Here is a 108,556-nt window from a genome sequence, read left to right as displayed (position 1 = left end):
GTATAGAGCCGCATTCTGGTGCGGGTTTTCGCCATAGCGCAGCGCCTGGCCCTTGCGGAACGGCACCGAGAGCTTTTCGGGGAACATCTCGCCCTGGTCGGCAAAGGCGAACCAGCTGGCGATCATCGCGTCATATTCTGCGGTGGCGGCATAGGCCTTCGCGGCGAGCTTGCGGCGGAAGGCGAGGGTGGTGGCGCCGTTGCTGGCGTCCATCTCGGCGGTCAGCGTCGCATAATCGGCAGGATCGGTGACGATGGTCACGAAGGCGTGATTCTTGGCCGCCGAACGCACCATGCTGGGGCCGCCGATGTCGATATTCTCGATGATCTCGTCACGCTCGGCGCCCTTGGCGACGGTCGCAGCGAAGGGGTAGAGGTTGACCACCACCAGATCGATCGCGCCGATGCCGTGCGCTTCCATCGCGGCGACATGGTCGGCGTTGTCCCGCACCGCAAGCAGCCCGCCATGCACCATCGGGTGCAAGGTCTTGACGCGGCCGTCCATCATTTCGGGGAAATCGGTGATCTCGGAGATGTCGCGCACGGCGAGGCCCGCATCGCGCAGGGCCTTGGCGGTGCCGCCGGTCGAGACCAGTTCGACGCCGTGCGCGGCTAGCTTTGCCCCGAGTTCAGCCAGACCGCTTTTGTCCGAGACGGAAAGCAGCGCGCGCTTGATCGCAATATCAGTCAATTCAACTCATCCCATGTGTTTGAGAAGCCAGCCATAGTTGCCACCGCCGCTGGACGCGGAGCCGGTGAGCACAATCTGCTGGCTGGGCTGGATTTGCCCGCGGTCGTCGACCCACAGGCTTTCTTCGAGGGTGACGCTGGCCGCTGCCGAACGGAACTGCCACAGCGAGCCATCGGCGACGCGCAGGAACACGCTCAGGGCATCGGCGGCCAGATGGGCTTCGACATCGAGCCCAAGATGGAAGCGGATCGCGAACGGCACCTCGCCGGTCCGGCTGCGTCCGAAGCCGCGTCCCAGGCCAGTTTTCGGCACAGGCAGCAGCACATCCTCGCCGCGCAGCTCACGCCCGTCGCTGCGCAGCACCAGCAGGCGGCGGTGGAGCAGGCCGTGGCGCTTGGCATAGCCATCATGGCTCATGTCCAGCCGCACCGAATCATCAGTATCGCGGCGATCGAGTTCGACCAGGCCGACGCCCTTGCCGAGCTGCCCCTTGGGAAGCACGGCGGTGCTGTTGGTATCGTCGAGGCACAGAGTCGAATGCGCGGCTGTGGCGCGCAGGCCCCGGATCAGCGATGCGGGCATATCGGGCGGCAACATGCCGGCACCGCCGCAGTTGACGATCAGGCGATGGGGGCCGTGGCTCATCTCGAAGGCGAGCGTGGAGGCGCAGCCCGTAACCGCATGGCGCGCCATCGGCGGGGTTCCGCCATCAACCAGAACGACCGTGCGCCCGGCAGGAATGCGCTGGAAACCCCAGTGCCGCGCCTGGCGCAATGGCCGCGAACGCACGCCGGTGGCACGGATCAGCGTGGTCATCGCCTCGGCGGGAATCGCTGCCGATCCCTGCCAGCTTCCGAGCGAGCCATCGTGATGTGTCAGCCCCTGCAGCGCCGGCACCGCACGGCCCAACGCGAGTTCGACGATCGGCGAGAGCAGCTCGTTGCGCGCGGCATAGACCGACTTCAGCATCGCCAGTACGCGAATCGCCTCGATCTGTGCGAGAGGCGAACGCGACAATGCACCACCGTCCTCGCCCATGAAGGTTTCGACCGCGCGCTTCAGGCCCGCCTCGCCGAAAATCCGGCGCGGTTCGCCGTCGGGCAGCAGCAGCGAGGCCGCGACCACGCCTGCCCAAGCGGTCAGCCGCGCAAGGCCTTCGGGCGCCTTGTCGGCGACGTGATCGAGATGCCTTGCGGTGCTGGCAAAGTTGCGCAGCACGCGCGAGCGATACACCAGATTGCTGCTCGACAGGATCAGGGGGGCATGCGCGGCGCAGTTGAGGATGCGGCGGGCAGCGATATCCGCGCGCCAGGCGGGGTCGGACACGGTTTCCAGATGGGCGTCGAGCCAGTGGTCGACCAGAGCCTCCGCCACTGGGACGCACGTCTCGCGCGGCGCAGCGGCGGCAAGATCGCGCAGCCAGGCAAAGCTGTGGATATAGTCTAACGCCGCATCGGGGGCCTTGAGGCTGGCGTAATCCAGCTTGGCCGTGGCGATGCTGACGCCTGCCACCTGGAAATTCCCCGCGCGGATCGCCTTGCCGCGTCGCGCATCGCCGATGAACGGATCATCGGGCGCTGCGAGCAGCCGCAGCGGCGACCGGCCTTTGAGGCGCAATTTGTGCAGCGGTGTGCGCCAGGTCAGCCGGGTGAAATAATGCAAGACGCTCTCGGTGAGCGAGAGCCCCCGGTCGTTGTCCACCCGGATCAGCTGCTTGCGCTCGTTCAACGCATCCGCCTCGCTGGTGTGGATCAAATCGGGTCGGGATTCTGTCACATCGCTGCCTATCATCGGCAACTGCCGCTCGGATTCGCTGGCCTGGGCAGCAAGGGCGCCTGTCCGGCGGCTATCGGACAGGGCATCGGTCATTGGCCTTTGAGCGCCTTGATGTTGGCAGCGTAATGGTCTGGCCCGCCCTTGAACGTCGCGGTGCCTGCGACCAGCGCGGTGGCTCCCGCATTCACCGCCTGGGGCGCGGTGACCGTGTCGATACCGCCGTCCACCTCCAGATCGATATGCCGGCCGGTCTTGGAAATCATCTTGGCGATCGCCTCGATCTTGCGCAGCTGGCTGGAGATGAAGCTTTGTCCGCCAAAGCCGGGATTGACGCTCATCACCAGCACCAGATCGATATCGTCGATCAGATAATCCAGCATCTTGGCCGGGGTCGCGGGATTGAGCACCACGCCTGCCTTCTTGCCCAGCGACTTGATCAGCTGGACGGTGCGGTGGACATGCGGGCCGGCCTCGGGATGGACGGTGATGATGTCCGCGCCGGCATCGGCAAAGGCCTCGACATACTGGTCGACCGGCGAAATCATCAGATGCACGTCGAAAGGCTTGGTCGTGTGCGGGCGCAACGCCTTCACCACCGCCGGGCCGATGGTGATGTTGGGCACGAAATGCCCGTCCATCACATCGATGTGGATCCAGTCGGCGCCGGCCGCATCGATCGCACGCACTTCCTCGCCCAGACGCGCGAAGTCGGCAGACAGGATCGAGGGGGCTATCAGTGGGGGCTGCGACATATGCATTCGCGCTTAACCCTCAACATGTGGGGGAGCAAGGTTTGTCCGCAGGCTTTTCCACATGATTTGGCCCATCCCCGGACGCCCCGGTATTTTTATGCCGTGCGCCGCAGTCGCGCCATGAAGAATCCATCGAGCCCGCCTGCATCGGCCAGCATGCCGGGCAGGGTCCGCACCCGGCCCTGGGGGGCCGGCGCGACTCCGGCAGGCAGCTCGTCGGCGCGCACAGGGTCGATGGTGAAGCGGCTGTCGGCGGCCAGAAACTGGTCGATCACCGCCTCGCCTTCTTCCGGTTCGAGCGAGCACACGGCATAGACCAGCAGGCCGCCGGGCTTGACCCAGTTCGATGCGCGATCGAGCAGCACGGCCTGTTGCTCTGCGCGCTCCTCGATATGGCGCGGTGCGATCCGGTAGAGCACATCGGGGTGGCGGCGGAAGATGCCGGTGGCGCTGCACGGTGCATCGAGCAGCACCGCGTCGGCCTGCTCGTCGGGCCGCCATTCGAGCAGGTTGGCGGTGACCGTCTCTGCCTCGAGCCCGGTGCGCTTCAGGTTCTGGCGCAGACGGCGCAGGCGTTTTTCGGAGTTGTCGAGCGCGGTGACGCGCCAGCCTGCGGCGGCGAGCTGCATCGTCTTGCCCCCGGGCGCAGCACACAGGTCGAGCACATGGCCGCCCCGGCTGGTGCCGAGCAGGCGCGCGGGCAGGCTGGCGGCGATGTCCTGAACCCACCATCCGCCCTCTTCGAAGCCGGGGATCAGTTCGACCGCGCCGCCGCGGGGCAGGCGGACATGGCCCGGGATCAGGCTGGTGCCGCCGAGTTCGGCCGCGAGCGGATCGGTCGCGGCGGCATCGGCCAGCGCGAGGTCGAGCGGGGGAGGCGTGCCCAGTGCGGCAGCTGCGGCTTCGACCATCGCATCACCCCATGCCGCCTGCCAGCGGTGTGCGATGGCGGGAGGAAGCTCGGGCGCGGGCAGGGTGGCGCCAGCGCGCATCAGGCTGCCGAAGACGCCATGCGCCAGCTTGCGCGGGCCACCCTGCAGCAGCGGCAATGCGGTCGCGATGGTAGCGTGCGGCGGGGTTTCCAAAACCAGGGTCTGGGCGAGCATGATGCGCAGCACCATCCGCGCCTTGGCATCGTCGGCCAGCGGCAGCCGGGTCATGCTGTCGATCATCAGATCCAGCCCGGGCAGATGCCGCAGCACCTCGCCAGCAATCGCCATCGCCAGCGCACGGTCCGAGCGTTCGTCGATCCCCTGGCAGGCGGCATGCTGCGCGGTGTCGAGCGACTCGCCGCGCCGCATGACGGCATCGAGCATGCGCAAGGCGGCCTGGCGGGCGGGCAGGCCGGGGGTGGGGGCGGAGGGCGAGGGCGTCTGTGTGGTCATCGCAGCGCGTTAGGCCTGGTGGCGGTACAAATCAAATGCGTCGATTTTGCCCGCTGTCTCTCCCCTCCCGCATGCGGGAGGGGTGGCTGAGCCGAAGGCGAAGACGGGGTGGGCCTGAACAGCCAATTGTGCCCCAGCCCACCCCGGTCCGGCAAGCCGGACCTGCCCCTCCCGCAAGCGGTAGGGGAGAGGACATCTGTCACCCACGCCCCAGCGGATCGAGCGCGCTGCCTCGGCGTGAGGGCACAGCGGCAGGCGCAGCCCCCATGTCGCGCGCGATCGCTTCCAGCGCGGCGATGCGGTCGCCGGTGTCCGGGTGAGTCGAGAACAGCGCCTTGACTCCCGAGGGCACGATATACAGCTGCGCTGCGGCCGGATTGCGTTCGACCACCGGGTTGCGAATCCGCTGCGCCTGGCTCGATATCCGCGCGAGCGCCGAGGCGAGCGCCATCGGCTTGCCGCTGATCTCCGCACCGCCCCGGTCGGCACCGAACTCGCGGGTGCGGCTGATCGCCATCTGGACGATCATCGCCGCGAACGGTGCGACGATCACGGCGAGGATCGACGCCCACGGGTTGCGGTTGTCGTCACGGAAGAACAGGCCGAAATTGGCGAGCATCGAGATCGCGCCGGCGATCGTCGCGACCATGGTCATGATCAAGGTATCGCGGTTCTTCACATGCGCCAGCTCGTGCGCCATCACGCCCTCGACCTCGTCGCGGCTGAGCATATCAAGCAGCCCGGTGGTCGCTGCGACCGCGGCGTTTTCAGGGTTGCGGCCCGTTGCGAACGCGTTGGGCGCCGGCTGATCGATGATGTACACGCGCGGCATCGGCAGCCCGCCACGCTCAGCCAGCCTGGCGACCAGCGTGTAGAAATCGGGGTGGCTGTTGGCATCCACCTCGACCGCATTGTGCATCTTCAGTACGATCTTGTCGGCGTTCCAGAACGTGAACAGATTCATGCCCGCGGCAAACAGCAGCGCGATCACCGCACCACGCGGACCGCCCAGCGTAAAGCCCAGCGCCATGAACAGCGCGGTGAGCGCCGCCAACAGCATGGTCGTCTTCATCCCGTTCATCGTTTTTCTCTTCAGTCCTTGTCTATCGGGCTTGGCGCCGGTTCACATTGCGCCGGTCTGCCCCATATTGCCTGCATCAGATGTAATATCGCGCGGCGGGCTTTCAATCCGCGCTGCGCTGACATGAGGACCCGATCCGATGCCCGAAACACCCCGCGCAACCCGCCGCCCTGATCACGTCAAGCCGCCTGCGCACTGGGCCAATGCCGATCCGGCTCCCACGCCGCAACCGATCTCCGACGTTCAGGCAGAAGAGGCCGCGCGTGGCCCGACCCGGTTCGGCGACTGGGAGCTCAAAGGCATCGCCATCGATTTTTGATTTCCGGTGCCCGCGTCTTGCATGCCAGCGGCTGACAATTCATAATTTGGCGAGTCCGTTTTGAGGGGGGGCGCTCAAATCATGGCCAGCATTGCAGGAACTTCAGCACCGGTGCGATCGCTCGCGCCAGATCGTTTGGAACAGGCGATGGCCATTGCGGCACTGGTGTTGCTGGGGTGCGTGGTCATCGCAGTAACTAAGGGCGCGGCCGATCTGCCGCGTGTGCCAGCGTTCGTCCTGCTGCATCTGGCAACCATCACCACCGCCCTCGCGCTGACCCCGGTGATGCTGCTGCGCCGCCGCGGCGACAGGACCCATCGTCGGCTGGGCACCGTGTGGGTGCTGGCGATGTTCGCCACCGCCGCCTTGTCCTTCGGCATCCGCACCAATCAATGGGGCGGCTTCAGCCCGATCCACATCCTGTCGGTCTGGACGGTGATCCAGGTGCCGATCATCTGGTGGACCGCGCGCAACCACAAGATCGACCGTCACCGCAGCGCGGTGCGTGGCATGGTGTTCGGCGCGCTTCTGATCGCGGGATTCTTCACCTTCCCGTTCGATCGGATGCTCGGTCGCTGGCTGTTCAGCTGATCGCAATCAGCCGGGTTCGCAACGCGATTGCCTCTTGGAGCGGGATGGCGTGGACCGTCACCGCGGTTGACCGTCCCGCTACGCCAATCTCGACCTCTGCCAGCCCGATGAAGCGGCTGACCGCGCTCTGCTTGATGTCGACGCTCTGCACCCGGCGCAGCGGAAGCAGTGTCAACCGTTGCGCCCAAAATCCGTCGCGGACATAAAGCTGGCCGCCCTCAAGCGCGTAACGGTGCGCCCGCCAATGCAGCCAGCTGCACAGAGGCACGACGGGAAGCAGGACATACAGCAGCGCGAGCCAGGGATTTGCCAGCGTGGCGGAAACCGCGATACCGACCATCGGCACGGGCAACGCGAAGACCAAAGGCACCCACCACATCGCCGGATCGACGCTCCGCATCTGAGGATAGTCGGTGTCCCAGCGGATGCCGGTCTCGTTCAGGATCGCGCGAACCTCCTCGGCATGCGCCAGCGGGGCGACCGAATGGTCGCTGTCCTTCTCGCTGTCGCTGGCAAGGCTCTGCACCTTGAGCTCGAACCAGCCCAGCCGCCGCCGCACCGGGCCGGTCGCGATCACCGCCGCCTGGATACGGTGCAGCGGCATCACCACATCGGTCAGCGTGATCAGCCCGCGCCGCCTGCGAAAGCCGGTTTCGGTGCGGTCGAGCCGGAAGCCGTGTTCGCGCAAGCCGGTGCGGATGATGCCGCCGATCAGACCGATCACCAGCAGGCCGAACAGCGCCGCGATCACCGACAGCACGCGCGCGGCGATATCGAGCGCAGCGAAAAGGTCATCCAGCCCCAGCAGGTCGAGCAGGCGGCGCGGATCCCAGATATCGCCGGGCAGCAGAAAATCGAGGTTGTTGACCAGCGCGCCGATGAGCGCGAAGAACACCAGCGAGAAATTGAACACGCCTGCGGTCAGCACGCGGCGGGTGTCCATCGCGAACATTGGGGGGGTATCGGCTTCGGCTGGTAAGGGCACAGCATCGGCTTGCGGGTCGGAAGCCCCCGCCTGAACCGCTTTGCGCAGGCGGATGACGTCGCGCAGCCGTCCTGCTTCAGCCAGATCGACCGAGTCGAGCACGCCCTCGTCGCCACTGCCGCTGCTGCCGGTCTCCAGCCGGACCTTGGCCATGCCCAGCATCCGGGAGAGCAACCCCTGTTCGAGGTTCACGTCCTGAATGCGCTCGTAGGGTATCGATCGCACGTTGCGGCTGATGATGCCGCTGGCGATGCGGAGCTCTTGCGGATCGAGCCGGTAGGAAAAGCGCCACCACTTCCAGAAAGTGGTGCCGAACATCGCAACGATGGCGACAAAGGCGATAAGGGCAACCCAGCTGCGGATCTCGTCAGGTCCGCTGAGCCTCAGTGCGATCAGGCCGATCAGCGCTTGAGGAAGCTGGCGTGACAGGTCGAGCATGAGGGTCAGCGGATGCAGCCGCCGCTCGGTTCCCGGTTCGGTCGGCACCGAAGAGGCGACCATGCCCGAAACGTCGCTCATTCGGCCTCGCGGCGGATGTGCAGCCGCATCGCATCGCGCATCACCTCGGCGTCGTCGCGGGTGAGGCCGGGCAGGGTGACGATGGAGTTGTGCGTGCCCGCGGTATGCACCGTCAGGCTGGCCAGGCCAAAGAGACGCTCGACCGGCCCTTGTGCGACATCGATATGCTGGATGCGCTTGAACGGAACGATCGTGTCCGTGCGGAACAGCCAGCCGCGTGCCACGCGCAGCTGTTCGTCGGCGCCGCTATAGCCCCAGCGCCGCCATTTGCGCTGTGGCAGGAACACCACGATGAACGCGGCCAAGGCTAGCACCGGTACGAGGATCGCGCCGGGCTGCATCCATCCCTTCACGGCCGTCACGGTCTCGAGGACGCCTGCGCCGACCACGAAGGGCAGGACGGTGATTAAGACGGTCAGCCGGATGACATGGGCATAGCCGGGTTCCACCGGGCGCAGGCCTTCGCTCAGAGCCGAAACCGGCTCGACGGGCGGAGCGAGCATTTCAGCCATGGACGTCGACATGTTCCCCGATACTCCCGACAGTGACGCGCGGCCAGAACAGGCCCGCACCGCATATATGGGGGAGGTGTGTTAGTCGCGCAAGTCGGTAGATGGCTGAATGGCGCAGGCCGTTACTCGGGAGAGGGGGCTTCGGGCTCTGGCCTGGGTGCAGGCTCGCCGCTGGCCTGGGCCTGCATCGCTGCGGCTGCCGCCTCGCGCTCCGCCCTGCGCTGCTCGAGCTCGACCGAAATTTCTTCCTCGCGGGCCTCGACCGCAGCGGCATCGGAATCGATGTTCGACAGACGCCGCTGGCGCTCTTCCTCGATCAGGCGCCCGGCAACTGCCTCTTCACCCGTGCGCTTTTCGGCGCGTGCCGCCTGAACCAGCGACTGGGTGCAACCGGTAAAGCCGCCTGCGCCGACGGGCGAGCAGCTGTCAGTGCCGAAATTGCCGACGGTTTCCATCGAACGGACGCGTTCGGTCCAGGATGTGTTGGCGATCGAATTGGGATCGCTGCGCAGCTTTTCCGGAATGCGGTAGCGCTCCTGCTCGTCCATCCGCATGCAGACGACGATCTCATTGGGATTGGTTGATGGCTCGCACGCCTCGTTCCCATAGACGATCCTCTGCACGACCTTGTCGCCGGCAGAATCCTGAGCCGTGGCGGGCGCGGCGATGGCCGTTCCGATGAGCAGCAGTGCTGCCAGGGTTCCGGTCTTCATCGTCAATTCCTCCACATTTCGGCATTGCTGCCTTGCGTCTATCTGTCCCCGGATGAACGGGGGGTTATGGCCGGGGTCAAATTCGCTTGGACAGCGAGATTGCAGCGCGGCATCCCATGCGGATCACCGCACTCATCACCGGATAGCCAAACGCCTGTTCGGCGCCTTCGGCGAGTGCCCGTTCCTTGTGCTCAAGCTCTTCGTCGCGGAACTTCGAAATTGCCGCGCTCAGCTCGGGATCGCTCTCGCCGAGCGCGTCGAGCTGCTCGGAATAATGCCGGTCAATTTCGGTTTCGACCGCGACGGTGCACGCCATCGCTGCCTTGGGGCCGATCAGCGCGGTGACTGCGCCAAGGCCAAAGCCTGCGACGTTCCAGAACGGCTGCAACGCCGTCGGGCGGACCCCGCGTTCGGCCATCATCTTGTCGAAGAACGCGCGATGCACCTCCTCCTGTTCTGCCATCCCGGCAATCGCGCGGGCTTCTGGACCGGTATCGCCCATCACCGCCCGCTGCCCGGCGTAAATCCGTGTCGCGCCATACTCGCCAGCCTGGTTCACCCGGATCATCTCTTCGAGATTGAGATCCCGCTTTACAGGTTCAAGCTGCTCGTTCTGCTGGGTCATGCGACTATCGTTCCCGGTTTCCTGCGGCGTAGCAGCAGATAGATGGCGGCGGCCCCGGCCAGCGACAAGAGGAAATTATAGCCGGCGAGCGAGATGCCGAACATTGACCATGGCGCGGTATCGCAGCGCACCAGCGGTGCAGCCATGATCGAATTGAGCACGTCGTCGGTGGTGGCGCCTGCCGGCACCGAGGTGGCGCAGCTTGTCAGTCCTTCCCACCAGCCATATTCTACACCGGCGTGGAAACCGCCGATAAGACCGCTGACAGCGATCGCCACCGCAGCCAGTGCGGCCATCGCGATCGCGAGCCCCTGAACGCGGCGGACCGCAAGCACGGCGATGACACCGAGCGCCAGCGCCACCCAGTGCGGCCAGCGCTGCCAGTAGCACATCTCGCAGGGGTAGAGACCAAAGACGTACTGGCTGACCAATGCCCCTGCCAGCATGAAGGCGGGAATGAGCATTGCCAGCCAAGCGGCGATACGCGGCGCGCGCGATGTCATGTCAGATCAGGCCCCCGAAACGAGCAGTGAAAACCGGAGCAGCGGCAAAGCGCGTGCTCAGTTGCGGCGCACCGAAGGGCGCGTCACCCCGGTAGAACGCGCAGGAGACCGCCCGGTTGCAGCCAACCGAGCACTTGCCAGCGTGGTGCGCTGGAGCGTCGCCATCGCATAATAGAGCTGGAAGTCCTCGATGCCCTTTTCCTTGAGCTGTTCGGTGGTCATCGAGAAGCGCGGATCGGCAAGCTTGTCGATTTCCAGGTCCTTGTCGTCGAGCCCGATCTCGTTGATCAGGTGACCACGCAGATCGGATTCGCGCAGCTTCATCCGGGTCTTGTAGTCCGGGTCGGACAGCTGTGGCACCGCGATGTCGGGTTCGATCCCGCCTTCCTGCACGGAATTGCCTGACGGCGTGAAATAGCGCGCGGTGGTGAGCTTGAGCGCGGTGGTGCGCGACAGCGGCAACAGCGTCTGTACCGAACCCTTGCCGAAACTGCGTTCACCCATGACCAGCGCGCGGCGGTGATCCTGCAACGCGCCTGCGACGATCTCCGAGGCCGACGCCGAGCCGGAATCGACCAGCACGATCAGCGGCAATCCGCCGGTGACATCGCCGGGGCGAGCGTAATAGCGTTCAATATCGCCTTTGTGCCGACCGCGCTGGGACACGATCTCGCCGCGTTCAAGGAACGCGTCCGATACCGCGACCGCCTCGTCCAGCAATCCGCCGGGGTTGGAGCGCATGTCGATCACATAGCCCACCGGCTTGCGACCCAGCTTCTCCTCGATCCCCAGCACCGCCTGGGCGACGTCGCCGCCAACGCTGGCAGTGAAGCTGGCGATGGTGATGATGCCGATATCGTCCTTGATCTCCCAGCTCACGGGCTTGAGATCGATGATGGCGCGGGTCAGGCTGACGTCGAACGGCTTGTCGCGCCCTTCGCGCACGATTGTCAGCTTGATCGAGGTGCCGGGCTCGCCGCGCATCTGGTCGACGGCATCGTCGAGCGTGCCGCCATAGATCAGCTTGCCGTCAAGATGGGTGATATAGTCGCCCGCTTTGATCCCGGCCTTGTCGGCGGGGGTTTCGCGGGTGGGGGCGATCACCTTGACCGCGCCGTCCTGCATGGTGACCGACAGGCCGAGCCCGCCGTATTTGCCTTCGGTTTGGGCGCGAAGATTGTCGAAATCGCGCGCGTCGAGATAGCTGCTGTGCGGGTCGAGGCTGGCCAGCATCCCGTCGATGGCGCCGCGCACCAGCTTGTCGTCGTCCACCGGCTCGACATAATCGGTTTTCACGCGCTCGAAGATATCAACGAACCGGGCGATCTCTGCCTGGGTGTCGGATTCGACCTGAGAGATAGCCGACGTCGTCACCGGCACCAGCGCGACGGTGAGCGCGATTGCGGAAACTCGGGCGAGGCGGGACTTCATCATCAAACGCAACCTTGTTGTTGAACTGGCTCGAACTTGGGTCCCGGATTCGTTCGCCAGGCCCATGCAGATGGCCAGTGCGTTCCCCCAGGCAATGATCGTCACGCATTCCCCAAAGCGCGGCAGGTGTAATCTAGGCGTCCGGACAGAGAATTGCCAGATGCTTTGCCATCAGCGCGCAATACGCTTCGACCAGATGACACAGCTAGCAGCCGGACCTTTCTGGCAGGTGAACCCGGCCGATTCAGGCTATCAGCGCCGCGATGTCGATTGGTCGCCCGTTGCGCCGCAATTCCACCGTGATCCGGGGGCGACTGTCCCCGGCACGGCCGATGGGGTCTCCCTGCGCGACCCGTTCTCCGACCTTGAGCGCGGTGCGGTCCATGCCGGTGATCAGGCTGGTCCAGCCGCCGACATGCTCGATGATCACGATCCGTCCGAAGCCGCGGTATCGGCCGGCAAAGCCGATACGGCCATCGGCAGGCGCGATCAGCTGCGCTCCCGGGCGCGCGGCGATCGTCAATCCGCGTGAGCGGACACCGCTCGAGGCAACCTCGCCGAAGCCAGCCACCACCGCGCCCATCACCGGCAGGCGATAGGCGGGACGGGCGTTGCCGGCTCTCAGCGGCGCGTTTTCGACAACCTGCGATTGCTGCGGGCGTGGTGGCCGGAGCACCGGGCCATCCAGCGCAGCCAGTCTTTCACGCAGTGACCCGCTAGCCTCGATATCGCTGACCAGCGCATTGAGATCGCGTGCGCGCTCGCCCAGGCCCAGCGCGCGCTCCTCTTCCAGCCGCGAGGTGCTCGCCAGTTGACGAGACCGGGTGCGCGATTGGGTCTCAAGCCTGGCCAACGCGGCGCGGCGTTCGGCAAGCTCTATTGCACCTTCGCGCTGCAACCGTGCGGCGCGTGTTGCTTGCGCGGCCAGATCGGCCGAGCGCTCTATGTCCTGGCGCAGCAAGGCGGTTTCTGCCTCGACCCGCGGCAGGGTGGTTGCCAGCACGGCGCGGACGCGGACCATATCGTCGATCGATCCGGGCTGGACCAGCGCCAACAGGGTCGGGCGCCGGGCCAGCGACTGCAGCGCGGCAGTGAGGCGCACCAGGGGCTGCTGGCGTCTGGCGAGCCGGGCTTTCTGGGCACGTTGCAACGTTGCGACAATTGTCACCCGCGCTTCGGCGGCGGCGATGTCGGCTTCGGCCTCCTGCACCCGCGATGCGAGCGCTCGCGCTTCGCGCCGCGCGCGGTCGGCGGCCTCGGTGGCATTGGCAGCCTGCTGTTCGAGCTGAAGGCTGCGGCGTGCGGCGGCTTTGGCGTCGGCCAGCGATCGGGCCAGGGCCGCGCGTTCCTGTTCGAGCCGGTCAATACCGCCCGATCCCGGGGCAGGGGCCGCGCTTCCCGGCAACGGCAATGCGACCAGGCCCCCCACCACCAACGCCAGTGCCAGCCCGCGTCGATGCATCGCTCAACCCTCGCGGTGATAGGGGTGACCAGCCAGAATGCTGGTGGCGCGGTAGAGCTGTTCGGCGAGCATGGCGCGGGCCAGCAGATGCGGCCAGGTCGCCTTGCCGAATGCGACCAGCAAATCCGCACCGGCCCGTTCGGTCTCGTCAAAGCCGTCGGCCGCGCCGATCAGGAACCGTGCCTCGCGCACGCCTTCGCCGCGCCAGCGATCGAGCACCTGCGCGAATTCCATTGAGCCCAGATGCCGCCCGGTTTCATCGAGCATCACCGTGCGGCCGCCGAGCGGTTGCGCCGGGACTGTGCCGCCCCGGTCGGGCAGTTCGGTGATCGCCAGCGGCCACTGGATGCGCTTGACATAGCGCTGCACCAGCTCGGCCTCGGGTGACCGGCCGATCTTCCCGCGCGCGATGATATGCAGGCGCATAGTCGGTCATCCTGCCTGGATGGGCCAGCAGCCGGTCACGGAAACGCCCGATCAGGCGTTCGGCGTCTCGGGTGCGTCGCCAAAGGCCCACATGCGCTCAAGATTGTAGAACGTGCGGACTTCGGGACGGAACAGGTGGACGATGACGTCGCCGGCATCGATCAGCACCCAATCGGCGTTGGTCAGTCCCTCGATCCGCGCCGTGCCGCCGGACTGCTTGATCCGCTCAGCGAGCTTTTGCGCCATCGAGGCGACCTGCCGCGTCGACCGGCCCGATGCAATGACCATGAAGTCGGCGATGTTGCTCTTGCCCGCCAGCGGGATCGAGACCACTTCCTGGGCCTGATCATCGTCGAGCGACTGCATCACCAGCGCGTGCAGTTCGGTGGCCTCGGCGAGCTGGGTCTCTGCGGTCCTCGGGGCCGGTCCGGCAGCTCTGGTCGGAGGGGTGCCGGACGGGGTGGAAGAAAGATTGGTCAATTGAGCTCCTTGCGAAAATACGCTTGATAATGGGTCCGGCGCCGACATGGCGGCCGCGAGAATGGCACAGGTTGAAGGGTTGAAAACATATCCCAGGTTGGGATCGATGAAGGTCCGCCCGGTCTTGTCACACCAGAACCTGCCGGGTCACTGCATCCCGCACCGGCGCGTCGGCGTGATCCAGAAACCAGTCAGGATCACTCCTGCGCAAAGCGGTTGCAGATCGCGGATCGGGACGAAAGCGCAGCAGCACGAGTGCCGGCATACTCCATCGTGTCCAGTCACTTGCCTGGTCCCGGGGACGGACACGATGCCCGAACCAGGCCATTGCGGGGGCCGAAATGGCACTCCCATCATATCCCGGGCGGGCGATGACTGCAATCGGCATTTGCCGCGCTATATCGCGCCACCGGTGCCAATGGTGGAAATTGGCGAGATTGTCGGCGCCCATGATCCAAACGAAGTCGCGTTTGGCGTACCGTCTGCGCAGTTTGGAGAGTGTATCCACCGTATAGCGGGTTCCGAGATTCGACTCGATGGCCGTCGCGCGAATCCGGCTGCGGCGGGCTATCCTTCGGGCCGATGCCAACCGTGCCTTGAGGCTCGCCATGTCGGCAGCGTTTGCCTTCAGCGGATTGCCCGGGCTCACCATCCACCAGATTTCATCCAGCCCCAGCGCCTCCATCGCGAACAGGCTGATCGCGCGGTGGCCGCGGTGTGCGGGATTGAACGATCCGCCGAGCAGGCCGGTGCGAACGGGGCGGCCGTTCATGCGTCGATGCCCCGGTTCTGGCGCGCGTGGTGCCTTCGCAATGGCTGCAGGTGGCCAATGTGGACGTCGCGCAGGCGAGTAGCGATCACGTACGGACCTGGCCTGTACCCTCGACCAGCCATTTGTAGGTGGTCAGCCCTTCCAGCGCGACCGGCCCGCGCGCGTGCAGCCGTCCGGTGGCGATGCCGATCTCCGCGCCGAGGCCGAATTCGCCGCCGTCGGCAAACTGGCTGGAAGCATTGACCATGACGATTGCGCTATCGACCTCGGTCTGGAACCGCGCCGCCGCTGCCGGATCATCGGTGATGATTGCGTCGGTATGCCCCGAGCTGTGCGCGGCGATATGGGCTAGCGCGCCGTCCAGTCCCGCAACTAATGCAACCGAGACAATCGCATCGAGATATTCGGTGTCCCAGTCCTCGTCACTGACCGAGACCGCCCGCGGCTCTAGTTCCAGCACCATGTCGTCGCCGCGGACTTCGCAGCCGCCATCGACCAGTGCAGCCAGAAGGGTGGCGGAATCGGGATAGTCGCGGTCGATCAGCAGCGTTTCCATCGCCCCGCAGATGCCGGTGCGGCGCAGCTTGGCGTTGACGACGATCGCGCGCGCCATATCCGGGTTGGCGGCGGCGTGGACGAAACTGTGGCAAATGCCGTCGAGATGCGCGAGCACGGGAACCCGTGCGTCGGCCTGCACGCGCGCGACCAGTGACTTGCCGCCACGCGGGATGATGAGGTCGATCCCGCCGCTCGCGGCCAGCATGGCACCCACGGCGTCGCGGTCCTGGGTCGGCACCAATTGCACAGCGTCTGCATCCATTCCGGCCCTGGCAAGTCCGCGCGTGAAGCTGGAATGCAGCGCGCGGTTGCTGTGCACCGCTTCGCTTCCGCCGCGCAGGATCACCGCATTGCCCGACCGCACGCACAGCGCGGCCGCATCGATCGTTACATTCGGGCGGCTTTCGTAGATGATGCCGATGACGCCGATTGGCACACGGACCCGGCGCAGAACCATCCCGGCGGGGGCGATCCGACGGTCGATTTCCTCGCCGACAGGATCGGGCAGGTCGGCGACTGCGTCGACGCTATCGGCAATCGCGCCAAGACGAGCGGGATCGAGGCGCAGCCGGTCCAGCATGGCCGAAGAGAGCCCGCGTGCCGCACCGGCATCGCAGTCAAGGGTGTTGGCAGCAAGGATCGTATCGGCATCCGCGCGCAACGCGTCGGCAGCAGCATGCAGGGCGGCGGCCTTGGCCTGGCCGTTCATGCGGCGGACGCTTTGAGCGCTGCTGCGCGCCCTGCGACAGCATAGCTCGATCAGCGCTGCGGCGGTTGGATCAGACGGTGAGCTCATATTGGTGGCCATCGCTCGCCTGTATCAGCGGCACGCCGACGTTCCAAGCAACGACTCGACATCAACCCAGGATAGGAAAAAACGGACTCGCAACCGATTGCAGGCGGGTTTTCTAGCGCCGCCACCCACGATAATTGCAAAAAAATCACGATAAAACGCGGCTCATCGCACGACTCGTCCGACTCGTGGCAATCCCGGCGGACTCGATTCGCTTATCACGATCCGCTTTGCTAGCCGCGCTTCGGGGTTAACTTTAGGGTCAAACGGGTCGTGCACATTTCAGGAATGCGCAAGCGTGTTACGGACACGCTTGCGCTTTGGTTCCCTGACCGCGAATTTTTTATGCGGTCGCAGGGACAAATAAAATTCGTAAAGGTTTCTGGCCGTCTTCAGATGACCATCGCTGGTGGAGTGATGGCAGCCATACTGCTGTGGCTGCTGGTAACGCTGACGATGGTGATCAGCCAGTACAGCATTTCGGCCGAACGTATGGCTCTGGTCCGCCAGCAGGCGCAGGTGGAAAGCTCTGCCAGCCGGGTTGCGGCGTATCGGTCGTCGGTGAACGATGTCGCTGCTGATCTTGAAAAGCGCCAGGCGTTTCTGGAAGATATCGTGACCAGCTATATCGGCGAGCAAGCCGCGACCGAGGATGCAAGCGCTGTCGTAGGCGACACTGCGTTGAAGGCCGGTAGCGACGAGGCCGCCAAGACCGCCACCAAGATCAGCGCGCTGGTGCCTGAGGCTGCAGGCCTGGCCAGGATGGAGGCGCGGCAGATCGCTTTTGTCGAGCAACTCACCAAGTCGGCACTGCTTCGCGCCAGCAAGGCCGAGCAGGCCATCCGCAATTTCGGGCTCAACCCGGACAGCGTGGCCCGCGCCAGCGCATCCGCGCAGGGTGGTCCGTTCATTCCGTTCAAAGGCTCGCGCAACGTTCGGCTTGATCCGCGCTTTACCACATTGGGCAAGACGCTGGCGCGCATGGACGCGCTCGAGCGCGGCTTGGTCGCCATCCCGTCGGGCGCGCCCGCGCTCGCACCGGCCATCACCAGCGGCTATGGCTATCGTCGCGACCCGTTCACCGGCGCTGCGGCACTGCACAGCGGCATCGACTTCAAGGGTGCGCACGGTTCGGCCATTCTGGCGGCTGCGCAGGGCAAGGTCGTCTTTGCCGGGATCAAGAATGGTTATGGCAAGTCCGTCGAAGTTGCCCATGGCAACGGCCTTGTCACGCGCTATGCTCACCTGTCCTCGCTTGGCGTTCGCGCCGGCCAGCGAGTCGGCAAGGGCGAGCGTCTCGGCGGCATGGGCAGCACCGGCCGTTCGACCGGAACCCACCTGCACTTCGAGGTGCGCCACAATGATCGCGCCATGAACCCTCGTCCGTTTCTGGAGGCCAACCGTGATGTTCTCAAGATCCAAGCCGTCGCCGAACAGCGGACCGACGACTCCGCCCGCTAACGCTCGCGCAGCCAGGTCAGGATCCAGCATGGTCGGCAGTTCCACCTTTTCCGTGATCGGTGCCGATGTGGTGATCACCGGCAACATATCCGCCAAGGTCGACCTGCATATCGATGGCCGGGTGGAAGGCGACATCGCCTGCGCCTCGCTGGTCCAGGGCGAAGCGAGCGCGATCCACGGTGCGATCACCGCCGAAACCGCTCGCCTTGCGGGCACGGTCAACGGTTCGGTCGATGCGCGCGAACTGGTGATCACCGCCAGCGCGCATGTAACCGGCGATGTCAGTTACGAGACGATCACCATCGAACAGGGCGGCCATGTCGATGGCCAGTTCCGTCACAAGAGCAAGGGCGGCCACGTGACGACACCCGTTCTTGCCAGCGGCGCTGCCGGCAGCGAGGACCGTCCGGCGTTGCTGCTCTCCAACTGACCGCGCCAAACCGGCATTGCAGCAAAAAGCCGCTATGCCAAAACGCCGGGTCCGCGTATTCATCCGGGCCATGACACATCACCGCCAGACCCTCTTCGTGCTGCCGCTGCTGGCCGCGACCTTGCTTGCTGCCTGTCAGGCCGAGCCACAGCAACAGGCTGCGGTTGAAGGCGACCCGCATCAGGGAATTGAGCTGCCTCCGGGACATCCGGCTATCGCCGTTCCCGGCGAAGCGACTGCAGAAACGACGGCCTCGGCTTCGGCGCATCCGCCAGTGATCAGCCTGGATGGCGAAGGCCTGCGGCTGGTCGACCCAAAAAGCGGGGCCACCCGCCCGCTGGCCTTCGGCATCGACGAGGCGCAGTTGAAACTGGTGGCCGAGAGATTGAAGGGCCCGGCCAAGGCCGGTCGCAACACCGAATGCGGCGCAGGTCCAATGGCGTATCTCAGCTGGAACGACGGGCTGACACTGTATTCGCTCGATGGCCTGTTTGCCGGCTGGGCGCTGGATGAACGCGGCGCGCCATCGCCGCCTGCAAAAGCTGCGGCGAAGGGCGAGCCACCTGCGCGGCTGACCACGATCAGCGGGATCGGCATCGGATCGACCCGCGCGCAGTTGCTCGAAGTCTATGACGCCAAGATCGAACAGACCACGCTGGGCACCGAGTTCAACACCGCCGGCCTTTCGGGCATCCTGGATGGAACGAGCGGAACGGCCAAGGTCACCAATTTGTGGTCGGGCGTGAACTGCGTCTTCCGCTGATCACGCCGCGTCGGCAATCGCCTCGGCCGCGCGTCGGGTTCGGCCGCGATGCCCTTGCGACAGGCGCGTCCTGCGGGCGGCGGCATGTCCCGACCGGGTCTCATGCTGGCGGATGTTGGCAAGCCAATCCCAATGTCGCCAGAGCCGTGCCATGACATCGCAGTTCACGCCCGTCGCGCCTGGCAAGCTGGCGACCATCGTCACCCATCTCGAGATGGCCGAGCGGCCGCGATCGCGTCCGCTCAAGCCGGTGCCGCTCAGGCTGAAGCGCTGGCCAACCCCGGCGACCGAGAAGTATCGGTTGCTGTATCGCCGGGTGGGGGAGCCGTGGCTGTGGTTTTCGCGGCTGGCGATGACGGACGACGCGCTGACCGCGATCATCCACGATCCTGCAGTCGAGATCTTCGCGGTGCTGGATCCGCAGGGGATCGAGGTGGGCCTGCTCGAGCTCGATTTTCGTGAGGCCGGGGCCTGCGAGATTGCCTTCTTCGGTCTGATCCCGCAGCTGACCGGCCAAGGCTTTGGTGGCTGGATGATGGCGCAGGCGCTGTCACTCGCGTGGCGCGCCGGGGTTGAGCGGGTGTGGGTGCACACCTGCACGCTCGACGATCCGCGCGCGCCGGGGTTCTATGTCGCCCAGGGCTTCGTGCCGATCGCGCGCGAGATCGAGATGCTCGATGACCCCCGGCTAACCGGCCTCATCCCGCGCGAAGCCGCGCCGCATGTGCCGCTGATCGAGCCTTAGCTGAAGGTCTCGGCCACCTCATCGGCGGCGGGGCCGGCCAACTGTCGGTAAAGCGCGGCATAGATGCACACCATCAGCACGGTGATGAACATGCTGAGCACTGAATCGACCAGGGTCGTCAATGTTGTCGCGAGCGACTCCTCGACCGCCAGACGGATCACCAGACCGACAATGGTGACCGTGGTCAGGTAGACGAAGAACGCCGTTACCGCGACGACGACCAGAAACAGCAGGATGCGACCGCTATTGCCTTTGGTCAGCGCCCAGGATCGCCGTAAAGCGGCAAGAACGTTGTAATTGCGCTCGGCCACCATGGCGGGGCCTGCCACCGCCAGCTTGATGAACAGATAGATCCCGGGAAGCACAAAGGCGAGCGAGCCCAGGAACACCATCACCCCGCTCAGGATTCCCATCGCGTAATAGGGCAGCAGGATCGACAGTCCCCGCCGCATGGCCTCGCTCACCGAAGGCTGGCTGCGATCGAGGATCAGCACCAGCATCACCACGCTGGCAAACCCGCTGGCAAGACCGATCAGCACGATCCAGACGATGTTGCTCGTGTAGAACTGCTGCATACCCTGATAGATGGTCTCCAGCGTCGCTTCAGGCGCGGTCACGGGCGGCGGAACGAAAAACGCGAAGGCGAGACCCGGCAGCAGGATGAACACCCCGGCGACACCGAGCAGCAGGTCGCGGTTGGCCCGGAACAGGTGCATCACGTCGTTCCAGCAGGCGGAAAGATCAAGCTTGCGGGTCATGGCGGGATTGGCCTCACTGCCTAAAGCGATTAAAGCGCTGCGCTAAACGGCACAGGCACGGGGCGCAAGGCATTTGGCGATCCGCCACCGGCTGGAAGGCAAGGGCAGTATGGCAGCGAGAGATACGACAGCACAGGCAAGCGGTGGCGCGATCCCCGAGTGGCGGATAGAGCCTGGGCTGCTGGCCTATCCGCAGGCGCTCGCCGCGATGGAAGACCGCAACCGCCAGATCGAGGCAAGCGAGGCAAGCGAACTGATCTGGCTGGTCGAGCATCCGCCGCTGTATACCGGCGGCACCAGCGCCGACCCTGCCGAACTGCTCAGCCAGCAGTTTCCGGTCTATGATACCGGGCGTGGCGGTCGGTACACCTATCACGGTCCAGGCCAGCGGGTGGGCTATGTCCTGCTCGATCTGCGCCAGCGCGGCAGGGATGTGCGCTGCTTCGTCCACGCGCTGGAGGACTGGGTGATCGCCGCATTGGGCGATATGGGCGTCTCTGCGCGCCGCGCCGAAGGCCGTATCGGCATCTGGACCGATACACCGGCAGGCCGCGAGGCGAAGATCGGCGCAATCGGCGTGCGGGTGCGCCGCTGGGTGACGATGCACGGCTTTGCGGTCAATGTGAGCCCCGACCTGTCGCATTTCGGTGGTATCGTGCCCTGCGGGATCGCCGAATATCCGGTCACCAGCCTGGCCGATCTGGGAATCACCGCGACCATGGCCGATCTCGACACGGCGCTGGCGGCGCACGCCCCGCGCTTTCTTGCGGCGCTGGGCGGGACGTGCCAAGGCGTCGCGGCACAGGAGACATCATGATGAGATTGAAGCGAAACATTCTGGCGACATCGCTCGCGGCAGCGGCGCTGACGCTGGGCGCGTGCGAGAAAAAGGCTGCCGATGGTGCCGGGGTAGCGCAGGGCAGGGCGCCCGAGGGGACGATCAGCGACGAGCTGCCCAATCTGGACATGTTGCCCAATGATGCGCCGCTGGCCGACCCTGCCGATCTGCCGCCTGTGCCCGGAGTGAGCGGGCCTGCAGCGCCCGCCGCCCCCGAGGCATCGGACGATGCGCCTCAGGCCGCGCCCGCGCCCGCTCCGGCCGAGCCTGCGCTCGAGGGTTCGATTGCGGAGTAACCGTCGCGCTGACCGTCACCCCCGCGAAGGCGGGGGGGGCCGCTTCTTCGCTGACGGTTCGACCAAGGCGGGGTTCCCGCGTTCGCGGGAATGACGGCTTAACGCGCGTACACCGTCGGATCGACAAGCCCGGCATCGGCAAACCCTTGTTTGCGCAGCCGGCAACTGTCGCACAGGCCGCAGGCCTTGCCTTCGGGCGTGGGGTCATAGCATGACCAGCTCATGCCCGGATCGAGCCCCAGCCGCGCGGCCTCGGCGGCGATCTCCGCCTTGCCCAGAAACTGCAGCGGCGCGTGGATGGTGAACGGCTCGCCCTGATCGCCCGCCTTGGTGGCAAGATCGGCCAGCCGCTCGAAGCCCTGGATGAATTCTGGCCGGCAATCGGGATATCCCGAATAGTCGAGCGCATTGACCCCGATGAAGATGTCGCGCGCCCCCAGCGCCTCGGCCCAGCCCAACGTCAACGACAGGAAGATGAGGTTGCGCGCGGGCACGTAGGTCACCGGGATGTCATCGCCGACCCCGGTCTTGGGCACGTCGATATCGTCGGTCAGCGCCGACCCGCCGAACTGGCGCAGGTCGAGCGGCAGCACGATGTGCCGCACCGCGCCGATATGCGCTGCGATGGTCCGTGCCGCCTCGATCTCGACCCGGTGGCGCTGGTTGTAATCGATGGTGAGCGCAGCAACGGCAAAGCCCTGCTCGATCGCGCGCGCGGCCGACACCATGGAATCAAGCCCACCCGAGAGCAGGACGACAGCGGTTTTCTGGGGCTGGGTCATAGGACCGCGCATATTGCGCGCCGGCACCGCGGGCAAATCAAAAAAACGGGCCGCGCGGACTTGTCCGGCGGCCCAGTGAGGTCATTGAGACCTGAATGGAGGAAAGCGTACCGAGTCCGGCACCGGATGACCTTATCTGCATTGCGGTTAAAAAAGCGTGCATCGTGCACGCGGGGTCAGTCGATGCACGTGCCTGCGTACCGGCCCTCCATCGCGAAGGCGAATGGCGAGTTCTGGGCAATACCCTGGGAATCGATCTGGATCAGGCCGCGGCCTTCATATTTGATCGTGGTGCGGCCCGATCCGCCGCTGGGGCAGCGATAGGTCACAGTGACCTCGTACGGGCTGTCAGAAACGACGAAGCGGTTGCACTGGACGTCCTTGTGGCGAAGCTGGAGCAGCTTGCGCGGGTCGCGCACGCACAATTTGTTCGCCGTATCCGCGCTGCCGCGTTCCTGCAGCTTCCACAATCCCGGCTGGACCTTGTTGAGCATCGCAAGCTCGGGGCCCTGGGCCGGTGCGGGGACGCAGGCGAGCCCAGCCGTTGCCGCAATAACGGCCAAGCCTTTCCAGCGAAGGGAAAAAATCGTCATCTGGTGTAACCCTATCGTTGGTTCCCGCGCCAATCGGCAACAGGAACAGTCATGAGTGTGCGACCCGATACAGGTTTCTTGCCCCAGGCAATGTTTGGCTATTACCCGCAAATGATGGCCAAATCACCCGGTAATTGTGGCGGGTTTGCGGCCCGAAATCGGACAGCGCCAGCAGATCGCCTAGCGCGCCGCCGCTGGTGGATCGATGTGGAAGGCGCGCGAGCAGAACGCGCAATCGACCACGATGGTGCCGGTGTCGCCGACCATCTCGGCCTGTTCGTCGGGCGGAAAGCGGCCGATGACATCGCGGATATGGTCGAGATTGCAGCGGCACCCTTTGACCAGCACCACGCCATCCTCGCCGCCCACTTCGTCCTCCTCGTGGAACAGCCGCCACAGCAGGTCGCGGCCGTCGACCGCAGGATCGAGCAGCTCGGAATGGGTGAGCGTGCTCGACAGGATCGAGACATGCTCCCACTCGGGATGGTCGAGCCGCACGTGCAGCCGCTCGCGGCCCTCTTCGCCCTCGGGCAGGTGCTGAACCAGATAGCCCGCGCTACGGCAGCCGGTGGCGTCGCTCTCGATCGCGATGCGGATCATCGTCGGCACCTGTTCGGACTGGGTGAAATAGCTCTCGCACGCCTGCGACAGCGAATCCCCGTCGAGCGGCACGATGCCCTGATAGCGGCCCTTGCCGAAGCTCTGATCGAAGGTCATCGCAAGGTATCCCTTGCCGAACAGCGCGAACAGCGACGGGTTGGCGCCCAGCCGGGCCAGCCGTTCGGCATCGAACCGCACATGCCCGCGCAGTTCGCCGCCGCGATAATCGACCACCAGCAGTTCGACGATGCCGCCCTCGGTCTGCGCCTGGATGGTCACCTGGCCGCCATCCTGCTTCATCAGCGATCCGATCAGCGCGGCCAGCGTGATCGCCTCGGCCAGCACCAGCTTGATGCAGGTCGGGTAATCATGCGCCGCGAGGATCTCGCGCAGCACGCTGTCGAGCCGCACGAAACGGCCGCGCGCATCGCGGGCAGGTAGGGTGAAATGGACGGGCAGGGCTTCGAAGGGTGAGGTCATGCGCCGCTATATGGTGTGCGGGAGGGTGCGCGTCAAACCCGGCGGCACAGCTGGCCTATGCAATCACACCGGCTGCGCGCCCACGGCCCCCGGTTCGTCGTCCAATTCGCCTTCCATCGCCGCGACGCTGGTCGCCACCGCAAGATCGCCGGTGACGTTGATCACCGTGCGCCACATATCGAGAATGCGATCGAACGGCAGCAGGAAACCGATCACGAGTGCGGTCTGATCGGGGGTGATGCCGATGACGTCGAGCACCGCGGCCATCAGGAACAACGATGCCGACGGCACCGAGGCCGTTCCGATCGAGACCAGCACCGTGGTAAGCGCGATTGTCGCATAGTCGCCGATGGTGAGCGGCACGCCGAAGATCTGTGCGGCGAACACCGCCACCGCTGCCACATAGAGCGCGGTGCCATCCATGTTGATCGTCGCGCCCAGCGGAATCACCGAGGATGCGACCGCCGGACGAATGCGCATGCCCTCTTCGGCGGCGGTCAGCGTCAATGGCAGCGTGGCCGCGCTCGAGCTGGTCGAAAAGGCCAGCAATTGCGGCGCGCGGGCGACCGAGAAGAAGGCCAGTGGCGAGCGGCCCGCGAAGAAGCGAACCATCCCGCCATGCACCACGATCATGTGCGCAGCGCCGCCGAGATAGATCACCAGCACCAGCGCAAACACGGTGACGAAGGTCGATACGCCCTCGCTGCCCATTACCGATGCGACCAAGGCGAACACCCCGATCGGTGCGACCTCCATCACGATATGGGTGACCTTGAGCATGGCCTCGGATCCGGCGGCGAACAGTCGGGTGAGCGGCTTGGCGGCCTCGCCCGCCATCAGCAGCCCCGCGCCCAGCAGCACGCCAAAGAAGATGATCGCGAGGATGTCGCCTGCGGCAAAGGCTGCGAAGACGTTTTCGGGCACGATCGCCATCAGCCGTTCGCCCAGCGGCATCGGTGCGGGCAGCGCCTCGGATGTCGCCCCCGCATCGAGCGTCACGCCGCGCCCGGGCTGGAGGATCAGCGCGCCCGCCAGCCCGAACAGGATCGCAACGAACGTCGTACCCATATAAAGCGCCATCGCCTTGAGCCCGATCGCGCCCAGTTTGGCGGGGGCGGCCATCGACGCCACGCCCGAGACCAGCGTCACGAACACCAAGGGCACTATCAGCATGCGTATCATGCGGATGAACAGATCGCCGATCCACTGCAGCTGCGCGGCGGCCGGGCCCATCAGCCAGCCGGTCAGCGCGCCAAGCGCGAGCGCAGCCAATATGCGCTGCCACAGGGGGATGCCGAACCAGGTCGCTGCCAATTTTTTCATGTCGAGCATCAATACACGGGCGGGCCGATGGTTCACCCCCTTGTGGATAGAAATGAAATAAGGTTGGTGACTTGCGCACTGCGTGGAGGCTGATCTTGCCGAAGGCCGCGCGTAAACAACGACAGTATAGTCCCCCGCGCTCTCCAGCGAACCCCGGAGTCCAGCAGCCGGGTGGCCCTGCCGTCGCCCTGGATTCCGGAGTTCGCCGGAAAACGGTGGCGCTTGTTGGCAACCCTTGGCGCGAGGCCTTCGACAGCCTCAGGGTCAGCGGGCGATGGCAGCTTTGCCCCTCCGCTGGAAAAAATCCACGTTTCAGAAAACGACCCCAAAACGGTCGTTGCGCGCCACATTGATCCGCTCCATATTTTACTCATGGCGGACACGTTGGACCTTGACCCCGAATGGGGCGCAATCGACCTGATCGAAGAACTCGAAGCCACTTTCGGGTTCAAGATACAAGATGAAGAGGCAGAACGCTGCTGCACCGTAGGCGATGTCTACGATCTGATTTGCGCTCACACCGCTGAATGGGACGATCAGGAAGGTCTATGCGGGTCATCCATGGTCTTCTATCGACTGCGAAGGGCGCTTCGGCCCGACGACAAACGGTCGATAACGCCAAGCACCCCTCTTGCCCTTTTGGCACCTAGCCCAAGCAAACTAATGGATGGACTTTCGAAGCGAACGGGGCTTCGTTTGCCTTTACACACACTTACCGGGCTCGGTGCCATCGGCGCAGTCTTGTTGCTTGCTGGGATTGTTCTGACTGTTGTCGCCTCATTCAATGCACATTGGGGATTTGCTGGCGCTTCGGCCTGTGTAGCGATGATTGCACTCATTCTGGTGTGGCGTGATCCAAGCCGTTTTCCAAAGGGAATCCAAACGCTCGGTGATCTCGTCAATCGTGCGGTCCCGCTCAACTCAAAGCTGCTGAAGGAGCTCGGCGGAAGACCAGCAGATCGTTGGTCAATCCTCACCTCTCTCTCGGCGGAGCATGGAAAGCTTGAGCCGGCTGGCATTTCGCCCGAGACTTACCTGCACAAAAAAAGTCTCGACGAAGCCCGCGCTGCCTGAAGTCCGCAAACCACCCAATTTTAGCCATCCGGCCATCGCATAACACCGCCCGAACGCAGCCGCCCGTCTCCGGAAAATGACCTTACAGTCTAACCCGTATACCGCCCCGCCGTCTCGCGGATCAGTGCGATCATGTTGGGGATGCCTTGCGTGCGGTTCGACGACAGCTGGTTCTTCAGGTCGAACGGGCCAAGCGCGCCCTCGATATCCGCGTTCGCCACGTCGGCAGGCGCCTTGTCCTGAACGCTCAGCAGCACCAAAGCGATGATGCCCTTGGTGATCGCGGCGTTGCTGTCGGCAAGGAAGTGCAGGTCGCCGTCGTCGGTGCGGGTGGGGTAGACCCAGACCGAGGCCGAGCAGCCGCGGACCAGCGTGGCATCGGTCTTGAGCGCGTCGGGCATCGGATCGAGCGTGCGGCCCAGATCGATGATCAGCCGGTAGCGGTCATCGGCGTCGAGGAATTCATATTCTTCGGCCAGATCGGCCAGCTTTGGCGTGGGAGTTGTCATGGGGCGCAGATAGGGTCGCGGCGGAGCAAAGTCACCCCGCCGCGTGCGCGATTGTTACAGCTCCACCCCGGCGGCGATCGCCTCGAGCTTGCGGATGCGTTCCTTGAGGTCGGCGATCTCGATCCGCGAATGGGTCGACGGCGATCCGCCATCGTTGATCGAGTGGCTGTGCGTTTCCATTTCGTGGCGCTTGAACGCCAGCCAGTCACGCCAGCCGCGCAATGCGGTGGATGAGACCAGGGCAATGGCCAGCAAGGCCGATGTGGCTATCGTCAGATAGAGATAGGCGCTTTCCATGATGTTACCCTTTACGGCCCCCGCCGCCCGGTTGAAGGTTCATGCGCCGCCTCAGCGGTCGCGCAATTTCTCGATTTCGAGGCTGAGATCGCTGGTCTGGCGCTGATCGGTGATCACCCGCTCGAGCACCTGCACCCGCTCCTTGAGGGCGCGGACGTCTTCGCGAAGGCGAACGGCCTCCCCGGTGTCGGCACGCTGGGCCAGCCGCTCGTTGCCGTCCTCGTCTTCCAGGATACCGTGCTTGGCCTTGTAGCGAGCCTTCAGAACATTTCCGATCATCACGATCAGGACGATACCGATCACCATTTCAAACGGATTCATGACGCCTTTTCCCTCAATCTGACTTCAGTGTCTCAGCCCGGCTGCTTCTCTCGCAGATCCTCGATCTGCTGAGCCAGGTCATCGCGGCCGCGGCCATCGGTGATGATGCGTTCCAGCGTGCGGACGCGCTGCTCGAGCTTGTCGTTCACCGGTGGACGTTCCAATGCACGGGCCTTGGCAATTTCGAGTTCGAGCTTCAGCACCTTGCGCTTGTGGGTGGTCCAGATCGCAAGGCCGCCCAGTGCGAACGGTGCGATCGGGATCAGTGCGAAGAGGAAATTGAAGTCGAGCATGCCGTTTACCCCAGTAGTCGGTGTGTCAGTGGGCCCGCCTGTCGCGCCCCATCAATTCGCGCGCTTGTCGCGAAGCGCCTCGATTTCGTGGGTCAGTCGGTGCGCGTCATCGGTGACGATGCGCTCGACATTGCCCAGGCGATCCTTGATCGATCCCAGTTCGGCGCGCAGCTGCGCGTTTTCCTGGCTCAGCAGCTTGATCCGCTCGACCGATTCCAGGTCGGTCTTGGGATAGATGGCCTTACCCCAGCTGCTTTCGAGCGGATATCCGTTCTTGATCCGCAGCCAGGTGTTCATAACCCAGCCGATCGTGATCATCATTATGCCGCCTGCCATTACCGGGGCGAGCGCTTCGATGATTGCCAGCTTCTCCATTATGCGCGGTCCTTCTGTACTCTCAGGCGCTCGATTTCGTCGGCGAGGCGGCTGCTAGAACTGTTGGCGTCGGTGGCAATGCGTTCGAGCACCGCGATCCTTTCTTCCAACCGTCCGATCTTTCCGGTTAACTGCTCGTTTTCGTTGGTGAGCAGCGATATTTTTCGATCAGCGTCGGGATCGGTTCGTTCAATGACTTTGCCGGTCCACTGATCTTCGAGCGGATAGCCATGCTTGGCGCGGATCCAGGTGGTGAACACCCATGCGCTCATCGACAGCATGACAATCGCGATTACAAACCCTGGTCCACCCCAGCTCATGATGCTCTCCTAAACCCTTGTTGAACGCTGCGCCTGTCAGCGCAGGCTTTCGATCTCGTCGGCCAGCCGCGTGTTCTTGGCGGTATAGAACAGCTCGACATCGGCCAGGCGGCGGTCGATCTCGCGGAACCGGGCCTTGACGTCGCGGGCGGTGCGGGTCGGCGACTGGCGCACACCCTGCCAGAACTTCTGGTCCTGATCGTCGGTGTACAGATGCGCCGGCTTCTTTTCGGCGAGGAAGCCCATCGCGAAATAGCCAATCAGCGCCCAACCCGTCATCAGCGTCAGCAGGATGGCCGCGACACGGATCCACACGACATCGATCCCGGTGTAATCGGCGACGCCTGCGCACACGCCCATGAACTTGCCATTCTGCTTGTTGCGATAGAACTTGGTCTTGCGCGGTGCAGAGGTTTCGTACCCGTATTTGTCCAGCCGGCTCATTTTCTTGCCCTTTCCTTCATCAGGCGCTCAACCTGTTCCAGGCCGTAATCGTCCTGGTCATCCGAGCTGGTCAGCCGCGCCGGGCGCCAGTCGGGATTGTCGGAGGAAATGATCCGCTCGACGGTATCCATGCGGTCGTCGAGGCGGCGCGCCATGGCGTGCAGCTCTTCCAGCAGGTTTTCATCCGAGCTGGTGAGCGTTGCCGACGTCTTCCATTTGGTAATGTAGTGAAAGATGATCCAGGGCAGGCCCAGGAAGATCGCCGGAATGACGATGATTTCGCTTCCCCAATCCATCGGATCAGCCCTCCTTCTTCAAGGCGCGTTTCATCGCCTCAAGCTCTTCGTCGACCTTGTCGGAGCCCGCCAGAGCAGCGAACTCGTCGTCGAGGTTGCGCTGGCCCAGAACCTTGCGTTCGTCTTCGGCCATGCCCAGCGCATCGGCGCGGCCTTCGGCCATATCGACGCGGCGCTCGAGCAGGTCGAAGCGGCTGAACGCTTCGCGGACCTTGTCGCCATTGTACATCGTGCGCAGCTTGACGCGGTTCTCGGCGCTTTCCAGACGGCTCATGATGTTGTTCTGGCGCATCCGGGCTTCACGCAGTTTGGCCTGCAGCTTGGCGATGTCCTGCTCCGAGGCGCGCAATGCGTCATCGAGCACGTTGATTTCGACATTGAGCTGGTCGGCCATATCGGCGGCTTTCTTCTTCTCGAGCAAAGCGGCGCGGGCGAGGTCTTCGCGGTCCTTGGACAAGGCGAGTTCGGCCTTGTCGGTCCAGTCGGCCTGCAGCTGTTCCAGCTTGCTCACATGGCGCTTCATTTCCTTCTGGTCGGCGATGGTGCGCGCAGCCGAGGCGCGGACTTCGACCAGGGTTTCCTCCATCTCGAGGATGATCATGCGGATCATCTTCGCCGGGTCTTCGGCCTTGTCGAGCAGCTCGGTAACATTGGCGGCGATGATGTCGCGGGTTCGAGAGAAAATACCCATGGCGAAAACTCCGTTCTTCTAAAGGTCAGTCGATCTGATCAGGATCCAACATACCCCCTTTTGCCGGGTGAATAAAAGAGATTGGCCGGGACGGGGCAAGGGGGGGTAAGCGTCCCGGCCAAATCCGTCAGGCAAGATACCGGACGGAAACCATTTTGCCGGCATCGAGCCCGTGACGGGCGGGCGAGGCGGCTGCCTCGATGCTGGCGAAGGCGGTGACAAACAGCGTGGTGACCAGCATCAGCGCTGCGACCGTGGTGACCAGAGTGGACTTGAAGACACTGTCTTCCTGCGTCGTCTGATCGTTGGTCTGGTTCGCGTAACGCACTGGCTTTCTCCCTTTTACCGCTGTGTGTCGGTGTTGTCAGAAGCATTGCAGGGTGCGTGCCAATTCAAAAAACATCGAAAAAACAGGGTTTTGCGAAATTCTGGCGGCGGAGCTGTTGGTTAGGATTGCCATAGGTTGGGATTCTGCACTATCTCTTGGTGCATGGAACGGGGCAGTCAGTTCATCGGGGAATCCGGCGCGTTTCTGGACGCGGTTGAACGCGCCAGCCGCGCGGCCATGCTCAACCGCCCGGTGCTGGTCATCGGCGAGCGCGGCACCGGCAAGGAGCTGATCGCCGAGCGCCTCCACCGCCTGTCCTCGCGATGGGATGGGCCCCTGATCACCTTGAACTGCGCGGCGCTTCCCGAGACGCTGATCGAGGCCGAGCTGTTCGGCCACGAGGCAGGCGCCTTCACCGGCGCGACGCGCGCGCGGCAGGGGCGGTTCGAGGAGGCCGATGGCGGCACCTTGTTCCTCGATGAGCTGGCGACCTTGAGTTCGGCTGCGCAGGAGCGGCTGCTGCGCGCGGTCGAATATGGCGAGATCACCCGCATCGGATCGTCGCGCGCGATCAAGGTCGATGTCCGCATCGTCGCGGCGACCAATGAACATCTGCCCGAACTGGTCGACCAGGGCCGCTTCCGCGCCGATCTTCTCGACCGGCTGTCGTTCGAGGTGGTGACGCTGCCTCCCTTGCGGGTGCGCGAGGGCGATGTGATGGTGCTCGCCGATTTCTTCGGGCGGCGCATGGCCGCCGAGCTCGACTGGGCAGACTGGCCCGGCTTCGGCGCGATGGCGACCGAGGCGATGAAGCGGCACAGCTGGCCGGGCAATGTCCGCGAACTGCGCAACGTCGTCGAACGCGCTGTCTATCGCTGGGACGACCCTGACCGCGCGGTGGATCATATCGTCTTCGACCCGTTCGAATCGCCGTGGAAGCCGCAGCCGTCGAAACGCCCTGCCGCCGCAGCCGCATCCCCGTGCGACGAGGTGATCGATGCCGCGCTGGCGGATTCGGGCGTGCGCGCAACGCTCGACCAGACGCTCAATTTCGATGCGGTGGACGATCTGCGCGGCGCGGTCGACGCACACGAAAAACGCATCCTCCAGGCCGCGCTCGCCCGCCACCGCTACAACCAGCGCCAAACCGCCAAGGCCCTCGGCCTGAGTTACGACCAATTGCGCCACTGCCTGAAGAAGCACGATCTGCTGGGTTAGGGAGGTTTTCGGATGTTGAGGCTGCTTTTCAGGACTGCTATTATCTCTGCCAGCCTTGCCTGCATGCCCGCTGCGGTGCTTGCAATGCCGAGCCAGTCCAGCATCGACGCCGCGAAGCTGGCCGAAGACAGGGGCGCGCAGATCTATGCCTATGATCAGGCCGCCTGGCACAGCACCGATGCATTCCTGAAAGATGTCGATGTGTCGGCCAACCCGTCGCTGCGCGGCTATATCGTGGTGCCCGATCCTGACGGACGGCTGCGCGCGATCTATTACGCCACCTCGGCCAGTGGACTGGTTGCGTTTCGATCCTATAGCATGGGCACCGACAATTCGGTCGTGCGTCTGACCGCGGATAACGGCAGCCCGCTGTCCGCCACAGCGATGCGCATGATCGCCGCGCGCGAGACTGCGCTGGAATATGCTGCGTCCAACCAACTGGGTCTGTGTGCTAACGTCCGGCCCAATACCGTCGTGCTGCCGCCGGATTCAAGCGGCAAGGTTTCCGTCTATGTCATGACGCCGCAGATAAGGACCGGATATGTCTCGGCGGGGGGCCATTACCGTTTCGATTTCGACAGCGATAACCAGCTTTCGAGCCACCGCAAGTTCACCAACAGCTGCCTGACGATACCCCCGCCGAAAAAGGGCGCGGCAGCATTCGTCATGAACCATCTGCTGGACGACCAGCCCACGGAAATCCATGCCTTTCTCAGTCGGACGGTGCCGTTCCCACTGGCGATCATCTTTCAGAGCAAGGACATGTGGACCGCGCACAAGGGCAGGCTGGAATATGTCGAACAGCCCGATCCGCAGACACGCAGCTGAAAGGGCTGGACGCGGCGGCGATCGGCTGAAAAGGGACGCGGATGAAGCTTGCCCATTTTGATCCCGCGCAGTTCCTCGCCACCCATTGGCAGCGCAAGCCGCTGCTGATCCGCAATCCGTGGGATGACTGGGCGTGCCCGGTCGAGGCCGACGAGCTCGCCGGGCTGGCCTGCGAGCCGCAGGTGGAGTCGCGGCTGATCGAGCAGACGGTCGATGCAGGATGGGCGGTCGAGCATGGGCCGCTGGCCGAAGATCGCTTTGCTTCGCTGGGAGCGACGCCGTGGACGCTGCTGGTGCAGGCGGTCGATCATCATGTGCCCGAGGTTGCGGCATTGCTGGCGCAGTTCCGCTTCGTGCCCAACTGGCGGATTGATGACGTGATGGTCAGCTTTGCGAGCGACGGCGGGGGGGTCGGGCCGCATTTCGACCAGTATGACGTTTTCCTGATCCAGGGGCAGGGGCGGCGGCGCTGGCAGATCGGCGCGGCGTGCAACGAGACCAGCCCGTTGCTGCCGCATGGCGACCTCAAGCTGCTGCGTGATTTTGTCGGGACCGAGGAGTTCGTGCTCGAGCCCGGCGACATGCTCTATGTTCCGCCCGGCATTTCGCACAACGGCATCGCTATGGGGGATGATTGCATGACATTGTCGATCGGCTTTCGCGCGCCTTCGCGTGCCGAACTGATCGGCGACTGGAGCGATCATTTGCTCGAGGACATGAGCGACGACGACCGGTATTCCGACCCTGGGCTAGCGGTTCAGGCCAACCCCGGCGAGATCGGTGCGGAGGCGCTAGAACAGTTGCGCGCGATGATGATCGAGGCGCTGGGCGACCGGCAGCGGTTTGCGCGCTGGTTCGGCGCCTTCAGCAGCACACGCAAATATGCCGACATCGACTGGCGTCCAGAAGAGCCGCTGGGCCTGGACGATATCCGCGACGCCATCGGGCAGGGGCTGGAGTTGCAGCGTAACCCCGCGAGCCGGTTTGCCTTTGTGCGCGAGGGTGGCGATACGCTGGTGCTGTTCGTCGACGGCGAGACCTTCGAGTGCAGCAAAGACACCTCGGCGATCGCCGAGGCGATCTGCGCCAACGACAGCCTCACGGTCGAAGTCATGAGCGATGCGGCGTGCGAACTGCTGCTGGAGCTGTGCAACATGGGCAGCCTGGCATTCCTCGACGAGGACGAGGACGCCTGATCAGACGTCCACCGCGCGCCAGTGGCCCGGTGGCAGTCCCTCGATCGACCACGGCCCCACCGCCTGACGCACCAGCCGCAAGGTCGGAAAGCCCACCGCGGCGGTCATCCGCCGGACCTGGCGGTTGCGGCCCTCGCGGATCGTCAGACTGATCCAGCCGTCGGTGACGGTCTTGCGGAAGCGCACCGGTGGATCGCGCGGCCATAGCTCCGGGTCATCTATGCGGTCGGCTTCGGCGGGGCGGGTCACCCCATCCTTGAGCTGTACCCCCTTGCGCAACGCCGCAAGCGCCTCGTCGGTAATGGTGCCTTCGACCTGCACCGAGTAGGTCTTGGCCATCTTGAACTTCGGGTCGGCGATGCGCGCCTGCAACCGGCCATCGGCGGTGAGCAGCACCAGCCCTTCGCTGTCATGATCGAGCCGTCCTGCCGGGTACACGCCGGGAACGTCGATAAAGTCCGCCAGTGTCGGCCGGTCACCATCCCTGCTGAACTGGCAGATGACGCCATAAGGTTTGTTGAACAGGATGAGCCGGGACACGGGTAAGCGACTTTCTGCGGTGAATGGGTGGCAATGTTGTCCAAGGCTTGGCACATGGGGGCATCGCACACCAATCATAATCGAGAGGCTTGAAATCATGACCCTTCCCCAAAGCTATCTGCAGATGATCTCCACCGTCAGCGCCGAAGGCGAACTGACCATGGAGCTGGTCGAAAAGCCCATGCCCGTTCCCGGTCCCGACGAAGTGGTGATCCGCGTCGAGGCGACCCCGATCAATCCGTCCGACCAGGGCGTGATGTTCGGCTGGGCGAGCATGGCCAAGGCGACGTCATCGGGCAGCGGCGCGCACACCAAACTGACCGCTCCCGTCACGCCGCAGGGCATGGGCGTGATGAAGGCACGGGTCGGCCAGCCGCTTTCGGTCGGTAACGAAGGTGCGGGCACGGTCGTTGCCGCCGGGTCGGGTGACTATGCGCAGAGCCTGATGGGCAAGGTCGTCGCGGTGATGGGCGGCGGCATGTATGCGCAGTACCGTCTGGCGCCTGCGATGATGTGCCTGCCGCTCAAGGAAGGCCACACCGCGCGCGATGGCGCTTCGTGCTTCGTCAACCCGCTGACCGCCTTGTCGATGGTCGAGACGATGCGAATGGAAGACCATACCGCTTTGGTCCACACTGCTGCTGCGTCGAACCTCGGACAGATGCTCAACCGCATCTGTCAGGCCGATGGGGTCGAGCTGGTCAACATCGTCCGCAAGCCCGAACAGGCCGAGCTGCTGCGCGGGATGGGCGCGAAACATGTCGTCGATTCGAGCAGCGACAACTTCATGGCCGAGCTGACCGATGCGATCCATGCCACCGGCGCGACGCTGGCGTTTGATGCTACCGGCGGTGGCACGCTCGCCTCGACGATCCTCAGCGCAATGGAGGCGGCTGCGGCGCGTACGCCAGGGGCATACAGCATCTACGGATCGGTCAAGCACAAGCAGGTCTATCTCTACGGCGGGCTCGATACCTCGGCGACCACGCTCAACCGCGGCTATGGCATGGCGTGGGGCGTCGGCGGCTGGCTGCTCCCCAACTTCCTCGCCAAGGCCGGCGGCGATGTTGCCCAGCGCCTGCGCGCGCGGGTGGCGGACGAGCTGAAGACCACCTTTGCCAGCCACTACACCGACGAACTGTCGCTCGTGCAGGCGCTGCAGGCCGATGTCGTCGCGCGGTACAATGCAAAGTCTACGGGCGAAAAGTTCCTGATCTGCCCGCAGAAGTAAGCGTTTCGGGTGCGGGCGGGCAGGGGGACCTCCCCTGTCCGCCGCCCCGTCATTCCCGCGAACGCGGGAATCCCGCTATTTCACTGCCGTCGGCTCGAAAGCGGGACCCCCGCGTTCGCGGGGGTGACGAAGCTGGCTTCTGTTTAACTTCCTACGCCAATTCGATTGAAACTCTGCCGTTCACCAAACCCTGCTGTTCGATGAACGGCCCTTCCACAATCCGTTCACCTTCGCTCCCTTAAACATGAACACAACGGATGGCGAATCAGCGCTGCCCGGTCTCTAGGGAGACAGATTATGAAGAAGTTTCTTATTGCTGCTGCCGCTGCCGGTGCAGTCACCCTTTCCGCAGCCCCCGCGATGGCGGCTCCGTTGCCCCATTCCGCGCCCAGCGCCGCTGCTGCTTATGGCATGACGTATGAAGCGCCTACCGCGCATCAGTATCGCCGTGGCTATGACAACGACTGGCAGCGTCGCGGCTATGACAACAACCGTTACGGCAATCGCGGCTACAACAACCAGTACAACGATCGCTACGACCGTCGTCCGGTGCGCGGCTGGAACGGCCAGTCCTGGCGCGGTAACGATGGCCGCACCTACTGCCGCCGTGACAACGGCACCACCGGTCTGCTGATCGGCGGCGCAGTCGGCGCCTTGGCCGGCAACGAGATTGCAGGACGCGGTGACCGCACCGTCGGCGCAATCATCGGCGGCATCGGTGGTGCGCTGCTTGGTCGGACGATCGATCGCGGTGGCAACAACGGCTACAGCTGCCGCTAACCAGCTTTCGCCCACGCCCTTCTTCAGGGCGAGGTGAACGGGGAGACCCCTCTCCGCTGCAAGGCGGGGAGGGGTTTCGCGTTTCGGGAGCACAGCTTGCCAAGCGGCGCGGCGCTGCCTATCCCCGGCGTGCAAAAAACTCGCGGGAGCAAATGGCATGATCAACGGACCGATACTGGTGACCCAACGCCTCATCCTGCGCCCGCCGGGGCCTGAAGATTTCGAGGGCTGGGCCGAATTTTCCGCCGACGAAGAGACGATGCGCTATCTGGGCGGGGTGCAGCCGCGCGCCGTGGCTTGGCGCGGGCTCTGTGCGATGGCGGGAGCGTGGCACATCCGGGGCTATGCCATGTTCTCGCTGATCACCCGCGACACCGGCGAGTGGATCGGCCGGATCGGCCCGTGGTATCCCGATGGCTGGCCGGGTGAAGAAGTGGGCTGGGGCGTGCTGCGCAGCCATGCAGGCAAGGGTTACGCGCTCGAAGCCGCCGTCGCGACGATCGATTACGCGTTCGATCTGCTCGGATGGGACAATGTCATCCACACCATCGATCCCGAAAATACCGCTTCGATAGCGCTCGCGGAGCGATTGGGGTCGGTCAACCAGGGCCCGACCCGGTTGCCCGAGCCGTATCAGGATCATCCCGTCGATTGTTATGGCCAGTCGAAGGCGCAGTGGCAGGAAAACCGCAAGAAATTTGTCCGATACTGAAACGGCTTGCAGCCGATTCCCGCTTTGGGACAGGTGGAAGGCTGAAAGCCTCGGGATTAACCCTCTTTTGCCGGGACAGTCTTGCGCTGACAGGGGCATGGCTAACAGAATGCTAAGAGCCTTGTCCTAGAAGGACTGGCATTTGTTTGATGATGAGGACTTCCGCCATGGCACTTCGTTCCTTCGCGATGTCGCGCAACCTGCTGGCGCTGGGCGCCGCCACTCTGGTGCTGGTCGCCTGCCAGCGGGGCGATGACACGGCCGCGCAGAATGAGGACGCCGCCTTGCTCGAGGACGCGGCCGACCCCGCGATGAAGGGCGCGCTGGAAGACCAGATCCTGGTCGATCCCGATCTGGTCGACAAGTCCAACCGCAACGCTGTTTTGGGCGAAGGCAGCGATGGATCGGTGCCGTCCGCGAGCGTGCCCAAGGGTCAGCTGGCTGCGGTCCAGAAGGCCGCTGCCGCTGCGATCGGCCCGCGCGGCCTGATGAAGGCCCCCGAACCCAAAAAGGTCGCTGCTGAAGAGTGCAAGGATTGCAACCAGGGCAGCACCCTTGGCGCCAAGGCGGCGCAGCAGACCGGCGCATGCACCGGCAAGCTCGACTACGCGATGGGCTGGGCCAACCGCATGCCCGCCGACTTCGCGGTCTATCCGCGCGCCAACGTCAAGGAGGCTGCCGGCGTCGACAAGGGCCAGTGCAACATCCGCGTTGTCAATTTCACCACCCCGGCGGCGCTCAAGAACGTCGTCGATTTCTATTACACCAAGGCGCGGCGCGGCGGCTATTCGGCCGAATACGAGCTTCGCGGCGCCGACCATGTCTTGGGCGGCACCAAGGGTGAGCAGGCCTTCGTGCTGTTCCTCAAGCCGATGGCCAATGGCGGGACCGAAGTCGATATCGTGGCCAACGGCGGGCGGTAATCTCGCTCGGTAGAGTCTACCTTTTGCGCTCCTCGCGTCATTCCCGCGCACGCGGGAATCCCGCTTTCTTCTAGACCTCGGCGCATAAGCGGGACCCCCGCGTGCGCGGGGGTGACAATGATCTAGTGTTGTTTCAGTCGGTACCGTCTCGGAGTGCTGCTGCGGGTTGCTCCCCACCCATCCCCGGCATTTCCTTGATGTACAAATCCCGCTGCGGGAACGGAATCTCGATGTCGTGCTCCTTGAACAGCATCCACACCCGCATCAGCACATCGCCGCGGATGTTGCCCATGCCGCCTTCGGGATCGCCGATCCAGGCGCGGATTTCCCAGTTGACGCTGTTGTCGCCAAAATCGGTCATCCAGATCCGCGGCGCGGGGTCCTTGAGCACGCGGGCGGATTCATCGACCGCACGGTAGAGCAGTTCCTGCACGAGTTGCATGTCGCTCGAATACGCCACGCCGACCGGGATGCGCATGCGCACGTTGCGATCCGAATAGGACCAGTTCTCGACCGGATGGGTCATGAGGTCCTCGTTTGGGATCAGGTGCTCCTTGCCATCGCGGGTGATCACGGAGACCGCACGCACGCCGATCTTGTTGACCCAGCCGAAACTGTCCTGGACCGCGATGACATCGCCCGGCTTGATCGACCGGTCGAGCAGCAGGATGATACCGGCAAACAGGTTGCCGATGGTCTTCTGCAGCCCGAATCCGACCGCCAGGCCAAACGCCCCGGAGAAGAAGCTGAGCGCGGTAAGATCGATGCCGAGCGCGTCGATGCCGACGAAAAACGCCATCACGATGACGAGGACGCTGGCGATCTTCTGACCCAGCAGCTTTTGGGTCGGATCCAGCCCGTCGCTGCTGCCGATGACGTGTCCGGCGATGCGGTTGACCACGCGCGCAGCGGTGTAGAGCACCAGCACGGTGACCGCGATCGTTACCACCCACAGCAGCGAGAAGCGCTTTTCGCCGAGGTTGAACCCCACCCGGTCCATCGCGATGGTGATCGGATCCAGCCCGCCGAACATGCTGGCGAGGATCGAGATCAGCGTTGCCAGGCCCAGGAAGGTGCCCAGCCAGTCCGGCATCCGCACTCCGCGCACCAGATCGTTTACGAACAGCGCCAGCGAAATGGCCAGCGTCAGCCCGAAGATCACAGAGGCGATCAGGCTCCACTCATAGAGGTTGAGCGCCATGCCGATGAGCATCGCGGTGGTGAAGCGGCGCAGCATGTCGCGGATGCGGCGGCGCGCAAGTGGGCTTTCATAGCCTGCACGGCGCTCCCAGACCGCGGCGAGCCGCATATACAGCAGGCGGCTTAATCCCCAGCCGCAGATCAGCGCCGTGGTCGCGATCAACGCTGCGAGTATGCCCTCGACATATTGCAGGTCATCCGGGCGACGTATCCAGCCCCAGCGCAGAAAAGCCGTCGTGATCGCTTCGTTCATGGCGTCATGGTAAACGCTGCCAGACCCTTGGCAAGGTCGGCGATCAGATCATCGGGGTCTTCCAGACCGATATGCAGGCGCACGGCAAGCGCGTTGTCGTCTCCGGCGCTTGGCCAGGATGTGGCGCTGCGACAGCGCGCCGGATCGACCGGGATCGCAAGGCTTTCGAACCCGCCCCAGCTATACCCGATTCCGAACAATGTCAGCGTGTCGATCAGCGCCGCGCGCGCAGCATCCGAGCCGCCGTTCAGCACGAACGAGAACAGCCCGGACGATCCGGTGAAATCGCGCTGCCAAATGGCGTGCCCGGGACAGGAGGGCAGGGCGGGATGCAGCACGCGCGCAACTTGCGGCTGCTCGTCCAGCCAGCGCGCGATCTTGAGCGCCGAGGCCTGATGCTGCCGCAATCGGACATCGAGCGTGCGCAATCCGCGCAACGCCAGCCAGGCGTCGTCGGGTGAGACGACCTGGCCCAGCGCCTGAGCCGTCTGGCGCAGCCGCAGATAGTATCGCTCGGTCGTGGTGACCGAGCCGAGCATCACATCCGAATGGCCGACGATGTACTTGGTGCACGCCAGGATGCTCATGTCCACGCCCAGCGCCAGCGCGGGCATGAAATGGCCGGTGGCCCAGGTGTTGTCGATCAGCAGCGCGATATCCGGGTTCGCAGCGCGTGCAGCGGCGCAGATTGCAGGGACATCCTGCACTTCGAAGGTCAGGCTGCCGGGGCTTTCCATCAGGATCGCACGCGTGCGCTCACAGAGCATCTCGGCTATCCCCGCGCCGATCGTCGGGTCGTAGTAACGCGTCTCGACGCCGAAGCGCTTGAGAAAACCTTCGGCGAAACTGCGCGAGGGATCATAGGCGCTGTCGGTCATCAGTAGCACGTCGCCCGGAGAGAGCACGCTGAGCAGCGCGCCGGTGACCGCTGCGACACCCGACGGGTACAGCATCGTGCCGTGCCCGCCCGGTTCGAGCGCGGTCAGCGCCTCGGCGAGCGCCCATTGGGTGGGCGATCCGCGCCGTCCGTAGAAAAACCGCCCGTCCTCATTGCTGCGCGGGCCGGCCTTGAGAGCCGCTGTATCCGGATAAAGGTGGGTGCTGGCACGCCACACCGGCGGATTGACCACCGCGCCCGGCTGATCGGCGGTCCCCGTCCATTCCGCGCGACGGCCGCCAGTGACGAGACGGGTGGCAGGCGATTGCGGATCGTCGGGCTTGGACATGGCATATCTCCGCCCTCTCCCCTTGCGGGAGAGGGCAACGAGACTTGGTCCGCAAAGCGGGCCTAGTCGCAGTGGGAGAGGGGGGCGACCCTCTCCAACGTCGCCTAGGCAGCAAGCTGCCAAGGCTTTGGTATCCTCTCCCGTAAAGGGAGAGGATAATTTCTGATCAACCCGTAACCTTGGGCGTATCGGCGTCGGCGCCCCATTCGCTCCAGCTGCCGTCGTACAATGCGACGTCGGCCTTGCCGAGCAGGTGCGCGCCGAAGGCGAGCACGCTGGCGGTCATGCCCGAGCCGCAGGTGGTGGCGATGGGCTTTTCGAGATCCACACCGGCGGCTTCGAACGCCGCCTTGAGGTCGTCGCCGGTCTTCCAGGTGCCATTGGCGTTGAACAATGCGCTATGCGGCAGGTTGACCGCACCGGGGATATGACCGGCGGCGATGCCGGGGCGCGGATCGGGCTCGGCACCGGTGAAGCGGGCCGTGGGACGCGCGTCGATGACCTGTTCGGCCTTGCTGTGCAGATTGCCCAGCATGTCGGCCTTGGTGCGAACGTTCTTCTTGTCTTCCCAGACGGTGAAGTGACGGTGACGCAGCGTTTCCTTGCCGGTCTTGATCGGGCGGCTTTCAGCTTTCCACTTGGCGATGCCGCCATCGAGAACGGCGACCGCGTGCGCGCCGAACATGGTCAGCATGAACCAGGCACGGGCGGAGGACTTCAGCGGGCTGTCGTCATACAGCACGATGCGGCTGCCATCACCCAGACCCAGCGACTGCATGCGGCTGGCGAACTTCTCGGCAGGGGGCAGGGTGTTGTCGATGGCTGAATTGCTGTCGACCAGCTCTTCCAGATCCATGAACACCGCGCCGGGGATGTGGCCGGCTTCGTACTCGGCAAGCGCGCTGCGGCCGGTATCGGGCAGGAACTTGGACGCATCGACGATGCGAAGATCGGACGCGCCAATTTCGTTGGCGAGCCATTCGGTTGATACCAGCGAATCCATGTTTGTGTCTCCCTCTGCGAGTCTGCGCCCTGTTGGGCTTTTTCCCGGCTTTTTAGACGGGAAACCCGGCTGGTTGCTCAGCCGGGATGCCGTGTTTTTGTTGCGCTGCACCATGGACATTATCGCGTGACGCCACACACGTCGAGTCGCAAGGCAAACACGGCGGCAGTTTTTTTGCATATGTTGCAGTCATGTGCATCGACTGTGGCGGTTGGGCGCACGGGGCGATAGGACTGAACCTTGCCCAAAACAGGAGCCCATCTAGCATGCGCATTTTGCTGACCAACGACGATGGCGTCAACGCCCCGGGGCTGGAGGTGTTGACGAAAATCGCGGCGAGCCTGTCCGATGACGTATGGATTGTGGCGCCGGCGGAAGAACAGTCGGGAGCGGGACATTCGCTCACGCTGACCCGCCCGCTGCGGGTGCACAGCTATGGACCCAAGCATTATGCGGTGACGGGCACGCCCACCGATGCGGTGATGATGGCGGTTGCGCGGCTGATAAAGGATACGCCGCCCGACCTCATTCTGTCGGGGGTGAACCGAGGGGCCAATCTGGGCGAGGACGTGACCTATTCGGGCACCGTGTCCGCGGCGATGGAAGGCGCGCTGGCAGGGGTGCCGTCGATTGCGCTGAGCCAGGTCTATGCGCGCGAAGGCGCCGGGCTGGATGTCTCGTTCGATGCGGCGGCCATATGGGGCGAGCGGGTGCTGCGCCCGATCGTCTCGCAACCGATGCCCGCGCGCACGTTGATCAACATCAACTTTCCCGCCATGCCTGCCGATCAGGTGCGCGGTGTTCGCGTCGTGGCACAGGGCTTCCGCGATTACGGACGCCTCAAGATCGTCACCAACACCGATCCGCGCGGGTTCGATTATCACTGGTTTGCATTGGGTGCGGTGGAGCAGACTCCAGCGCACAGCACCGATCTGGAAGCGGTGGCGGACGGCTTTGTCGCGGTGACACCGCTGCATCTCGATCTCACGCACTATCAGTCGCTCGCCGCGCTGCGTGCCACCTTTGACGGGCAGTGAAGCACGGCGCGAGGATATTGGCCCGGGAAACGGTGGAAAACCCGATAGATCGTGCTAGACATCGCTGACATGGCGAGGGGAAACATGCGCAATCATTTCAGGTCGGCTGCAGTCTTGACCGCAGGTCTGGGCACATTGCTGCTGGGAGGCTGTATCCCCGGCGGGGTCAGCCAGCAGGGCATCCAGCCCGAAATCACCGAGGCCGGCAATATCGCTCGCCCGGCTGCCGAACCACAGGTCGTCGGCAGCGATGCACCGGTCTGGGACAGCCGCAGCGTGAGTCCTCGTGCCGCTGACGTCATCGGCACCGTCTACGTGGTTCAGCCGGGCGATACGCTGCGAGGCATCGGCAACCGCACCGGCGCAGGGTCCGAGGCGATTGCCGCCGCCAACGCGCTCAGCCCGCCCTATATGCTGCAGCCGGGCCAGCAGCTGACCATTCCCGGTGGGCGCTATCACGCGGTTTCGCAGGGCGAGACCGGGATCGCCATCGCGCACGCTTATGGCGTCGCGTGGAGCGATATCGTCGAACTCAATGCCCTCGCCGAACCTTACATCTTGCGCATCGGCCAGCGGCTGAAGCTGCCCGCAGCGGCCGCGGCCATGGCTGCTGCGCCCTCTGCGGTTGGTCCGGCGGTCGCGACCAACGCAAATCCCAGCCGGATCGGAGCGCTGGTGGTCAACATCGATGATGTCGTCACCGGCAGTCAGCCGGCGATTGCCGAAGGCACGGCGGTCCCGGCGGCGCGGTCTGCGCGCGCGCCGGTATCGGCCGCTGTCCCGGTATCGGTGCCCAGGGCGTTTGCCGGACGGTTTGCCTGGCCGATCACCGGTTCGGTGCTCACGCGCTATGGCCCTGTGGGCAAGGGCCAGATCAGCAACGGCATCGATATTTCCGCCCCGCGCGGCTCGCCGTTCCGCGCTGCGGCGGATGGCGTGGTCAGCTATGCCGGGAGCGAGGTTGCGATCTATGGCGGGCTCATCCTTATCAGCCATGGCGATGGCTGGGTCAGCGCTTATGGCCATGCCGAACGGATCGATGTGACCCGCGGTCAGGCGGTCAAGGCCGGGCAGGTGCTGGGTGCGGCAGGGCAGAGCGGCTTTGCCGAAACGCCCAAGCTGCATTTCGAGCTGCGCAAGGACCGCAAGCCGGTCGATCCGCTGCTGTACCTCCCCAAGAGTTGACAGGACCAACGTGGCGGAACCTGAAACCAAGCCCAGGGCTTTGCTGAAGCGCGCGGCGCGCCTTCCGGTGTGGGCCGATGTCGCGGTGCGGTTCGGTATTGCCTTCTTTCTGATCGGGCTGGTGATCCTCGTCCACTGGCTGGACCGCGACGGCCTGGTCGACAATGTCGACGGACATATCAGCTTTCTGGACGTGGTCTATTTCACGATGATATCGGTCACCACCACCGGCTTTGGCGATATCGCGCCGGTGTCGGACCGGGCGCGGCTGCTCGAGTCGGTGGTGGTAACCCCGGTGCGGGTCGCGGTGATTTTCATTTTCGTCGGCACCGCCTATAGTTTCGTCCTCAAGCGCACATGGGAAAAATGGCAGATGAGCAGGATCCAGCAGCGCCTTACGGGGCACATTGTGGTGCTGGGCTTTGGCACCAGCGGGTCTGAGGCGGTGCGCGAGCTGATCGCGCGCGGGACCGATCCGAGCTGCATCGTGGTGATCGATCAGCATGAAGCCTCGCTCGTCCGGGCAGAATCGATGGGCTGCAATGTGCTCAACGCCGATGCGACGCGCGACGAAACCTTGCGGGACGTGCACATCGATCGGGCGTGCTCGGTCATCGTGTCGGCGGGCCGCGACGACACCTCCATCCTGATGGTGCTGACCATCCGTCATCTGGCGCCCGACCTGCCGATCAGCGTTGTGGTGCGCGCTGCGGACAACGAACTGCTCGCGCGGCAGGCTGGCGCCAACACGGTGATCAACCCGGTAAGCTTTGCCGGACTGCTGCTCGCCGGATCATGCCAAGGGCCGCATATCAGCAGCTATCTTGCCGATCTCGCGTCGGCGAGCGGGCGCGTGGTGCTGATCGAGCGGATGGTGCGACCGGAGGAAGTCGGCATTCCGTTGAAGGACATCGCCGATGGTGTCGGCGTGCGCGTCTATCGCAACGGCAAACCGTACGGTTTCTGGGATGAGGAAAGCACCTGCCTGTGTGCCGGCGACCTGATCGTCGTGATTACGCAGGGTGACGGACGCGTGCCTGCCACCATGGTTGAGGATTAAGCGCTAGTCGCCGCCACACCCGCTGCATCCACTGTCTGCGCCGTCCGATCCTGCGCCGCTGTCCCAGTCGCCATCGGCGCCGCTGCCGCTGAACTCTCCGCCTGCTCCCATGAACGCCGCGCCGCCTGCCGCCGCTGCGGTGCCCGTTGCGCTGCCCGACCAGCCATCCGATGCAACATCCAGACCGCCGCTGCTGTCGCGGCTGGCGCGCAGTTTACGGTTGCGCTGCGTCTTGCCATCGGCCTGCCGGCTGCGTCGCCCGCCTCGACCGCGCACACGGTCGATGAGCATCGCGATGATGAACAGCGCCAGGGTGCCGACGATGACGAACCCGATCAAGCCGGCGTCGGTGCCGAACAGCATGTCAGCAAACTGTCTGACCATCGGCGGGCTGGCCGCGCCTGCGGAGTCCGCCGCCAGCGCGGTGCACGCTGCCAACAGCACCGCGCCACCGGCAATGCCCGCGATCGACACCGACCGGCGCGGCAGGACGAAGTAGCGTGAGCGGTCTACCCACTGATAGCGCACGGCAAACCGGACATCGTGCGGCGGCCAGATGTCCGAGGGCGGTTCGGCGCCGAACGTGTCCCGATACCGCTGCAGCGTCGAGGCGTAGATGCTGCGATATCGGCGTCCCTCGGCCACGCCGCCCGCGGTCGGGCCGTGGTGCAGCGGTCTGCCGATGATCCGCGCACAAAGCTCCTCCCAATAATGCCGGGTATAGGCCAGATGCAGATGCCAGGCCTGATCGACCTGCTCGGAAGGGGTGACGGAATTGGTGTCGGTGGCGGCGAGATACAGGAAGCGCCGATATTCTTCGACGACCTTCGCAGCATAGGCCCGCGACCACCCATTTTCACGTGCCAGCCGCCGGGTGAAGGTGAGTGTCGCGCCCTCAGGCTCGATCCGCATCGCTGCGATCGCCGCCCAAAGCGACTCGTCGATAACACCCATAAGCGCCCTCCCGCTGTCGTGGTGACCGGGAGGCTATACCCGATATATCCGGGGAGCAATGGAAGATGTAAAATCGGCCAGACACGCAATCGGGTTGCCCGCGCGAACGCGGACAACCCTAAGCGAACTTGCGGATATTAGGTCGATCAGCGGCGGATGCGGGCCCGCGTTTCCAGATCGGTCAAGCGACGCTCGACATAAGCGCGCTCGTCGGTGCTCGCGTTCATCCGTGCATACGCGGCTTCCAGACGCGAAATGTCCTCGTGCTCGACCCGCAATTGCGCCTGGGCGGTGGCGGAAAGACCGCTGGAGGGCAGTGCGCGGGCGATGGCGTCGAGACGCGCGCGCGGTGTTTGCGTGGTGCTGCCGCCACCGGTGCTCGCCATGTCGCCGACCCGGGCGTCGAGCGCTTCGAGACGGGTATAGAGGTCATCGCGCTCCTGATCGGTCAGGCGGCCGTCCCGCAGATAGCCGGCTTCGGTGCGGACCAGCGCTGCATAATCGGTCTTCAACCGCGCCCCGGCGACCCGGGTGATACGGCGTGACGAGACAGAGGCGTCAACCCGCTGGTTGAACTCGCTCTGACCGTCGACGATCGAAATCCCCAGATCGTTGTTCGCGCCACCGTCATACCCGCCGTCGGCGATGATCTGGGTCAACTGGCCATAGCGGTCAGCGAGATCCGCGCGTTCCTGCGTGGTGAAACGACGATCGGCGCCATAGCGTGCTTCCAGCTGCACGAGCTCGTAATATTCGGACTTGAGCTGCGCGCCGGTGCGCTGGTCGATAGCGCCCGAACGGACATCGGTATCGATCCGGCTTTCGAACTGCGCGCGCTGGGTGGCGAGCGGGGTCCGGCCGAGAGACCATTGCGCCTCGAGCGATCCGGTCGCTCCCGTGCGATCGCCAAACAGTGCGCCAAAGATGGAGTTCAACCGGTCCTGCTGGCGCGATGGCTGCTGGTCATTGGTCGTGTTGGTCTGCGCGATCGCAGTCGTGCCGGAGAGCATCAAGGCAGCAGCGGCAGTAGCGGTGTAAAATGACTTCATCTGGGCAATCCTTATCGGTTAACTGACGCATTACGTGCGACCAACCGAAAGGGTTGCGGTGACGGCGAGGCGGGCTGCAGCCAGATTTCAGCCGGCGAGACCGGCCTTCAGCCTGTCAATGACGGCATCCTGCGAGGTGACCAGCGCAAGAACATGGCTGCGGGTCTGGTCGATCTGCGCCGAGCCGCCGGGTTTGACGTCGCCCGCTGCCTCCCTCTGGAGACGGGAGACATACATGACCTCCAGATCGCCAAGCAGCTGGCTCAATTCGCGGCGCGGCGCGTCAAGCGCACTGATACGGGTCTGTGCCACCGACCAGGCTTCGCTGCCCACCACCGCGCCTTTGGCAGCTTCGGTTGCCTGTTGTGCCGCCGAGCGGGCCACGGCGAAATCGGCTTCGGCCTTGTCGGCGCGCGCCAGAAGCGCAGTCAGGTCACGCGCCAGTGCCGGGTCGGTGATGGATTCGATCGCTGGCGGCGGCGCCTTCGCTTCCGCCTGCCGGTCGCGCAGCTCGACATCACGGCGTGCCAGCGACGGGCGGCCCTCCATTGGTTCAAGGCACCCCCCCAGCAAAGCCGTCAAAGCCAAAGCCATGGAATAAAGTGAAGCCGAAGCGAAGTTTTTCATGTTGCAAGGCTCTACGGTAGGCTAGGGCCTCTCGCAATGCTTATGGCCCGGTTCTTCAGACGGGCTGAAGGGCGAGCGGGCGGGAATTGTCTGGTGTGAAACGGCCAAAAAAGCCGCGGTCACGGTTGACAGCCCCGGCAGTTTCACCTAACGGGCATGGCTTTCCGGCGCGGGACATCCCGTCGCAGGGCAGCGTTTTTCACTCTGCTGATTCGGTTCTGGCAACAGACGGGTCAAAGGCTTGGATTTCGCAATTTGCGTGCCCGGAACCGATTGAAGCAAACAGAAACGAGACAACCCATGTTCGCTATCGTGCGCACAGGCGGCAAGCAGTATCGCGTTGCAGCCGGAGATAAAATCGCAGTGGAAAAGCTGGCCGGAGAGGCTGGCGACGTCATCGCGCTGAGTGACATTCTGCTCGCCGGTGACGGTGGCGAATCGAAGGATCTGGCCGGTGTGGTCGTTTCTGCCGAGATCATCGCGCAGGCCAAGGCCGACAAGGTCGTGGTCTTCAAGAAGAAGCGTCGCCACAACTATCGCCGCAAGATCGGCCATCGCCAGCAGCACACGATCCTGCGCATCCTGGGCGTGGGCGAGGCTGTAAAGGCTGCGCCGAAGAAGGCCGCCGCGAAGACCGAAGCACCGGTGGAAGCCGCTGCTGCCCCGGTCGCAGACGCACCCGCCGCAGAGGCTGCTCCCAAGAAGGCTCCGGCCAAGAAGGCAGCACCGAAGAAGGCCGCCGCCAAGCCCGAAGCCGATTCGTCGGCCGACAACGCCTGATAGCGCGCGCACAAGGAGTTTTGAAAAATGGCACATAAGAAAGCTGGCGGTTCGTCGCGCAACGGTCGTGATTCCGCAGGTCGCCGTCTTGGCGTGAAGAAGTTCGGCGGCGAGCCGGTGATTGGTGGAAACATCATTATCCGTCAGCGCGGAACCAAGGTCTATGCCGGTGCCAATGTCGGCATGGGCAAGGACCACACGCTGTTTGCGTTGACCGAAGGCCAGGTGAAGTTTCACGCCGGCCGCCTTGGCCGCAAATATGTATCGGTAGTCGCCCCGGCGATGGCCGAAGCGGCCGAATAACGGACGATCGATGACGGGTCGTCCTCCTCAAGGGACACCCCATCGCCGGCCTGAAAACCGGCAGAAATGACAGGGAGATGGGGTCCGTCCCATCTCCCTTTTTTTGTTTCCCTGTCACGGCACTGACTCTGCTCTGTCACGTTTAGCTGGCAAAGCATTTGGTATCACAGGAGAGATATAATGTTCGCAAGGACGCAAAGATTGTTGCTGCGGCCGGTCTGGCCGGAGGATGCCGAAAATCTGTTCTCGGCGCTGAATGATCAGGGCATCGTCTGCAACCTCGCTCGCGCTCCCTGGCCCTATTCGCGCGATGATGCGCATGCGTTCGCCGCCCGGGCCCAGGATCCGCTCTATCCCCACTTTCTGCTGACACTGCCGGGCGACGCCGGGCAGACGCTTGTCGGCAGCTGCGGCCTTGGCAATCACGATGGCGAAGCCGAGCTTGGCTACTGGATCGCGCGCGAGCACTGGGGGAAGGGCTTTGCCACCGAGGCGGCTCGGGCGGTGATCGCCAACGCCTGGATGCTCGGCCACCGCAAGCTGATCGGCAGCCACTATATCGACAATCCCGCATCGGGCGCAGTGTTGCGGCGGCTGGGATTCAAACCCACTGGCGTCATCCGCCCACGGTTCAGCGCCGGTCGCGGCTCCGAAGCGATGGCGCAGGAGTACACGCTGGAAAGCGATATGGTGGACGTCGAGCGACCGCTTGCGGCTTGAGAAACCGATCTCTCCCCTCCCGCAAGCAGGAGGGGAGACATGATCCCTTATTTCTTCAGAACGAAGCAGGCCTGTCCGGACCGAGCGACGCTGTCGCAGGCCTTTTTGGCGTCTGTCTGGCTGGCGAAAGGGCCCACCTGCAATTTCGTGATCGTGCCGGCCTTGACCAGATAGGGTTGCAGGCCGGTCAGCGCCGCATTCTGGCGCTCTAGCCCCGACCATAAGGTCCGTGCGCGGCCTTCCTCACTGAAAGCGCCGAGCTGAATGCGCCAGTCGCCGCTTGCGGCCGCCGCAGGTGCGATGCTGGCAGCAGCCATGGTGGGTGCCGGTGCCGGAGCACGCTGGGCAGGCGCGGCCGGCGGCGGTGGCGAGGCAGTCGTTGGCGCCGTTGGCACCGACGTTGGCGCCGATGGTGTTCCCATCGTGGCAAAATCGACGCCCGCGCTTGCGGCGGTGCTCGTCGGGCTGGATGCTACGGGCGGATTCGCCAAGCCGGTGGCATTCGAAGGCGGCAGGCTGGTCGTCTGAATCGTCGACGGCGGTGCCGATGTCGATGCCGAACCCGAAACACGCGGGGCCGCAGCCAGGGGTGGGGCCTTGGCGCCTGCATTCGCGGCGGTTTTGGTTGCGGCACTCGAGGTTGCGCCGGTGGCAGAATCACCCACCAGACCACCGGCGACACTTGCCAGGCGCCGACGCTCGGACGTTGCTTCGCGTTCCAGCTCTGCGGCCAGCTGCGTGCCCTTGGTCCGGTCGGCCAGCGGAATGTATTTGTCCATCGTTGCCAGGCTGCGCGATGCCTGAGGCAGGCCCTGGGCAGAGGCGCGGGTCATCAGCGCATAGGCACGCACCCAGTCCTTCTCCGCGATGTCGCCGTTGAACATCGCCGTGCCCAACACGTACTGCGCGCGCGGTTCGCCCCGTACGGACGATGCGCGGATATAGGGCATCGCCTCGTCGCGGCGGTTGTCCTGGAACAGCACCAGTCCGTAATTGTCTGCCGCCTGGACATGGCCCTTGTCGGCCGCCTTCTTGTACCAGCTTTCCGCCAGCTTCAGATCCATCGGCACACCCCGGCCCAGCTTGTAGGCCTGGCCAAGGTTGAACTGGGCATCGGCATCGCCACCGGCGGCAGGATCGCGCCATTCGGCGACCGCGCGGTCAAACTCGCCGCGCTCCCACGCGTCCACCCCTGCCTTGACGTCCGCCAGGGCCGGCGAGGCCATGCCCATCGCGATCAGCCCGGCTGCCATCATCAGACGGCTGCGCGAAAATTTTGTCGAATGTGCCATGCGGGTCTTTCTCCATCGCATATGGTAAAGCCTGGGTCCGGCCATGTCTGGCCGGGTCTGCGCGGCAGGCAGGTCCTGCCGGTAATTACATGCGTAAATCGCTATAGCTAACGACACGTTAGCAAAGCGTTGATGCCGCAATCAATATGCATGCAGAGCGCTAGCCAGCGCGGCTGTCCATATCCGGCACAGTGCAGCGTTAACCCAAAATTAGCCTGCTTGAGCGCATTTTCCACCCGATCGATTGGACCGAACAGGGGGTTTGAGTGCGCGTACTCGCTTTGGCATCTCAAAAAGGAGGATCCGGCAAGACAACCCTTTCGGGTCATCTCGCCGTGCAGGCGCAGCTTGCAGGCGACGGCCCGGTCGTGCTGATCGACATCGATCCACAGGGTTCGCTCGCCGATTGGTGGAACGAGCGCGAGCCGGAATATCCGGCGTTTGCACAGACCACCGTCGCCCGGCTGCCGGCAGACCTTTCGATCCTGCGCCAGCAGGGCTTCAAGCTGGCGGTGATCGATACGCCGCCTGCCATCACCATGGCGATCCAGTCGGTGATTTCGGTCGCAGAACTGATCGTGGTGCCGACCCGGCCCAGCCCGCACGATCTGCGCGCCGTGGGCGCGACGGTCGATCTGTGCGAACGCGCAGGCAAGCCGCTGATCTTTGTCGTCAACGCCGCCACGCCCAAAGCAAGGATCACCTCGGAAGCCGCGGTGGCATTGTCGCAGCACGGCACCGTCGCGCCGACGACGCTGCATCACCGCACCGACTTTGCCGCTTCGATGATCGATGGCCGTACCGTGATGGAGGTCGACCCCAACGGCAAATCCGCAGGCGAAGTCCGCGCGCTGTGGACCTACATTTCCGACAGGCTCGAAAAGAACTTCCGACGCACGGTGTTCGCCGTACCCAACGCGCCCGTGATCCCCGGCTCGATCCGCCCGATGGGCGGCTTCGGTCGCCGCGTGGCTGGATCGTAGGCGTAGCGAGGGCAAGGATGAGCTTTATGGCCGAACCCAAACCAATCGCATCGCTTTCGTCAGGACTGCTGGCACGCAAGGGCGCGGCGCGTCCCGCCATGCGGCGCCAGGGACTGGGCATGGGCGGCATGATGTCGCATCCGATGCCCGAAGGCGAGTTCATCGCTCAGGATGATCTGGGCTGGAACGACATGGGCTACGACGTCGATCCCGCACATGACGAGCATGCGCCCGATTATGGCAACCTGCTGGCGGGCGCCATACCCGATGCCTTGCCGACCGAGAGCAAGGCTGTCGCAGCCGATCCAGCGCCAGAGCCGGTGGTGCCCGATGTGGTGCGGCAGCAGGCCGAGATCGCCGAGCGGATGGCAGAGCCATATGCAGAACCGGTGGCAAAGCCCAGCCCGGAACCCGAACCGCCTGCGGTCGTGGACGAAGAACCCGTCCCGGTGCGCAAGCGCAAGGTCGTCGCTCCTGTCGCCATGCCTGCCGATATGCCGGTGGTGGCGGTTCCGCAGGGGCGGCGCGCAGCCTTCACGCTGCGGCTTGATAGCGAGCGGCATCTCAAGCTGCGACTGGCGAGCGCGGTCACCGGCCAGTCGGCGCAAGCCCTGGTGACGGCGGCACTTGACGAATTGTTAACCAAAATACCCGAAATAGAGGACCTGGCTGGTCGCGTACCGCGGTCGGCAGAGCGTTGAAACGTTGAGCGGATCGGGCCGGGCAATGAGGGGAATGGCTATGACGAGCGGAGCGAAGATGAACAGGGCACTGATGTTGAAGCTGGCAGCGTCGACCATATTGGTCGGCAGCGTGCTGGTGAGTTGCTCGGCCAGCTCCGGGGGCGGGCGACCGCAGACCCTGTCCAGCAACGCGCAAAAGGCGCTCGACACTGGCAAGCCCGAAAAGGCGCTGGCGCAAGCGGAAGCCGCCGTTGTTCTCAACCCTCGCAATCCCGATCTGCGCCGCACGCTCGCGCATGCCTATCTCGCCAACGGTCGTTTCGCCTCTGCCCGGCAGAGCCTCGATGACGCGCTGGCGCTGGGCGACCAGAGCGCGCGCACCGTGATCAGCCTTGCATTGATGCATGTCGCCGAAGGTCGCGGCCAGGCGGCACAGGCGCTGTTGCGCGACAACCGCGAAATCATTCCCGCTGGCGACTACGGCCTGGCGATGGCCTTGGCCGGTGACACGAAACTGGGTGTCGATGTGCTGGTCGATCAGGTCCGGAGCGGCGAGAATTCCGCCAAGGTCCGTCAGAATCTGGCCTTCGCCTATGCGCTCGACGGGCGCTGGCGAGAGGCGCAGGTGATGGTCGGGCAGGACCTCGATCCTCAGATCGCGCAGGACCGCATCGCCGAATGGGCGCGGATCGCGCATCCGCAGGCGCATGTGCAGCGCGTCGCATCCGTGCTCGGCGTGAGCCCCGTGGACTTTGATCCCGGCCAACCCGTCCGGCTGGCACTGGTCAACTCGCCTTCGATGGCAGAAACCGCCACGCAGATCGGCCAGCAGGCGATGGCTGCGGCTGTCTCGCCCGTTGCCGGCCCGATCGAACTTCCTGCAGTGCAGGACGCGCCGATGGAGCTCGCCGGGATCGAAGCATCGCCAGCACCGGTCTATGCCGAGGCGGCGCCTGTTGCCGCTGTCCCCGCTGCCGAGCAGCCGCGGGCCATGCTGGCTCCGCTGATGGTGGTGCGCGAAATCGTGCAGCCGCTGCCGGGGAACTATCATGCCAAGCCGGTGCGCAAGACGCGGCCGGTCCAGGTCGCATCGCGCCAACCGATCGTCGAGCGCGAAGGGGTTGGAGCCTTGAAAAAGGCTGCCGCGCCCCGGCAGGCCGCGGCGCCGCGCCAGACGGCCGCACCAGCCGTGTTCCAGAAAGCGAGCTTCGCTCCGGTCAGCGGCGGCACCTATGCCGTGCAGCTCGGCGTGTTCTCGAACCCTGAAAATGCCAACCGGGCGTGGGCCACGTACAGCACCCGGCACAAGGATCTCGCGACGTTCTCAAAAGCGGCGGTGTCCACCACCGTCGGCGGCCGTGTACTTCACCGGCTGACCGCCAACGGCTTTGGCGACGAAGCGAGCGCGCGATCGATGTGCGCCAAGGTTCGCGCTGCCGGCGGCGAGTGCATCATTGCGCGCTCCGCTCCGTCCAAGCCGAGCGGCACTCAGATCGCCGCTCGTCGCTGACGGCGATATCGCGAATCGCGGAACTCCGCCCAGCCTGAGCGAAGGGTGTCAAACGCAGAAGCGTTGGACGCTCAAGCCTTCACCAGTCCGATTTCCACCAGACGTTCGTGCAGATAATCGTCTGCGAGGATCGCCTCTGGATAGCGATTGGGTTGCTCGGCGCTGATGCAGCCTTCGAGCGTGCGGATCGGGAAGTCCGAGCGAAGGTGGAGGAAGAACGGCATCGAATAGCGGCTGTATTTCGCGCGATCGCCCGCCGGGTTGCGCACGCGGTGCGTGGTCGAGGGCAGCGCATGATTGGTCAGCCGCTGCAGCATGTCGCCGACATTGACCACCAGAGCGCCTTCGGGTGGACGCATGTCGATCCACGATCCATCGCGCGCCAGCACCTCGAGCCCGCCTTCTTCCGCGCCCAGTAACAGCGTGATCAGGTTGATGTCCTCGTGGGCGCCCGCGCGAATCGCGCCTTCAGCGCCTTGGGCAGCGTCCATCGGCGGGTAATGCAGCAGCCGCAGGATCGAGTTGCCCTCGTGCACCGCGGGCAGGAACCAGTCGGCATCGAGCCCGAGATATACCGCGATTCGCGACAGGATGATGTTGCCCACCCGGTCGAACTCGGCGAACAGCGGCTCGAAGGTTTGGCGGAAGCCTTCTGGCCGATCGGGCCAGACATTGTGCGGCATGGTGTGCGCAATCGGGCTGGCGGGATCGACCTCGCGCCCGACATGCCAGAATTCCTTGAGATCGTGCGCCTTGGCGTCCTTGGCGATCTCGGTGCCAAACGGGGTATAGCCGCGCTGGCCACCGGCCTCGGCGTTGTAATAACGGCGCTTTTCTTCGGTCGGCAGCGCAAAGAACGCTTCAGTCTGCTCCCAGCCCCTGCGGACCAGCGCGGGATCGAGCCCGTGATCCTTGATCATCGCAAAGCCATAGGTCGAAAAGCTGTCGCCCAGCTTTTGCGCCAGCGCGGCGGGTTCATCGGTGAGCGAGAGAATGGGCAGTTGTATCATGGTGCGGTCCGCAATAGCTGAGTCTGGGAGAATATCCGCCTCATGTAGGCGCACGAACGGGAAAAATCATGACCCAATATTGGCTGATGAAGTCGGAGCCCGACGAATATGGCTGGAACGATCTGGTCAAGGCGGGCGAGGGCACTTGGGATGGGGTGCGCAACGCGCAGGCATCGAACAACCTTAAGGCGATGCAGGTCGGAGATCTGGCGCTGTTCTATCATTCGCGAACCGGGCTCGAGGCGGTGGGGGTGATGGAGATCAGCGCCGCCGCGTTCCCTGACCCCAAGGATGAAACCGGGCGCTGGGTCGCGGTCAAGGTCAGGCCGGTGCACCCGCTCAAGAAGCGGGTGTCGCTGAAAGCGATGAAGGCACGTCCTGCGCTTGCCGACATGGCGATGCTGCGCCAGTCACGGCTGTCGGTCGCAGAGCTGAGCGCGGACGACTGGGGAGAAATCCTGAAGATGGCAGGGAACGGATCAGCGGCGCCTGCGTAATTTGCCTTGAAGCCGGGGATGAGCCCCCGCAGACATTTCAAGGAGACACATTATGGGTGAATTTCAGGACAAAGCCAAAGGCGCCGGTAACAACCTTGCTGGCAAGATCAAGGAAGGCATCGGTGCAGCCACCGATAACCACAGCCTGGAAGCCGAAGGCAAGGCGCAGCAGCTCAAGGGCGATGCGCAGAACCTCAAGGGTGACGTGAAGGGTGCGTTGGGCGACAAGGCCTGATTGCTTCCTGATCTGAACTGATCAAACGAAAAACCGGCCCTCTTCGCTAGCAGGAGGGCCGGTTTTTTTGTGTGCTGACCAAAGGGCTCCTTTCATGTTCCCCCGCGAAGGCGGGGGTCCATCTCCCGAGCGAGCACCCGGTCCAACGGTCAGAAGATGGGCCCCTGCCTGCGCAGGGGACCATGCTAGCCGGGGAATCTACTTCCCCCGCAATCCGCTCACCGTCGCGCCGCTGGCGGCGATGTTCTCGATCTCGGTCTTCAGATGCAGCAGCTTGAGCCCAGGCTGCTCAAGTGCTTGCGCCAGCGCGGGCGCGAAGCCCTCGGTGCGTTCGACCGTCGCCGCCCAGCCCCCATAAGCCCGAGCGAGCGCGGCGAAGTCCGGGTTCTTCAACGTCGTCGCGGACAACCGCGCGGGATATTCGCGCTCCTGGTGCATGCGGATGGTGCCGTACGCGCCGTTGTCGATCACGATCACCAGCAGGTCGGCGTCATACTGCACTGCGGTCGCCAGCTCCTGCCCGTTCATCAGAAAGTCGCCATCGCCCGCAATCGCCACGACCTTGCGGTCCTTGAGGCGCAGCGCGGCAGCGACCGCGGCAGGCACGCCATAGCCCATCGCGCCCGCAGTCGGGGCGAGCTGCGAGGGCTTGGCACCATAATGCCAATAGCGATGCCACCAGCCCGAAAAGTTGCCCGCGCCGTTGCAGATTACGGTATCGGCGGGCATGGCCTCGCGCATCGCGCGTACGCACTGGCCGAGGTCGAGCGTCACGCCGGTTGGCTGAGGATCGGACCACGCCAGCCATTCGGCGTGCGCCTGCGCCCCCGTCTCGAACCGCACCGCGTCCTCGTCCCACAACGCCGCGGCCTCGGCGAACTCGTCCATATCGGCGCACAATGGCAGGTCGGTGCGGTAGACGCGGCCCAGCTCATTGGGGTCGGGGTGGACATGGACCAGCAGCTGGCCGGGATGCTCGGGGGTGATCAGCGTGTAGCCGTCGGTGGTCGCCTCGCCCAGCCGCGCGCCGACCGCGAGGATCAGGTCGGCGGACTTGACGCGCGCCACCAGTTTCGGGTTCGGCCCATAGCCCAGGTTGCCCGCCCACACCGGCGAGCCATTGTCGAATGCATCCTGCTGGCGGAAAGCGCAGGCGACCGGCAGCCCGATCCGCTCGGCAAACTCCTGGAAGTTGGCGCGCGAGGCCGGGCTCCAGTCGGCACCGCCGATGATCGCGATCGGGGTGCTCGCCCCCTCGAGCATCTCCATCAGCACCGCAAAGCCGTTGTGGCACACCGGCTGGACGGGGCGGGTGACGCGGGGGCGATCGGCGACCTCGACCATGTCCGTGAGCATGTCTTCGGGCAAAGCGAGCACCACCGGGCCGGGACGGCCCGAGATCGAGACCGACCAGGCGCGCGCGACATATTCGGGGATGCGCGCGGCATCGTCGATCCGCGCCACCCATTTGCACAGGGGCGCGAACATCGCCTGGAAGTCGACCTCCTGAAAGCCCTCGCGGTCGCGCATCCCGCGGTCGACATCGCCGATGAACAGGATCATCGGCTTGCTGTCCTGCATCGCCACATGCACCCCGATGCTGGCGTTGGTCGCGCCGGGGCCGCGGGTGACGAAGGCGACGCCGGGCCGCCCGGTCATCGTGCCATCGGCGCACGCCATGAACGCGACCCCGCCTTCCTGACGGCACACCACGGTTTCGATTTCGGGGACATCGTGCAGCGCATCGAGCACCGCGAGAAAGCTTTCGCCCGGCACCGTGAAGATCCGGTCGCAGCCCTGCGCCACCAGCTGATCGACCAAAACGCGTCCGCCGGTGCGGGGGGATGGGATGGTCATGGCGTCGATCCTCTGCCTTGATGTGTGGTCGCGGCGATTGGCGTGGCCGCAGGATTAGCCTCGAACGGCTAACGGGCAGGCCGACATCGTGTCAACACCGCGCTCGGGCTCTAGAAACCGTACACCAGGGTCAATCGGCTGGTCGTATCGGTCGGTGCACGCCCCAGCGCCGGGGTTGATTCATATTGCACGGTATAGGACAGCCGCGCCTTCAGTTTGCCGATCAACTGGCTGTCGAGCGCCGCGACAGAGAACAGCGTGCTGCGCTGCTCATCGACATAGGCGCTGGCGGCTTCGCTGAGCTGGATTGTCGGGGTGATCCTGAGCTTGATATCGACCGAGGCGAGACCGGCAACAACCGATTCGTCCATCCCCGTCACGAGCTGGGTGAAACGCCAGGCGGGACCGGCCTTGACGCTGAGCTTGGCATTTTCGCCGGTGAGGATGCTGTAGCCTACACCGCCCGAGACGCTGTAGCGCGAATGGAAGCCCTGGAATCGGTCTTGCTCGAATTGGCCCAGGCCATAGACATAGCCGCGCTCGTTGAACTTGTAGTTGGGCTCGGCGCTGAAGCGGTATTGCTCTCGCACCACGACATCGTTGGTTTCCTGATAGTCCGCGCGGCCGAGCAGGCCGACGCGCCAGTCCTCGCCTTCGGCCGTGAGCTTGAGCCCCGCGGCCAGCCCCATTCCAGGCGCATTGCCCGTGCTGGTGAAGGCACCGAGTTCGCCTTCGCCGCTCCATTTGACATCCGCCGCTGCAGGTTCTTCAGCGGCGGCGGGAGGGGCGGGCACGGCCGCCTGCGCGACAACGACCGGAACCGGGACCGGAGCCGGCGGCGGAATCGCCGTTGCCTGCTGGCTCGACGAATCGGTGCGAAAGGCAGCAACCTGTGCATCGATGGCTTCGGCAGATTGCGGATGCGCCTGCTTGGCATAGCGCAACACGGCATCCAGCCCTGCTCTGTCTCCGGAGCGCAACGCGGTATCGATCAGCTTGCTCACGCCATCGGGGACCTGCGCAAATGCGGGCTGAGCGACGAGCAGCATGGCGACGAATGCACCGGGCAAGGCACGGCTTGCGGTCAGGTCTGGCCTCCCCAATCGGATGGAAACAAGGACTTACACTAGATCAGTGGGCGAAACTCTTCCACCACCGCGCGGTACAACCGTCGCTTGAATGGCACGATCAGTCCCTCCAGCGTCTCGGCCGCGGTCCAGCGCCAGGCGCGGAACTCCTGATGATCGGTCTCGATGTTGATATCGTCGTCGGTCCCCATGAAGCGCATCAGGAACCAGAACTGACGCTGGCCGCGGTATCGGCCGCCCCACATCCGGCCCATCAGATCCGCGGGCAGATCATACAGATGCTCTTCGCGCGAACGCGCGATGACCTCGACCAGATGTGGCGCAATGCCGGTTTCTTCTCCCAGTTCGCGATAGGCGGCCTGTTCGGGCTCTTCGCCGGGGTCGATCCCGCCCTGCGGCATCTGCCAGGCATCGGCGCTGTTATCGAGCCGCTGGCCAACGAAAACCTTGCCGTCATTGTTGACCAGCATGATGCCCGCGCAGGGACGATAGGGAAGACTGTCAAATTCGCTCATGCCGCCCGCCTTAGCGGTCAGCGGGCATCAAAGGCAATTGAACAATCGCCACCAGCAGCTTGCGTGCGGCAAAACGCGATGGAGCGAAACCGACTCATCACCACTTTGGCCGCATCATCGCTGATCGGTTCGCCGCCCGGGGCAAAGCCTTCGCCGAGCTCCGCATATTGCAGCACGACGACATTTTGCGCATCCCGCAGCAGCAACGCCAGAAACTGCTCACCCCGGCCGGACACAGCGCCCGGATAGCCGCTGACGGCGGTTGACCCGCATCCGTTCGAGGACAGATTGTATTCGGTGCCGTCTGCCATCCGGCCACTGTCGATCACGCGGGAAAAATTGGTGGTCTGGCATCCCTGGCTCGAGTTGAAGAATCGCGCCTGCATCTCTGCGGTGGACAGGGGGGCCGCGCCAGCGCCACTGAACGCCGACAGCGTGATCATCTGCGCCCAGTTCTCCACCGTCGCGCCTTCAGGCACGAACTCCAGGATTTTCTGCCGCTCGTTCTGCGCCTCGTAGACAGGCTCGAACGTCCCGAACAGCCAGAAGGAAAGCGTGCGGTCGAACACGGGCGCGGCAAAGCGACAGCAACGCTTCTGGATCTGTTGCGCGCTTCTGACGATACTCCCCCGCGATACCGGCAAAATCTGCCTTCTCGCGAACCTTGGGCTCAGATTGCGCGGCCAGCGGCGCAGTCGGCAGCGCCAGCGTGAGCAGCAATCCAGCCGACAGGGCCTTCCCGAAACCGCGTGCGCTCACAGCGCCAGCATCGCTTTCATCCCGCGGAAGATCGCATCGCAATCGTCCTGCGCCGAGGGGATGCCCTTGCGCAGGCAGATGAAGCCGTGGATCGTGCCGCGCATCTCCATAAAGGTAACATCGACCCCCGCCTGGATCGCGCGTGCTGCGAAATCGCGGCCCTGATCGCGCAGCGGATCGAGTCCTGCGGTGACCAGCAGCGTGGGTGGCAGGCTGGAAAGATCGCCGTTGATGCAGTCGTTCCGCAGATCACCGGGAACGCCGGCATACCGTTCGCCGAACCAGTTCATCGTATCGGCAGTGAGGAGATAACCCTCGGCAAATTCGGTGAACGAGCCGCTGGTTTGTGTCGAATCGACCACGGGATACAGCGGAGCCTGGGCAATTACCGGAACCGCGGCGGGCTTGGCGATCAACGCCTGGGTGGTGACGATCGCAAGGTTGCCGCCCGCGCTGTCGCCGGTGAAAACCAGCCCGGTGATGTCGAGGCCCAGGGCCTCGCCGTTATCCGCCAGCCAGCGTGCTGCGGCCTCGCAATCGTCCGTTGCTGCAGGGAAGGGGTGTTCGGGCGCAAGGCGATAATCCACCGCCACCACCGGCAGATCCATCTTCGCCGCTAACTCGGTGCAATAGGGGTGATGCGTATCCAGATCGCCGATGACGAAGCCACCGCCGTGGAAGAACATGATCGCAGGGCCCGGCTCGCGGCTTTCGCGCGCGTCATAATAGCGCAGGCCGATATCGCCAGCGGGGCCCGGGCAGGTCAGGTCGCGCACGATCGCAAGGTCGGTGGGCTCGGCATCGGCGAGAAAACGCATCATGCGATAGGCTTCGCGTGCATCGGCCGGGCTCAGCTCGTTCATCGGCGGAGTGCCCGATGCGGACAGCATGGCCAGCAGCATCGCGACGTCGGGCCGAACGAACGGGCCTGTCGGTGCGTCGGCATCGCGCTGCAGTTCGATGGTGTCGCTCATCGGTATCATCCTCTCTGGTGTGTTTAACCGGGAGGTTAACGCCTCGGGTGCAACCGGTCCATCGCCAAAATTCGCGGGATAAGCGCATGCCGATCCGCACCAAATCGGTGCATGCCGGCTGTGTCGAGCCGCGGTTGCGCAACGCCGGGTCTCAGCGCTGGGTCGACAAGGGTTTTGTAGAGAAAACCGACGATCTGGTCACCGCGATGAATGCCGCGACCCCGATCGGGAGACTCGCCCGGCCTGAAGATATTGCCGGCGCGATCTTTTGCCGCGCCAGCGAAGACGCGAGTCAGGTTGCAGGTTCGGAGCTGGTGGTCGACGGCGGGTAGGCCGCGCGATAGCGCATGGGTTCACGCGACGGAGCGCGGTAGCCTTTCGCATGTCGAGGGCGCGCACGGGATGACGTGGCGTCACCGCGTGCGCGCGCAGGATCAATCTTCGGCAGGGCTCGACTGCAGCTGGACGTAGTTTTCGATGCCCATCCGCGCGATCAGGTCGAACTGCGCCTCGAGCGTGTCGACATGCTCTTCCTCGCTGTTGAGGATATAGGCGAGCAGGTCGCGGCTGCCGAAATCGCGGACGCTTTCGCAATAGGCGATCGCTTCCTTGAGCATGGGAATGGCCTCGTTCTCCAGCGCGAGATCGGCCTTGAGGATCTCCTCGACCGTCTCGCCGATCTTGAGCCGACCGAGCAGCTGGAAATTGGGCAGGCCATCGAGGAACAGGATGCGGTCCGCCAGTTTGTCGGCGTGCTTCATCTCGTCGATGGATTCTTCGTACTCGAACTTGGCGAGCTTCTTGATGCCCCAGCTCTGCAGCATCTTGGCGTGCAGGAAATACTGGTTGATCGCGGTCAGCTCGTTCTTGAGCGCGTCGTTGAGAAATTCGATGACCTTGGGGTCGCCCTTCATGATGATGCTCCTGGTTCACCTGGCCCGCTTCACGGGACCGGGTGCGTTTAAATCAGGCGCGTATCATACCAACTAAACCGCCAAATGGAAAGCGGTGCAGTGCGGGAAATATTTGATTTTTAAAGAGATTTTTGCAGGCTACTGCTAGGCGGTCGCAGTTTCCCGAGTGATAATGCTTTGCGCAAACGAAAGGCACTGGCCGCACTTGGGACGCCGACCAAGGCGGGCGTAAACCTCTGAAGGACGGCCCGCGCCATCGCGCAATGCGTCTTTCAGATCCTGTTCGCGAATCGCGTTGCAGATGCAAACAACCATGCGTCTCTCCTGTTGAAGCAGGAATAGCGATAATGAGAACGCATCGCAACAGACTTTTTGCGAATTTATCGCAACCGCATCGGTTGCACCTTTCGCCGGGCGAGCGAACGCCACAGCCATTCGGCAGGCCCGAAGCGAAACCGTTCTAGCCAGGGCTTGGACCACAGCAGCATGATTCCCCACGCGCCAAGAACAAACACCATCGCGGTTACCCTGTCGATTTGGCCGAACAGCCCAAGGCCCCAACCATAGAAAATGAAGGTCATGACAAGGGTCGTGCCGAGATAGTTGCTGAAGGCCGCGCGCCCGGTTGCAGCGACCCGGACGATCAATGCGCTGTCCTGGTTGCGCACGATCAGCCACAGCAAGGCTGCAGCCCAGCCGACGGTGAGCACAACCCGGAAAGGGAAGGAGAAGGCGAAGAACGCGCCAAAGGCGATCATGGTATCGAAATCGCTGACGATCACCCAGGCGGCCAGCGCGATCATGGGGCCGATCCCGATGGCAAAGGCACGGCGTGCAATCCTGGCGTACATTTCAGGCGCCCATAGCCCGAGGATGAAGCCGCTCTTCAGCATCGCCATGCCCAGCACCATCATGCCCAGCGTGTCGAGCGTGAACAGCAGCAGCGCATTGACCAGCGAGGAGGGGAAGGTCGACAGGTTGTCCGCGAAAATCGCGGACCAGCCGCCCTTGTACAATGCCAGGTCACGAGCGATGTCCGACGACCCCGGCTTGCCGAAGCTGGCGAGCATCTTGCGCGTGCTCTCGATCGTGGCCGCGTCTGCGCCCGCTGCCAGTCCCTGGACCGACTGCCACCAGCTTCCTGCGACCATGAGGCATGCAATCAGGAAATAAAGCGAGAACAGGATGATCGCCCAACGGACAAGCTGCCGGATATCCTTCTGGACAAAATACAGTGCCAACGTCCCGCTGATTGCATAGGGGACCAGAATGTCGCCCCACCAAAGGATGATGTAATGCGCGGCCCCGATCACGAATAGCCACGCCATGCGGTTGAGGTGGACCGATCTGCCGTTCTGGCCCGAAGCGTCGGCGCGCTGAATGACCAGCAGCATGCTCGCGCCGAACAGGACGCTGAACAGTCCGCGCATCTTGCCATCGAACAGCACGAAATTGGACGCCCATACGCCGATGTTGAAGGGGGCGGTTCCGCCCCATGCGGCCGGGTTGACATACGCGGCTCCCGGCATCGAAAACCCGATGATGTTGAGCAGGAGTATGCCCATCACGCCGAAGCCGCGCATGGCATCGAGTGAAAGGTGTCTGTCGGCATTCTGCATCACACGTGCCCCCGCGACGGCCCCTGCAACCATATCGGCGTTCAAGGACCATGATCCGACCCGAAACAGCATAGTTGCAGCGGGAATGCCAGCGGTTCCCGCCGCGGGCGCAGGCGCCCGTCACCTTCTGGCATGGCGCTGCCGCCTTATATGCAGCCAACTTGCCCGCGATTACGCTAAATGCGACAGGGGCTCGGGATTGACAAACAGACCAGTCGGTTTATTGAGGTGGTTGACCGACCGGTCGGATTAATACCCCACTTCGTCATGCGAGGGCCCAGATGGATCTGTCTTACTCGAATGCCGCGATCGAGCGGGCGCTGAGAAACTCGGCGGCATCGTCTGGCTTCAACCGCTGGAGCGGGATGCGCTTGCTGGCCGCAGGGGGCGGCCAAGTGTGCCTCGAGATTGATGTGCGCGAGGATCTGACCCAGCATCACGGCTTTGTTCACGGCGGGATTGTCGGTGCGCTCGCGGATACCGCCTGTTCCTGGGCGGCAGCAACCCTGGCGGGGGATGTCGTTACGGCAAGCTACACCATCCAGTTTCACGCCCCCGCGACATCGGCGCTGCTGCGTGCTCGTGCCAATGTCATCAAGCAGGGCCGTCGCAATGTTTCCGTCGAGGGACAGGTTTACTCCGTGGATTCCGGCGGGTTTGAGCGCCGTGTCGCCACAGCCTTGGCCTTGATCGCTGTGGTCCCTGCACCCGCTTCCACTTCCGCTGCGACGCGCGTGGCATCACGGACCACGCATGCTTGACGTCGAGAGTGCAGCTGTTAGACTGATTGGTCTATGATGCTTTTTGTCTCCAACGATGGCGTTGTGCGTTCCGCCGGCGCCGCAGACCCCAAGGCCGCGCTCGATATCCATCCAACCCGGCTGCGATTGCTGCAGGTGGCGACCCGCCTGTTCCAGCAGCGTGGGTATCATGCGGTCGGCCTCGCCGAAATCCTGGCATTGTCCGAGACGCCGAAAGGCTCGCTGTACCATCACTTTCCGGGTGGGAAGCCTGAACTCGCCGAGGCTTGTATCACGCGCATCGCCGCGAGCACGCTGGCCGCGCTCGATGAGGCATCTGCCAAAGGCACTGATATCATTGGGTTCTTGCGCCAGTTGGGCGAGGAGTCCTCGGCTTGGTTGGAGCGGACTGACTGGCGCGACGGCTCCCTGCTGGCGGTGATCGGTCAAGAGCAGGGCGGCGATGACAGCGCTTTGGCCGATGCGGTGCGCATTGCCTACCAGCGGATCGAAATGCGGCTGGCCAAATGGTTGATGCTGGAGGGTGTCGCGGTGGCACGCGCACGCGATATCGCCGCCACCATCATTGCCTCGCACGAGGGCGCCATGCTGCTCGCCCGCTGCCGCCGGGATACCACGCCCGTCGCTTTGGTCACCGATATGCTGTGTGCGATGGTCGATCGCGGATCGATTGGTGCACCAGCCGACTGAGTGGTTTAGCGCCAGACCGATCGGTCTGATGTCCACGGATCGGTCCATCGCGCGGAACATTCGCCGATATTATCGCTTGCAGCCTTGTGCGCACCGGGCATGTTGATGCCGGTTGCAGCACAAAGGCAGCAGTCAACTCGGGGAACAGTATAATGACCGACACCGTCCCAACGCGCCAAAGGATGCGGGCCAGCGATTTTCACCCCCATATCCTCGAGATTTTCGATGGGTATGTGCACGGGAAGCTCAGCAAACGCGAGTTTATCCGGCAGGCAGGGCGCTATGCGGCGGCGGGGGTGACTGGCCTAATGATCTACAACCAGCTGCGTCCCGACTACGCGCTGGCGCAGCAGGTGGCACCCGACGATCCGGGAATCGAGACGATGCGGGTCGAATACCCCAGTCCTGAGGGCCACGGCACGGTGCGAGGCCTGATGGCGCGGCCCAAGGGGGCGAAGGGCAAATTGCCGGCTGTTCTGGTGGTGCACGAGAACCGCGGGCTCAATCCGTACATCGAGGATGTCGTGCGCCGGCTCGCAAAAGCGGGGTATCTGGCGCTTGGACCGGACGGTCTAACGTCACTGGGCGGTTATCCGGGTACCGATGACGAGGGCCGCACGATGCAGGCCTCGCTCGATCCAGCCAAGCTGATGGAGGATTTCTTCGCCGGGTTCGAATTCCTGCGCGATCATGATGGTTCGACCGGCAAGGTTGGCGTCACAGGCTTCTGCTATGGCGGCGGCGTGTGCCATGCCCTGGCGGTCGCCTATCCCGATCTTGCCGCCGCCGCCCCGTTTTACGGGCGGCAGGCGCGAGCGGAGGAGGTGCCCAGCATCAGGGCGCCACTATTGATCCATTTTGCCGAGAACGACGAGCGGGTAAATGCGACGTGGCCTGCCTATGAGGCCGCCCTCAAGGCGAACGCCAAGCCGTATGCAGCCCACTTCTATCCGGGTACGTCGCATGGCTTCCACAACGATACCACGCCGCGATATGACGAACCGGCAGCAAAGCTGGCATGGGACCGGACGCTGGCGTTTTTCGAAAGCCACCTGCGCACCTAGACCGATCGGTCCATGGGTGTATCGAGGCTTTGGTCGGTCTCGCGCGCAACAGGCGACCGCACCCGGACATTATGTCACGTTGCCGTAACCGGCGTGCGGTCTTATACCCGATACAACTTGCGGGGATTGGGCATGCGAACCCGCAATGCCCAATTGCTGCCAGCCGTTAGCGGAAGGTCGCCCTGATGTTCGATGGTTTCGATGCACTGATGCTGGCGCGGATCCAGTTCGCCTTCACGGTGAGCTTCCACTTCATCTTCCCAGCGTTTTCGATCGGTCTGGCGAGCTACCTGGCCGTTCTGGAAGGGCTGTGGCTCAAGACCAACGACGACACCTATCTCGATCTGTTCAAATACTGGCGCAAGATCTTCGCGATCGCCTTTGCCATGGGCGTCGTTTCGGGGATCGTGATGTCGTACCAGTTCGGCACCAACTGGTCTGTCTATTCGGACAGAACCGGACCGATCCTCGGCCCGCTGATGGCCTATGAGGTGCTGACCGCGTTTTTCCTCGAGGCCGGGTTCCTGGGGGTCATGCTGTTCGGCATGGACAAGGTGGGGCGCAAGCTGCACTTCACCGCGACCTTGATGGTCGCGATCGGCACCTTCATTTCAGCCTTCTGGATCCTCAGCGTCAACAGCTGGATGCAGACGCCGACCGGCTATGAGATCGCTGCCAATGGCCAGTTCGTGCCCGCCGGAAGCTGGCTCGACATTATCTTCAATCCCAGCTTTCCCTATCGGCTGGTCCACACCGTGATGGCGGCCTATCTGACGACCGCGTTCGTCGTCGGTGCCGTCGGCGCCTATCACCTGCTCAACAACAAGACCGATGTGCGCGCGCGGCGGATGTTCTCGATGGCGATGTGGATGGCGGCCCTGGTCGCGCCGCTGCAGATTTTCGCGGGCGATATGCACGGTCTGAACACGCTCGAGCACCAGCCCGCCAAGGTCATGGCGATGGAAGGCCATTACGACAGTCACCCCGATGGTGCGCCCTTGATCCTGTTCGGAATCCCCAACAGCGCCGAGAAGCGTGTGGATTATTCCATCGAAATTCCAAAGGCTTCCTCGCTGATCCTTAAACATGATCTTAATGCGCCGCTGGCCGGACTTGATACCATTCCTGAAGATGAGCAGCCCCCGGTGGGTGTGGTGTTCTGGTCGTTCCGCATCATGGTGGGCATCGGTTTTGCGATGCTGGGGATCGGGTTGTTCAGCCTGCTTGCCAGGGTGCGCGGCCGTCTGTTCGACTGGCCGTGGTTGCACCGCGCGGCGATGGTGATGGGCCCCTCGGGCTTCGTCGCGGTGATCGCCGGCTGGGTGACGACCGAGGTCGGCCGCCAGCCCTACACGGTCTATGGCCTGCTGACGACGGCAGAGAGCGTCTCGCCGCTCGCGGCGCCTGCGGTGGGTGCATCATTGCTGGCTTTCGTGATCACCTACTTCATCATGTTTGGCGCCGGCACGCTGTATATCCTCAAGCTGATGAGCAAGCCGCCCACCGGACACGAGGAGGCAGCAGCCTCCGGTCCGCTGCGCACGGCAGGGATCACGCCTGCATCGGCCGACAGCACGCGCCGCGGCCAGAGCGGCACCATGCGGGAGGAGGGCGCATGAACATCGATCTGACCATCGTATGGGCGTTCATCATCGCCTTTGCCGTGTTCGCCTATGTGGTGATGGACGGGTTCGATTTAGGGATTGGTATCATCTTCCCGGCGCTGGGGCGCGGGGCCGAGCGTGACAAGGCGATGAATTCGGTGGCGCCCGTTTGGGATGGCAACGAGACCTGGCTGGTGCTGGGCGGGGGAGGGCTGTTTGCGGCGTTTCCGCTGGCCTATGCGATCATCCTGCCGGCGATCTATCCGCCGATCATCGCGATGCTGCTGGGGCTCGTGCTGCGCGGCGTTGCGTTCGAGGGACGCTGGCGCGACCCCAATCACCAGCCGTTCTGGGATTTTGCGTTCACCGCAGGCTCCTTCATCGCTGCTTTTGCGCAAGGCGTGACATTGGGCGCGCTGCTGCAGGGGGTCGAAGTCGAGGGCCGCGCTTATGCGGGCGGCTGGCTCGACTGGCTCAGCGCCTATTCGGTGCTCACCGGGATCGGAACGGTGATCGGTTATGGGCTGCTGGGATCGACCTGGCTGATCATGAAGACCGAAGGCCGGGTACAGGAGCACGCCTTCCGGATGAGCTGGAAGCTGTTTCCCGCGACGCTGCTCGCCTTGGGTGCGGTCAGCCTCTACACTCCCTTCCTGGAAGCCGAATACTGGAACCGCTGGTTTACCTTCCCCAATGTGCTGTTCTCGGCGCAGGTCCCGGTGCTGGTCGCGCTGATCACCGGGTTGCTCTACCGCGCGCTCAAGAAGCGTCGCGATTACGCGCCGTTCCTGCTGACGCTGGCCTTGTTCCTGCTCGGCATGATCGGGCTGGGGATCTCGATGTTCCCGTATGTCGTGCCCGACGAGGTGACGATCTGGGATGCGGCAACCCACCCGAGCAGCCAGATGTTCATGCTGGTCGGCACATTGTTCATCGTGCCGCTGATCATCGGCTACACCGCCTGGGCCTACTGGGTTTTCCGCGGCAAGGTGGGTGACGAGGGCTATCATTGATGCCGTTGCCGGATGCCGATGACCCCGATCGCGGCGATGCGCGCCCGCTGGCGCAGAAACTGGGCTGGATGGCCGCGATCTGGCTGATATCGGTCGGGGCCATTGGCGCAGTCGCCTATGCCATCCGCTGGTGGATTAACGCCTGACGCGGCGAGGTCGGCGTGTTATCCTCGGGCATGGCAAACCCGGTCGATCCGATCACCGATGCAGCGCCTCCTCTGGCAGACGATGCTTTGGCCGTGCGTGGCTTTCGTCTGATCGAACATGTGCTGCTGGTCCTGGTGGCGCTGATGACGCTGGGTGCGGCAGGCATAGAGATCGCCAATATCGTGGCTGCACGGACGATCTCGCTGGCCGACATCCTGCTGATGTTCCTCTACACCGAGGTCATCGGCATGATCGCGGTGTTCTATACCGGTCGCGGATCGCCGTTCGTCTATCCGATCTTCATCGCCATCACCGCGCTGGCGCGGCTGATCGTCCTGCAGGGCAAGGACATGGCGCCCGACAAGATCCTGTTCGAGGCGGGCGCGATCCTGTTGCTGGCGATTGCTGCTGTGGTGATCAGCCGGGCGGGCCGATCTTGACGGTGTGGGCTTGACCGAGACTGCCGGGCTGGCATGAAGACCCAAACCATTTGCCAGCAGGGCCGCCCAGATCATGACCACCGAAAAGCTCTATATCAGCGCCAACAGCCTGCTCGAGGACAGCTATCGGCTGGCGATGCAGGTGATCGACAGCGGCTACCGGCCCACGCACATCGTCGGTATCTGGCGCGGCGGCGCGCCGGTGGGAATCGCGGTGCAGGAGCTGATGGAATATCACGGCATCAACGCCGACCACATCGCGATCCGTACCGCGAGCTATTACGGCATCGACCAGCAGAGCAAGGACGTGCGCGTCTATGCTTTGGGCTATCTGATCGACACGTTGAGCCCCGAGGATCGGCTGCTGGTGGTTGACGATGTGTTCGACAGCGGCCGGTCGATCCGCGCCTTTATCCACGAGCTCGCCGCCAAGTGCCGCTACAACATGCCGCACGACTGGCGGATCGCCACGGTCTATTACAAGCCCTCGCGCAACCTGACCGATCTGACCCCCGACTACTGCGTCCACGAGACCGAGCAGTGGCTGGTCTTCCCGCATGAGATCACCGGGCTGACGGTGGAGGAAATCCGCGCGCACAAGCCGGGGGCGAGCATCATATTGGGGGAATAGGGGGCTGCCCCTCCTGCGTCATTCCCGCGAACACGGGAATGACGCTTTTGCGCCAGGGGTGAAAAGGAAGCGGGACCCCCGCGTGCGCGGGGGGGACGAAGATAGAGACAGAAGCAATTGCGCCAGTACCACGTGCTTGGCATAACGCGATCATGACACCCGACCAGCGCACCGCCTATATCGACCGCCTCCCCAAGGCCGAACTCCATCTCCATATCGAAGGTTCGCTCGAGCCCGAGATGCTGTTTGCGCTGGCGCAGCGCAACCAGGTTGAAATCCCGTTCGCAAGCGTCGAGGATATCCGAAAGGCTTACAATTTCAGCAATTTACAGGACTTCCTTGATATATATTATCAGGGAATGGCGGTGCTGTTGAAGGCGCAGGATTTCTATGATCTGACCTGGGCCTATCTGGAACGCGCGCACGCCGACCATGTCCGCCATGTCGAGATCTTCTTCGACCCTCAGGGGCATACCGACCGCGGTGTTGCCTTTGCCGACGTCATCACCGGGATCAGCGACGCGCTGGCGGATGGCGAGAAGCAGTGGGGAATCACCTCCAAGCTGATCCTGTGCTTCCTGCGGCATCTCGACGAGGCCGCGGCCGAGGCGACGCTCGATGAGGCGCTGCCGTATCTGGATCGGATCGCCGGCGTGGGCCTCGATTCATCGGAGAACGGCCATCCGCCGTCGAAGTTCGCCAATGTGTTCGCGCGGGCGAAATCGCTGGGGCTCAAGCTGGTGGCGCATGCGGGCGAGGAGGGGCCGCCCGCGTATGTCCATGAGGCGCTTGACGTGCTGCATGTCGACCGGATCGACCACGGCAACCGCGCGCTGGAAGACGCAGGCCTGGTGACGCGGCTGGCGGGCGAGGGGATGACGCTTACCGTCTGCCCGCTCTCCAACCTCAAATTGTGCGTCATCAGCGATATTGCCGACAGCCCGGTGGCGCAGATGCTCGACTCAGGCTTGAAGGCGACGGTGAATTCGGACGACCCGGCGTATTTCGGTGGCTATGTAAACGCGAACTACCACGCGATCGCAGACGCGCTCGATCTCAGCCGCGAGCAATTGCGCACGCTGGCACGCAACAGCTTTACCGGATCGTTCCTACCGTCCGATCAGGTCACGCATCTGCTGGACGAGATCGACCATTACGACGCGCATTTCACCGCCTGATCGGGCTCCAGGCGCTCAGCGCTCGCTGAGGTAATAGCGCTCCACTTCCGCGAGATTGCCGTCGAGCTGGTAAACGATCGGCTGGCCGGTCGGGATTTCGAGCGACGTGATTTCATCGTCGGCGATGCCCGAGAGGTGCTTGACCAGCGCGCGCAGCGAGTTGCCATGCGCGGAGATGATCACGCGCTTGCCGGCCTTGAGTTCGGGCGCGATGCGGCTTTCCCAATAGGGCAGCACGCGGTCGATGGTATCCTTGAGGCTTTCGGTGTTGGGGATCGCGATCCCCTCGTAGCGGCGGTCCTTCGACAGGTCGAATTCCGAGCCTGCGTCCATCGGCGGGGGCGGGATGTCGAAGCTGCGGCGCCAGATGTGCACCTGCTCGTCGCCATGCTTGGCCGCGGTCTGCGCCTTGTCGAGCCCGGTGAGGCCGCCATAATGGCGCTCGTTCAACTGCCAGTTCTTCTCGACCGGAAGCCACAGCCGGGTCATTTCCTCGAGCGCCAGGTTGAGCGTCTTGATCGCCCGCGTTTGCAGCGAGGTGAAGGCGATGTCGAAATCGAGCCCCTTGTCGCGCATCAACCGCCCCGCCGCGCGCGCTTCCTCGGCACCCTTTTCGGTCACATCGACATCCCACCAGCCGGTGAACCGGTTTTCCAGGTTCCATTGCGACTGGCCGTGGCGGATGAGGACGAGTTGCGGCATCTGGGCGTCTCCTGCTGTGTGCTGCGAGGCGCTTTAGCGTCCCGTACTGCCCAAGCAAACCCGTTTTCCGGCCGTCATTCCCGCGAACGCGGGAATCCCGCGTTTGCGCCGGGGTGGACCAGAAAGCGGGACCCCCGCGTTCGCGGGGGTGACGGGCAGGGCGGGCGGGTTAAATCTTCTCGAACCGCACCTTCAGGCCATCCTTGGGCTGCGGGATCGGCCAGGCCTGCCAGGCGGGGTTATAGCCGGGCTCGATGACGATGCGGTGCTGGCTGAGGATGTGGTGCAGCAGCACCTTGATCTGCATGTACGCAAAGTGCAGCCCGAGGCACATATGCGCGCCGCCGCCAAACGGCACCCAGGCGTATTTGTGGCGGTTGCGCGTCGCTTCGGGGGTGAAGCGCATCGGATCGAAGCGCAGCGGATCGGGCCAGTGCTCCTCCTGCTTGTGGGTGTAGGACGAGCTGATGCTGACCGGCGTGCCCGCAGGAATGCGATAGCCGCCGAACTCGAACGCCTTGAGCGCGCGGCGAGGGGTCGAGGGGACAGGCGGGATCAACCGCAGCGCTTCCTTGAACGCCATTTCGGTCAGTTCGAGATTGGGCAGCGCATCATAGGGCATCGGCGCCCCGGCGGGGGCATGCTCGAGCAGTTCGGCGCGGATCTTGTCCTGCCATTCGGGGTTCTTGGCCAGCAGCCAGATCAGCGAACTCGCAGACGACGTGATCGTGTCGTGCGCCGCCATCATCAGGAAGTTCATGTGATCGACCACCTCGTCGGTGGTCAGCAGGCTGCCATCGTCGCGGGTGGCGCGGCAGAACTGGCTGAACATGTCCGGCCCCTGCTGCTCGCGCCGCTTCTTCACCTCTGGCGTAAAATAATCGACCAGGAATTTGCGGCCCGCCACGCCCTTGCCCATCTTGGTGAACGGCAACGGACGCCGGACCACCCCGATCGAGGCCTGCACCATGTCGACGAACGCGGTGTTGATCTTGTCGGCTTCCGGACCCCAGGGAATTCCCAGGAACGAGGTTGCCGCCAGATCGAGCGTCAGCTTCTTGATTTCGGTATAGAAGCTGATGTCCTTGTTCGACCATTCGAGCACCCGCACGCCGATGCCCTCGTTGAGCGCTTCGGCATAATGGCGCATCGGCGCCGGCTTGAACGCGATCGACAGCGCGCGGCGGTCGGCGCGGTGATGGTCGAAATCCATCAGCATCAGCCCGCGCGGGAACAGCAGGTTGAGCACCGGGCCCCAGCCTTGTTCGGACGAGAACACCTTGTCACGGTCGAACAGCACCAGTTCGTTGGCATCCGCGCCGAACAGCGCGACCTGCCGCCGCCCAAAGGCGTTGGTGCGATAGACCGGGCCGTATTTGTCGCGCATCTCCCTGCCGAACTTTTCGGGATCGGCCAGCATCCGGAAAGTCACGCCGACGACCGGCAGGCCATCCTCCCCCGGGATGTGATCGAGCGCGCTGCTGCTCGACAGCCGCGTCCAGTGCGGGTTGCCGCTGTCGCGCTGGATGGTGTGGTCGGGGAACATTTCGCGCTGGGGTGCGTGTGTGTCGGGAGCAAGCACGGTGGCCATGGAAATTCCTCTGCCCTGGTTTAATCGATCCATTAAATACCAACTGACACCAATGTTAGCAAGCACTGTCTGCGAACCGATGGCTATTCATCGTTAATTCAACTTGGCAGTTATATGAACGAAACATCGGAGCCCCGCTCCGCCGGCCCGCCGCGCCAGATCATGCGGCGAGACAGGATACCATGGCTTTGACCCGATTTTCATTCCTTCAGAACAATGGCCGCAAGGTTATCCGCATCGCCGCCATCGCACTGGGCGCGGTTTCTCTGTCTGCCTGCGCGTATGGCGGTGGCAACTATGGCGGCTATGGCGGCATCGGTGTCGGTGTCGGCGGCGGTGGCTATGCCGGCGGCTACGATCCCTATTGCGACGGCTATTCGGCCTGGGACAGCTTTTACGGTTGCGATGCCGGCCTCGGCTTCGGCCAGATCGGCTTTGGCGGCGGCTATTACGACAATTTCTATTACCCCGGTCACGGCACCTGGCTGTACGACCGCCCCGGCGGACGGCGGTTTGCGATGCAGGACCGTCAGCGGCAATATTGGGGCCAGCAGCGCTGGCAGTATCAGCAGCAGCGGCGTGGCAATCGGCAGGATATCCGGCAGGACCGGCGTGAAGATCGCCGTGATTTCCGCCGCGACAATCGGCGCGAGACGCTGGACGACCGGCGCGACTGGCGGCAGGAGCGGCGTGGCAATACTGGCGAGGTTCCCCGCACCCGGCGCGGTGAACGCGAGCGGATGGGTGGCCTGACGCCCGAAGATCGCCAGCAGCGGATGGAACGCTGGCAGCAGCGCCAGCAGCAGGCCATCGGTCAGCCCGGAGCAGAGCGGCCCGGAGCGCAGCGCGAAGGGCGTCGCAACTGGCAGGGCAACCGCCAGGGCAGTCCCGGGCAGGGTGTGACCGGTCGGCAGGGCAGGGGCGCTGAAGGGCGCGAGCGTCCGTCGATGCGCCGGCCTTCGCCGCAGGCGCAGCCAGGAACTGCTCCGCCGCGTGTCGAGCGCGCGCCACGGCCCCAGCGCCAGCAGCGGATCGAAAGGTCCCCAGGGTCTGCGCCCCGCGGAGGCATGGATATGTCTGGGCTGCGTCCGCAAGACAACCAAAATAACTGATCGCTCAAACGCCCCGCGCACCGTCGCGGGGCGTCACCCTCGGGCGGCCAGGCCCTCGAGCCGCAACGGGTGGGGCTTGTGACCGGCCCCAAAAGCCCTATCATTGAGGGCATGGTACAAATTTCGCTTCTCGATCAGTCGGTGCGCTTTGCCGATGTCTCCGCCGCAGAGGCACTCGCCGGAACGCTCGAGGCGGCCGAATTGGCGGATACGCTGGGCTATAATCGGCTTTGGGTCTCTGAACACCATGCCAGCCGCTTCCTGTGCGGCAGCGCGCCTGAAATCCTGATCGCCGCCATGGGCGCGCGGACGCGGCGCATCCGGCTGGGCTCGGGCGGGGTCATGCTGCCGCATTACAGCGCCTACAAGGTCGCCGAGCAGTTCGCGGTGCTGAGCAATCTTTATCCAGGCAGGGTCGATCTGGGCGTCGGCCGGGCGCCGGGTGGCGAAATGCGCGTCGCGGCGGCGCTGTCTGCCCCGCACCCGCCGAGCTTTCGCGATTTCCCGCAACAGGTTGCCGATCTGGTCGGCTACATGACCGGCGAGCTCAACGATCCGCGGCTCAGCCCCGAAGTCGAAGGCGAGGTGCCGGTGTGGATCCTTGGCACCAGTCCGGACAGCGCGATCCTCGCTGCGCAACTCGGCCTGCCTTACGCGCTGGCCTTGTTCATCAACCCGCAGGCGACGCCGGGGCTGACCGAGCTTTACCGCCACAATTTCCGCCCCAGCGCAACGCTCGACAAGCCTTACGTCTTGCTGGCGACCACCGCCTTTGCCTGCGACGATGCCGATCAGGCCGAAATGCTGCGCAAGAATTATTTCCTCAATATCGCGCGTCTGCTCGGGGGCGGGCAGCAGCCCGCGGTTTCGCCCGAAGAGAGCCGGGACATGGGGTTCACTGAGCGTGAAGCTATGATCGTCGGCGCACAGGCGCGGATCGCCGCCTTCGGAACGCCCGATGTGGTCCGCGACAAGGTCGAGACGCTGGTCGAAGCCTTTGGCGCAGACGAAGTCATGATCTCGTGCAACGCCTATCATCACACCGACCGGCTGCGCGCGATCGAGCTTGTCGCACGCAGCTTTGCGTTTGCCGAGGCAGCCTGACGATCATGGGTTTTCACACACCAGCGTTTTGCGTCGCCGGGACGCTGCCCTTCATCGATGGCGAGGCGATCGTCATCGACAAGCCTGCGGGCCTGCCCGTCACCCAGCCGCGCAAGGGTGGGCGCAGTCTGGATGACTATCTCACGCAATTGCGCTTCGGCTTCCAGCGTTCGCCGTTGGCGGTGCACCGGCTCGACCAGGATACGTCCGGGTGCCTGCTGCTCGCGCGGCATGCCAAGGCGCACAAGCGCTATGGCGCGGCGTTCGAGGCGGGGACCGCCGAGAAGACCTATCTCGGCATCGTCGAGGGCGACCTCGCCGACGACAGCGGCACCATCGATATCGCACTGGGCAAGACCAGCACCGCCGAGGAGGGTTGGCGGATCGTTCCCGATGCCAGCGGCAAGCGCGCAGTCACCCATTGGCGGCAGGTGGCCACAGCAAACGGCCTGACACTTGTCGAATTCCGCCCCGAAACCGGCCGCACCCACCAGATCCGCGTTCACGCGCTGCACGGTCTGGGCAAGCCGCTGCTGGGCGATCCTTTCTATGGCAGGACGTACCCATCCGGCCTGATGCTCCACGCTGCGGCGCTGACGCTGCCGCGTGGCGACAAGCCGCCCATCGTGGCACGCGCGCCGATGCCCAAGCGGTTTGCCGATCTGGGATTTGCGGCAGGGGAGGCGGCGGATGCCTGAAATCGCCATTCCCGATCACGCCATCGTTTCGGAAAAGTTCATCACCGCGTCGGGTCCGGGCGGGCAGAACGTCAACAAGGTCGCCACCGCGGTCCAGTTGCACGTCAACATCTTCGCCTTGGGTTTGCCACCATTGGTTTATAATCGATTGAAATCCTTGGCTGGAAGCAAGATCAACCAGGACGGCGAACTGGTTATCCTGGCGCGCAACCATCGCACGCAGGAAGCCAATCGCAAGCTCGCGCGCGAACGCATCTCGGCGATGCTGGCCGAAGCCTATGATCTGCCTGCCACCCGCGCGCGCTCTCGGCTCAACCGGGTGGGCAAGACCGAACGGCTTGCGGGCAAGAAGAACCGTTCGACGGTCAAGAAGAACCGCGGCCGCGTCGCCTTCGACTGATCTCGCATCATCTGAAAGTCCTGCAATGTATACCTTTGAAATTGATCAAAATATTCCCAAGGCTGAGCTGTATGATGACCTTCATTCGGCCGCGCTCGCGTTGGTTGATGGGGAAGCCGACGGCGTTGCCAACATGGCCAATGTCGCAGCGCTGATTGGTCAGTTTGTTCCCGGCCTCAATTGGGCGGGCTTCTATCGCATGGTTGGCGGTGAACTGGTTCTGGGCCCGTTTGTGGGCAAGCCTGCCTGTATCCGCATCGCCTTGGGCAGCGGTGTGTGCGGCGCTGCGGCCGCGTCGGGCGAAACGCAGCTCGTCGACGACGTTCACGCCTTTCCGGGACATATTGCCTGCGATGCCGCCAGCCAGTCCGAACTGGTGGTGCCAGTGGTCCACGAAGGGCAGGTGACACACGTCATCGACCTGGATAGCCCGCATCTGGCTCGGTTCGATTCCGACGATCGCGCCGGTATCGAGCGGTTGGCAAAAACTCTAGCGGGACGCATCTGAGCCGATCGTTCACCCCTTATCGGCGCTTTGCCCCAAATTGAAACATCCCCGCGCGATGCGCCCGGTTTTACATCGGTGCAATGGTGCAATCGGCTCGCCGATGCTAACAATCGCTTAACCAAGCCGGAAGGTCGTGGGGGCATCTAGGCGCCCGGCCCAAAAGGCGAGCCCGATTGTCCGAGGGGAGTTAACCATGAAGAGCCGCGCTTTTTCTTTTGTGCGTGATACTGGCATTGCGGCCTGTCTCGCTGGCGGCTTGGTGGCAGCTTTGCCCGCATCCGCTGCCGAATCGGGGCTGGTGCGCGCGTATCCAGGCAAAATCGATCTCCAGACCAGCAGCGCTCTCAACCGCGGATCCGCAGCCGGGCCGGTCTATGGTGCGCGCCTTCCTGTGGGGGCGCAGGCTTATGTCCGCCCGTTTCGCGGCTTCCTGCTGCCGCGCGTATGGGTAGCGCCGACCTATTACATCGCCAACTGGCAAGGCTATGGTCTGCCACGGCCGGCCCAGGGCTATGGCTGGTCGCGCTACTTTGACGATGCCGTGCTGACCGACCGCAATGGCCGGGTCTATGACAGCGTTCAGGGGGTTGACTGGCAAGCGGCGCAAGCAGGTCAGGCGGTGGTGAGCCAGACCTATTCGCCCGATTACGATCCGTACAACTACGATGGCGATCTGCTGCTGGGCAATGACGCCGTGGTGCACGGCACGCATTGGGCGCGCACTGCCGACCAGGCAACACCGCGCATGGATTATGACGACGACTTTGTCCCCGCACCGCCTCCGCCCGTGGCGCAATATGACCGCTATGACGACCCGGCGTTTCTGGAAGCCTGCCGCCGCGACAGCGGTCTGGGGGGGGCCGCGATCGGCGCGGCTGCGGGCGGCTTGGCAGGCAATCGCATCGCCGGCCGCGGCAACCGGACTGGCGGCACATTGATCGGCGCGGGGGTAGGAGCGGTCGCCGGGATGGTGATCGACAGGGCCGAAGACCGCGAGCGCTGCAAGCGGCTGCTCGCACGCGAGGCGCAGGACGGGTACGACGCAAGGTATGGAACCAGCTATGTCGCTCCGCCGATGGCTCCTCCGCCGCCGGCCTATGCCGGCGATTATGACCCTGCGTTTCTCGAGGCCTGCCGCCGCGAAACGGGCCTCGGCGGCGCGGCCATCGGGGCCGGCATCGGCGGCCTTGCGGGCAACCGCATCGCCGGGCGCGGCAACCGCACCGGCGGCACGCTGATCGGCGCGGGCGTGGGGGCGATTGCTGGTATGGTCATCGACAAGGCCGAGGATCGCGAGCGCTGCCGGCGCCTGCTGGCCCAGTATGGCGCGGGCAATCCGCCACCTCCTGGCCAGCCTGGCGGCTATCCGCCTCCGCCGCCTGGATATTATTATTACTACCCGCCGCCGATCCTCACCACGGTGACGATCACGCCAGCGAGCTGTACCGAACCGGTGGTCGCCAGCCAGGCAGCGCCCGTGGCGCAACGCCCCCAGGTGCGGGCTAGCAAGAACGTGCGGGTTTACCGCAAATAGCAGCGGTTATCGGATGGCGGGTACATCGGCATAGCCGGTCAGACCCCATGGATCGTACGGCCCGAGCACCAGTTGCTCGAACGTGCCCAGTCCCTGCTCGCCATCGCTGGTGGTGATGCGCGAGAGGATCTGCACGTGCAGGTTTTCCATGCTGGGCGCCAATGGATCGACTGCGGCCAGGTCGATCCGGTCGCGCTCGACCACCAACGGACCATGATAACGGCCATGGCCCCATCTGGGGCAGGTATACCCCAGCCCGCGCATCTGGAAGCGCTGGATCGGCTCGAACGTCACCTCGAGCGGCCTGTTGCCGGTCTGGATCGTCAGCGTGCCGCCTGCAGGCCAGCGCGTGCCGGGCTCGATTTTCGGCTCCAGTTGCGCGGCGGGTGTTTCGAAAAATCCGTCATGCGCAGCACCATCGGGCGCGATCACCGCGCGGGTGTTCCACGCGGTGCCCGAACGATGGGCGTTGAGGTGGAAGAACAGGCTGCGGCGTTCAAGATTGACCGGGGTCCATTGCCAGAAAAAGGCAGGCTGCGCGCTGCCCGCATGGGGTTGGGCATCGGGCGCGCCGATCGGGCGAACGCCCCAGCTGCGATCGCGGGTGCCCGCGCAGCCGGGGGCAAGCTCCGTGCGCTCGCCGTCAACCTCGATCCAGCCGACATAGTGCCCGTTCTGGGTCATCCGCGTGTAATCCATGAAGGTTCGCGGCCCATTGCGGAAGGTGAATCGCGGCTCCTCGATGGGGAAGGCGCGGCCGGTGAAGGTGATGTCAGCCCGGATGCCTTCGCCATCGACCCGAATGCGCAAGCGGGCGAGCGGCTCGATCACCTCGATCCGGATCGGGCCGACGGCCATGTCCATCCGCTCCATGCCAAGCTCGCGCGATGCGTGCAGATTGTGCTGTATCCCGTTGGTAATGAAAGAAAAGCCGGCGTCCGCAATGTCAAGATGCGGGTACACGCCGAAAGCGAGCGCGAAAAAGCCCGAGCCATCCCGATTGTAGCCGTTGAAGAAATAGCGGTCGTAAAAATTGCGATCGGTGCCTGCATAGGCGATCGGCTCGGCAGTCTGGTGCAGCGGAAAGTCGTCCCCTTTGGTCAGCATGTCGTTGTTTCCGCCCGATGGTTGGCATGGCGCAACAGCGCGCCGATGCTGTCATGGTCGAGGGCCAGGCTGCATGCGCCACGCGCCATCGACAGAAAGTTGGCATCGCCGCGCTCGGTGCGTTCGACAAACGCGGCGCTGAACACGGCGGTCGAAAGCCCGGACAGCGCACCGATGCGGACATCGTCCCAGATCGCCTCGCGATCGCGCGGCACGCCATGGCGGGTCATCTCGCTGCAATACAGATCGATCAGGTCGTCCTCGTGCAGTCGCCGCAGATCGGTGCCGATGCCGGTGCCAAGCAGATAGCCAAGGTCGGTGGTGCCTGCGCCGGTGACACAGGTCTGCCAGTCGACCACCGCCATCGGCTCGGCACCCCCGCGGATATCGAACAGCATGTTGTCCAGCCTGTAATCGCCATGGGTCAGGCAGCGGGTGCCGGCCTGCCAGGAGAACCAATGTGGGGCTGCTTCGGCCAAGGCCTCGCAGATGGCGAGATGTTCGGGCTCGATCTGCCCGGCATAGCGCTCGCGAAACACCGCTTGTGCGCCGGGATAGGCCTGGATGATCCAGTCGCGCGCCGCAGGATCGGGCAAAAGCCAGTCCTCGTCCAGCACCGGGAGGTTGTCGGTCGACGCATGCAAGGATGCCGCCTGGCAAACTGCCAGCCGGGCTTGCTCGAGGGTGCACGAGGCAAGCTGATCGCCGACCTTGGCCGGGCCCAGATCCTCGAAGAGCAGGATGAAATCGCATCCGGTCGCATCGATCAGCGCGGCATAAACCTTGGGAACGCGCATCGCGACCAGCGGAGCGACGCGCGCGTAGAAGTTCACCTCGCGCAGATACAGCCGGAAATGCGCCGCGGTCGAGCGGCTGGTGGCGTCGCGCGATGGCAGTTTGGCTGCGATGGATGCGGGTGCCTTGGGCGCAGCGCGGTCATAGGCCAGCGCGATGCGGACGGTATCGCCCACCTGTCCTGTGCCGATCGATGTGGTGGTGAAATCGGTGACGTGCGCGCCATCGAGCACGTTGGCCGCGTCCAGCCGCGCCTGCAGCCAGGCACGGTCGATATCTTCTGCCCGCGTCGGAAACGCCGCCATGCCCCGTCCTCTCCGCCGGATCCGTTCCGGTCCTGGTTTAATCGTATGATTAAACCAGCCGCGAAGGATTGCAATCGCTCAGTTGCGCGAGGATGCGGACGGAAGATGTCAGGCGATTTCGCTGGCCAGCCGCGCCTGCATCTGCAGCACGGCGGGGCGGAGCGCGCTTTCTTCGACAAAGCCGAGGCGCTCGGCCTCAAGCGACTTTTCCAGCCGCACCAGCCGGTCGAGCAGATGCTGGGTCTCGTGCACCAGCTTCTGCGCCGCGTGCGGCAGCCGGGCGACCACGAACGGATCGCTCGATGTACATTTGCCCAGCGATCGGCTGCGGCTGTGCAACTGGTGCGCGGATAGCTCTCCGGCCAGATACGCCTTCTGGTTGAGTAACCAGGCGATCGAATGCATCAGCCGGGTGGTCACGCGCAGCGATTCACACGACATGTCGATGCGAATCTCGTCGTGCCGGTCCAGACCTTGGGCTTCCGGGCTGAGCTCGAAATAGGACCGTGCCTCGTCGGCCAGCACCATGGCCTCGACATACAGCGACTCGACCAATTTGGCGGTGAAAGGGAACTGGTGGCTGGACATGCGCCATCCTTGCCAAAAACCCGGAACGCTGCCCAGCGGCAACCTATGGTTAAGCGGGCGACGGGCGCATTTGTATCAGGGCGGAACAGATGCGCACCGGTGTGTGAACCACCCCGCGGGCTGCACCCGATCAGGCGATGATGTCGGGGATCAGGTAATCTTCGAGCATCGCAATCTGGTCGCGCAGCAGCAGCTTGCGCTTCTTCAGCCGGGCAAGCTGCAGCATGTCGGCGGTGCCGCCATTGCTCAGCGAGCCGATGGCATGATCGAGATCACGATGTTCGATGCGCAGCAGGGCCAGCTTCTGCCGGACTTCTTCCTCAGTCACGCGCGACGCCTTTCCAGACCGGGACCGGGCCGTGAACTCGGCCCGCGATTGCTTTTGTGCAGGCCGGACGCCTGCCGACTGTCGCGGTTATGGAATGTTTCGCCGCATTGCAAGCGCACCTGTGCATAACACCACAGACAGCCCATAAATTTTATGTTTAGATCACGCTCCCAAGATGAGAAGGGTCAACGAGTCGAAGGAGACATAGATGTTGCAAGACAGTCATACGCAAGCCCTCAAGGCCAAGCATGCCGGTATTGAACGAATGATCCACGACGAAGAAAGCAGGCCCGCGCCCGACACCGCGCGGATCGCCAAGCTCAAAAAGCAGAAACTGCGCATCAAGGAAGAGATCAGCCTGCATTGACCGGCTGATCTGAGCTTCTGCGGACCGGGCAAACCCCCCGGCTGCAAATCCCAGCCCGGCGCGTCTGACGAGGGGTCAGATCGCGCGCCGGGCGACGGGCAGGGGCGAAACGCTCCGGACCGGCTTGAGCTTGCTCGCTGGTATTTTCACTTCTGTCACCCGCGCAAGAACCCCGTGCGGGCCACTACGACTCTCGCCATCCAGGGTTAACCCCGTTTGGAACAGCGATGCGGCCATGGACAGCCGAGCAGACATGGCGTACTAATACGGCAACACACACCTAGACGGGGGAATTATGCGTTCGGGCTGCCAGACGGTATTCGGCTTTTTCAAGACGCGGACATTGCTGGGCCTGGGGATGGCACTTTGCGCGCTGCCTGTATCCGCACAGTCTAATCGCCCCAGCTTCGACCCCAGCGCACTGAAACTGCCGGCAGGCAGCACGCCCAATGAGGTGCTGGTCCTCGGCACACCGCACCTGTCCGGGCTTCCCGACAGCTTCACCCCGGACATGCTGGCGCCGCTCCTCGACCGGCTTGCCGCGTGGCGCCCCACCGCGATCGCGACCGAGGATCTGTCTGGTCTGCAGTGCGACAGCCTGCGCCGCTATCCTTCACGATACACTGAGACGGTGAAAAGCTATTGCTTCGACCCGGCGCCGGCGGGGCAGGTCACCGGGCTAGAGGTGCCCGCAGCCAATGCCGAGGCGGAGCGTCTGCTCGCGGCGTGGCCGGAGACCCCCGCTCCCGCACAGCGTCGGCATCTGGCAGCGATCTTCCTCGCCGCAGGCGAACGCGGGTCGGCGCTGGTCCAGTGGCTCAGGCTGCCGGCCGAGGATCGCCGAGCGGGCGACGGCTTGACCGACGCGCTTGTCGACACGCTCGAGAAGGCGCGAACGCGGCGCAACGAGACCTATCTGGTTGCCGCCGTTCTCGCCGCACGGCTGGGTCTCGAGCGGCTGTGGAGCGTTGACGATCACTCGGCGGATTCGCCCGAGCCAGCAATCCCTGAAGAGCTCAAGGCAAATGAAGCCGCAATTATGAAGGCGTGGGACAACCCGGCATCGCGCCAGCGTCGGGCAGAAAGCGAGCAGCTCAACGCAAGGCTGGCGCAGCCCGATGGGCTGCTCAACCTCTACCGCGCCTATAACGCACCCGATGCGTCCATGCTGGTGTACCGGTCGGATTTCGGGGCGGCCTTGGCCGAGCCGTCACCGCAGCGCTTTGGCAGGAAATATGTCGGCTATTGGGAAACGCGCAATCTGCGGATGGTCGCCAATATGCGCGATGTGATCGGTCGCTATCCGGGCACGCGTATGCTGACCATCGTCGGTGCATCGCACAAGGGCTATTACGATGCGTATCTGAACCAGATGCACGACGTCCATCTGGCGGACGTCGGTGCGGTCCTGCGCTAGGGGGGCATCCGGACCCGATGCGCCGCGGTTCGGCGCACACGGCTGGCCCCGATTTCTGGCGATCGCTGGCCTTGAGCCTGCTGTTGCAGGGGTTGAAAAGCGACGCAGGACTTAACGGGTGGCCCCCTAGACCGCAACGCTCTCCGCCTGATCGTTGGCAGCGATCTGTCGCCCGATCTGGGTGGTGTGGATCAGCGAAACACGTGTCCCTGGTGCTGTGTCCTCAACCGAAATTTCGGCGCCCAGCTGCTTGGCGAGCGCCTGGATAATGCGCGTGCCCAGCCCGGCGGTCGAGGCTTCCAGAGTGTCGGCCATGCCGATGCCGTCATCTGAAACCGAGAGCGTCCAGTCTTCTCCGCTGGCGACATAGCCGACGACGACATGGCCTGTGCGGCCGTCGGGGAAAGCATGTTTGAGGGCATTGATCACGAGTTCGGTCACCACCAGCCCCATGCTGACCGACAGGTCGCCATCGACCGAAACGGGATCGACGCGGGTCGTCAGCGTCAACCGCTCGCGATCGTGGATCATCGAGGCGCCGATACTGGCGCACAACTGCGTCAGATACGGCGCAAGCTCGACCGCGCCGCCATCCGACTGCGCCAATTGGCGCTGCAGCGTCGCGATCGACATGACGCGTTGATGCGCGTCGCTGAGATGGCCGCGGGCCTCTTCGGACTGCACCTTGCGCGCGCTCTGCATCAGGATGCTGGCGATGATCTGGAGGCTGTTGGCCACGCGGTGCTGCATCTCGTGCAGCAGCGCGGCATTCGTCTGGATCAGCTCTTGCTGGCGCTTGTCGTCCTTGCGCGTCTGGGTCACGTCGATGACCGTCACCAGCATCCGGGCATTGTCGGTGTCGCCATAGACGAGCAATTGCGCCTTGATCACCACGCAGCGCGTCGCGCCGGCACTGGTCGTGATCTCCATCTCATAGGCATCGATGTCTGCCGCGCCCGAAAGCGTCGCGTCGATCAGCGAATGCAGCCGCGGCAGATCCCAGTGGCGATCATCCAGATCGTAAATCGTCTGACCGGTGACCGTTGCGGGATCGATCCCGAATGCGTCGCAGAAGCTCGCGCTTGCCGCGACGATGGTCAGCTTGTCGTCAAGCAGCAGCAGCGGCGCGTTGGATGCAAGGACAACCGCCAGCCCCAGCGTGCGCCCCAGATTGATCGATGGTTGATCGGCAGCCATGTGGCAAACCTTCCCGGTCGCCCGGACCGCACGTTGCGGCCTTGTTGGCATTTCCTGTGTGGAGCAGATATGATCGGCATTGCCGAACATTGCCCCGACCAGTGGCTGTTAGCATGGCGGTGGCGCGCCATACGCACGAATTCGACACGGTCGTCGCAGCGCAGGGGGAGACGGCTTGATGACATCAGCCCAACCGTCCGCATCGCCATTGCCACCAATCCCCCAATCTGGCGGCAAGCGTCGATAGCGCTGCACCAAAGTGCGTGCTAGACCTCCACTCATGTCGGAAGCCCAGATCAACGCCACCCTTGCCGCCCGCAACATCCTGACCCGTCTGCACGACGTTATGGCCGCGCGCTCCAATGCGCAGGCCAAGCTCAACCAGGTGGTCGACATCATCGGCGATTCGCTCAACAGCGAGGTGTGCTCGATCTATCTGCTGCGCGAAGGCGTGCTCGAACTGTTCGCGACGCGCGGTTTGAACCAGGAGGCGGTGCACGTCACCAAGCTTGCCTTGGGGCAGGGGCTGACGGGCACGATCGCTCAGAACGTCGAGACGCTGAACCTCGCCGAGGCGACCGCGCATCCCGACTTCCAGTACCGCCCCGAAACCGGCGAGGAAAAGTTCCACAGCTTTGCCGGCGTGCCGATCGTCCGCATGGAGCGCGCGATCGGGGTGCTGTGCATCCAGCATGTCGAACCGCGCCGCTATCTCGAGGTCGAGATCGAGGCGATGCAGACGGTGGCGATGGTGCTGTCCGAGTTGATCGCCAATGCCGAAATGGTCGACGGGCACGGCAATATCGACAGCCCGGCGGATCTGACCCATGCGCAGCACGAAATCGGTTTTCCGCTGGTCGCAGGCCTGGCGAGCGGCAAGGCGGTGTTCCACCAGCCGCGGATCACCATCGAGCATGTCGTCGCCGAGGATGTCGAGGCCGAGCGCCAGCGGGTGTATTCCGCTTTCATCAAGATGCGCGAGCAGATCGACAAGATGTCGAGCCAGGCCGAATTCGGCACCGGTGGCGAGCACGACGAGGTTCTCGAGACCTACAAGATGTTCGCCTATGACGAAGGCTGGTCGCGGCGGATCAACGAGGCGATCGACAGCGGGCTGACGGCGGAGGCCGCGATCGAGCGCGTCCAGCAGCGCACCCGCATGCGGATGCGGCAGATCGACGATCCGCTGCTCGCCGACCGGATGCACGATCTGGAGGATCTCTCCAACCGGCTGCTGCGCATCGTCTCGGGCCAGATCGGTACTGCTGCGCAGATGGGGCTGCGGCAGGACACCATCCTGATTGCGCGCAATCTGGGTCCGGCCGAACTGCTCGAATACGACCGGCGGCGGCTGAAAGGCGTGATCCTCGAAGAAGGGTCGCTGACCGCGCACGTTACGATCGTCGCGCGCGCCATGGGCATCCCGGTGATGGGGCGGATGCGCAACATCCGTCATCAGGTTCGGCAGGATGATCATCTGCTGATCGACACCAACGAAAATTCGGTTCTGATCCGCCCCGCGCCGCAGGTGATCGACGCCTTCGAGCAGAAGTTCCTGCGCAGCCGCGAAAAGATGGCGGCGTATGCCGCGCTGCGCGATGTCGAGCCGGTGAGCAAGGATGGCACCCGCATCGGCGTGCTGATCAACGCCGGGTTGCGCGATGACATCGCCCATCTCGCGATCACGGGGGCAGACGGTGTCGGGCTGTTTCGCACCGAGTTCCAGTTTCTGGTTTCGGCGACCCTGCCGCAGCGCGAGCGGCAGCTCCGCCTCTATCGCGATGTGCTCGATGCGGCGGGCGGAAAGCCGGTCATCTTCCGGACGCTGGACATCGGCGGCGACAAGTCGCTCCCCTATCTGCGCGAGGACGGCCCGGGAGAAGAGAACCCCGCGATGGGCTGGCGCGCGCTGCGGCTGGCGCTCGAGCGTGACGGTCTGCTCAAGGTTCAGGCGCGCGCGCTGATCGAGGCGGCGGCGGGGCGGACGCTCAACGTGATGTTCCCGATGGTCGCAGAACCCTGGGAGTTCGATGCCGCGCGCCAGGTGTTCGAGGAGCAGCTTGCGTTTCTCAAGGCGCGCAAGAAGATCCTGCCCGACAAGATCCGCTATGGCGCGATGCTCGAGGTGCCGGCGCTCGCTGAAACACTCGATATCCTGGGGCCCAAGCTCGATTTCCTGTCGATCGGCACCAACGATCTCACCCAGTTCCTGCTCGCAGCCGACCGTGCGCACCCCAAATTGGCGCAGCGTTATGACTGGATATCCGCTTCGATCCTCCGCTTTCTGCGCCGGGTCGTGCGCGATGTCGCGCCGTTTCCTATCGATGTCACGGTGTGCGGCGAAATGGGTGGACGCCAGCTCGAGGCGCTGGCGCTGCTCGGCATCGGGATGCGGCGACTGTCGATCACGCCTGCTGCAGTAGGCCCCATCAAGGCGATGGTGCGTTCGCTCGACATCGGCGCGGCAACCGCGAAAATGGACGAGATGCTTGCCCATCCACCGGCCGATATGCGCGCCGAGCTGCTCGCCTGGGCGCAGGCCCAGGGCGTGGAACTCGCCTGATCGCGTGCAAGCGATTGCAAGCTGGGTTTCACGGTGAATTCTGTTACACCAGTTTTCATCGATTGCCCGGCTGAACCGGCCAAAAACGTTGACTTTAATGGCCGTCCGTAGTTTCTGATGCTCAGGGGCAATACTACAACCGGGTAAACCCGGGTCGGGAGCGCACACGTGGCCAAGACGCCAGACGAACCACAACGCGAACCATCCGTGGATGGTGCGGAGACAGGGACATTATTCCCTCCCGCCCATGCCGGAGAACGTTTGCGCGACGCCCGCATGTCCCGCAAGATGACGCTTGAGGACATCGCCTCGCGGACCCGCATTCCGATCAGACATCTGGAATCGCTTGAGACGGGCGATTTCGCGGGCCTGCCGGGGCGCACATATGCCATCGGCTTTGGCCGGGCCTATGCCCGCGCAGTCGATCTGCCCGAAGAGGAAATCGCGCAGGATATTCGCGAGGCTCTGGGCGGCGCGGCGGCCGCTCCGTCCCGCGAGGCAACGCAATTCGATCTCGACGAACCGAGCAAGGTGCCTTCGGCGCGCATCGCCTGGCTCGCCGCAGCCGTGGGCGCGGTGATCTTGATCGCCGGTTTCGGGATATGGCGGACATATTTCTTCCCCGGGGCAAATGTTGAGGAACTGGCGCAAGCCGCAGATGCTGAATCGGGCACGGCCCCTGTTGCCCGGCCGGGCGCGACAGCGCGGTCCCAGGCTGCCCAGCCTGCCGTCGACCCCAAGGCCGAGGTGGTGTTCACCGCGACGGAGGACAATATCTGGATCAAGTTCTACGACGGCGACGGCAAGCAGCTGATGCAGAAGCAGATGGCGCTTGGCGAACAATACACCGTGCCAGGCGATGCGGTTGGTCCGCAGGTGTGGACCGGACGGCCCGATGCGTTCGAAATCACCGTGGGCGGACGCACCGTCGCTCCGCTCGGGACGGCAGAGGTCGCCGTAAAGGATGTGCCGGTGACCGCCACGGCATTGCTGGCGCGACCTGCTGACGCCTCGCAGCAATCTACCGAAGCGCAGATCGGTAACGATCAGGCGGGCTGAATGCTGCTGAACATGCGGTCAACACAGGTTCAGCATCTCCATGACATCAATTTTGTGACCGCTCGGCTTTGACGAAAGCTGCGCGAGCCGTATAGATTCGCCGCGAACATTTTATCCTGAGCTGGAGCCCGACATGTCCACCCGCCGTTTTTCCCCGCTCTTTGCACGACCCGCCAGCCAGGCAGGCCGCATGCTGGCCGGTAGCCTGATCGCAGCGTTGATGGCGTCGGCTACCCCGGCTGCAGCCCAGGCCGCCTCGATCGAGCCGCGGGTGAAGAAGCTGGAGACCGAGATGCGCGCGGTGCAGCGCAAGGTTTTTCCCGGCGGCTCGGACCGGTTCTTCGAGCCGGAGATATCCGCGCCTGCGGCTGCGCCCAACACCACGGGGACGCTTGCCAGCGCACCGATCACCGATCTGCTGCAGCGGGTCGACACGCTGGAAAACCAGATCACCCGGCTGACCGCGCAGACCGAAGAAAACGGCTTCAAGATGGGTCAGCTGGAAAAGCGGCTGGCGACACTTGAAGACAAGGCGGCTCAGGCCGCGGCGGCCGCTGCAATCCCGGCTCCGGTCCTGGGGGGCACGTCCGCCGGAGCAGGCGCAGGAACAGGCGCAGGCGCTGCAGCAGGGCCTTTGGCCTCTGTCGCCACGACCGCGGCCGCCGCGCCCAGCGCGGAACGGATCGCTGCGGTGTCTCGCATCGAAAAGCCGCAGACTTCCGATGCCGGCGAGGATGCCTATCTCTATGGCTATCGTTTGTGGGAAGCGAAATTCCTTCCCGAGGCGCAGGCGCAACTGCGTTTCGCGCTGGAGAAGCATCCCAAGCACAAGCGGACCAGCTATACCCGCAATCTGCTCGGCCGCGCGTATCTGGACGACGGCAAGCCCAGCGCGGCCGCCAAGATGTTCGCCGAGAACTACGAAAAGGAACCCAGGGGCGAGCGCGCCCCCGAGAGCCTGTATTTCCTGGGGGAATCGCTGGTCAAGCTCAACGAGAAGCCCAAGGCATGCATCGCTTTCGCCGAACTCGCCGAGGTCTATCCCGATGTCGCGTCGGGCCGTCTGTCGGACCGGCTGACCGCCGGGCGCCGCAATGCCGGATGCAAATAACGAGGCTTTCCACCGTGTCGCTGGCGCGCTTGCCGCGCTGACCGGCGGCGAAAGCGCCGCACTGCTGGTCGCTGTATCGGGCGGGCCGGACAGCATGGCCATGCTCGACATGGTCAGGCAGGGCTGGGCAGGCGCCGTGTCCGCCGCGACGGTCGACCACGGATTGCGTCCCGAAAGTGCAGACGAGGCGGCGATGGTCGCGCGGTATTGCGCCGCTGTCGGCGTGCCGCACGCCACCCTCCACCCGGATGCGCCGATCACCGGCAGCGTGCAGGCTGCTGCACGCGCGGTGCGCTATCGTTTGCTGGCTATCGAGGCTACCCGCGTCCGCGCGGACTTCATCCTCACCGCGCATCATGCCGATGATCAGTTGGAAACCCTGCTGATGCGGCTCGCGCGCGGGAGTGGGGTAGACGGCCTTGCCGGGGTTCGCGCCCGCAATGGTCAGGTGATCCGACCGATGCTGGGCTTCGCCAAGGCAGAGCTGGCGCGCTATTGCAACCAGCATGCGATTGCGTTCGTCACCGATCCGAGCAATGCCAACACCGATTTTGACAGGGTGCAGATGCGCAACGCGCTGCAGCACTTTGACCGGATCGATCCGCTGCAGGCGGTTCGATCAGCCGCGGCGCTCGCGGATGCGGTCGAGGCGCTGGATTGGATCACCGAGCGCGAGGCGGACTGGGTCGTTCACAGCGAGTCGGGCAGCATCACGCTGATGTGTTCGGATTATCCCCCCGCGCTGCTCAGAAGGCTTGTGCTGCGCTGCCTGTGCCAAATTCAGCCGGGCATCGCACCGCGTGGCGACGCGCTCGACCGACTTATCGCGACCTTGCAGGCGGGAGGGCAGGGGATGATCGGAGAGGTGCTGTGCCGCGGCGGCGGCTCGTGGCATTTCGCACCCGCACCTGCCCGCCGCAACGGGTCTACAGGAGGATGCGGGACCGAATAATCTTCTCCCGAGCCAAATGGCGGGCAGATTATATTGTCATTCAGGATTAGCGGCCTATCTTGAACGTAGTTTATTTCCGCAAAGGCACTGTGATGAACGACGATCAGGATCCCAACGCCAACCAGAACGGCTGGATGAAGAACATGCTCATCTGGGCAGGCGTCATCATCGGATTGCTGGTGGTCGTGTCCTTGATGGACACCAGCGGCAGCGCCGATCGCGGCAGCTCGATCAGCTATTCGACCTTCCGTGACCGGGTGGCCGACGGACAGGTCAAGAACGTCACGATCTCGCCAGACCGCGTCTCGGGGACCTATGTCAACGACGAGCAGTTCACCGCCGTCCGGGTGGAAAACGATCCCAGCCTGATCCCGCTGCTGGAAGAAAAGGGCATCGATTACAGCGGCAAGGCTGAAGAGCAGCCAAGCCTGCTGATGTACATCCTGCTGCAGTCGCTGCCGTTTATCCTGATCATCGCGATCGCCTTCTTCGTGCTGCGTCAGGTGCAGAAGGGCGGCGGCGCCAGCGGCGCGATGGGCTTTGGCAAGTCGAAGGCCAAATTGCTCACCGAAAAGTCGGGCAAGGTCACCTTCCAGGATGTCGCCGGTATCGACGAGGCCCGCGAGGAGCTTCAGGAGATCGTCGAGTTCCTGCGCGATCCCAGCAAGTTTGCGCGACTCGGCGGCCAGATCCCCAAGGGCGCGCTGCTGGTCGGCTCGCCCGGCACCGGCAAGACGCTGCTCGCCCGCGCCATCGCAGGCGAGGCAGGCGTTCCGTTCTTCACCATTTCGGGTTCGGACTTCGTCGAGATGTTCGTCGGCGTCGGCGCCAGCCGCGTGCGCGACATGTTCGAGCAGGCCAAGAAGAATGCGCCGTGCATCGTCTTCATCGATGAAATCGATGCGGTCGGTCGTCATCGTGGCTCTGGCCTCGGCAACTCGAACGACGAACGCGAACAGACGCTGAACCAGCTGCTGGTCGAGATGGACGGCTTCGAGGCGAATGAAGGCATCATCATCATCGCGGCGACCAACCGTCCCGATGTGCTCGACCCCGCGCTGCTGCGTCCGGGACGCTTCGATCGCCAGGTCGTGGTCCCGGTTCCCGATATCGAGGGCCGCGAGAAGATTCTGCAGGTGCACATGAAGAAGGTGCCGCTGGCACCCGACGTCAACGCGCGCACCATCGCCCGCGGCACCCCAGGGTTCTCCGGTGCGGATCTTGCCAATCTCGTCAACGAGGCAGCCCTGCTTGCCGCACGACGTGGCAAGCGCCTGGTCGCGATGAGCGAGTTCGAGGCCGCCAAGGACAAGGTCATGATGGGCGCCGAGCGCAAGTCGATGGTGATGACCGACGACGAGAAGAAGATGACCGCCTATCACGAAGCCGGTCATGCGATCGTGGCGGTGCATGAAGAGGCATCGGATCCGATCCACAAGGCGACCATCATCCCGCGCGGCCGTGCGCTGGGCATGGTGATGCGCCTGCCCGAACGCGACGTGTACAGCTATCACCGCGACAAGATGTACGCCAACCTCGCGGTATCGATGGGCGGCCGTGTCGCCGAGGAAGTGATCTTCGGTTATGACAAGGTCTCTTCGGGCGCGAGCGGTGACATCCAGTATGCCACCAAGCTGGCGCGCGACATGGTAACCAAATGGGGCATGTCGGACGAGCTCGGCCCGCTGCAGTACGAAGAACAGTCCGAAGGCTATCTGGGCTATGGCCAGAACCAGCGGATGATGATGTCGGACGAGACGGCGCGCAAGATCGATGCGGAAATCCGCAAGATCGTCGATCAGGGCTATGATCGTGCCAAGGCGGTGCTGTCCGAGCATGTCGACCAGCTTCACACCTTGGCGCAGGCGCTGCTCGAATTCGAAACGCTGAGCGGAGACGAGATCCAGGAGCTGGTCGAAACCGGCAAGCTCGATCGTCCCGATGGCAAGTCGATCAAGCCTGATGTCGCGCCGGGAATTGGCGCGGTCATTCCGCGGGCCGGCAAGCGCAAGGGGCCGTTCCACGACCCCAAGCCGCAAGGCGCCTAAGCCCGCCGGGCTTGTCCGTGGCGACACTGATGCTCCTGTTTCCGGCGCTGCTGGCCACCTTGGCCGCAGCGCCGGTTGCCGTTCCGGTTCCGGCGCCGGCGCAGGCCGCGCCCGTGCCGGAGACCGTCGAGCAGTTTCTCGAACAGGCTGATGCGTTGGTTAGGATCGGCGACGAGGCATCGGCGTCATCGCCTGAGGCCGATGCTATCCGCATTGCGATCCAGCAGGCCGCAACGGCCTATCGTGCCAGCCTTGCCGAAGCAGAACAACGCGGTGCGCCGCCTGCCAGCTGCCCGCCGCCGCCCGGCCAGGCCCAGCTCTCGCTGGGCGACATCGCGGCCGATTTCCGCGCCTTTCCTCCAGCCAATCGGCCTATGCCGCTCGAAACCGCGTTTGCGCTGGTGATGACGCTGCGCTTTCCGTGCGCGGGCAAGCCGAAATAGCGTCATGTACGGTTCATCGAGCTGTGTTACAGCGGCGGCACAGTTGGGGGAGATATGGACGATGAATGGGGCAGTTCGGTCGGCAATGCTGGCTACAGTGGCAATTCTGAGCACGGGCGCGACATCGGAAATGACCGCTGCGCAGTTTCTGGCGGCGATGAACAAGGCCGAAAGCCTTGGGCCAGCAGCGCTGATGTCATCGGACGTGCGCGCGCTGCGTGCCGAAAGTGACAGGGTATTGACGCTCTACCGCTCAGACATTGCCAAGCAGGCGAAGGCTGGCGGACCACGGCACAGCTGCCCCCCGCCCAAGGGCGAGGGCAAGATGAAGGGCGAGGAGCTCAAGAACTATCTTACCAAGCTTCCCGCTGCGAAGCAGAAGCAGCCCTTCCGCACCGCGCTGTATGACTTCATGAAGCAGAAGTATCCCTGCAAATAGGGCCGTCCAGTTTCATCTCAATCGTCATTCCCGCGAACGCGGGAACCCCGCTTTCTTCGTTTTTAGCCGCAGAAGCGGGACCCCCGCGTTCGCAGGGGTGACGAAGAGGTGGGCAGCCAGTGCCGTCCGCCACACACGAAAAAGGCCGCGGTCCCCTCGGGAGCGCGGCCTCTTCGTTGAACTGTAATTCGGAGAATCAGCCTTCGAAATCGCTGCCCACGTTGCTGGTGCGGGCAGGGGCCGAGGCGGTGAGGCGCAGCGCTTCTGCCGACAGGCTGAGCGATCCGATTTCGTCGGGCATGTCGTCGTCGTCAACCTGCACCTTCTGCAGCGAAACGATCAGGCCTTCCTTGAGTTCATCGGGGAACACGGTTTCGTCGGCGATTTCGCGCAACGCCACAACCGGGTTCTTGTCGCGATCGCGATCGATGGTCAGTTCGGCACCGCCGCTGATCTCGCGTGCGCGCTGGGCAGCGAGCAGAACGAGATCGAACCGGTTGGTGACCTTGTCGATGCAATCTTCAACGGTAACGCGCGCCATGAACGGGCTCCAGACTCTGTCAGAATATCAGGGAAAGGCGGGCCTTAGTCGCTGGCCCGCGTAAAGTCAACGTCAGGCGTTCTCTTCGGCGCCCTTATCCGTGGACTTCCAGCCCCAGAACAGCTGGCAGGGCAGGACGTTCCACGCTTCGAAGCCGCGATCGACTCGGTCGAAATACGGGCGGATCAGCTGCAGCGCAAAGGTGTTGAACTGATAGATCAGGAACGCGCCGCCCGGGCGCAGGGCACGATGGGTGGCCTGTGCGATGTCGTCGGCGACCGTACCAGGCAAGGTCGACAACGGCAGGCCCGAGAGCACGAAATCGGCATGGGCAAAGCCATGGCTCGCGACGATATCCTCGACATCGGCGGCAGAGCCGTGGACCGCGATGAAGCGGCTGTCGGGGATGGTCTTGCGCAGATAGCGGATGAAATCCGGATTGGTGTCGATCGCGATGTAAGTCGCGTTGCGGGGCAGCTTGTCGAGCACCGGGCGACAAAATGTGCCAACCCCTGGTCCGTATTCCACGAACAGCTGCACGTTCTGCCAGGGGACAGGTGCCAGCATCTTGCGGATGGTGCGGTCCGAGGATGGAACGATCGAGCCGACCATCACGGGGTGTTTCAAAAACCCCTTGAAAAATACGCCCCAGGCCCCGAAAAATCGCTCGGCGCGCGCCTTGATCCGCTGCCGCGCGGGCAGCTGGGCCAGGTCGTTGGATTGCATGAAGAACCTCTCAGAATATCTGTCAACAGCCTGCCACAATTGCAGATTGGGGCCGGCAAAGCAATCGTGTGCGTCGGGCGGCCATCGATACGCTTTGCAACGCAGAAGCCAGCGCGTAGAGCATTTGCCATGCATGCGTCCACAGATTCCCGCATCCATGCGACCGGAGCCATCGCGGTGATCTTTGCAGCGCAGCACAGCGGGCAGGATGCACAAGGCTATGCCGTCGCGGCATCGGCGATGGACGCGCTTGCCGCGCAGCAACCGGGTTATCTCGGGATGGATCACGCGGGCGGCGCCGACGGCTTCGGCATCACGGTCAGCTATTGGGCGGACGATGCCAGCGCCAAGGCCTGGCGCGACAACCCCGAGCATCGCGCCGCGCGCGAGGCGGGGCGGGACCGCTGGTACACGCATTACACGATCCACGTTGCCCGGATCGAGAGAGGCTATGCCTGGCCATGAGCGATATGCCCGCGCAGCACGAAGGTCCGCCGGACGGGCAGAAGCTGCCCACCGACCGCATGGCGTTGCTGTTCATGGTGATGCTGGTGACGGCTGCGGGCAACACCGCGATGCAGTCGGTGATGCCGGCCATCGGCACGCGGATGGGCGTTGCCGACGTCTGGGTGAGCCTCGCCTATAGCTGGTCGGCGCTGTTGTGGATGATCTTTGCGCCCCGCTGGGCCCGCCTGTCGGACCGGCGCGGACGCAAGGCATTGATGAATTTGGGGCTGGTCGGCTTCATCTCGTCTTTTGCGTTTTGCGGGCTGACGCTGCTGGCCGGGTTGCATGGTTATTTGTCGGCGCTGTGGACAATGCTGATCTTCGCGATGTTCCGCAGCCTTTACGGGGGTCTGGGATCGGCGGGTCCCCCGGCGGTGCAAGCCTATGTTGCCGCGCGGACCAGCCGGCAGGAGCGCACCCAGTCGCTCTCGATGATCTCCTCGTCCTTCGGGCTCGGCACCGTGATCGGCCCGGCACTGGCACCCTTGATCATCCTGCCTTTCCTGGGACTGCCCAGCCCGTTCTTCGTGTTCGCCGCCTTCGGCCTGTTGGTGCTGGTGACGCTCAAGCTGCGGCTGCCCGACGATACCCCCAGCTTTGCGGTCCGCGGACGGCTGGTATCGGAGCCGATGAGCTCAGGGGCGGCGGGAGAAGTCTATGACGCTGATGAACATGACAGTGCGCCGTCCGAGCCGGAGGGCGCCACCCAACAGCGGCTGTCCTGGCGCGATGCGCGGCTGCGGCCCTGGCTGATCACCGGACTGGTCGGCGGCCACGCCAATGCGATGATCCTGGGACTGGTGGGGTTCATGCTGCTCGACCGGCTCGACCTGCGCGCCACGCCAGAGCTGGCGGCCGGTCCCACGGGCCTGGTGCTGATGGCGGGGGCCTTTGCCACCCTGCTCGCGCAATGGGGGTTGATCCCGTATCTGAAAATGGGGCCGCGGACATCGACGCTGTGGGGCATGGCGCTCGCAGCGGCAGGCTGCACGATGGTGGCGTTCTCCGGCAGTCTCAATGCGATCGCGCTGGGCTTTGCCCTCGCCTCGCTGGGGTTCGGCCTGTTCCGCCCCGGTTTCACCGCAGGCGCTTCGTTGGCGGTGACCCGCGCCGAGCAGGGGCAAGTGGCGGGTATCGTCGCCTCGATCAACGGCGCGGCCTATATCGTCGCGCCTGCGATCGGGGTGTGGCTGTACAATATCGCTCCGCTCGAATCGTTCGGGATCATCATCGCCCTGTGCGTGTTCGTCCTGATCTGGGGGCGCACGGCGCTGCAGCGCGACGAAGTGCTTGTTCGCTGAAGCTGCAAGGCAGCTAAAGCCCGCGCCAGATCCGCAAGGCTGTATCGCCGCGCGGCTGCCGGACGTAGGCCGGGCAGGCGCGGGGACGATAGGTCATCCCCAGGCAGATGCGCACTTCCTGGAGCCAGCCGCGCGCGTTGCTGCGAATCGCGATGCTCTGCGGCGGCATGCCAGGGTTCACCCGCGCCAGTTCGCGGCGGAGCATCCCGTGCGTGAGCGCCCGGCGCGACAAGCGTTCCATGTCGGGAAGCTGTATTGCGCGGTAAACCCTTGTTGCGGTCCGGAAATAGCTTTGCGGATCGCGTGACATGCAGCTGCCGTGCTTGTCCCATTGGTGTGCGATCAGCCGCTGTGACGGCATCGCGCAAAGCGCGGTGCGGGCCACCGACAGCGGAACCTGAACCGGGGTGCGCGCGCAATATTGCGGATGGGCCGCGGTCTTGCCCTCGGGCCACAGGCCATGCAACACAAAGCCGAATTCGCCGTGCCTGCGGCTGCATTGCAGTGCGTCGCCGGGACGGTCCTCGCGGCTCTTGCAGTATTCGGGCGACCAGCTCAGCGCGAGCGTATAGCCGGCGATGGGCGTGATCCGCCGCACGTCGCTCGATCGGCGTTTGGGCGAGGCGAGCGGAGCAAGCCGCTCGGGCATCCGGCACTGATAGGCCTGCGCCTGCGCCTGCTGAGGCAGCGCCGCGCCCGTTGCCGCAACAAGGGCAAGGGCAGCCAGCATCCGCATTCAGGTTGCCGAAAAGTCCAGGCCGACATCGGCTGCGGGTGCCGACTGGGTGAGCCGGCCGACAGAGATAAAGTCGACGCCGGCCTCCGCGATCGCGCGGATGGTGTGGAGCGTGACCCCGCCCGAGGCTTCGCATGGGACCCGGCCGCCGACCAGGGTCACCGCGCCGCGCAGCGTCGCCGGTGCCATGTTGTCGAGCAGCAGATGGGTGGCACCTGCCGCCAGTGCGGGCTCGATCTGGTCGACGTGATCGACCTCGACGATGATCCGCTCGATCCCCGCGGCCACCGCGCGCCGCACGGCCTCGCCGATATCGCCTGCCACCGCGACGTGGTTGTCCTTGATCATCGCCGCATCCCAAAGCCCCATCCGGTGGTTCTGCGCGCCGCCCTGCCGCGTGGCGTATTTCTCGAGCAGGCGAAGGCCTGGAATCGTCTTGCGGGTATCGAGCAAGACCGCGCCGGTGCCGACGATGGCGTCGACATACTCGCGGGTGAGGCTGGCGACGCCGCTGAGATGCTGGACGGTATTGAGTGCCGAGCGTTCGGCGGTGAGCAGTGCGCGCGCCTTGCCCGATACGCGCAACAGATCGGTCCCGGCGCACACTTGCGCGCCTTCTTCGACCAGCAGTTCGACTTCGCATTCCGGGTCGAGGGCCCGAAAAAAGGCCTCGGCGATCGGCAGCCCGGCGACCACCATGGCGTGCCGAGCATCCATCACACCGGCGAAGCGGGCATCGGCGGGGATCACGTTCTGTGACGTCACATCGACGCCGTCAGGCCCCAGGTCTTCGGCCAGCGTTGCGGCGACAAAGCGCTGCAGGTCGAAGCCATAAATCGAAAAGGCCATACTATGTTTTCCCCCGCCGGACGGCACATCGCGCACATCCGGTGCCAGCGACCATGCTTATTCGGCGATGCGGTGCTCGCCCTTGACCCAGCGCACGGTGCCGCTCGACGAGCGCATCACCACGGTTTCGGTGGTCATTACGCCATCGCGGCGCCGCTTCACGCCTTCGAGCAGCGAGCCATCGGTCACGCCGGTAGCGGCAAAGATGCAGTCACCCTTGGCGAGATCGGTGAGGTCATAGATCGCGTTCAGGTCTTCGATGCCCCATTTGCGCGCGCGGGCACGCTCATCGTCGTTGCGGAACAGCAGCCGGCCCTTGAACTGGCCCCCGACGCAGCGCAGCGCAGCAGCAGCCAGCACGCCTTCGGGCGCGCCGCCAGAGCCCATATAGATATCGATGGTGGTGTCGGGATCGGTGGTGGCAATCACGCCTGCGACATCGCCATCGGGGATCAGCATGATGCCGCAACCCAGGCCGCGCAGTTCCTCGATCATGTCGGCATGGCGGGGGCGGTCGAGCACGCACACGATGATATCGCCGGGCTTGACGCCCTTGGCAGCGGCCACGGCCTGCACGTTTTCGGTCGGCGACTTGTTGAGGTCGATCACGCCGTCGGGATAGCCCGGTCCGACTGCGATCTTGTCCATATAGACATCAGGCGCGTTGAGCAGGCAGCCGTTTTCGGCAATCGCCAGCACGGCGAGCGCATTGGGCCCGGCCTTGGCGGTGATGGTGGTGCCTTCGAGCGGATCGAGCGCAATATCGATTCGCGGTGCGCCTTCGTTGCCCAGCCCTACCTTCTCGCCGATATACAGCATCGGCGCCTCGTCGCGCTCGCCTTCGCCGATCACCACGGTGCCGTCGATATCGAGGCCGTTGAGCGCGGCCCGCATCGCTTCCACTGCGGCGGCATCGGCTGCCTTTTCATCGCCTCGCCCGATCATTTTCGAGGCAGCGATGGCGGCTGCTTCGGTCACCCGGACCATCTCGAGCACCAGCACGCGATCGAGTTGCGGGGTTTCTGCAGGGGGCGTCGCTTTCAGGCTTGCGCTGGACATGGCAGGCGGGTCATCCTTCTATTATGGGGCACCAGTCGCGTTCCAGGCCCGGTGCATTGTGCCCGGTCCATAAGGGAGCATTATTGCATTGTCGAGAATGCTGTTCGCGGCTGCCCTGACGGCCTTTTCCGCACTTTTGGTCCCGCCTGCAACCGCTCAGGATGCGCAGGATGACACGCAGTTGCCCGAGCCCGAGCAGCGCGATGCCGATCAGGTTGACGCAAAGGTCAAGCAGCTCATCCGCAAGGCCGACGAATGGACCGGGAAGGAAGCGCGCGCCAAGCGCTGCCAGCCCGGATCGGGCGGCGACGCCATCGTGGTGTGCGGCGAGACCGATCCGAGCGCGAAGTTCCGCGTGCCGCCGGACACCGAGGGGCGGCTTGCCACCGGCGGCCCGCCGCCTGCGCCCGACGTGGCGGGCGATGGCATCTTCAAGGGCAAGGCGACCTTCAGCGGCTGCATGATCCCGCCCTGTCCGCCGCCGCCTGCCTATCTAATCGATTTCTCCAAGTTGCCCGAGGTGGACGAGGAATATCTCAAGAGGGCGCGCGCGGCCGAGGCTGCCGAGCGCCTGCGCGAGACGAGCAACAGCAGTGGGGGGCCACAGTGACGACGATACCGGTGATCGAGACCGAAAGATTGCGGTTGCGCGCGCCGGTCATGGGCGACTTTGAGGCGTACGCACAGATGTGGGCTGACGAACGCGTCACGGCGTTTATCGGTGGGAAACCACGGACCCGAAATGAAAGCTGGGCGCGTTTCATAGGAATGCACGGGCTTTGGGCGCTGTGCGGCTATGGCTACTGGTTGTTCGCCGACCGGCAGACCGATGCGCTGGTCGGGGTGGGGGGACTGGCCAATTTCGAGCGTGGGCTTCCCTATCTGGAGGGCATGCCGGAAGCGGGCTGGGCGGTGGCGCCCGATGTCTGGGGCCAGGGTCTGGTGACCGAGGCCATGCAGGCGGTGCTGCAATGGAGTGACCAGGTTCTACATGCACCGGTCGTACGGTGCATCATCGATCCGGGCCATCTGGCATCGGAACATGTCGCGGCCAAGCTCGGCTTTATAAGGATCGGGCAGGGCGAACATGCCGAGCACCCGGTCAACGTCTATGCGCGGCCCCGGGCGATGGACTGACCAGCCCCGTCAGTGCGCCTTGCCTGGCAGCGCCTTGACCACCAGCGCGATGATGCTGCCCAGGATCAATCCGACAATGCCCGCGCCGATCGCGCCGACCAGCCACGTGACCAAGCCGCTGACAGCCGGGACGGCTGCGCCTGCAGCCACCGCGATATCGTGGATAAGGTGCTCGGGGCCGGCGATGCCGAACACCGCTAGGCCATGGATGATGATCTGCCCGCCGACCCAGATCATCGCAGCCGTGCCGATGATCGACAGCGCCGACATGACAACCGGCATCGCCTTGACCAGGCCGCGGCCGAAGCCCTGCAGCGCCGCCGAGGGGCGCTGTGCCAGGTGCAGGCCGAAATCGTCCATCTTAACGATCAGCGCCACCGCACCATAGACGCCGATGGTGATCACAAGCCCGACAATTGCCAGAACCACCGCCTGAATCGCGATCGGACGTGTCGCAACTTCTGACAAGGCAATCGCCATGATCTCGGCCGACAGGATCAGGTCGGTGCGCACCGCGCCGCTCACCCGCTCGTTCTCCAGCGCGAACATGTCCTGCACCTGCGCGACGTCCTCGGCAACTTCGTGGGAGTTGCCGAAGGCGTGGATGACTTTCTCGGCACCCTCGAAGCACAGGTAGAGCCCGCCCAGCATCAGGATCGGCGTGATCGCCCAGGGCAGAAAGGCGCTGAGCAGCAGGCCGATGGGCAGCAGAATGACGAACTTGTTGAACAGCGAACCTTTCGCGATCCGCCAGATCACCGGCAGTTCGCGCTCGGGCTTGAAATCGGTGACATATTGCGGGGTGACCGCAGCGTCATCGACCACCACGCCCATCGCCTTGCTACCAGCCTTGGCGGAGGCAGCGCCAACATCGTCGAGCGATACGGCCGCCAGCCGCGTCAGCGCCGCAACATCGTCCAGGAGGGCGGCAAGGCCGGATGGCATGGGGTCAGTCTCCCAAAATGTGGATCACGAGGGGCTCCGCGTGCAGGCTGGGGGAACCGTTGAGCGCCGAAATGGTTGCAGCAACCGCGCTTTCGGGTCCCTCATGCGTGACCATGGCGACCAGCACGCTGCCATTGGGGCTGCGGCCCTTCTGGATCAGGCTCTCGATCGACACCCCGGCATCGCGCATCGCGGCGGTGATCTCGGCGAGCACGCCGGGCCGGTCGGCGACCTCGAAGCGCAGATAGCATTTGCCGATCCGGTGTCCGGTTTCGGCGCGGTTCATCTGTTCGAGCTCGCGCACCGGCATCGAGAAGGCGGGGCCGATTTCGCCGCGGGCGATGTCGATCAGATCGGCAACCACCGCGCTGGCGGTCGGGCCATCGCCGGCACCTGCGCCCTGGAACAGCAGCCTGCCGGAGAAGTTGCCCTCGGCCACCACCGCGTTGGTGGACCCATCGACATGCGCCAGCGGATGATTCTTGGGCACCAGATAGGGGTGGACGCGCTGGAACAACCGGGCGTCACCATTGCTGCCGTCGATCTCGGCCATGCCGATCAGCCGGATGCGATAGCCCAATGTGTCAGCCTGGGCGATGTCGGCGGACAGGATCTTGCGGATGCCGCTGCGCTCGATCCCCTCGAAATCGAGCTGGGTGCCAAAAGCGAGCGCGGCGAGGATCGAGAGCTTGTGTGCGGCATCGACGCCATCGATGTCGAAGCTGGGGTCGGCTTCAGCAAAGCCGCGCGCCTGCGCTTCGGCGAGCACGTCGGCAAAATCCTGCCCGGTCTTTTCCATCGCGGACAGGATGAAATTGCAGGTTCCGTTGAGAATGCCATAGACCCGCTCAAGCCGGTTGGCCGCCGCGCCTTCGCGCAGCCCCTTGATCACCGGGATGCCGCCGGCGACCGCGGCTTCGTATTTGAACGCCAGCCCGGCGGTCTCGGCGCGCTGGGCGAGATCCAGGCCGTGATGCGCGACCATTGCCTTGTTGGCGGTGACGAACGCCTTGCCGCCCGCGATGCTTTCCTTGGCCAGCGTCAGCGCCGGGCCGTCCGCGCCGCCGATGAGTTCCACCACCACGTCGATGTCGGGACGGGTGGCGAATTCGCCCATGTCGTCGACCCACTCATAGGCCGAGAGGTCGACGCCGCGATCCTTGGACCGGTCGCGCGCGGTGATCGCGGCAACGCGAATCGGTTTGCCTGCGCGCCGCGCGATCAGCGCCGCATTCTCTTCAAGCAGCCGGACCACGCCTGCGCCGACAGTCCCCAGACCGACCAGCGCGATGTTCAGCGTTTCACCCATCAAGACGTCCCCCAGCGTTGCAATCTCTGCCAGTCCTTAGCGTGTGGTGCGTCAAAGGGAAGAGGGAGGCGGGTTGTTGCCGTCACGAACCCGCTCTATAGGCGCGCGCACACCAAGGTCGCACGAAAGGTTCGCCGCATGGCATCGCCCACCATTCTCATTCTTGCAGGCAAGCGCGATGGCAAGCTCGATCCCTTGGCCAAGGCCGCGGGCGTCACGCACAAGTGCAATGTTCCGATACAGGGCAAGCCTTTGCTGCAGTGGGTGCTCGAGGGGGTTCGGGATGCATGGCCCGAAAGTGCTATCTGGGTATCGATCCACGATCCTGCGTTATCGCGGATATCCCCGCGGTCGCCGAACTGACCGCTGCCGGGCGGTTGCACATGTGCGTGTCACGCGACGGCATCGTCGAGAGCATCGAGGCGGTGATCGAGCAGGCGGGCAATCCTTTCCCCATGCTGATCACCACCGGCGACAATGTGCTGGTCACCGCCGAGCAAATCCGCAGCATCCATGACTTCGGCATGCGCGATGGGGCGGGTGCCGTGCTCGCCATCGCCGAGAAATCGTCGATCCTTGCCGAACATCCCGAAGCGCAGCGCAACTTCTACGAGTTCAGCGACATGGCCATCGCCAACTGCAACACGTATTGGCTGCGCGATGCCGCATCGTTCCGGGCCGCCGAGGCGTTTCGCCAAGGCGGGCAATTCATGAAGAACGTCGGTCGCATCGCCAGCGCGTTCGGGGTGTGGAACCTGATCCGCTTCCGGCTGGGCTGGTCGACCGTCAACGGCGCCATGACGGCGATCTCTCGCCGGTTCAAGGTCAAGGTTCGCGCGTTTGTGCTGACCGAAGGCGCGTATGCTGTCGATGTCGACAACGAGCGCACCTACAAGATCGCCGAGATGCTGCTCGCCAAGCGCAAGCTTTAGGCACCGCAGTTACCGAGTTGGCGGGGCAGTCGCTGCGCTGCTCGATCCCAGCAACAGCCCCGGGGTGGCGCCAGCCGCCGCTTTTTGCGCGGTGCGCGCCGACCGGCGTTCGAGCGCGACCTTGATCATCGCGACGATCGGGTCGGCCAGCGCCAGCCCGAGGATGCCGAACAGCGCGCCCATGATGATCTGTGCGCCCAGCACCAATGCGGGGGCAAGGTCGACCGCCTTTTTGGCGACCATCGGAACGATGACATAGCCGTCGATCGCCTGCACTGCGAGATAGACGAACAGCGCGAAGATCCCGGTGCCGGTGCCCGATGCAAAGCCGACCGAGACGATCAGAACGCCCGAGATGATCGCGCCGATATTCGGCAGAAACGCCAGTATCCCGGTCAGCAGTCCGAGCAGCGCCGCCATCGGTACGCCACCGATCGCGAGTAGCGCCCAGGTGCCGACGCCCTCGATGAACATTCCGAGCAGCCGCCCCGCCAGCAGGCGGCGCAGCGTCCAGCCGATCTTTTCGAGCGTGCCGTAGAAATGGCCGCGCTCGGCCATCGGCAGCATCCAGGCAAAGCCGCGCTCGTACAGCCGGGGCTCGGCGGCGATGAAGATGCCGAGCACGCAGATCATCGCCAGGCTGGCGATCCCGCCGATCACCGAGGTCACTGCCATGGTGACCTGGCCCAGGCTCGACATTGCCTGACCGGCGAGCGAGCTGAGGTCGTCGGCGCCTGCGGTGATCTGGTAGCGCGCGGCGAGGTTGCTGATCCGGTCGATCTGGAATTCGATCACGGCGGGCAGCTGAGCGGCCTGTTCGGCGATCTCGGAGCCTGCGAATGCCGCGACCCAGCCGATGAACGCAACCACCGCGAGCAGCACCAGCGTCAGGCGGTAGCCGCGCGCGATCGGCAGCACCCGCCCCAGCAGCCGCGTGCCGCCATCGAGCATGCATGCCACCACCACACCGCCGACGATCAGCAGGATGGGCTGAGCGAGCAGCGCGATCAGCGCCGCGCCGATCACCACCGATACCCAGATCAGCGCACGTTTGAACTCGGCGCGTACCATCGGGTCGCGCATTTCTGCCGGGCCCGGAGTTTCAGGGGGCATTTCGGAAGGGCTGGCAGACGGGTCGGCCATGGCGAGCATCCTGTAGCTGCATGAGGATAACGGGAATCGTTGGTCGGCACGAGGCCGCGCGAGAACGCGCCTTGCGCCCCTATCACGCTCGGTGTGCAGGCTGGTTCCCGTAAAGGATCAGTCCTTGTCGGCGCGCAGGCTGGTTCCGGCGCGTTCTCCGCGAAGCGACTCCCACCAGCTGACAGGGTTCCAGTTGGTGCTGCCGTCGAGCGAGAACGTAACGATCTCCGCGCGGCCGCCGATGTTTTCGAGCGGCACCGCGCCGCCCAGGCCCAGTTCCTCGCGGGTAGCGCGGCTGTCGGCGCTGCGGTCGCGGTTGTCGCCCATCAGGAAGATATGGCCAGCGGGCACGGTGTACGGCCCGTAATTGTCGAGCGGATAGTCGGGACCCAGGTCGATCGTGTTGTACGACACGCCGTTGGGCAGCGTCTCGCGGATGATCGGCAGCTCGCAATAGAACTTGCCATCCGCGCCGCGCATCTTGAGCATCGGAAAGTCGCTGGCGTTGCATGGCGAGTTGATGTCCACCGGCAGCAGCATGTTGGGCTGCACCGAGCGCACGACTTCCTCACCATTCAGGATCACTCGGCCCGAGCGCACCTCGATGGTGTCGCCGGGGCGACCGATGACGCGCTTGATATAGTCGGCGCTGGCGCCCTGGGGCGTTGCGATGACGATATCGCCATATTCCGGGGTCGATCCCATGATCCGGCCCTTCATGGGGGGCAGCAGGTGGAACGACACCGAGACCCATGACCAGCCATAAGGATATTTGCTGACCACCAGCCGGTCGCCGACCAGCAGATTGGGCATCATCGACATGGTCGGTATATAAAAGGGCTTGGCGACCAGCGAATGGAAAGCCAGCACCGCGAGCAACAACAGGAACAGCCCGCGGATTTCCTCGAACCAGTTGATCGGCTTGTGCTCTTCGTCGGCCGGACGGTGGCGCGCAGTATCCGCTTCAATCGCGGCGTCGGAAGCTTCGGGTGCCATAGAGCTGTCTTTCGGGTCCGGGCCGGGCGGGGGAGTATCAGTCAATGGGCCGCGCCTCGATGATCACGAATGCCTGAGCCCATGGATGATCATCGGTGAGCGTCAGATGAATGAAGGCGCTATGGCCCGCGGGAATCATGCTGTCCAGCCGCGCCTTCGCTCCCCCGGTGAGTTTCAGGGTCGGCGCGCCTGACGGAGCATTGACGACGCCGATGTCCTTCATGAACACGCCTGCCTTGAACCCGGTTCCCACCGCCTTGGAAAATGCCTCCTTGGCGGCAAAGCGTTTGGCGAGCGTTCCCGCCTTGGTGAAAGGACGCCGCGCGGCCTTGGCCTGCTCGGTTTCGGTGAACACGCGGCTCTCGAACCGCGCGCCAAAGCGCTCGAGCGACTTCTGGATCCGCTCGATATTGCACAGGTCAGAGCCCAAGCCGATGATCATGAAGCCCTCTCCCCTTCAGGGGAGAGGGTTGGGAGAGGGGCATGCGCCAGCATTGGCGGATTTCCCCTCTCCCTTCGCCGCTGCGCGGCTCTTCCCTCTCCCCTCAAGGGGAGAGGGCTATTGGGGGCGGCTGTCTTCATCGTTGCGAGACTCACCGCGCCTCATCCATCAATTGCCGCATCCGGCGGATGCTTGCCTCGAGGCCATCGAAGATCGCCTCGCCGATCAGGTAATGCCCGATGTTGAGCTCGGCGAGCTGGGGAATCGCGGCGATCGGCTGGACGTTGTCGAAGGTCAGGCCGTGGCCCGCATGCGGCTCGATGCCGTTCTTGGTGGCCAGCGCCGCGGCATCGGCGATGCGCTTGAGCTCAGCCTCGATCCCGGCACTGTCGTTGTCCAGCCACAGATGCGCATAGCGCCCGGTGTGGAGTTCGACCACCGGTGCGCCCAGCCGCATCGCAGCGTCGATCTGGCGGGCGTCGGGCTCGATGAACAGGCTGACGCGGATACCGGCATCGGTAAGGCGACCGACGATCGGCGTGAGGGTGTTGTGCAGTCCTGCCGCGTCCAGCCCGCCCTCGGTGGTGCGTTCCTCGCGCTTTTCGGGCACGATGCACGCCGCGTGCGGTTTGTGGCGCAGCGCGATCTGCAGCATTTCCTCGGTCGCGGCCATCTCCAGATTGATCGGCAGGGTGGCGCCCGCCATGATCGTGTCGAGATCGCTGTCGCGGATGTGCCGCCGGTCCTCGCGCAGATGCACCGTGATGCCGTCGCCGCCCGCTTCCTGCACGATTTTGACGGCCCGCATCGGATCGGGGTGATCGCCGCCGCGCGCGTTGCGGATGGTAGCGACGTGGTCGATATTGACGCCTAGGCGCAGGTGCTGAGTCATGCCGCCTCGGGCTCCTTGCGGCTTCCAGGTTTGATCGCTGGGGTCGCGGCGAGTTCGGGGGGCAGGGCATCTGCGGCGAAGCTCGGGAAATTGAGCGAGATCAGCGGGTAGAACGGAACACCCAGCGAAACCTCGCCCGCTGAACGGTCGACCAGCGCGCCTGCCGCGATGACATCGCCGCCCGCGGCGTTCACCGCCGCGATCGCTTCGCGCGAAGACAGGCCGGTGGTGACGACGTCTTCCATCAGCAGCACCTTCTGCCCGGGCTTGATCGCAAAGCCACGGCGCAGCTCGAAGGTGCCGGTGGGGCGTTCGACGAACATCGCCTCGACGCCCAGTGCGCGGCCCATTTCATGCCCTATGATCAGTCCGCCCATCGCGGGCGAGACGACCACCTCGATCTGGCCTCGCACGTCGCGCGGCATCCGGCTGGCGAGCGCACTGGCTAGCCGCGAGGCACGCATCGGGTCCATCAACACGCGCGCGCATTGCAGGTAATGCGCACTGTGCAGACCGGACGACAATATGAAATGCCCTTCCAGCAGCGCCTGGCTGGCGCGGAATTCTGCCAGAATCTCTTCTTCCTGCATGGTATCAAGCCTTTTACGTAGCGTCGTTTCGGCCCTGGGGGACGGGCATGCGCATGTGCACAAAAAATATCCCTAGATTGGCTTGAGACTGGCGGCAAGCCTGCGTATAGGCACGGTTAGCTATGACGCAAACACGGCAGTGATCCGGCGCTACGGGACGTGGACGGATGCCCTGCCCATACAGGGACATTCTACGAATGGCGTTCGCATCTTGGACGAAATCTATCGGTTTCGCAGCCCTTGTTCTCGTAACCGCGCCGCTGGCCTTGGCCCAGACGCCGCCGGCTCCGCCGGTTGCGGCACCAGCCCCCAGCACGCAGGTTGCGCCTGAAGCCGCCGCTGCTGCGACCCCTGCGGACGCCGCCACGGCAGACGCAGCCGCAGCCGGAGCGCTCGATTCGAGCTACACCCCGATGGCACCGACCCCGGGCAAGGGCATGCCGGTCGACAAGGGAATCGATTTCCAGGACCAGTATTCGGAACTGGGCGAATATGCCTATTGGCTCGATACCGTCGTGCTGCTGCCGATCATCGTGGCGATCTCGCTGCTGGTGCTGGGTCTGCTGCTGTGGATCGTCATCCGCTATCGCGCGGCGGCAAACCCGGTCGCATCGCGCGTGACCCACAACACCACCATCGAAGTGATCTGGACGCTGGTTCCGGTGCTCATCCTGGTGGGTGTCGCGGTTCCCTCGATCGACCTGCTCGCCAAGCAGTACAAGCCTGCGCCCGCATCCGCTGTGACCGTCAAGGTGACGGGCTACCAGTGGTATTGGGGTTACAACTATCCCGATAACGGCGACTTCGAAGTCATTTCCAACATGCTGCCGGAAGAAGAGGCGATCCAGCGCGGTGAGCCTTACCAGCTTGCCGTCGACAACCGCATGGTTGTTCCCGCCGGTGAACCGATCCGCATCATCACCACCGCTTCGGACGTGATCCACAGCTTCGCGGTGCCGTCGCTCTGGTTCAAGATGGACTCGGTTCCGGGCCGTTCGAACGAGAAGATGCTGATCATCAAGGAGCCGGGCGTCTATTACGGCCAGTGCTCCGAACTGTGCGGCGCGCGCCACGGCTTCATGCCGATCGCGGTCGAGGCTCTGCCACGCGCGAAGTTCGATGCCTGGGTTCGTTCGCAGGGCGGCACCGTCCAGGGTGATGAAGTCGCCGCCGCAACACCTGCCGCAGTTCCGGCAGCCGCAACCGATATTCCCGCAGCGGAAGGCGCAGTCGCCACCGCTCCGGCAGCCGCTCAGTAAGGACAGGGCAACACCATGACCACGATTGCAGCCAACCCGGCCGATCTGCATGACCACGATCATGCGCATGACGACCACAAGCCCGCGTTCTTCCAGCGCTGGTTCATGTCGACCAACCACAAGGACATCGGTACGCTGTACCTGA

At 64.3% G+C, this 108,556-nt stretch carries 126 protein-coding genes (1 of these 126 cut by a window edge); 59 read left to right on the top strand and 67 right to left on the bottom strand.

What is annotated here, in order from left to right; translation table 11 throughout:
* The 5 genes from purH to htpX all read right to left on the bottom strand — a co-directional run.
* A protein-coding gene (purH, locus tag QUV11_RS03740) for a bifunctional phosphoribosylaminoimidazolecarboxamide formyltransferase/IMP cyclohydrolase (RefSeq protein WP_300880627.1) crosses the window boundary here: on the bottom strand, positions 1-690 show its 5' portion. The gene continues 900 nt to the left of window position 1, outside the view; only the first 690 of its 1,590 coding nucleotides appear in the window; its start codon is at positions 688-690; its stop codon lies beyond the left edge, outside the window.
* A gap of 6 nt (positions 691-696) precedes the next feature.
* Positions 697-2,559, bottom strand: coding sequence for a heparinase II/III family protein (locus tag QUV11_RS03735; RefSeq protein ID WP_300880626.1), 1,863 nt, complete (start codon positions 2,557-2,559; stop codon positions 697-699).
* Positions 2,556-3,218 (bottom strand): ribulose-phosphate 3-epimerase, encoded by a 663-nt coding sequence (gene rpe / locus QUV11_RS03730; RefSeq protein WP_300880625.1) that lies wholly within the window; start codon positions 3,216-3,218, stop codon positions 2,556-2,558. Before rpe ends, QUV11_RS03735 begins: the two co-directional genes overlap by 4 nt.
* Positions 3,219-3,313: 95 nt before the next feature.
* Positions 3,314-4,603: an RsmB/NOP family class I SAM-dependent RNA methyltransferase gene (locus tag QUV11_RS03725; RefSeq protein WP_300880624.1), complete on the bottom strand. Its 1,290-nt coding sequence runs from the start codon at positions 4,601-4,603 to the stop codon at positions 3,314-3,316.
* 199 nt (positions 4,604-4,802) lie between these two features.
* Positions 4,803-5,684: a zinc metalloprotease HtpX gene (gene htpX / locus QUV11_RS03720; RefSeq protein ID WP_300880623.1), complete on the bottom strand. Its 882-nt coding sequence runs from the start codon at positions 5,682-5,684 to the stop codon at positions 4,803-4,805.
* 139 nt (positions 5,685-5,823) lie between these two features.
* On the opposite strand from htpX, the gene QUV11_RS03715 reads away from it, so the two are divergent.
* Complete coding sequence (locus QUV11_RS03715) at positions 5,824-6,003, top strand: DUF1674 domain-containing protein (RefSeq protein WP_300880622.1); 180 nt, start codon at positions 5,824-5,826, stop codon at positions 6,001-6,003.
* Between the two features lie 81 nt (positions 6,004-6,084).
* The gene (locus tag QUV11_RS03710) at positions 6,085-6,594 is read left to right on the top strand and encodes a DUF2306 domain-containing protein (RefSeq protein WP_300880621.1); all 510 of its coding nucleotides are present in this window, start codon (positions 6,085-6,087) and stop codon (positions 6,592-6,594) included.
* Here the strand turns inward: QUV11_RS03710 and QUV11_RS03705 are convergent.
* From QUV11_RS03705 to QUV11_RS03655, 11 genes are all read right to left on the bottom strand, one after another.
* Positions 6,587-8,098, bottom strand: a complete 1,512-nt coding sequence (locus tag QUV11_RS03705; RefSeq protein WP_300880620.1) for a PH domain-containing protein — start codon at positions 8,096-8,098, stop codon at positions 6,587-6,589. The genes QUV11_RS03710 and QUV11_RS03705 overlap by 8 nt on opposite strands.
* Positions 8,095-8,622, bottom strand: coding sequence for a PH domain-containing protein (locus QUV11_RS03700; protein WP_300880619.1), 528 nt, complete (start codon positions 8,620-8,622; stop codon positions 8,095-8,097). The genes QUV11_RS03705 and QUV11_RS03700 overlap by 4 nt, the downstream gene beginning before the upstream one ends.
* Positions 8,623-8,732: 110 nt before the next feature.
* Positions 8,733-9,323 carry a hypothetical protein gene (locus QUV11_RS03695; protein ID WP_300880618.1) on the bottom strand — a complete coding sequence of 197 codons (591 nt, stop codon included), beginning with the start codon at positions 9,321-9,323 and terminating at the stop codon, positions 8,733-8,735.
* A 76-nt stretch (positions 9,324-9,399) separates the two neighbouring features.
* Positions 9,400-9,948, bottom strand: a complete 549-nt coding sequence (locus QUV11_RS03690) for a demethoxyubiquinone hydroxylase family protein (RefSeq protein ID WP_300880617.1) — start codon at positions 9,946-9,948, stop codon at positions 9,400-9,402.
* The gene (locus QUV11_RS03685) at positions 9,945-10,451 is read right to left on the bottom strand and encodes a disulfide bond formation protein B (protein WP_300880616.1); all 507 of its coding nucleotides are present in this window, start codon (positions 10,449-10,451) and stop codon (positions 9,945-9,947) included. The genes QUV11_RS03690 and QUV11_RS03685 overlap by 4 nt, the downstream gene beginning before the upstream one ends.
* Positions 10,452-10,508: 57 nt before the next feature.
* The gene (locus QUV11_RS03680; RefSeq protein ID WP_300880715.1) at positions 10,509-11,882 is read right to left on the bottom strand and encodes a S41 family peptidase; all 1,374 of its coding nucleotides are present in this window, start codon (positions 11,880-11,882) and stop codon (positions 10,509-10,511) included.
* 244 nt (positions 11,883-12,126) lie between these two features.
* Positions 12,127-13,344: a peptidoglycan DD-metalloendopeptidase family protein gene (locus tag QUV11_RS03675; protein WP_300880615.1), complete on the bottom strand. Its 1,218-nt coding sequence runs from the start codon at positions 13,342-13,344 to the stop codon at positions 12,127-12,129.
* Between the two features lie 3 nt (positions 13,345-13,347).
* Entirely contained in the window at positions 13,348-13,770 is a 423-nt protein-coding gene (locus QUV11_RS03670; protein ID WP_300880614.1) for a 23S rRNA (pseudouridine(1915)-N(3))-methyltransferase RlmH, read from the bottom strand.
* A 51-nt stretch (positions 13,771-13,821) separates the two neighbouring features.
* Positions 13,822-14,136, bottom strand: coding sequence for a ribosome silencing factor (gene rsfS / locus QUV11_RS03665; RefSeq protein ID WP_300880714.1), 315 nt, complete (start codon positions 14,134-14,136; stop codon positions 13,822-13,824).
* A gap of 241 nt (positions 14,137-14,377) precedes the next feature.
* Positions 14,378-15,022, bottom strand: a complete 645-nt coding sequence (locus tag QUV11_RS03660; protein ID WP_300880613.1) for a nicotinate-nucleotide adenylyltransferase — start codon at positions 15,020-15,022, stop codon at positions 14,378-14,380.
* 85 nt (positions 15,023-15,107) lie between these two features.
* Complete coding sequence (locus QUV11_RS03655; protein ID WP_300880612.1) at positions 15,108-16,376, bottom strand: glutamate-5-semialdehyde dehydrogenase; 1,269 nt, start codon at positions 16,374-16,376, stop codon at positions 15,108-15,110.
* A gap of 285 nt (positions 16,377-16,661) precedes the next feature.
* On the opposite strand from QUV11_RS03655, the gene QUV11_RS03650 reads away from it, so the two are divergent.
* The 4 genes from QUV11_RS03650 (at position 16,662) to QUV11_RS03635 (ending at position 19,772) form a co-directional block, all read left to right on the top strand.
* Positions 16,662-17,834: a M23 family metallopeptidase gene (locus QUV11_RS03650; RefSeq protein WP_300880611.1), complete on the top strand. Its 1,173-nt coding sequence runs from the start codon at positions 16,662-16,664 to the stop codon at positions 17,832-17,834.
* A 28-nt stretch (positions 17,835-17,862) separates the two neighbouring features.
* Entirely contained in the window at positions 17,863-18,264 is a 402-nt protein-coding gene (locus QUV11_RS03645; protein WP_300880610.1) for a polymer-forming cytoskeletal protein, read from the top strand.
* Between the two features lie 70 nt (positions 18,265-18,334).
* Positions 18,335-19,027 (top strand): hypothetical protein, encoded by a 693-nt coding sequence (locus tag QUV11_RS03640; RefSeq protein ID WP_300880609.1) that lies wholly within the window; start codon positions 18,335-18,337, stop codon positions 19,025-19,027.
* A 151-nt stretch (positions 19,028-19,178) separates the two neighbouring features.
* Positions 19,179-19,772, top strand: a complete 594-nt coding sequence (locus tag QUV11_RS03635; RefSeq protein WP_300880608.1) for a GNAT family N-acetyltransferase — start codon at positions 19,179-19,181, stop codon at positions 19,770-19,772.
* Here the strand turns inward: QUV11_RS03635 and QUV11_RS03630 are convergent.
* Positions 19,769-20,530 (bottom strand): glycerophosphoryl diester phosphodiesterase membrane domain-containing protein, encoded by a 762-nt coding sequence (locus QUV11_RS03630; RefSeq protein ID WP_300880607.1) that lies wholly within the window; start codon positions 20,528-20,530, stop codon positions 19,769-19,771. The two genes, QUV11_RS03635 and QUV11_RS03630, sit on opposite strands and share 4 nt — an antisense overlap.
* 109 nt (positions 20,531-20,639) lie before the next feature.
* Here QUV11_RS03630 and lipB point away from each other — a divergent pair, with 109 nt between their 5' ends.
* On the top strand, positions 20,640-21,347 hold the full coding sequence (gene lipB, locus QUV11_RS03625) for a lipoyl(octanoyl) transferase LipB (protein ID WP_300880606.1): 708 nt from the start codon (positions 20,640-20,642) through the stop codon (positions 21,345-21,347).
* Positions 21,347-21,664, top strand: coding sequence for a hypothetical protein (locus tag QUV11_RS03620; RefSeq protein WP_300880605.1), 318 nt, complete (start codon positions 21,347-21,349; stop codon positions 21,662-21,664). Before lipB ends, QUV11_RS03620 begins: the two co-directional genes overlap by 1 nt.
* Before the next feature lie 98 nt (positions 21,665-21,762).
* On the opposite strand, the gene queC is transcribed toward QUV11_RS03620, so the two are convergent.
* From queC to QUV11_RS03600, 4 genes are all read right to left on the bottom strand, one after another.
* Positions 21,763-22,446 (bottom strand): 7-cyano-7-deazaguanine synthase QueC, encoded by a 684-nt coding sequence (gene queC, locus QUV11_RS03615; protein ID WP_300880604.1) that lies wholly within the window; start codon positions 22,444-22,446, stop codon positions 21,763-21,765.
* Between the two features lie 176 nt (positions 22,447-22,622).
* Positions 22,623-23,039 carry a hypothetical protein gene (locus QUV11_RS03610; RefSeq protein WP_300880603.1) on the bottom strand — a complete coding sequence of 139 codons (417 nt, stop codon included), beginning with the start codon at positions 23,037-23,039 and terminating at the stop codon, positions 22,623-22,625.
* 180 nt (positions 23,040-23,219) lie between these two features.
* A complete protein-coding gene (locus tag QUV11_RS03605; RefSeq protein ID WP_300880602.1) occupies positions 23,220-24,119 on the bottom strand; it encodes an Hsp33 family molecular chaperone HslO in 900 nt (299 codons plus the stop codon).
* Between the two features lie 63 nt (positions 24,120-24,182).
* Complete coding sequence (locus QUV11_RS03600) at positions 24,183-25,442, bottom strand: dicarboxylate/amino acid:cation symporter (RefSeq protein ID WP_300880601.1); 1,260 nt, start codon at positions 25,440-25,442, stop codon at positions 24,183-24,185.
* 222 nt (positions 25,443-25,664) lie between these two features.
* Here QUV11_RS03600 and QUV11_RS03595 point away from each other — a divergent pair, with 222 nt between their 5' ends.
* Positions 25,665-26,516 (top strand): acyl carrier protein, encoded by an 852-nt coding sequence (locus QUV11_RS03595; protein ID WP_300880600.1) that lies wholly within the window; start codon positions 25,665-25,667, stop codon positions 26,514-26,516.
* Between the two features lie 89 nt (positions 26,517-26,605).
* Here the strand turns inward: QUV11_RS03595 and QUV11_RS03590 are convergent, their stop codons facing one another.
* The 10 genes from QUV11_RS03590 to QUV11_RS03545 form a co-directional block, all read right to left on the bottom strand.
* Positions 26,606-27,025: a SufE family protein gene (locus QUV11_RS03590; protein WP_300880599.1), complete on the bottom strand. Its 420-nt coding sequence runs from the start codon at positions 27,023-27,025 to the stop codon at positions 26,606-26,608.
* A 54-nt stretch (positions 27,026-27,079) separates the two neighbouring features.
* Positions 27,080-27,322 carry a hypothetical protein gene (locus QUV11_RS03585; protein WP_300880598.1) on the bottom strand — a complete coding sequence of 81 codons (243 nt, stop codon included), beginning with the start codon at positions 27,320-27,322 and terminating at the stop codon, positions 27,080-27,082.
* A 51-nt stretch (positions 27,323-27,373) separates the two neighbouring features.
* Positions 27,374-27,643, bottom strand: coding sequence for a hypothetical protein (locus tag QUV11_RS03580; protein WP_300880597.1), 270 nt, complete (start codon positions 27,641-27,643; stop codon positions 27,374-27,376).
* Positions 27,644-27,675: 32 nt separating this feature from the next.
* Positions 27,676-27,936, bottom strand: a complete 261-nt coding sequence (locus tag QUV11_RS03575) for a hypothetical protein (RefSeq protein ID WP_300880596.1) — start codon at positions 27,934-27,936, stop codon at positions 27,676-27,678.
* 51 nt (positions 27,937-27,987) lie between these two features.
* Entirely contained in the window at positions 27,988-28,272 is a 285-nt protein-coding gene (locus QUV11_RS03570) for a hypothetical protein (protein WP_300880713.1), read from the bottom strand.
* A gap of 38 nt (positions 28,273-28,310) precedes the next feature.
* Positions 28,311-28,631, bottom strand: a complete 321-nt coding sequence (locus QUV11_RS03565) for a hypothetical protein (protein WP_300880595.1) — start codon at positions 28,629-28,631, stop codon at positions 28,311-28,313.
* Positions 28,632-28,667: 36 nt separating this feature from the next.
* Positions 28,668-29,075, bottom strand: a complete 408-nt coding sequence (pspC, locus tag QUV11_RS03560) for an envelope stress response membrane protein PspC (protein WP_300880594.1) — start codon at positions 29,073-29,075, stop codon at positions 28,668-28,670.
* Positions 29,072-29,371, bottom strand: coding sequence for an envelope stress response membrane protein PspB (gene pspB / locus QUV11_RS03555; protein WP_300880593.1), 300 nt, complete (start codon positions 29,369-29,371; stop codon positions 29,072-29,074). The genes pspC and pspB overlap by 4 nt, the downstream gene beginning before the upstream one ends.
* Positions 29,372-29,375: 4 nt before the next feature.
* The gene (gene pspA / locus QUV11_RS03550) at positions 29,376-30,062 is read right to left on the bottom strand and encodes a phage shock protein PspA (protein ID WP_300880592.1); all 687 of its coding nucleotides are present in this window, start codon (positions 30,060-30,062) and stop codon (positions 29,376-29,378) included.
* A 127-nt stretch (positions 30,063-30,189) separates the two neighbouring features.
* The gene (locus QUV11_RS03545) at positions 30,190-30,390 is read right to left on the bottom strand and encodes a hypothetical protein (protein WP_300880591.1); all 201 of its coding nucleotides are present in this window, start codon (positions 30,388-30,390) and stop codon (positions 30,190-30,192) included.
* A 162-nt stretch (positions 30,391-30,552) separates the two neighbouring features.
* Between QUV11_RS03545 and pspF the strand changes: the two genes are divergently transcribed.
* Genes pspF through QUV11_RS03530 form a run of 3 tightly spaced genes read left to right on the top strand, consistent with a single transcriptional unit; the run spans position 30,553 to position 33,632 of the window.
* Positions 30,553-31,608, top strand: a complete 1,056-nt coding sequence (gene pspF / locus QUV11_RS03540; RefSeq protein ID WP_300880590.1) for a phage shock protein operon transcriptional activator — start codon at positions 30,553-30,555, stop codon at positions 31,606-31,608.
* Between the two features lie 12 nt (positions 31,609-31,620).
* Complete coding sequence (locus tag QUV11_RS03535; RefSeq protein ID WP_300880589.1) at positions 31,621-32,436, top strand: hypothetical protein; 816 nt, start codon at positions 31,621-31,623, stop codon at positions 32,434-32,436.
* A 41-nt stretch (positions 32,437-32,477) separates the two neighbouring features.
* On the top strand, positions 32,478-33,632 hold the full coding sequence (locus QUV11_RS03530) for a cupin domain-containing protein (protein WP_300880588.1): 1,155 nt from the start codon (positions 32,478-32,480) through the stop codon (positions 33,630-33,632).
* Here the strand turns inward: QUV11_RS03530 and QUV11_RS03525 are convergent, their stop codons facing one another.
* Positions 33,633-34,172, bottom strand: coding sequence for a pseudouridine synthase (locus QUV11_RS03525; RefSeq protein ID WP_300880587.1), 540 nt, complete (start codon positions 34,170-34,172; stop codon positions 33,633-33,635). It abuts the gene before it with no gap.
* Positions 34,173-34,269: 97 nt separating this feature from the next.
* Here QUV11_RS03525 and QUV11_RS03520 point away from each other — a divergent pair, with 97 nt between their 5' ends.
* The 4 genes from QUV11_RS03520 (at position 34,270) to QUV11_RS03505 (ending at position 37,818) form a co-directional block, all read left to right on the top strand.
* Positions 34,270-35,403, top strand: coding sequence for a zinc-binding dehydrogenase (locus QUV11_RS03520; protein WP_300880586.1), 1,134 nt, complete (start codon positions 34,270-34,272; stop codon positions 35,401-35,403).
* A 297-nt stretch (positions 35,404-35,700) separates the two neighbouring features.
* Positions 35,701-36,183 carry a glycine zipper 2TM domain-containing protein gene (locus tag QUV11_RS03515; protein WP_300880585.1) on the top strand — a complete coding sequence of 161 codons (483 nt, stop codon included), beginning with the start codon at positions 35,701-35,703 and terminating at the stop codon, positions 36,181-36,183.
* A 157-nt stretch (positions 36,184-36,340) separates the two neighbouring features.
* Positions 36,341-36,895 (top strand): GNAT family N-acetyltransferase, encoded by a 555-nt coding sequence (locus QUV11_RS03510; protein ID WP_300880584.1) that lies wholly within the window; start codon positions 36,341-36,343, stop codon positions 36,893-36,895.
* A gap of 167 nt (positions 36,896-37,062) precedes the next feature.
* Entirely contained in the window at positions 37,063-37,818 is a 756-nt protein-coding gene (locus QUV11_RS03505; RefSeq protein ID WP_300880583.1) for a hypothetical protein, read from the top strand.
* 133 nt (positions 37,819-37,951) lie between these two features.
* Here QUV11_RS03505 and QUV11_RS03500 read toward each other — a convergent pair whose 3' ends face one another.
* From QUV11_RS03500 to sseA, 3 genes are all read right to left on the bottom strand, one after another.
* Entirely contained in the window at positions 37,952-39,271 is a 1,320-nt protein-coding gene (locus QUV11_RS03500) for a mechanosensitive ion channel domain-containing protein (protein WP_300880582.1), read from the bottom strand.
* Positions 39,268-40,497 carry a cystathionine beta-lyase gene (gene metC, locus QUV11_RS03495; RefSeq protein ID WP_300880581.1) on the bottom strand — a complete coding sequence of 410 codons (1,230 nt, stop codon included), beginning with the start codon at positions 40,495-40,497 and terminating at the stop codon, positions 39,268-39,270. The genes QUV11_RS03500 and metC overlap by 4 nt, the downstream gene beginning before the upstream one ends.
* A gap of 166 nt (positions 40,498-40,663) precedes the next feature.
* Positions 40,664-41,500: a 3-mercaptopyruvate sulfurtransferase gene (gene sseA, locus QUV11_RS03490; RefSeq protein ID WP_300880580.1), complete on the bottom strand. Its 837-nt coding sequence runs from the start codon at positions 41,498-41,500 to the stop codon at positions 40,664-40,666.
* Positions 41,501-41,766: 266 nt separating this feature from the next.
* Here sseA and surE point away from each other — a divergent pair, with 266 nt between their 5' ends.
* The 3 genes from surE (at position 41,767) to QUV11_RS03475 (ending at position 44,782) form a co-directional block, all read left to right on the top strand.
* The gene (gene surE, locus QUV11_RS03485) at positions 41,767-42,537 is read left to right on the top strand and encodes a 5'/3'-nucleotidase SurE (protein ID WP_300880579.1); all 771 of its coding nucleotides are present in this window, start codon (positions 41,767-41,769) and stop codon (positions 42,535-42,537) included.
* An 84-nt stretch (positions 42,538-42,621) separates the two neighbouring features.
* On the top strand, positions 42,622-43,722 hold the full coding sequence (locus QUV11_RS03480) for a M23 family metallopeptidase (protein WP_300880578.1): 1,101 nt from the start codon (positions 42,622-42,624) through the stop codon (positions 43,720-43,722).
* A 10-nt stretch (positions 43,723-43,732) separates the two neighbouring features.
* Positions 43,733-44,782, top strand: coding sequence for a TrkA family potassium uptake protein (locus QUV11_RS03475; RefSeq protein ID WP_300880577.1), 1,050 nt, complete (start codon positions 43,733-43,735; stop codon positions 44,780-44,782).
* 3 nt (positions 44,783-44,785) lie between these two features.
* Here QUV11_RS03475 and QUV11_RS03470 read toward each other — a convergent pair whose 3' ends face one another.
* The 3 genes from QUV11_RS03470 to QUV11_RS03460 form a co-directional block, all read right to left on the bottom strand.
* Entirely contained in the window at positions 44,786-45,736 is a 951-nt protein-coding gene (locus QUV11_RS03470; protein ID WP_300880576.1) for a hypothetical protein, read from the bottom strand.
* Positions 45,737-45,882: 146 nt separating this feature from the next.
* Positions 45,883-46,785 carry a hypothetical protein gene (locus tag QUV11_RS03465; RefSeq protein ID WP_300880575.1) on the bottom strand — a complete coding sequence of 301 codons (903 nt, stop codon included), beginning with the start codon at positions 46,783-46,785 and terminating at the stop codon, positions 45,883-45,885.
* Between the two features lie 87 nt (positions 46,786-46,872).
* Positions 46,873-47,412, bottom strand: a complete 540-nt coding sequence (locus QUV11_RS03460; RefSeq protein ID WP_300880574.1) for a hypothetical protein — start codon at positions 47,410-47,412, stop codon at positions 46,873-46,875.
* Positions 47,413-47,712: 300 nt separating this feature from the next.
* Between QUV11_RS03460 and rplU the strand changes: the two genes are divergently transcribed.
* The 3 genes from rplU to QUV11_RS03445 all read left to right on the top strand — a co-directional run bounded on the left by rplU (position 47,713) and on the right by QUV11_RS03445 (position 49,215).
* Entirely contained in the window at positions 47,713-48,192 is a 480-nt protein-coding gene (gene rplU / locus QUV11_RS03455; RefSeq protein WP_300880573.1) for a 50S ribosomal protein L21, read from the top strand.
* A 27-nt stretch (positions 48,193-48,219) separates the two neighbouring features.
* Positions 48,220-48,495 (top strand): 50S ribosomal protein L27, encoded by a 276-nt coding sequence (gene rpmA, locus QUV11_RS03450; RefSeq protein WP_300880572.1) that lies wholly within the window; start codon positions 48,220-48,222, stop codon positions 48,493-48,495.
* 180 nt (positions 48,496-48,675) lie between these two features.
* Positions 48,676-49,215 (top strand): GNAT family N-acetyltransferase, encoded by a 540-nt coding sequence (locus QUV11_RS03445; RefSeq protein WP_300880571.1) that lies wholly within the window; start codon positions 48,676-48,678, stop codon positions 49,213-49,215.
* A gap of 47 nt (positions 49,216-49,262) precedes the next feature.
* Here the strand turns inward: QUV11_RS03445 and QUV11_RS03440 are convergent, their stop codons facing one another.
* A complete protein-coding gene (locus tag QUV11_RS03440) occupies positions 49,263-50,507 on the bottom strand; it encodes an SPOR domain-containing protein (RefSeq protein ID WP_300880570.1) in 1,245 nt (414 codons plus the stop codon).
* Between the two features lie 266 nt (positions 50,508-50,773).
* Between QUV11_RS03440 and QUV11_RS03435 the strand changes: the two genes are divergently transcribed.
* From QUV11_RS03435 to QUV11_RS03425, 3 genes are read left to right on the top strand one after another with little or no spacing between them, the layout of a single operon-like run.
* On the top strand, positions 50,774-51,490 hold the full coding sequence (locus QUV11_RS03435) for a ParA family protein (RefSeq protein WP_300880569.1): 717 nt from the start codon (positions 50,774-50,776) through the stop codon (positions 51,488-51,490).
* A gap of 26 nt (positions 51,491-51,516) precedes the next feature.
* The gene (locus QUV11_RS03430; RefSeq protein ID WP_300880568.1) at positions 51,517-52,191 is read left to right on the top strand and encodes a hypothetical protein; all 675 of its coding nucleotides are present in this window, start codon (positions 51,517-51,519) and stop codon (positions 52,189-52,191) included.
* 58 nt (positions 52,192-52,249) lie between these two features.
* A complete protein-coding gene (locus QUV11_RS03425; protein WP_300880567.1) occupies positions 52,250-53,683 on the top strand; it encodes an SPOR domain-containing protein in 1,434 nt (477 codons plus the stop codon).
* A 71-nt stretch (positions 53,684-53,754) separates the two neighbouring features.
* On the opposite strand, the gene QUV11_RS03420 is transcribed toward QUV11_RS03425, so the two are convergent.
* A complete protein-coding gene (locus QUV11_RS03420; RefSeq protein ID WP_300880566.1) occupies positions 53,755-54,693 on the bottom strand; it encodes a 2-oxoglutarate and iron-dependent oxygenase domain-containing protein in 939 nt (312 codons plus the stop codon).
* 68 nt (positions 54,694-54,761) lie between these two features.
* On the opposite strand from QUV11_RS03420, the gene QUV11_RS03415 reads away from it, so the two are divergent.
* Together QUV11_RS03415 and QUV11_RS03410 are read left to right on the top strand one after the other, a co-directional pair.
* Entirely contained in the window at positions 54,762-55,190 is a 429-nt protein-coding gene (locus QUV11_RS03415) for an EVE domain-containing protein (RefSeq protein WP_300880565.1), read from the top strand.
* Positions 55,191-55,242: 52 nt separating this feature from the next.
* On the top strand, positions 55,243-55,425 hold the full coding sequence (locus tag QUV11_RS03410) for a CsbD family protein (protein ID WP_300880564.1): 183 nt from the start codon (positions 55,243-55,245) through the stop codon (positions 55,423-55,425).
* Positions 55,426-55,623: 198 nt separating this feature from the next.
* Here the strand turns inward: QUV11_RS03410 and QUV11_RS03405 are convergent, their stop codons facing one another.
* The 5 genes from QUV11_RS03405 to QUV11_RS03385 all read right to left on the bottom strand — a co-directional run bounded on the left by QUV11_RS03405 (position 55,624) and on the right by QUV11_RS03385 (position 60,618).
* Positions 55,624-57,282 carry a thiamine pyrophosphate-binding protein gene (locus QUV11_RS03405; RefSeq protein WP_300880563.1) on the bottom strand — a complete coding sequence of 553 codons (1,659 nt, stop codon included), beginning with the start codon at positions 57,280-57,282 and terminating at the stop codon, positions 55,624-55,626.
* Positions 57,283-57,392: 110 nt separating this feature from the next.
* Positions 57,393-58,331 carry a YdiY family protein gene (locus QUV11_RS03400; RefSeq protein WP_300880562.1) on the bottom strand — a complete coding sequence of 313 codons (939 nt, stop codon included), beginning with the start codon at positions 58,329-58,331 and terminating at the stop codon, positions 57,393-57,395.
* A 77-nt stretch (positions 58,332-58,408) separates the two neighbouring features.
* Entirely contained in the window at positions 58,409-58,885 is a 477-nt protein-coding gene (locus QUV11_RS03395) for an RNA pyrophosphohydrolase (RefSeq protein ID WP_300880561.1), read from the bottom strand.
* Between the two features lie 17 nt (positions 58,886-58,902).
* Positions 58,903-59,454: a hypothetical protein gene (locus QUV11_RS03390; RefSeq protein ID WP_300880560.1), complete on the bottom strand. Its 552-nt coding sequence runs from the start codon at positions 59,452-59,454 to the stop codon at positions 58,903-58,905.
* Between the two features lie 186 nt (positions 59,455-59,640).
* Complete coding sequence (locus tag QUV11_RS03385) at positions 59,641-60,618, bottom strand: alpha/beta hydrolase (RefSeq protein ID WP_300880559.1); 978 nt, start codon at positions 60,616-60,618, stop codon at positions 59,641-59,643.
* A gap of 86 nt (positions 60,619-60,704) precedes the next feature.
* On the opposite strand from QUV11_RS03385, the gene QUV11_RS03380 reads away from it, so the two are divergent.
* On the top strand, positions 60,705-60,950 hold the full coding sequence (locus QUV11_RS03380) for an SDR family oxidoreductase (RefSeq protein ID WP_300880558.1): 246 nt from the start codon (positions 60,705-60,707) through the stop codon (positions 60,948-60,950).
* 102 nt (positions 60,951-61,052) lie between these two features.
* On the opposite strand, the gene bfr is transcribed toward QUV11_RS03380, so the two are convergent.
* The 3 genes from bfr to QUV11_RS03365 all read right to left on the bottom strand — a co-directional run bounded on the left by bfr (position 61,053) and on the right by QUV11_RS03365 (position 63,196).
* Positions 61,053-61,532 carry a bacterioferritin gene (gene bfr / locus QUV11_RS03375; protein WP_300880557.1) on the bottom strand — a complete coding sequence of 160 codons (480 nt, stop codon included), beginning with the start codon at positions 61,530-61,532 and terminating at the stop codon, positions 61,053-61,055.
* Between the two features lie 144 nt (positions 61,533-61,676).
* A complete protein-coding gene (locus QUV11_RS03370) occupies positions 61,677-61,847 on the bottom strand; it encodes a (2Fe-2S)-binding protein (RefSeq protein WP_300880556.1) in 171 nt (56 codons plus the stop codon).
* Between the two features lie 65 nt (positions 61,848-61,912).
* Positions 61,913-63,196: a DUF418 domain-containing protein gene (locus QUV11_RS03365; RefSeq protein WP_300880555.1), complete on the bottom strand. Its 1,284-nt coding sequence runs from the start codon at positions 63,194-63,196 to the stop codon at positions 61,913-61,915.
* 236 nt (positions 63,197-63,432) lie between these two features.
* Here QUV11_RS03365 and QUV11_RS03360 point away from each other — a divergent pair, with 236 nt between their 5' ends.
* From QUV11_RS03360 to QUV11_RS03320, 9 genes are all read left to right on the top strand, one after another.
* The gene (locus QUV11_RS03360) at positions 63,433-63,912 is read left to right on the top strand and encodes a PaaI family thioesterase (RefSeq protein WP_300880554.1); all 480 of its coding nucleotides are present in this window, start codon (positions 63,433-63,435) and stop codon (positions 63,910-63,912) included.
* A gap of 33 nt (positions 63,913-63,945) precedes the next feature.
* Complete coding sequence (locus QUV11_RS03355; RefSeq protein WP_300880553.1) at positions 63,946-64,602, top strand: TetR/AcrR family transcriptional regulator; 657 nt, start codon at positions 63,946-63,948, stop codon at positions 64,600-64,602.
* Positions 64,603-64,754: 152 nt separating this feature from the next.
* A complete protein-coding gene (yghX, locus tag QUV11_RS03350) occupies positions 64,755-65,666 on the top strand; it encodes a YghX family hydrolase (protein WP_300880552.1) in 912 nt (303 codons plus the stop codon).
* A gap of 185 nt (positions 65,667-65,851) precedes the next feature.
* Complete coding sequence (locus QUV11_RS03345) at positions 65,852-67,285, top strand: cytochrome ubiquinol oxidase subunit I (protein ID WP_300880551.1); 1,434 nt, start codon at positions 65,852-65,854, stop codon at positions 67,283-67,285.
* A complete protein-coding gene (cydB, locus tag QUV11_RS03340; RefSeq protein WP_300880550.1) occupies positions 67,282-68,283 on the top strand; it encodes a cytochrome d ubiquinol oxidase subunit II in 1,002 nt (333 codons plus the stop codon). The genes QUV11_RS03345 and cydB overlap by 4 nt, the downstream gene beginning before the upstream one ends.
* Positions 68,283-68,429: a DUF2474 domain-containing protein gene (locus QUV11_RS03335; protein ID WP_300880549.1), complete on the top strand. Its 147-nt coding sequence runs from the start codon at positions 68,283-68,285 to the stop codon at positions 68,427-68,429. Before cydB ends, QUV11_RS03335 begins: the two co-directional genes overlap by 1 nt.
* A 15-nt stretch (positions 68,430-68,444) precedes the next feature.
* Positions 68,445-68,870: a phosphate-starvation-inducible PsiE family protein gene (locus QUV11_RS03330; protein WP_300880548.1), complete on the top strand. Its 426-nt coding sequence runs from the start codon at positions 68,445-68,447 to the stop codon at positions 68,868-68,870.
* A gap of 73 nt (positions 68,871-68,943) precedes the next feature.
* Positions 68,944-69,501 carry a phosphoribosyltransferase gene (locus QUV11_RS03325; RefSeq protein ID WP_300880547.1) on the top strand — a complete coding sequence of 186 codons (558 nt, stop codon included), beginning with the start codon at positions 68,944-68,946 and terminating at the stop codon, positions 69,499-69,501.
* 152 nt (positions 69,502-69,653) lie between these two features.
* The gene (locus QUV11_RS03320) at positions 69,654-70,679 is read left to right on the top strand and encodes an adenosine deaminase (protein WP_300880546.1); all 1,026 of its coding nucleotides are present in this window, start codon (positions 69,654-69,656) and stop codon (positions 70,677-70,679) included.
* Between the two features lie 15 nt (positions 70,680-70,694).
* Here QUV11_RS03320 and gpmA read toward each other — a convergent pair whose 3' ends face one another.
* Entirely contained in the window at positions 70,695-71,381 is a 687-nt protein-coding gene (gene gpmA / locus QUV11_RS03315) for a 2,3-diphosphoglycerate-dependent phosphoglycerate mutase (protein WP_300880545.1), read from the bottom strand.
* Between the two features lie 169 nt (positions 71,382-71,550).
* Positions 71,551-72,972 carry a cytochrome P450 gene (locus QUV11_RS03310; RefSeq protein ID WP_300880544.1) on the bottom strand — a complete coding sequence of 474 codons (1,422 nt, stop codon included), beginning with the start codon at positions 72,970-72,972 and terminating at the stop codon, positions 71,551-71,553.
* Between the two features lie 188 nt (positions 72,973-73,160).
* Here QUV11_RS03310 and QUV11_RS03305 point away from each other — a divergent pair, with 188 nt between their 5' ends.
* The 6 genes from QUV11_RS03305 to QUV11_RS03280 all read left to right on the top strand — a co-directional run bounded on the left by QUV11_RS03305 (position 73,161) and on the right by QUV11_RS03280 (position 78,328).
* Positions 73,161-74,084 carry a hypothetical protein gene (locus QUV11_RS03305; RefSeq protein ID WP_300880543.1) on the top strand — a complete coding sequence of 308 codons (924 nt, stop codon included), beginning with the start codon at positions 73,161-73,163 and terminating at the stop codon, positions 74,082-74,084.
* A gap of 111 nt (positions 74,085-74,195) precedes the next feature.
* Entirely contained in the window at positions 74,196-75,188 is a 993-nt protein-coding gene (locus tag QUV11_RS03300) for an LLM class flavin-dependent oxidoreductase (RefSeq protein WP_300880542.1), read from the top strand.
* 5 nt (positions 75,189-75,193) lie between these two features.
* Positions 75,194-75,886 (top strand): RluA family pseudouridine synthase, encoded by a 693-nt coding sequence (locus tag QUV11_RS03295; protein ID WP_300880541.1) that lies wholly within the window; start codon positions 75,194-75,196, stop codon positions 75,884-75,886.
* Positions 75,879-76,286 carry an alternative ribosome rescue aminoacyl-tRNA hydrolase ArfB gene (gene arfB, locus QUV11_RS03290; protein ID WP_300880540.1) on the top strand — a complete coding sequence of 136 codons (408 nt, stop codon included), beginning with the start codon at positions 75,879-75,881 and terminating at the stop codon, positions 76,284-76,286. Before QUV11_RS03295 ends, arfB begins: the two co-directional genes overlap by 8 nt.
* A 25-nt stretch (positions 76,287-76,311) precedes the next feature.
* A complete protein-coding gene (locus tag QUV11_RS03285; protein ID WP_300880539.1) occupies positions 76,312-76,794 on the top strand; it encodes a GAF domain-containing protein in 483 nt (160 codons plus the stop codon).
* Positions 76,795-76,987: 193 nt separating this feature from the next.
* The gene (locus QUV11_RS03280) at positions 76,988-78,328 is read left to right on the top strand and encodes an RcnB family protein (protein WP_300880538.1); all 1,341 of its coding nucleotides are present in this window, start codon (positions 76,988-76,990) and stop codon (positions 78,326-78,328) included.
* A gap of 6 nt (positions 78,329-78,334) precedes the next feature.
* Here QUV11_RS03280 and QUV11_RS03275 read toward each other — a convergent pair whose 3' ends face one another.
* The 4 genes from QUV11_RS03275 to QUV11_RS03260 all read right to left on the bottom strand — a co-directional run bounded on the left by QUV11_RS03275 (position 78,335) and on the right by QUV11_RS03260 (position 81,451).
* The gene (locus tag QUV11_RS03275) at positions 78,335-79,435 is read right to left on the bottom strand and encodes a hypothetical protein (protein WP_300880537.1); all 1,101 of its coding nucleotides are present in this window, start codon (positions 79,433-79,435) and stop codon (positions 78,335-78,337) included.
* Entirely contained in the window at positions 79,429-80,535 is a 1,107-nt protein-coding gene (locus tag QUV11_RS03270) for a phosphotransferase (protein WP_300880536.1), read from the bottom strand. Before QUV11_RS03270 ends, QUV11_RS03275 begins: the two co-directional genes overlap by 7 nt.
* A 108-nt stretch (positions 80,536-80,643) precedes the next feature.
* Complete coding sequence (locus tag QUV11_RS03265; protein ID WP_300880535.1) at positions 80,644-81,123, bottom strand: DUF1465 family protein; 480 nt, start codon at positions 81,121-81,123, stop codon at positions 80,644-80,646.
* Positions 81,124-81,253: 130 nt separating this feature from the next.
* Positions 81,254-81,451, bottom strand: a complete 198-nt coding sequence (locus tag QUV11_RS03260) for a DUF465 domain-containing protein (RefSeq protein ID WP_300880534.1) — start codon at positions 81,449-81,451, stop codon at positions 81,254-81,256.
* 208 nt (positions 81,452-81,659) lie between these two features.
* On the opposite strand from QUV11_RS03260, the gene QUV11_RS03255 reads away from it, so the two are divergent.
* Together QUV11_RS03255 and QUV11_RS03250 are read left to right on the top strand one after the other, a co-directional pair.
* Positions 81,660-81,818: a YdcH family protein gene (locus QUV11_RS03255; protein WP_300880533.1), complete on the top strand. Its 159-nt coding sequence runs from the start codon at positions 81,660-81,662 to the stop codon at positions 81,816-81,818.
* Between the two features lie 295 nt (positions 81,819-82,113).
* A complete protein-coding gene (locus QUV11_RS03250; protein WP_300880532.1) occupies positions 82,114-83,235 on the top strand; it encodes a DUF5694 domain-containing protein in 1,122 nt (373 codons plus the stop codon).
* Positions 83,236-83,361: 126 nt separating this feature from the next.
* On the opposite strand, the gene QUV11_RS03245 is transcribed toward QUV11_RS03250, so the two are convergent.
* Entirely contained in the window at positions 83,362-84,432 is a 1,071-nt protein-coding gene (locus tag QUV11_RS03245) for a histidine kinase dimerization/phosphoacceptor domain -containing protein (protein ID WP_300880531.1), read from the bottom strand.
* Positions 84,433-84,712: 280 nt separating this feature from the next.
* Here QUV11_RS03245 and ptsP point away from each other — a divergent pair, with 280 nt between their 5' ends.
* The 7 genes from ptsP to QUV11_RS03210 all read left to right on the top strand — a co-directional run bounded on the left by ptsP (position 84,713) and on the right by QUV11_RS03210 (position 93,047).
* Positions 84,713-86,995: a phosphoenolpyruvate--protein phosphotransferase gene (gene ptsP, locus QUV11_RS03240; protein WP_300880530.1), complete on the top strand. Its 2,283-nt coding sequence runs from the start codon at positions 84,713-84,715 to the stop codon at positions 86,993-86,995.
* A 168-nt stretch (positions 86,996-87,163) separates the two neighbouring features.
* Positions 87,164-88,054, top strand: a complete 891-nt coding sequence (locus tag QUV11_RS03235; protein ID WP_367279837.1) for a RodZ domain-containing protein — start codon at positions 87,164-87,166, stop codon at positions 88,052-88,054.
* 133 nt (positions 88,055-88,187) lie between these two features.
* Positions 88,188-89,165, top strand: coding sequence for a hypothetical protein (locus QUV11_RS03230; protein WP_300880529.1), 978 nt, complete (start codon positions 88,188-88,190; stop codon positions 89,163-89,165).
* Positions 89,149-90,117 carry a tRNA lysidine(34) synthetase TilS gene (tilS, locus tag QUV11_RS03225; RefSeq protein WP_300880528.1) on the top strand — a complete coding sequence of 323 codons (969 nt, stop codon included), beginning with the start codon at positions 89,149-89,151 and terminating at the stop codon, positions 90,115-90,117. The genes QUV11_RS03230 and tilS overlap by 17 nt, the downstream gene beginning before the upstream one ends.
* A gap of 92 nt (positions 90,118-90,209) precedes the next feature.
* Positions 90,210-92,165, top strand: coding sequence for an ATP-dependent zinc metalloprotease FtsH (ftsH, locus tag QUV11_RS03220; protein ID WP_300880527.1), 1,956 nt, complete (start codon positions 90,210-90,212; stop codon positions 92,163-92,165).
* Positions 92,166-92,194: 29 nt separating this feature from the next.
* Entirely contained in the window at positions 92,195-92,608 is a 414-nt protein-coding gene (locus QUV11_RS03215; RefSeq protein WP_300880526.1) for a hypothetical protein, read from the top strand.
* A gap of 61 nt (positions 92,609-92,669) precedes the next feature.
* Positions 92,670-93,047 carry a hypothetical protein gene (locus QUV11_RS03210; protein ID WP_300880525.1) on the top strand — a complete coding sequence of 126 codons (378 nt, stop codon included), beginning with the start codon at positions 92,670-92,672 and terminating at the stop codon, positions 93,045-93,047.
* A gap of 196 nt (positions 93,048-93,243) precedes the next feature.
* Here QUV11_RS03210 and rpoZ read toward each other — a convergent pair whose 3' ends face one another.
* Both rpoZ and QUV11_RS03200 read right to left on the bottom strand, forming a co-directional pair.
* Entirely contained in the window at positions 93,244-93,588 is a 345-nt protein-coding gene (gene rpoZ / locus QUV11_RS03205) for a DNA-directed RNA polymerase subunit omega (protein ID WP_300880524.1), read from the bottom strand.
* A 72-nt stretch (positions 93,589-93,660) separates the two neighbouring features.
* Positions 93,661-94,314, bottom strand: a complete 654-nt coding sequence (locus QUV11_RS03200) for a methyltransferase domain-containing protein (protein ID WP_289620103.1) — start codon at positions 94,312-94,314, stop codon at positions 93,661-93,663.
* A gap of 129 nt (positions 94,315-94,443) precedes the next feature.
* On the opposite strand from QUV11_RS03200, the gene QUV11_RS03195 reads away from it, so the two are divergent.
* Positions 94,444-94,779, top strand: coding sequence for an antibiotic biosynthesis monooxygenase (locus tag QUV11_RS03195; protein ID WP_300880523.1), 336 nt, complete (start codon positions 94,444-94,446; stop codon positions 94,777-94,779).
* Positions 94,776-96,122 carry an MFS transporter gene (locus QUV11_RS03190; RefSeq protein WP_300880522.1) on the top strand — a complete coding sequence of 449 codons (1,347 nt, stop codon included), beginning with the start codon at positions 94,776-94,778 and terminating at the stop codon, positions 96,120-96,122. The genes QUV11_RS03195 and QUV11_RS03190 overlap by 4 nt, the downstream gene beginning before the upstream one ends.
* 13 nt (positions 96,123-96,135) lie before the next feature.
* Here QUV11_RS03190 and QUV11_RS03185 read toward each other — a convergent pair whose 3' ends face one another.
* The 3 genes from QUV11_RS03185 to glpX are packed head-to-tail and all read right to left on the bottom strand — an operon-like array spanning position 96,136 to position 98,766.
* On the bottom strand, positions 96,136-96,858 hold the full coding sequence (locus QUV11_RS03185) for a ribonuclease T (RefSeq protein ID WP_300880521.1): 723 nt from the start codon (positions 96,856-96,858) through the stop codon (positions 96,136-96,138).
* Complete coding sequence (nadC, locus tag QUV11_RS03180) at positions 96,859-97,707, bottom strand: carboxylating nicotinate-nucleotide diphosphorylase (RefSeq protein ID WP_300880520.1); 849 nt, start codon at positions 97,705-97,707, stop codon at positions 96,859-96,861.
* Between the two features lie 57 nt (positions 97,708-97,764).
* The gene (glpX, locus tag QUV11_RS03175) at positions 97,765-98,766 is read right to left on the bottom strand and encodes a class II fructose-bisphosphatase (RefSeq protein WP_300880519.1); all 1,002 of its coding nucleotides are present in this window, start codon (positions 98,764-98,766) and stop codon (positions 97,765-97,767) included.
* A 97-nt stretch (positions 98,767-98,863) separates the two neighbouring features.
* Between glpX and QUV11_RS03170 the strand changes: the two genes are divergently transcribed.
* Positions 98,864-99,376: a hypothetical protein gene (locus tag QUV11_RS03170; RefSeq protein ID WP_300880518.1), complete on the top strand. Its 513-nt coding sequence runs from the start codon at positions 98,864-98,866 to the stop codon at positions 99,374-99,376.
* Complete coding sequence (locus tag QUV11_RS03165) at positions 99,373-99,903, top strand: GNAT family N-acetyltransferase (RefSeq protein ID WP_300880517.1); 531 nt, start codon at positions 99,373-99,375, stop codon at positions 99,901-99,903. Before QUV11_RS03170 ends, QUV11_RS03165 begins: the two co-directional genes overlap by 4 nt.
* A 9-nt stretch (positions 99,904-99,912) precedes the next feature.
* Here QUV11_RS03165 and QUV11_RS03160 read toward each other — a convergent pair whose 3' ends face one another.
* Complete coding sequence (locus tag QUV11_RS03160) at positions 99,913-100,848, bottom strand: DUF808 domain-containing protein (protein ID WP_300880516.1); 936 nt, start codon at positions 100,846-100,848, stop codon at positions 99,913-99,915.
* A gap of 4 nt (positions 100,849-100,852) precedes the next feature.
* Positions 100,853-102,157, bottom strand: coding sequence for a homoserine dehydrogenase (locus QUV11_RS03155; protein WP_300880515.1), 1,305 nt, complete (start codon positions 102,155-102,157; stop codon positions 100,853-100,855).
* 138 nt (positions 102,158-102,295) lie between these two features.
* On the opposite strand from QUV11_RS03155, the gene QUV11_RS03150 reads away from it, so the two are divergent.
* Together QUV11_RS03150 and QUV11_RS03145 are read left to right on the top strand one after the other, a co-directional pair.
* Entirely contained in the window at positions 102,296-102,520 is a 225-nt protein-coding gene (locus tag QUV11_RS03150; protein ID WP_300880514.1) for a hypothetical protein, read from the top strand.
* Positions 102,445-103,089 (top strand): spore coat biosynthesis protein F, encoded by a 645-nt coding sequence (locus QUV11_RS03145; protein WP_300880513.1) that lies wholly within the window; start codon positions 102,445-102,447, stop codon positions 103,087-103,089. Before QUV11_RS03150 ends, QUV11_RS03145 begins: the two co-directional genes overlap by 76 nt.
* A 9-nt stretch (positions 103,090-103,098) precedes the next feature.
* Here QUV11_RS03145 and QUV11_RS03140 read toward each other — a convergent pair whose 3' ends face one another.
* The 5 genes from QUV11_RS03140 to pyrE all read right to left on the bottom strand — a co-directional run bounded on the left by QUV11_RS03140 (position 103,099) and on the right by pyrE (position 107,152).
* On the bottom strand, positions 103,099-104,232 hold the full coding sequence (locus QUV11_RS03140) for an AI-2E family transporter (protein WP_300880512.1): 1,134 nt from the start codon (positions 104,230-104,232) through the stop codon (positions 103,099-103,101).
* A 117-nt stretch (positions 104,233-104,349) separates the two neighbouring features.
* Entirely contained in the window at positions 104,350-105,228 is an 879-nt protein-coding gene (gene lepB, locus QUV11_RS03135) for a signal peptidase I (protein ID WP_300880511.1), read from the bottom strand.
* 37 nt (positions 105,229-105,265) lie between these two features.
* Positions 105,266-105,670, bottom strand: coding sequence for a holo-ACP synthase (acpS, locus tag QUV11_RS03130; RefSeq protein WP_300880510.1), 405 nt, complete (start codon positions 105,668-105,670; stop codon positions 105,266-105,268).
* Between the two features lie 151 nt (positions 105,671-105,821).
* The gene (locus tag QUV11_RS03125; RefSeq protein ID WP_300880509.1) at positions 105,822-106,562 is read right to left on the bottom strand and encodes a pyridoxine 5'-phosphate synthase; all 741 of its coding nucleotides are present in this window, start codon (positions 106,560-106,562) and stop codon (positions 105,822-105,824) included.
* Positions 106,559-107,152, bottom strand: coding sequence for an orotate phosphoribosyltransferase (gene pyrE / locus QUV11_RS03120; protein ID WP_300880508.1), 594 nt, complete (start codon positions 107,150-107,152; stop codon positions 106,559-106,561). Before pyrE ends, QUV11_RS03125 begins: the two co-directional genes overlap by 4 nt.
* 197 nt (positions 107,153-107,349) lie before the next feature.
* Between pyrE and coxB the strand changes: the two genes are divergently transcribed.
* The gene (coxB, locus tag QUV11_RS03115; protein WP_300880507.1) at positions 107,350-108,411 is read left to right on the top strand and encodes a cytochrome c oxidase subunit II; all 1,062 of its coding nucleotides are present in this window, start codon (positions 107,350-107,352) and stop codon (positions 108,409-108,411) included.
* Positions 108,412-108,556: the final 145 nt, after the last annotated feature.

Origin of the sequence: Blastomonas sp., assembly GCF_030373265.1 — a bacterium.
Lineage (GTDB): Bacteria > Pseudomonadota > Alphaproteobacteria > Sphingomonadales > Sphingomonadaceae > Blastomonas.
The sequence above is the reverse complement of the archived record's forward strand: the minus strand, read 5'-3'. Positions and strand labels throughout refer to the sequence as shown.

Coding starts and splice junctions, on each gene's coding strand:
- QUV11_RS03735 (WP_300880626.1), bottom strand. CDS start 2,559: ATGACCGATGCCCTGTCCGATAGCCGCCGGACAGGCGCCCTTGCTGCC.
- rpe (WP_300880625.1), bottom strand. CDS start 3,218: ATGTCGCAGCCCCCACTGATAGCCCCCTCGATCCTGTCTGCCGACTTC.
- QUV11_RS03725 (WP_300880624.1), bottom strand. CDS start 4,603: ATGACCACACAGACGCCCTCGCCCTCCGCCCCCACCCCCGGCCTGCCC.
- htpX (WP_300880623.1), bottom strand. CDS start 5,684: ATGAACGGGATGAAGACGACCATGCTGTTGGCGGCGCTCACCGCGCTG.
- QUV11_RS03715 (WP_300880622.1), top strand. CDS start 5,824: ATGCCCGAAACACCCCGCGCAACCCGCCGCCCTGATCACGTCAAGCCG.
- QUV11_RS03710 (WP_300880621.1), top strand. CDS start 6,085: ATGGCCAGCATTGCAGGAACTTCAGCACCGGTGCGATCGCTCGCGCCA.
- QUV11_RS03705 (WP_300880620.1), bottom strand. CDS start 8,098: ATGAGCGACGTTTCGGGCATGGTCGCCTCTTCGGTGCCGACCGAACCG.
- QUV11_RS03700 (WP_300880619.1), bottom strand. CDS start 8,622: ATGTCGACGTCCATGGCTGAAATGCTCGCTCCGCCCGTCGAGCCGGTT.
- QUV11_RS03695 (WP_300880618.1), bottom strand. CDS start 9,323: ATGAAGACCGGAACCCTGGCAGCACTGCTGCTCATCGGAACGGCCATC.
- QUV11_RS03690 (WP_300880617.1), bottom strand. CDS start 9,948: ATGACCCAGCAGAACGAGCAGCTTGAACCTGTAAAGCGGGATCTCAAT.
- QUV11_RS03685 (WP_300880616.1), bottom strand. CDS start 10,451: ATGACATCGCGCGCGCCGCGTATCGCCGCTTGGCTGGCAATGCTCATT.
- QUV11_RS03680 (WP_300880715.1), bottom strand. CDS start 11,882: ATGAAGTCCCGCCTCGCCCGAGTTTCCGCAATCGCGCTCACCGTCGCG.
- QUV11_RS03675 (WP_300880615.1), bottom strand. CDS start 13,344: ATGCATCGACGCGGGCTGGCACTGGCGTTGGTGGTGGGGGGCCTGGTC.
- QUV11_RS03670 (WP_300880614.1), bottom strand. CDS start 13,770: ATGCGCCTGCATATCATCGCGCGCGGGAAGATCGGCCGGTCACCCGAG.
- rsfS (WP_300880714.1), bottom strand. CDS start 14,136: ATGCAGTCGCTCGACGATGATCAGGCCCAGGAAGTGGTCTCGATCCCG.
- QUV11_RS03660 (WP_300880613.1), bottom strand. CDS start 15,022: ATGAACGGCCGCCCCGTTCGCACCGGCCTGCTCGGCGGATCGTTCAAT.
- QUV11_RS03655 (WP_300880612.1), bottom strand. CDS start 16,376: ATGAGCTCACCGTCTGATCCAACCGCCGCAGCGCTGATCGAGCTATGC.
- QUV11_RS03650 (WP_300880611.1), top strand. CDS start 16,662: ATGCGCAAGCGTGTTACGGACACGCTTGCGCTTTGGTTCCCTGACCGC.
- QUV11_RS03645 (WP_300880610.1), top strand. CDS start 17,863: ATGGTCGGCAGTTCCACCTTTTCCGTGATCGGTGCCGATGTGGTGATC.
- QUV11_RS03640 (WP_300880609.1), top strand. CDS start 18,335: ATGACACATCACCGCCAGACCCTCTTCGTGCTGCCGCTGCTGGCCGCG.
- QUV11_RS03635 (WP_300880608.1), top strand. CDS start 19,179: ATGACATCGCAGTTCACGCCCGTCGCGCCTGGCAAGCTGGCGACCATC.
- QUV11_RS03630 (WP_300880607.1), bottom strand. CDS start 20,530: ATGACCCGCAAGCTTGATCTTTCCGCCTGCTGGAACGACGTGATGCAC.
- lipB (WP_300880606.1), top strand. CDS start 20,640: ATGGCAGCGAGAGATACGACAGCACAGGCAAGCGGTGGCGCGATCCCC.
- QUV11_RS03620 (WP_300880605.1), top strand. CDS start 21,347: ATGAGATTGAAGCGAAACATTCTGGCGACATCGCTCGCGGCAGCGGCG.
- queC (WP_300880604.1), bottom strand. CDS start 22,446: ATGACCCAGCCCCAGAAAACCGCTGTCGTCCTGCTCTCGGGTGGGCTT.
- QUV11_RS03610 (WP_300880603.1), bottom strand. CDS start 23,039: ATGACGATTTTTTCCCTTCGCTGGAAAGGCTTGGCCGTTATTGCGGCA.
- QUV11_RS03605 (WP_300880602.1), bottom strand. CDS start 24,119: ATGACCTCACCCTTCGAAGCCCTGCCCGTCCATTTCACCCTACCTGCC.
- QUV11_RS03600 (WP_300880601.1), bottom strand. CDS start 25,442: ATGAAAAAATTGGCAGCGACCTGGTTCGGCATCCCCCTGTGGCAGCGC.
- QUV11_RS03590 (WP_300880599.1), bottom strand. CDS start 27,025: ATGACAACTCCCACGCCAAAGCTGGCCGATCTGGCCGAAGAATATGAA.
- QUV11_RS03585 (WP_300880598.1), bottom strand. CDS start 27,322: ATGGAAAGCGCCTATCTCTATCTGACGATAGCCACATCGGCCTTGCTG.
- QUV11_RS03580 (WP_300880597.1), bottom strand. CDS start 27,643: ATGAATCCGTTTGAAATGGTGATCGGTATCGTCCTGATCGTGATGATC.
- QUV11_RS03575 (WP_300880596.1), bottom strand. CDS start 27,936: ATGCTCGACTTCAATTTCCTCTTCGCACTGATCCCGATCGCACCGTTC.
- QUV11_RS03570 (WP_300880713.1), bottom strand. CDS start 28,272: ATGGCAGGCGGCATAATGATGATCACGATCGGCTGGGTTATGAACACC.
- QUV11_RS03565 (WP_300880595.1), bottom strand. CDS start 28,631: ATGAGCTGGGGTGGACCAGGGTTTGTAATCGCGATTGTCATGCTGTCG.
- pspC (WP_300880594.1), bottom strand. CDS start 29,075: ATGAGCCGGCTGGACAAATACGGGTACGAAACCTCTGCACCGCGCAAG.
- pspB (WP_300880593.1), bottom strand. CDS start 29,371: ATGGATTGGGGAAGCGAAATCATCGTCATTCCGGCGATCTTCCTGGGC.
- pspA (WP_300880592.1), bottom strand. CDS start 30,062: ATGGGTATTTTCTCTCGAACCCGCGACATCATCGCCGCCAATGTTACC.
- pspF (WP_300880590.1), top strand. CDS start 30,553: ATGGAACGGGGCAGTCAGTTCATCGGGGAATCCGGCGCGTTTCTGGAC.
- QUV11_RS03535 (WP_300880589.1), top strand. CDS start 31,621: ATGTTGAGGCTGCTTTTCAGGACTGCTATTATCTCTGCCAGCCTTGCC.
- QUV11_RS03530 (WP_300880588.1), top strand. CDS start 32,478: ATGAAGCTTGCCCATTTTGATCCCGCGCAGTTCCTCGCCACCCATTGG.
- QUV11_RS03520 (WP_300880586.1), top strand. CDS start 34,270: ATGACCCTTCCCCAAAGCTATCTGCAGATGATCTCCACCGTCAGCGCC.
- QUV11_RS03515 (WP_300880585.1), top strand. CDS start 35,701: ATGAAGAAGTTTCTTATTGCTGCTGCCGCTGCCGGTGCAGTCACCCTT.
- QUV11_RS03510 (WP_300880584.1), top strand. CDS start 36,341: ATGATCAACGGACCGATACTGGTGACCCAACGCCTCATCCTGCGCCCG.
- QUV11_RS03505 (WP_300880583.1), top strand. CDS start 37,063: ATGGCACTTCGTTCCTTCGCGATGTCGCGCAACCTGCTGGCGCTGGGC.
- QUV11_RS03500 (WP_300880582.1), bottom strand. CDS start 39,271: ATGAACGAAGCGATCACGACGGCTTTTCTGCGCTGGGGCTGGATACGT.
- metC (WP_300880581.1), bottom strand. CDS start 40,497: ATGTCCAAGCCCGACGATCCGCAATCGCCTGCCACCCGTCTCGTCACT.
- sseA (WP_300880580.1), bottom strand. CDS start 41,500: ATGGATTCGCTGGTATCAACCGAATGGCTCGCCAACGAAATTGGCGCG.
- surE (WP_300880579.1), top strand. CDS start 41,767: ATGCGCATTTTGCTGACCAACGACGATGGCGTCAACGCCCCGGGGCTG.
- QUV11_RS03480 (WP_300880578.1), top strand. CDS start 42,622: ATGCGCAATCATTTCAGGTCGGCTGCAGTCTTGACCGCAGGTCTGGGC.
- QUV11_RS03470 (WP_300880576.1), bottom strand. CDS start 45,736: ATGGGTGTTATCGACGAGTCGCTTTGGGCGGCGATCGCAGCGATGCGG.
- QUV11_RS03465 (WP_300880575.1), bottom strand. CDS start 46,785: ATGAAGTCATTTTACACCGCTACTGCCGCTGCTGCCTTGATGCTCTCC.
- QUV11_RS03460 (WP_300880574.1), bottom strand. CDS start 47,412: ATGAAAAACTTCGCTTCGGCTTCACTTTATTCCATGGCTTTGGCTTTG.
- rplU (WP_300880573.1), top strand. CDS start 47,713: ATGTTCGCTATCGTGCGCACAGGCGGCAAGCAGTATCGCGTTGCAGCC.
- rpmA (WP_300880572.1), top strand. CDS start 48,220: ATGGCACATAAGAAAGCTGGCGGTTCGTCGCGCAACGGTCGTGATTCC.
- QUV11_RS03445 (WP_300880571.1), top strand. CDS start 48,676: ATGTTCGCAAGGACGCAAAGATTGTTGCTGCGGCCGGTCTGGCCGGAG.
- QUV11_RS03440 (WP_300880570.1), bottom strand. CDS start 50,507: ATGGCACATTCGACAAAATTTTCGCGCAGCCGTCTGATGATGGCAGCC.
- QUV11_RS03430 (WP_300880568.1), top strand. CDS start 51,517: ATGGCCGAACCCAAACCAATCGCATCGCTTTCGTCAGGACTGCTGGCA.
- QUV11_RS03425 (WP_300880567.1), top strand. CDS start 52,250: ATGAACAGGGCACTGATGTTGAAGCTGGCAGCGTCGACCATATTGGTC.
- QUV11_RS03420 (WP_300880566.1), bottom strand. CDS start 54,693: ATGATACAACTGCCCATTCTCTCGCTCACCGATGAACCCGCCGCGCTG.
- QUV11_RS03415 (WP_300880565.1), top strand. CDS start 54,762: ATGACCCAATATTGGCTGATGAAGTCGGAGCCCGACGAATATGGCTGG.
- QUV11_RS03410 (WP_300880564.1), top strand. CDS start 55,243: ATGGGTGAATTTCAGGACAAAGCCAAAGGCGCCGGTAACAACCTTGCT.
- QUV11_RS03405 (WP_300880563.1), bottom strand. CDS start 57,282: ATGACCATCCCATCCCCCCGCACCGGCGGACGCGTTTTGGTCGATCAG.
- QUV11_RS03400 (WP_300880562.1), bottom strand. CDS start 58,331: ATGCTGCTCGTCGCTCAGCCCGCATTTGCGCAGGTCCCCGATGGCGTG.
- QUV11_RS03395 (WP_300880561.1), bottom strand. CDS start 58,885: ATGAGCGAATTTGACAGTCTTCCCTATCGTCCCTGCGCGGGCATCATG.
- QUV11_RS03385 (WP_300880559.1), bottom strand. CDS start 60,618: ATGAGCGACACCATCGAACTGCAGCGCGATGCCGACGCACCGACAGGC.
- QUV11_RS03380 (WP_300880558.1), top strand. CDS start 60,705: ATGCCGATCCGCACCAAATCGGTGCATGCCGGCTGTGTCGAGCCGCGG.
- bfr (WP_300880557.1), bottom strand. CDS start 61,532: ATGAAGGGCGACCCCAAGGTCATCGAATTTCTCAACGACGCGCTCAAG.
- QUV11_RS03370 (WP_300880556.1), bottom strand. CDS start 61,847: ATGGTTGTTTGCATCTGCAACGCGATTCGCGAACAGGATCTGAAAGAC.
- QUV11_RS03360 (WP_300880554.1), top strand. CDS start 63,433: ATGGATCTGTCTTACTCGAATGCCGCGATCGAGCGGGCGCTGAGAAAC.
- QUV11_RS03355 (WP_300880553.1), top strand. CDS start 63,946: ATGATGCTTTTTGTCTCCAACGATGGCGTTGTGCGTTCCGCCGGCGCC.
- yghX (WP_300880552.1), top strand. CDS start 64,755: ATGACCGACACCGTCCCAACGCGCCAAAGGATGCGGGCCAGCGATTTT.
- QUV11_RS03345 (WP_300880551.1), top strand. CDS start 65,852: ATGTTCGATGGTTTCGATGCACTGATGCTGGCGCGGATCCAGTTCGCC.
- cydB (WP_300880550.1), top strand. CDS start 67,282: ATGAACATCGATCTGACCATCGTATGGGCGTTCATCATCGCCTTTGCC.
- QUV11_RS03335 (WP_300880549.1), top strand. CDS start 68,283: ATGCCGTTGCCGGATGCCGATGACCCCGATCGCGGCGATGCGCGCCCG.
- QUV11_RS03325 (WP_300880547.1), top strand. CDS start 68,944: ATGACCACCGAAAAGCTCTATATCAGCGCCAACAGCCTGCTCGAGGAC.
- QUV11_RS03320 (WP_300880546.1), top strand. CDS start 69,654: ATGACACCCGACCAGCGCACCGCCTATATCGACCGCCTCCCCAAGGCC.
- gpmA (WP_300880545.1), bottom strand. CDS start 71,381: ATGCCGCAACTCGTCCTCATCCGCCACGGCCAGTCGCAATGGAACCTG.
- QUV11_RS03310 (WP_300880544.1), bottom strand. CDS start 72,972: ATGGCCACCGTGCTTGCTCCCGACACACACGCACCCCAGCGCGAAATG.
- QUV11_RS03300 (WP_300880542.1), top strand. CDS start 74,196: ATGGTACAAATTTCGCTTCTCGATCAGTCGGTGCGCTTTGCCGATGTC.
- QUV11_RS03295 (WP_300880541.1), top strand. CDS start 75,194: ATGGGTTTTCACACACCAGCGTTTTGCGTCGCCGGGACGCTGCCCTTC.
- arfB (WP_300880540.1), top strand. CDS start 75,879: ATGCCTGAAATCGCCATTCCCGATCACGCCATCGTTTCGGAAAAGTTC.
- QUV11_RS03285 (WP_300880539.1), top strand. CDS start 76,312: ATGTATACCTTTGAAATTGATCAAAATATTCCCAAGGCTGAGCTGTAT.
- QUV11_RS03280 (WP_300880538.1), top strand. CDS start 76,988: ATGAAGAGCCGCGCTTTTTCTTTTGTGCGTGATACTGGCATTGCGGCC.
- QUV11_RS03275 (WP_300880537.1), bottom strand. CDS start 79,435: ATGCTGACCAAAGGGGACGACTTTCCGCTGCACCAGACTGCCGAGCCG.
- QUV11_RS03270 (WP_300880536.1), bottom strand. CDS start 80,535: ATGGCGGCGTTTCCGACGCGGGCAGAAGATATCGACCGTGCCTGGCTG.
- QUV11_RS03265 (WP_300880535.1), bottom strand. CDS start 81,123: ATGTCCAGCCACCAGTTCCCTTTCACCGCCAAATTGGTCGAGTCGCTG.
- QUV11_RS03255 (WP_300880533.1), top strand. CDS start 81,660: ATGTTGCAAGACAGTCATACGCAAGCCCTCAAGGCCAAGCATGCCGGT.
- QUV11_RS03250 (WP_300880532.1), top strand. CDS start 82,114: ATGCGTTCGGGCTGCCAGACGGTATTCGGCTTTTTCAAGACGCGGACA.
- QUV11_RS03245 (WP_300880531.1), bottom strand. CDS start 84,432: ATGGCTGCCGATCAACCATCGATCAATCTGGGGCGCACGCTGGGGCTG.
- ptsP (WP_300880530.1), top strand. CDS start 84,713: ATGTCGGAAGCCCAGATCAACGCCACCCTTGCCGCCCGCAACATCCTG.
- QUV11_RS03230 (WP_300880529.1), top strand. CDS start 88,188: ATGTCCACCCGCCGTTTTTCCCCGCTCTTTGCACGACCCGCCAGCCAG.
- tilS (WP_300880528.1), top strand. CDS start 89,149: ATGCCGGATGCAAATAACGAGGCTTTCCACCGTGTCGCTGGCGCGCTT.
- ftsH (WP_300880527.1), top strand. CDS start 90,210: ATGAACGACGATCAGGATCCCAACGCCAACCAGAACGGCTGGATGAAG.
- QUV11_RS03215 (WP_300880526.1), top strand. CDS start 92,195: ATGCTCCTGTTTCCGGCGCTGCTGGCCACCTTGGCCGCAGCGCCGGTT.
- QUV11_RS03210 (WP_300880525.1), top strand. CDS start 92,670: ATGAATGGGGCAGTTCGGTCGGCAATGCTGGCTACAGTGGCAATTCTG.
- rpoZ (WP_300880524.1), bottom strand. CDS start 93,588: ATGGCGCGCGTTACCGTTGAAGATTGCATCGACAAGGTCACCAACCGG.
- QUV11_RS03200 (WP_289620103.1), bottom strand. CDS start 94,314: ATGCAATCCAACGACCTGGCCCAGCTGCCCGCGCGGCAGCGGATCAAG.
- QUV11_RS03195 (WP_300880523.1), top strand. CDS start 94,444: ATGCATGCGTCCACAGATTCCCGCATCCATGCGACCGGAGCCATCGCG.
- QUV11_RS03190 (WP_300880522.1), top strand. CDS start 94,776: ATGAGCGATATGCCCGCGCAGCACGAAGGTCCGCCGGACGGGCAGAAG.
- QUV11_RS03185 (WP_300880521.1), bottom strand. CDS start 96,858: ATGCGGATGCTGGCTGCCCTTGCCCTTGTTGCGGCAACGGGCGCGGCG.
- nadC (WP_300880520.1), bottom strand. CDS start 97,707: ATGGCCTTTTCGATTTATGGCTTCGACCTGCAGCGCTTTGTCGCCGCA.
- glpX (WP_300880519.1), bottom strand. CDS start 98,766: ATGTCCAGCGCAAGCCTGAAAGCGACGCCCCCTGCAGAAACCCCGCAA.
- QUV11_RS03170 (WP_300880518.1), top strand. CDS start 98,864: ATGCTGTTCGCGGCTGCCCTGACGGCCTTTTCCGCACTTTTGGTCCCG.
- QUV11_RS03160 (WP_300880516.1), bottom strand. CDS start 100,848: ATGCCATCCGGCCTTGCCGCCCTCCTGGACGATGTTGCGGCGCTGACG.
- QUV11_RS03155 (WP_300880515.1), bottom strand. CDS start 102,157: ATGGGTGAAACGCTGAACATCGCGCTGGTCGGTCTGGGGACTGTCGGC.
- QUV11_RS03150 (WP_300880514.1), top strand. CDS start 102,296: ATGGCATCGCCCACCATTCTCATTCTTGCAGGCAAGCGCGATGGCAAG.
- QUV11_RS03145 (WP_300880513.1), top strand. CDS start 102,445: ATGGCCCGAAAGTGCTATCTGGGTATCGATCCACGATCCTGCGTTATC.
- QUV11_RS03140 (WP_300880512.1), bottom strand. CDS start 104,232: ATGGCCGACCCGTCTGCCAGCCCTTCCGAAATGCCCCCTGAAACTCCG.
- lepB (WP_300880511.1), bottom strand. CDS start 105,228: ATGGCACCCGAAGCTTCCGACGCCGCGATTGAAGCGGATACTGCGCGC.
- acpS (WP_300880510.1), bottom strand. CDS start 105,670: ATGATCATCGGCTTGGGCTCTGACCTGTGCAATATCGAGCGGATCCAG.
- QUV11_RS03125 (WP_300880509.1), bottom strand. CDS start 106,562: ATGACTCAGCACCTGCGCCTAGGCGTCAATATCGACCACGTCGCTACC.
- pyrE (WP_300880508.1), bottom strand. CDS start 107,152: ATGCAGGAAGAAGAGATTCTGGCAGAATTCCGCGCCAGCCAGGCGCTG.
- coxB (WP_300880507.1), top strand. CDS start 107,350: ATGGCGTTCGCATCTTGGACGAAATCTATCGGTTTCGCAGCCCTTGTT.